This window comes from Enterobacter bugandensis, from assembly GCF_900324475.1.
Lineage (GTDB): Bacteria > Pseudomonadota > Gammaproteobacteria > Enterobacterales > Enterobacteriaceae > Enterobacter > Enterobacter bugandensis.
Window position 1 is genome coordinate 4,470,683 of the sequence record NZ_LT992502.1, and the last position, 115,343, is coordinate 4,586,025.

The following is a 115,343-nucleotide window of genomic DNA, read 5'->3' on the forward strand; positions in this document are numbered from 1 at the left end:
GGCTTAAGGAGTCACAATGGAAAAGGTTGTCATTGTTGATGCGATTCGCACCCCGATGGGCCGTTCAAAAGGCGGTGCGTTCCGTAACGTGCGCGCGGAAGACCTCTCCGCGCACCTGATGCGTAGCCTGCTGGCGCGTAACCCCGCGCTGGACCCAGCAGCGCTCGACGATATCTACTGGGGCTGCGTGCAGCAAACGCTGGAGCAGGGCTTCAACATCGCCCGCAACGCGTCGCTGCTGGCGGAGATCCCGCATTCGGTTCCGGCCGTTACCGTCAACCGCCTGTGCGGTTCGTCGATGCAGGCCCTGCACGACGCAGCGCGCATGATCATGACCGGCGATGCGCAGGCCTGTCTGGTCGGCGGCGTTGAACACATGGGCCATGTGCCGATGAGCCACGGGGTCGATTTCCATCCGGGCATGAGCCGCAACGTGGCGAAAGCCGCAGGCATGATGGGCCTTACCGCCGAGATGCTCTCCCGCCTGCACGGCATCAGTCGTGAAATGCAGGATGCTTTTGCCGCGCGCTCTCACGCCCGCGCCTGGGCCGCCACGCAGTCCGGTGCCTTCAAGAATGAGATCATCCCGACCGGGGGCCACGATGCAGACGGCGTACTGAAGCAGTTCAGCTACGACGAAGTCATTCGTCCGGAAACGACGGTCGAAGCGCTTTCTACCCTGCGTCCGGCATTTGATCCGGTCACCGGTACGGTAACGGCAGGGACGTCGTCGGCGCTGTCCGACGGTGCCGCCGCGATGCTGGTGATGAGCGAAAGCCGCGCCCGCGAATTGGGCCTGACGCCACGCGCTCGCGTGCGTTCGATGGCGGTGGTGGGCTGCGATCCTTCAATCATGGGTTACGGCCCGGTTCCGGCCTCGAAGCTGGCGCTGAAAAAAGCGGGCTTAACTGCCAGCGATATCGATCTGTTCGAGATGAACGAAGCGTTTGCCGCGCAGATCCTGCCGTGCATTAAAGATCTGGGGCTGATGGAGCAGATCGACGAGAAGATTAACCTCAACGGCGGCGCGATCGCCCTCGGTCACCCGCTGGGCTGTTCCGGGGCGCGTATCAGCACGACGCTGATTAACCTGATGGAACGCAAAGATGCCCAGTTTGGTCTGGCAACGATGTGTATCGGCCTGGGTCAGGGTATCGCGACGGTGTTTGAGAGAGTGTAAGTAAGGAAAAGTATCTCAAAGCCAATGACGTCAGAACAAGGCGGCAAGCGAGCGAATCCCGATGAGCTTACATTAGTAAGTGATTCGGGTGAACGAGCGCAGCCAACGCAGTTATGGCGTCATTGGCGAAGAGAGACAGTTTAGTTGCCGTTCTTCCCGCCTGTCAGGGGCGGGTTTTTTATTTAAATGAAGGCAAACGCATCGCCAAACAGGCGATCTTCACGCGCATCGCGTTCGTTACAGAACAGGTCGCGGGCAATTTTCGCCATCTCGAAACGGCCTGCAATGTAGATATCATGTCCCGCCAGCGTGCCGTGATCCTGCAGTACCGCCGTCAGCACCGTCCCGCTACGTCCACGCCAGCCCTCTTCCGGCTGCTCGACCACTGGCTCAATGCGCAGGTTAGGATGGTTAACGCTCAGCGCTTCCAGTTCAGACAGGTCGTACAGGTGCTTCTCTTCACGGCCGCCCCAGTAGATGGTGATGTCACGGTCTGGATTACGCGCCAGCGCGGTCAACAGAATAGAGCGCACATAGGAGAAGCCCGTACCGCCCGCGATCAGAATCAGCGGACGGTCTTCGTCATCACGCAACCACGCATCGCCGTGAGGAATGTCGACCACAATCTCACGCTCTTTCAGGATGCGGTCCATCACGGCCATCGCGTACAGGTTAAGCTCAGACGCACCAATATGCAGCTCAATAAATTCCTGCTCTGCTGGCGTAGAGGCCATAGAGAAAGGACGCTTATCACGCTCATCCATCACCACCATCAGGTACTGGCCGGCACGGAATGAGAATGCCGCTTCAGGAACCAAACGGACGCGATATACGGTGTCGGTAATAGCATCAACCGACGTCACTTTACAGCTTAAGGTTGTCATTCGCTCTCTCTGTCGGGAAGTCTATAGGGCTTAACGGTCAGCTCAGGGTTTACCGTTATTCATTATGGCCAGTTCGTCCCAGATCGCGTCAATTCGCGCGGTCACAGCAGGATCTTTTTTGATCGGGCGACCCCATTCACGGTCGGTTTCGCCAGGCCATTTATTTGTGGCATCCAGTCCCATCTTTGAGCCAAGACCGGAAACCGGCGAGGCAAAATCCAGATAATCTATCGGCGTATTTTCGACTAACACCGTATCACGCGCAGGATCCATTCGCGTGGTTATCGCCCAGATAACGTCGTTCCAGTCACGGGCGTTAACGTCATCATCGCAGACAATAACAAATTTGGTATACATAAACTGGCGCAGGAAAGACCATACGCCCATCATCACGCGTTTAGCATGTCCGGGATACTGCTTCTTCATCGTGACCACCGCCATGCGATACGAGCATCCTTCAGGCGGCAGATAAAAATCAACGATTTCCGGGAACTGCTTTTGCAGGATCGGCACAAATACTTCGTTCAGCGCCACGCCGAGCACCGCCGGTTCATCCGGTGGGCGGCCAGTATAGGTGGAGTGATAAATCGCATCTTCACGCTGAGTAACATGCGTGACGGTAAACACCGGGAAGTTATCCACTTCGTTGTAATAGCCGGTGTGGTCGCCGTATGGACCTTCTGGCGCCATTTCACCCTGCTCAATGTAACCTTCCAGCACAATTTCGGCGCTGGCCGGCACTTCGAGATCGTTGGAGATACACTTCACGACCTCGGTTTTAGTCCCGCGCAGCAGGCCAGCAAACGCATATTCAGAGAGCGTATCCGGTACGGGCGTGACCGCCCCCAGAATGGTGGCCGGATCGGCACCTAACGCGACAGACACCGGGAACCGTTCACCCGGATGTGCAGCACACCACTCCTGGAAATCCAGCGCGCCGCCGCGGTGCGACAGCCAGCGCATGATGAGCTTATTCTTGCCAATCAGCTGCTGGCGATAAATACCTAGGTTTTGCCGCTCTTTATGCGGTCCGCGCGTCACGGTGAGGCCCCAGGTGATCAGCGGCGCAGCATCTTCAGGCCAGCACTGCATGATAGGGATTTTGGTGAGATCCACCGCATCGCCTTCCAGCACTTTCTGCTGACACGGCGCGCCGCGCAGGCGTTTGGTGGGCATGTTCAACACCTGCTTAAACTGCGGCAGCTTATCGAACAGATCGCGGAAACCTTTCGGTGGCTCAGGCTCTTTCAGAAATGCCAGCAGTTTCCCCACTTCACGCAGCGCGGTAACGTCTTCTTGTCCCATTCCCAGCGCGACACGACGCGGGGTGCCAAACAGGTTGCACAGCACCGGCATTGAGTAACCTTTTGGATTTTCAAACAGTAATGCAGGGCCACCGGCACGTAGGGTGCGGTCAGCAATTTCTGTCATTTCCAGATAAGGATCAACAGGAAGTGTAATGCGTTTCAGTTCACCCTGCTTTTCCAGCAGCGTCAGGAAGTCGCGGAGATCGTGGTATTTCATGCAGTTAGTCATGGCCTCTCTGTAAGCGCTTCATTATACGGCGTAAGCCTGCTTGATGCTGTAATTTTGTTAAATTAGCGTGAACTTATCCGCTGTGTTCGAATTTCCCCCATTATAATCAACTTAGCGATCCCTCCAGGGTTTTGATATGCTTGCGCCCCGAACTAAGGGAAAGAGTGATTATGCAGGCCTGGTATTTACTGTATTGCAAACGCGGGCAACTTCAGCGCGCGCAGGAACATCTTGAACGTCAGTCTGTAAATTGTCTGACACCCGTGATCACGCTTGAAAAAATGCAGCGCGGGAAGCGCACAACCGTCAGTGAGCCTTTATTCCCGAACTATCTGTTCGTGGAGTTCGACCCTGAGGTGATCCACACCACTACCATCAGCGCAACGCGCGGCGTCAGCCACTTCGTTCGTTTTGGTGCCCACCCGGCAACCGTTCCGTCGACCGTCATTCATCAGCTGTCTGTTTATCAACAGCCTGAAGGGATCACCGACCCGGAAACCCCTTACGCGGGCGATAGCGTCGTCATTACCGAAGGCGCATTCGAAGGCCTGCAGGCGATTTTCGCCGAGCCGGACGGTGAAGCGCGCTCCATGCTGTTGCTCAATCTGCTGAACAAGCAGGTGCTGCAGAGCGTGAAAAACACCGACTTCCGCAAAGTTTAAACGTTTATCCCGAACAGGCGACGCACGTTGTCATCCGTCTGCGCGGAAAGCCAGTGCGGATCCTCTCCGCGCCAGTGCGCTACGCGCTCAACAATGTGCCCCAGCAAGGCGGGCTCGTTTCGCCGCGATGCCGGTTTGGGCTTCATATCTCGCGGCAGCAGGTATGGCGCATCGGTTTCAAGAAGCAAACGGTCTGCCGGGATTATCGGCAGCAGCTCGCGAAGCTCAAGCCCGCGGCGCTCATCACACACCCAACCGGTGATCCCCAGATACAAACCGCGGTTCAGGCAATCCAGCGCTTCCTGGCGAGACCCGGTGAAGCAGTGGAGCACTGCGCCGGTCAGTTTATCCAGCCACGGGTCCAGCAGTGCGAGAAAACGTTCATGCGCATCGCGACAGTGCATAAAGACGGGCATTTCAAGCTCTGCCGCCAGCGCAAGCTGGGCAGTGAACGCCTTTTCCTGTTCTTCAGGCGTGGAGAAGTTGCGGTTAAAATCGAGCCCGCACTCGCCAATAGCCACCACCTCTGCCGTTTTTGCCAGCGTGCGCAGGGTTTCTGCGCTCTCCGCCGTCCACTGGCTGCTGTCATGAGGGTGGACGCCGGCGGTTGACCAGCAGTGTTGATAGCGTTGCGCCAGCAGTAGCGCCTGCTCGCTCTCATGCAGGTTGGTCCCGGTCAGGAGCAGCCCTTTTACGCCAGCCTCAAAAGCACGCGCAACCACCTCGTCACGATCTTTCGCAAACTGCGAGCTGGTCAGGTTGAGTCCGATATCAAACATGCGATTCCCCATAGAACAACCGCCCTGACGGGCGGCTGGTTTTACTCTTCAGTGGTCTTTTCGGACGCATCGTCTTCATCGTCCGACCGGCGTCCTTTTCCCACGTAGAAACGCGAGAAGAATACGCCAACCTCAAACAGGCAGTACATCGGTATTGCCAGCAACGTTTGTGAGAAGACGTCCGGCGGCGTCAACAGCATGCCGACTACGAAGGCGCCCACCAGAATATAGGGACGCTTCTTACGCAGGTCATCAGGGGTGGTTACCCCAACCCAGCAGAGCAGCACAATGGCCACCGGCACTTCAAACGCCACACCGAACGCCATAAACAGCGCCATCACAAAGCTGAGGTAGCTGGCGATATCCGTCGATACCTGAACCCCTTCCGGCGCGGTATGCGTCAGGAAGCCAAAGGCCAGCGGGAAGACAACGAAGTAGGCAAACGCCATGCCGATATAGAACAGCAGCGAACTGGAGACCAGCAGCGGGATCACCAGTTTACGTTCGTGCCTGTACAGTGCTGGCGCCACAAATGCCCATACCTGATAAAGGATGACGGGTGCAGACGCAATCAACGACACCCAGAAGGTGAGCTTAATCGGAGTGAAAAACGGTGATGCAACGTCTGTTGCAATCATCGTTGCCCCCAGCGGCATCTGCTTGATCAGCGGCGCAGAAACCACCTGATAAATATCGTTGGCGAAATAGACCAGGCACAGGAATATGAGGAATACCGCAATAATGCAGTTTAACAGGCGCTTACGCAGCTCAATCAGGTGCGTAATAAGCGGTTGAGTATCATCTACTGCCATAGTTACGCTTTATCACTCGACGAGGGGGATGATTCGGAAACGGGCGCGGCGGGTTTCGCTTCAGCCGCTTTTACCACCGGCTCTTCCGGCTGCGCCTGTTTTTTCAGTTCAGTTTCCTGCGGCGTTTGTTCAGGCGCTGCGGCCTGGTGCTCCGCACTCGCTGGCGTCACGCCCTCACGCTGCGCTTCGCTGTCCTTCACCACCGGGTTATGAATAGTGTTCGCTTCATCGCTCGCTTTTTCAGGATCGTTAACGCTGTAAGAGCGCTTCATGGATTCCGCCGCTTCGCGCAGCTCATCCATTGAGGCTTTCAGTTCAGGCGTCAGGTTATCCATGCTCGCCTTCTCAACCTTTTTCAGGCTTTCCTGAAACTCCTGCAGCTTAAGTTCCTGCGCCAGCTCGTTCTGAACGGTCGAAGCCAGCGATCTTAGCGCTCGAACCCAGCCCACGACGGTTTTCACCGCTACCGGCAGACGCTGCGGCCCCAGCACGATCAGACCAATCACAAAGACCAGCAGCAGCTCACTAAAACCAATGTCGAACACGACTTACACCTGCTCTTTATCGTGGCGTTTAGCGTCTTCCTTTTTGGCATCTTCCTGCTTATCGGAGATGGATTTAGCAGTAAAGTCAGCGTCCTGGCTGGTTTTATCCTGCTTGCTCTCATCATCGCTCATTGCTTTCTTGAAGCCTTTGATAGACGCGCCCAGATCGGAACCAATAGAACCGAGCTTTTTGGTGCCAAACAGCAGCACAACGATGACGGCAATAATGACTAATTGCCAGATACTGATACCACCCATACATATTCCTCAGGGATAGATGATTAATTGGTCAGGTCGCATTATACGTATGCGACCTGTCGATGGCGATGCAAACTCAGCGCGTTTTTCTCCATCCTGCAAGCCAGACAACAACCCCGCCAGCCATCAGCCAGGCGGGCATCATCTGCCAGTCAGGACGGTTGATCAGCAGCAACGTACCGCTCAGCAGCAGCGTTGCGCCAATGCCAAAGAGGTAGCGTGACTGTCCCTGGCGCACACGGCTGGACTGAAGCTCGCGGGCGATTTTATCCATGCTGTGCTGAAGATTCTTGCTCTGACGCAAACTGTCGTAAACCAGTTCAGGAATTTCAGGCATTTTTTCGATCCAGAACGGTCCTTTCTCTTTCAGCGAACGCACCAGCGCTGGAAGGCCAACCTGATCCTTAATCCAGGATTCCAGGAAAGGTTTAGCCGTCTTCCACAAGTCTAACTGAGGATAGAGTTGTCGACCTACACCCTCAACGTAAAGTAATGTTTTCTGAAGTAAAACTAACTGTGGCTGAACTTCCATATTAAAGCGGCGGGCCGTATTGAACAGGTTTAACAGCACGTGTCCAAAAGAGATCTCTGCCAGCGGTTTTTCAAAAATCGGTTCGCAAACGGTACGGATAGCAAACTCGAACTCTTCGACGTTGGTGTCTGGCGGAACCCAGCCGGAATCCACATGCAGCTCGGCCACCTTACGGTAGTCGCGGTTGAAGAAAGCGATGAAGTTCTCAGCCAGATAACGTTTATCTTCTTTATTCAGCGAGCCCACAATTCCGCAGTCGATACCGATGTATTTCGGATCCTCAGGATGCTCATAGCTCACGAAGATATTGCCCGGATGCATGTCCGCATGGAAAAAACTGTCGCGGAATACCTGGGTAAAGAAGACCTGCACGCCACGTTCGGCCAGCAGCTTCATGTTCGTTCCCTGCTTCTCCAGGGCCACCACATCCGAAACCGGAATACCGTAGATGCGCTCCATGACCATCATGTTCTGGCTGCAATAGTCTGAATAGACTTCAGGCACGTAGAGCATCGGGCTGTTTTCAAAATTGCGGCGCAGCTGAATGGCGTTTGCCGATTCACGCAGCAGATTAAGCTCATCAATCAGCGTTTTTTCATATTCCCGCACCACTTCCATCGGGCGCAGTCGACGGCCGTCCGGCAGCAGACGCGGAACCCAGCGCGCCAGACGATAAATTAGCTTCATGTCGGCTTTGATAATCGGCAGGATATCCGGGCGGATCACCTTGATCACCACCTCTTTGCCGTTCTCTTTCAGACGCGCAGTGTGCACCTGAGCGATAGAAGCCGACGCCAGCGGTTCTATTTCGAAATCGTCAAACCAGGTTTCAACGGGAAGGTTACCCATCGCCTCCTCGATCTGTTTCTTCGCTCTCACCCCGTCAAACGGGGCGACACGGTCCTGCAGCATCGCCAGTTCATCGGCAATGTGCGGCGGGAAGAGATCGCGGCGAGTTGAGAGCATCTGTCCGAACTTAATCCATACCGGGCCGAGCTCCTGCAGTGCCAGACGCAGGCGTTCACCCAGCGGCTGACCTTTATGGCGATTTGGCATCCAGAACAGCGTCCGCCGCCAGATCCTGAGCGGCAGCGTGATACGCATTTTGGGGATGAGCTCGTCGAGCCCGTAACTCAAAAAGGTGTGGATGATAAAATAGAGGCGCCGAATTTCACCAGGCGTCATTTGCCCTCCAGTTTTTCCAGCCGTTTGCTTAGGGCATCAACCGCACGTTCAACCGCGGCCGTCTCTTCTGCGAACCACGCAACTTCCAGCGGCCCGGGCGCCATGCGCCACTCTTCGGTCAGCACTTCTGCGGCATAACGCTGTTGGCGTTGCAGATTTTTGCGCAGGAACGCCGTGCCGCCATGAATAACTTTCCCGATCCCTTCAGCGGCGATGTCGCCAATAAAAGGCGCCAGCAGCTCTGCCGGGTCAAACTCAGCCAGATCGCTGAGCGCAACGAAGTTCTGCACGACCTGGATGTCGCCTTCCACTTCCAGCTCACCGCTGCGGATAAGCGCCGTTAATTGCTGGCGATCGCGCAGTTTTGGCAGCACGCTCATATGGGTAATGACCGAGCAATCAGCTTCACCTTCCCACTCACCCAGAACGTCAAGCTGACGTTCGCTGAAAACCAGCACGAGCGGCGTCGAGAACTCTTTTAACACAATGCGCAGTACCTTCCCGTTTAGCCTCTGACGTGCGGCTTTCAGCGCCGGAGCGCGATACAGGAAGGCATTCAGCACATTCTCGATGCCTGCGGTGACTAAGGGTTTAAAGGGCACGGGACACCTCCACTCAGAATTTGTAACCGCGATGCAGCGCGACGACACCCGCCGTCATGTTGAAGTACTCAACGTTCTCAAATTCCGCATCCTGCATCATGGCTTTTAAGGTGTCCTGATCCGGATGCATGCGAATTGATTCCGCCAGATAGCGATAGCTTTCCGCGTCGTTTGCCACCAGTTCGCCAATACGCGGCAGCACGTGGAAGGAATATGCGTCGTAGGCTTTGCTCAGCGGGTCGATAATCGGTTTAGAGAACTCGAGCACCAGCAGGCGTCCACCCGGCTTCAGCACGCGGTACATGGAGCGCAGCGCTTTTTCTTTATCAGTGACGTTACGCAGACCGAAGGAAATCGTGATGCAGTCAAAAGTATTGTCCGGGAACGGCAGCGCTTCGGCGTTGGCCTGCACGTATTCCACGTTACCCACCACGCCGATGTTACGCAGCTTTTCGCGTCCCATTTTAAGCATGGAGTCATTAATATCAGCCAGTACAACGCGACCGGTTTCGCCCACCAGACGGGAGAATTTCGCCGTCAGATCGCCCGTACCGCCAGCCAGATCGAGAACCGTTTGTCCACGACGCACACCGCTGCAGTCGATGGTGAAGCGCTTCCACAAGCGATGAATGCCGAACGACATCAAGTCATTCATCACATCGTACTTCGCCGCCACGGAATGAAATACGTGGGCCACCATGTCAGCTTTCTGCGCTTTGGCTACAGTCTGAAAGCCAAAGTGCGTCGTGTCTTGTGAATCGTCAACCATTTCAGAGCCTGCTAATCAGTCAAATGTTCGTGAAGTGTAACAGATTGGGCGCAATTGCCCTACGATTCAACCACCGCGAAAGAAACGCGCTGGCTGCTCGTCTGGCGATAAATCCGGCGCTAAATCGTTGTCCTGGCTGGGTGAATTTTGTTCATCCCCGCCCTCACGCAGTCGGAACTCTTCGTCCTGGGCTGTCGCCTGTTCGACCAATTCCGGATTAATCTCGCGTTTAACCTCCACTCCCAGGCTGCGGAATGCTTCAGCCTGCGCAAGCAGGTTGCCACGCCCGGAGGAGAGCTTTTTCATCGCCTGGCGGTAGTTATCCTGCGCACGATCCAGGCTTTGCCCGACGGAGGACATGTCGTCCACGAAGAGGCGCATTTTGTCGTACAGCTTGCTGGCGCGGTCGGCAATCTGCTGCGCGTTACGGCTCTGGTGCTCATAGCGCCACAGGTTAGCAATGGTGCGTAAGGCCACCAGCAGCGTGGTGGGGCTGACCAGCATAATGTTATTTTTCAGCGCTTCGGTGATCAGTTCGGGCTGTCTGTCGAGCGCCAGCAAAAACGCGGGTTCGACCGGGATAAACATCAGCACGTAGTCCAGCGAGCGCAGCCCCGGCAGCTGCTGATAATCTTTTCTGCCCAGCAGGCGAATATGGTTACGCACGGAGGCAATGTGCTCCTGCAGCGCCGATTCGCGCGTATAGTCATCTTCAGCGTTGAAGTAGCGCTCATAGGCCACCAGCGTCATTTTGGCGTCAATGACCACATCTTTGCCCTGCGGCAGACGCATAATCACATCCGGCTGCATTCGCGAGCGGGCATCGTTTTCGATACTCACCTGCGTTTCGTATTCATACCCTTCCCGCAGGCCAGAGGCCTCCAGCACGCGGGTGAGCACCACTTCCCCCCAGTTACCCTGGGTTTTGTTATCGCCTTTCAGCGCCCGCGTCAGGTTGACCGCCTCCTGCGCCATCTGGGCATTCAGCTGTTGAAGATTGCGGATCTCATGCGCCAGCGTGTGGCGTTCGCGGGCTTCCTGACCAAAGCTGTCCTGTACCTGACGGCGAAAGCCGTCCAGCTGTTCGCGCAGCGGCGTCAGCAGGCTGTTCAGGCTCTGGCGATTTTGCTCATCAACGCGGCGGTTGCTGTGCTCGAAAATACGGTTGGCGAGGTTCTCGAACTGCTCGCTGAGGCGCTGCTCGCTGTTGATCATCTGGCGGATTTTGTCTTCGGCATGCAGCTGGGTGGATTCAAGGCGGGTAGTCACTTCACGGAGATCGGCCTCCAGCGAGGTGTTGATGTCGCGCAGGTTACGCAGTTCGTTATTGAGCAGTTCACACTCGTCGCGCCAGTGGTCGCTTAGGGCAAGCTGCTGTTTTGCGGCGCTTAAATCGGCGACGATCTCTTCGCGTTCAGCCAACTGCTCGGCCTTCTGCTGTGCATGCTGATAGCTGGATATCAGCCAGCCTATCGCCACGCCAGCCAGCGCAATTACCGCATAAATCAGGATTGAGATATCCACAACGCCCCCTGCATCAACGTATTACCCGCACAAAATAAGATTGTGCTGTATAAACGTCCAGTTTGAAAGGGTTTTCCTGCGAGGCGCTACGCAAAAAATAAAGGCCGAACGCGTCGGCCTTTTATCTCAGAGAGGAGGACTAGATCAGGCGGCGAGCCGCTTCAACCACGATTTTCACCGCGTGACTTTCTGTCTGCTTCATGGTTTCGGCGTTCGGGATCTCCTGCTGGGTGCGGTTGACGATAACGCCCGCCACCATACCGGCACGCAGACCCTGGCTTGCGCACATGGTCAGCAGCGTTGCGGATTCCATCTCGTAGTTCATCACGCCCATAGACTGCCACTCTTCCATTGAGCCTTTGAAGCGGCTCACTACGCGGCCTGAGAAGGTGTCGTAACGCTCCTGGCCCGGATAGAAGGTATCAGAAGAGGCAGTTACGCCCACGTGAGTGGTTGCACCCACGGATTTCGCCGCTTCAACCAGCGCGGTGGTGCACTCGAAGTCAGCCACTGCCGGGAATTCCATCGGTGCAAAGTGCAGGCTTGCGCCGTCCAGACGCACGGAAGCGGTCGTCACCAGCACGTCGCCGACGTTAATGTGCGGCTGAATCGCGCCGGTGGTGCCGATACGCAGGAAAGTACGAATGCCCAGCTGCGCCAGCTCTTCCACGGCAATAGAGGTAGACGGGCCACCGATACCGGTAGAGCACACAATCACCGCTTTGCCATCCAGCTCTGCGCGCCAGGTGGTGAATTCACGATGGGCAGCCAGCTTGACCGGCTTATCCATCAGCGCGGCGATCTTTTCCACACGCTCTGGGTCGCCAGGGACGATAGCGAGCGTAGCCCCTTGTAAATCGTTTTTAGTGAGGCCGAGATGAAAAACATCAGACTTAGACATAGGTGACTCCTCTGTGGGTCGGTTAGTCAGAAGAAGTAAAACGGTACTTTACAGAAGCGGTAAGCATAATTTCGTGACACATCTCACCATGAATGAAAATGATTGCATTGAATTTCCATCAAAAAGTGATTCACATCACATTAACAAGTTATATCGTCGGGTGCTGCACAAAAGATAGACCGTTTAAGGCACTGTGAGTTGTTAACCTGGTGTCTATATTTACCTTTGCGCTAACTCATTGGTACGGAGAATGCCATGACTGAAAAAACCGGATTTGCACCTGCTGCGGCTCCGCATGCTTCAACTATCGTCTCAACCTCAGAAGAGGCCATTACGGCAGGCGAGACCTCCATCCCCTCTCAGGGGGAAAATATGCCTGCATATCACGCGCGGCCAAAGTCAGCAGACGGCCCGCTGCCCATCGTGATTGTGGTTCAGGAGATTTTCGGCGTTCACGAACATATTCGCGACCTCTGCCGCCGCCTGGCGCTGGAGGGTTATCTGGCCGTTGCGCCAGAGCTCTACTTCCGTCAGGGCGATCCGAATGACTACAGTGATATCCCGACGCTGTTCAGCAACCTGGTCAGCAAAGTGCCGGACGCGCAGGTGCTGGCAGACCTCGACCACGTCGCCAGCTGGGCGGCGCGCAACGGCGGCGACCCGCACCGCTTAATGGTCACCGGTTTCTGCTGGGGTGGACGCATTAGCTGGCTGTATGCCGCGCATAACCCGCAGCTGAAAGCCGCCGTTGCCTGGTACGGCAAACTGGTGGGCGAAAAGACGCTGAACTCACCGAAGCATCCGGTTGATATCGCTACCGATCTCAATGCCCCGGTGTTAGGGCTATATGGTGGCCAGGATACCGGCATTCCGCTTGATACCGTCGAGACGATGCGCCACGCGCTGCGGGCGGCGAACGCGAAGGCCGAAATCGTGGTGTATCCCGATGCCGGACACGCGTTTAATGCCGATTATCGTCCGAGCTATCACGCGGAATCCGCGAAAGATGGCTGGCAGAGAATGCTGGCATGGTTTAGCCAGTACGGTGGGAAGAAAGCATAAAAAAAGCCCGGGGGCTACTGCGCCTTACCGGGCCTGCGCGTCATCAAGCCTGACGTAAGTTCTGCGCCGCCTTCACCATGTTGGCGAGCGCCGCACGCGTCTCCGGCCAGCCGCGGGTTTTCAGGCCGCAGTCCGGGTTTACCCACAGGCGTTCTTGCGGGATGCGCTGAGCGGCTTTTTTAAGCAGCGCCTCAATCCACTCCACGCTCGGCACGTTCGGGGAGTGAATGTCGTACACGCCCGGCCCAATTTCGTTCGGGTAGTCGAACTCTTCAAACGACTCCAGCAGCTCCATGTCTGAACGCGAGGTCTCGATGGTGATCACGTCTGCATCCAGCGCGGCAATCGAATCCATGATGTCATTAAATTCGCAGTAACACATATGGGTGTGGATCTGGGTGTCGTCCTTCGCCACTGCGGCGTTGATGCGGAATGCTTCCACGCCCCACTGCAGGTAAGCATCCCAGTCGCTGCGGCGCAGCGGCAAACCTTCGCGCAGCGCCGGTTCGTCAATCTGGATGATGCCAATCCCCGCCGCCTCCAGATCCGCCACTTCATCACGCAGCGCCAGGGCGATCTGTTTGGCGATGGTTTCACGGGTCACGTCTTCGCGCGGGAACGACCAGCAGAGAATGGTCACCGGGCCGGTCAGCATGCCTTTTACCGGCTTGTCGGTCAGGGACTGGGCGTACTTCGCCCACTCCACCGTGATCGGTTCCGGACGGCTGACGTCGCCAATGACCACCGGCGGCTTCACGCAGCGGGAGCCGTAGCTCTGCACCCAGCCGTTCTGGGTAAAGACGAAGCCGTCCAGGTGTTCACCGAAGTATTCCACCATGTCGTTACGCTCGGCTTCGCCGTGTACCAGCACGTCCAGCCCGAGGCGTTCCTGCTCGATAATCGCCTGCTTGATGTGTTCCGCAATGCCGGTGCGGTAATGATTCGCGTCCAGATTGCCCTTTTTGAAGTCCAGACGCAGGCCGCGGATCTCGGTAGTTTGCGGGAATGAACCGATGGTCGTGGTCGGCCACGCGGGAAGATTGAAGCGGGCGCGCTGGGCTTCGGCACGTACCTCGTACGGGCTCTGACGCTGGCTGTCCCGGGCGGTGATGGCCGCCAGACGTTTTTCTACCGCCGGGTTGTGCACGCGAGCCGAGTGACGACGCGCCTGAATCGGTGCGCTCCAGTCGGTAATCGCCGCCGTATCGCCGCTGTTAAGCGCATCGCGCAGCAGTGCCAGCTCTTCACATTTTTGCAGGGCGAAGGCAAACCAGCTTTTCACTTCAGGGTCGAGACGGGTCTCCACGCTCAGATCGATCGGGCTATGCAGCAGCGAGCAGGATGATGCCACCCATAGCTCGCGTTTGCCGACGATGTCTTTAATTTGGGCGTATTTCTCGGTCAGATCGGCGCGCCAGACGTTACGGCCGTTGACCAGACCGGCGGAGAGCAACCACTCCTCAGGCAGGCGCTTGTGCAGCTCTGCGACATCGTCCTTACCGTGAACCAGGTCAACGTGCAGGCCCTGAACCGGCAGCGCGGTGATAGCGTCGAGGTTCGGCGTCACGCCCTCGAAATAGGTGGTCAGCAGCAGCTTCACCTGGCCGGTGAGCGCGTCATACGCCGGTTTGAAGGCATCGAGCCACTCCTGCGGCAGCTCCAGCACCAGCGCGGGTTCGTCGATTTGCACCCACTGAATGCCGCGCTTGCCCAGCTCAATCAGCACCTGCTTATAGACCGGCAGAATATCGTTCAGCAGGCTGAGGCGGTCAAATTGTTCGCCCTTCACTTTACCCAGCCACAGGTAGGTTACCGGCCCCAGCAATACGGGCTTCACCTGGTGGCCCAGCGCCAGTGCTTCATCCACTTCGTCCAGAAGCTGCGTCCAGGTCAGCGTAAACTGCTGACCTTTGACGAACTCCGGCACCATATAGTGATAGTTGGTGTTAAACCACTTGGTCATTTCCGCCGCTGCCGCTGGCTCACCCGTTGGCGCGCGGCCACGGCCGATGCGGAACAGGGTGTCGATATCCACCGATCCATCTTTGTTCTGATGACGAGCCGGCACGTTGCCCAGCAGCAGGCTGGTCGTCAGAACATGGTCGTACCAGGCGAAATCGCCCACCGGCAGCAGGTCAATACCCGCCTGTTTTTGCTGATCCCAGTGACGGGCGCGCAGCTCCCGCCCCACCGCCAGGAGTTCTTCACGGGTGGCGTTGCCCGCCCAGTAGCTTTCTTGCGCTTTTTTCAGCTCGCGACGCAGGCCAACGCGAGGAAAACCGAGAGTGTGAGTGCGGATTGTCATGGTATGCCCCTTGTGAAATTTGTTATTTAGACGTCCAGATGTTTACACATCTATAATTGGCAGGTACTGTATATTCCTCAAGCGCAAAATGTTCATGGCGGAGTGAAGGACTTTCATGATCGAGATTAAACACCTGAAAACGCTACAAGCGTTGCGGAACTGCGGTTCGCTCGCGGCGGCGGCGGCCACGCTGCACCAGACCCAGTCCGCCCTTTCTCACCAGTTCAGCGATCTGGAACAACGCCTCGGATTTCGTCTTTTTGTGCGTAAGAGCCAGCCTTTGCGCTTTACGCCGCAGGGTGAAATTCTTCTTCAACTGGCGAATCAGGTACTGCCGCAGATCGCCAGCGCGCTGCAGGCGTGTAACGAGCCGCAGCAGACCAAACTGCGGATCGCCATTGAGTGCCACAGCTGTATTCAGTGGCTGACCCCCGCGCTTGAGAACTTTCGCCAGAAGTGGCCGCAGGTGGAGATGGACTTTAAATCCGGCGTGACGTTCGACCCGCAGCCCTCGCTCCAGCAGGGCGAGCTGGATCTGGTGATGACGTCCGACATCCTGCCGCGCAGCGGCCTGCACTATTCGCCGATGTTCGATTTTGAGGTGCGTCTGGTGCTGGCGCCGGACCATCCGCTGGCGGCCAAAACGCGCATTACGCCGGAAGATCTGGCGACAGAAACGCTGCTGATTTACCCGGTTCAGCGCAGCCGCCTGGATATCTGGCGTCATTTCCTGCAGCCGGCAGGCATCAGCCCGCAGCTGAAAAGCGTGGATAACACCCTGCTGCTGATCCAGATGGTGGCGGCCAGCATGGGTATCGCGGCGCTGCCGCACTGGGTGGTGGAGAGCTTTGAACGCCAGGGTCTGGTGGTCACCAAAACCCTGGGGGAAGGACTGTGGAGCCGGCTGTACGCCGCCGTGCGCGACGGCGAGCAGCGTCAGCCGGTTACGGAGGCGTTTATTCGCTCAGCGCGGAACCACGCGTGCGACCATCTTCCGTTTGTGCGGAGCGCGGAGCGACCCAGCGGCGATGGACCCACAGTGAAGCCAGGATCACCGCCCCCCCAATAAGGAAGCTCGGCCAGTGCGGCTGTTCCTGCCAGATGGCAAGGTTCACCAGCAGCCCCGCCGGGACGTGCACGTTGTTCATGATCCCCAGCGTACCGGCGTCTACCTGCGTAGCGCCGTAGTTCCACATAAAGTACCCCAGCCCCGACGCCACCACGCCCAGCCAGACCAGAACGCTCCACTGGACGGTGGTGGTCGGCAGCTTTTGCGGGTTGCCGAGCATAAACCACGCCGCCACCGCGACGATCGCCGCGCCCATATAGAACCACGCAAACGCGTTGTGCTGCGGCATCGGGCGGGTTTCCATCAGGCGCTTATAGCCCACCATACCAATGGCAAAGCTGATGTTGGCAAGCTGGACGAACATCAGCCCTGTCCAGAAGTGATCGCTCACTTTGTCGTAGCGAATGATCGCCGCGCCAATAACCGCCAGCGCGGCGCTTAGCAGATATCCCCAGCGCAGGCGGCGCCTGCTGAGCAGATCGTAAATCAGCGTGATATAGAGCGGCGTCAGCACGGTAAAAAGCAGAAATTCGGAGACGGACAGGTAGACGTAAGCCCGGAAGCTGAACAGATACATGATGCCAAGCTGCATCGCCCCCACCAGCATGTACAGCAGAATGGTTTTCAGCGATTGCCCGCGCGTGCGCAGGAACGGCAGGAACACCAGCGCCGCCAGCCCGACGCGCATCAGCACCGAGAAGTAGCTGTCGACCGAACCGGCAAGGTATTCGCCAATCAGGCTAAAGGAGAAGGCCCACAGGATAGTGGTGATAATGAGTAGCGCCACAATGCTTGTCTCTCAGAAAGAAGGACAGGCATTGTAGCGAACTCTTTAGTTGACAACTGAACAATAAACAACCAAATGAAGATTATTCAAGGAACAGTTTGCGCAGGTATTTCGGTACCGCGTTGTCTGCGTTGGTGCCGATGACTTCCAGTTCCGGATGCAGATCCTTCAGGCGCTGGTGCGCGTTTTCCATGATGCAGCCTTTGCCCGCCATAGAGAGCATCTCGGCGTCGTTCATGCCGTCGCCAAATGCGATACAGTCTTTAAGCGCGAAGCCCAGACGTTTCGCAACCGCTTCGAGCGCGTGACCTTTAGAAACGCCGCCCGCCATCACTTCCAGACAGGTCAGGGTGGAGAAGCTCACGTTGACGCGATCGCCCCAGCGGGCGTTGATCGCCTGCTCAAGCGGCAGCAGCTCTTCGTGGCTGTCGCAGGTGAAGAACACCTTGCTGATCCCCTCTGGATCCAGCAGGCCCGGCTCATACAGGGAGTAGTTGAATACCGCTTCCTTGAAGAAACGCATTTCATCCGGGCGGTGGCGGTTCATGAACCATTCGTCGTCACGGTATACGTTGGTGACGATAGCCGGATTGTTATGCACCACGCCGAAGAGATCGGCAGCAATATCGCGATCCAGGTTATGGGTGAAGATCAGGTTGCCGTCGGTATCATGCACGCGCGCACCGTTGGAGGTGATCATGTACGACTTGATCTCCAGATTATCGCGGATCTGCCCCACGTCCACGTGGTGGCGGCCGGTAGCGAACACAAAGTTCACGCCACGGGCGGTCAGAAGCTTTAAGGTCTCTTTCGCATAAGGCGACAGGGTGTGGTCGGGGGAAAGCAGCGTGCCATCTAAATCAGATGCAACAACCTGGTACATAGGAAAATTTAACCTCAATAGAAAATCAGTTATGCCGGTCGAAAAACTCGACGATGGCGTTAAGCGCGACTGAGCGCATAGCGTCCTTTTCAAAAAGGATCTCATGGTACGCGCCGTTGATGACCAGCGGTTTACCCCCTTCACAAGGGTGACCGGCGGCAGCGCGCAGTTCACAATAGCGGTCATGCATGCGGTTATCCACCACACGCTCTTCTTCCGCCTGAATCAGAAGCGTCGGCGTGTCATCATCGCCTACGCCTGCCAGCACCTGCTCACCGGCCAGAATACCCTCACGCACCCAGTGCCAGGTCGGGCCGCCGACGCGCAAGCGCGGTTCATCGGCATAAAAGCGCAGGTTGCGGCGATAGCGCTGCCGACTGTGGGTTAAGACGTTGATGGCGAACGGCAATGCGCGCCAGCGTCCGGTTCCGATGGCATAGCCTTCACGAATGCGCTGATGGCCCTCAGCCCAGTCGAGAAGATGGCGCACCATCCAGTCGGGAAAACGAATGACAATACCGTACATCGGCGCGGTGAGCGCAATGGCGTCGCACTGGTGCTCATACCGCTGCAAAAACAGCGTCGAAATGGCGCCGCCCATGGAGTGCGCAAGGATGTACCGCTTGCGCCAGGGGCCGGGCTGAACTTCCTGCTGCCAGAACGCGGCAAAATCGTCGACGTAATCGCTGAAGTGATCCACATGCCCACGGTGCGTATCCGGCAGCATGCGTCCGGACAGCCCCTGCCCACGGTGGTCGATGATCAGCACGTCAAACCCCATGTTGACCAGGTCGTAGGCCAGTTCGGCATATTTAACGTAGCTTTCGATACGCCCGGGGCAGACCACGATCACCCGGTCATTTTTTTCATTGCGGAAGCGAACGAAGCGCACCGGGATACCCCCTACGCCCGTAAACTCGTCTTCCTCACGCTGCCGCCAGAAATCGGTCAGCGGCCCCATTGAGAAAGCAGCAAACGCGTTTTCTCGTGTTTCCCAGTCCTTTTTCTGCTGAAACATTGGGTTTCCACTCACGTAATCCAGGGAATATCGTTTTTTTTCGTCACTGGTCACAAAATGACTCAACAATAGCGTATTGTGGCATAAAAATAGACGGTTCGGGAGTTTCAAATGACCTTCGAGTGGTGGTTCGCCTACCTGCTGACATCAATCATCCTTAGCCTTTCGCCCGGCTCTGGTGCCATTAACACTATGACCACTTCCATCAACCACGGCTATCGCGGTGCGGCGGCGTCCATTGCCGGTTTACAGACCGGGCTCGGCATTCATATTGTGCTGGTGGGGATTGGTCTGGGGACGCTGTTCTCTCGTTCGGTGCTGGCGTTTGAAGTGCTGAAGTGGGCCGGTGCGGCGTATCTGATTTGGCTCGGTATCCAGCAGTGGCGCGCGGCAGGCTCGATTGACCTGAATACGCTCTCCAGGACGCAAACGCGCGGCCACCTGTTTAAGCGCGCGGTGTTCGTGAACCTGACGAACCCGAAAAGCATTGTGTTCCTCGCCGCCCTGTTCCCACAGTTTATCGTGCCACATCAGCCCCAGGTGATGCAGTACGTGGTGCTGGGAGCGACCACCATCATCGTCGATATCATCGTGATGATTGGTTACGCGACGCTGGCGCAGCGGATAGCGGCGTGGATTAAAGGGCCTAAGCAGATGAAGGCCCTGAATAAAGTCTTTGGTTCGCTGTTTATGCTGGTTGGCGCGCTGCTTGCGTCAGCGCGTCATGCTTAGCGAGAAATAATGAGATGAATCCCGAAGCCGGCGAACAGCGCGCCGGCAAAGCCGTCGATCCACTTCGCGATGCGCTGATAGCCGCGGCGCATCGCCGGTAAGGCGAACAGGCTGGCAACAATAGTGAACCAGGCGAACGTCTCAACAACGATCAGCAGGAAGATCCCCCAGCGCGCGCCTGCGCCGACGCTGTCACCCACAAACAGCGAGAACACGGAGCCGAAATAGATAATCGCTTTCGGGTTTGCCAGGTTAGTCAGGAGCCCTTTTACAAAGCTGCGGCCGCCCGTTGCCAGCTCTACCTTTGGCTCTTCTGGCTTTTTCTCTTCTTTCTTCAGCGCCCCGCGCAGCATCTGGTAGCCCATCCAGCACAGGTACAGCCCGCCGCCAACCATAATGATGTTATGCAGCCACGCCATCTTCGCCAGGATCAGGTTCAGACCGAGCAGCGCGACCGCCGCCCAGACCATAACGCCCATGGTAATACCGAGCACGCCCATCATCGCTTCTTTGCGGGAGCGGCTGACGGCAGTTTGCGACACGAAGAAAAAGTCTGGTCCAGGGCTCATCAGCGCAACGATGTGCACTAACGCCACGGTGAGAAATAGCATTAACATAATTAGCTCGCGGGGAAATAATTCAGTGAGTCATCATCCTGGCACTTTTTCGCCCGTCTGACTACTCCTCATCATCACCATCGGCGTGAGAGCGGATAAGCGCCATAAACTCTTTACCAAAGCGCTCCAGCTTGCGCGTGCCGACGCCGTTGACGCTGAGCATCTCGCTGGCGCTGAGCGGCATCTGTTCCGCCATCTCAATCAGCGTCGCGTCGTTGAACACCACGTATGGCGGGATGTTCTCTTCGTCAGCGATAGCTTTACGCAGCTTGCGAAGCTTGGCAAACAGCTTGCGGTCATAGTTACCGCCGTAGGATTTCTGCATCACGCGCGGCTTGAGGGCAACCACGCGCGGCACGGCGAGCTTGAGCTCAACATCACCGCGCAGCACCGGACGCGCTGCTTCGGTCAGCTGTAGCGCGGAGTGTTGAGCAATGTTCTGCGTGGCAAAGCCGAGGTGAATCAGCTGGCGAATAATGCTGACCCAGTGCTCGTGGCTCTGGTCTTTACCGATGCCGTAAACCGGCAGCTTGTCGTGCCCCATGTCGCGGATACGCTGGTTATTGGCACCGCGCAGCACTTCCACCACGTAGCCCATCCCGAAGCGTTGATTCACGCGGTAAATGGTCGAGAGCGCTTTGCGCGCGTCCATCAGCCCATCGTACTGCTTTGGCGGATCGAGGCAGATATCGCAGTTGCCGCACGGCTCCTGTCGCCCTTCACCAAAGTAGTTGAGCAGCACCAGACGGCGGCAGGTTTGCGCTTCAGCGAAGGCACCCATCGCGTTGAGCTTGTGGCGCTCGATGTCCTGGAGTTGTCCCTGCGGCTTCTCTTCCAGACAACGGCGCAGCCACGCCATATCGGCCGGATCGTAAAACAGCATCGCTTCCGCAGGCAGGCCGTCACGGCCGGCGCGGCCGGTCTCCTGATAGTAGGATTCGATATTGCGCGGAATGTCGAAGTGCACTACAAAGCGCACGTTCGGCTTGTTGATGCCCATCCCGAACGCCACCGTCGCGACCACGATTTGCAGGTCGTCGCGCTGGAATTTCTCCTGCACGTCGGCGCGGATATGGTTTTCCAGCCCGGCGTGATAGGCCGCGGCGCTAAAGCCGCGATTTTGCAGACGCGCGGCGGTGTCTTCCACCTTCGCACGGCTGTTGCAGTAGATGATACCGGACTTGCCGCGCTGCTCCTGAACGTAGCGCAGGAGCTGGTCCAGCGGCTTGAATTTTTCCATCAGCATGTAGCGGATGTTCGGGCGGTCGAAGCTGCTGACCTGAATATACGGGTCGTTCAGCCCCAGCAGGCGAACGATATCCAGGCGCGTGGTGTCATCCGCCGTGGCGGTAAGCGCCATAAACGGCAGCTCGGGGAAGCGCTGACGCAGCTGGCCGAGGGCAGCGTATTCCGGACGGAAATCGTGTCCCCACTGGGAGATACAGTGCGCTTCATCCACCGCCAGCAGAACCAGGTTCCAGTGCGCCAGGTGATCGAGGAAGTTGTCCAGCATCAGGCGTTCCGGCGCGATATACAGCAGGCGGATCTGCCCGGTGCGGCACCCGGCCATCACCTCTTGCTGCTGCTCGCGGGTTTGCGTCGAGTTCAGGCAGGCCGCCGCCACGCCGTTGGCGAGCAGCTGGTCGACCTGGTCTTTCATCAGGGAAATGAGAGGCGATACCACGACCGTCAGGCCGTTAAGCACCAGCGCGGGCACCTGATAACAGAGGGATTTACCGCCGCCGGTCGGCATCACCACCAGGCAGTCTCGGCCTTCCAGCACCGTTTCAATGATGGTTTCCTGGCCAGGGCGGAACTGCTGGTAGCCAAAGGTTTCATGCAAAACCTGTTTAGCCAGCGACTCCTGATTCAATACTTCCGCCTGCGCCACGTTAACCCCATATGCGAAAAATAAAACAGGCGCTATTTTCAGCGCCTGAGAGAGAAACTTCAACGTTTAACGCAAAAACATTCGAGCAGCTTAGAGAATATCGTTCAGCATTACGCCCACGCCAACGCGAGTCTGATTGAAGTTGTAGTCGATCAGCGACTCGCCGTAGCCGCTGTACACCTGGGTATAGAGACGCACGTGCTTCGTCACCGGGTAGCTCAGACCGAGCTCCGCACCGCCGTAGCCGGTGTTCCAGTTGTACTGCCCCTTCGCGCTCAGCACGGCTTCACCTAACTGGTAGCCAACTTTGAGCTGGTAGTAGCCCATATATTTGGTGATATCCGGGTTGTCATCGGTGCTGCCGAGCACATACCACGGCTTCACTTCCACCATCCAGTTACCGTTCTGCGCCATCAGGCGCGTATAGGCGCGGTTCCAGCTACGCGAGGTTGGATCGGAACGTCCGTTAGAATCATGGTTAAAGCCCACTTCGACGTCGCGCAGCGTCCAGCCAGCAAATTCATAATCCGTTGCGAAGCCGAGGAAAAGCTGCGGCTCATAGTTGGTTTCACGGAACGGTGAAGATTCCCCGCTGTTGGAGAGCTGCCACCAGGATTTCTGCGTATAAGACGCGCCGAGCACTGAGTTTGGCCCCAGAATACCGCGCCAGAACGGGAACGCGAGGCTAAGCTGGAACTTCACCTCATCCTTACGCGCATTATCAGACCAGTTATAGGAGCTTATCGCTTCTTTGTTGAGATCGCTGGTTTGGGTATAAATCACGTAGTTCGTGTCATACGGGTAGAGCGTGAACGGATTGTCATGCTCCTGCAGCATATTGGCGATAATGCTGCCCTTAACGGCAGGTTTATCATGGACTTCTTTAATCGTCGCTTCCTGCGCATATGCTGTGAGGGGCAGCGCAACCGCCGCCAGTAACCAGGCCAGATACGTCCGCATCGGTGGTGTTCTCCTGCAAAGAGTAAAATTACCTGAATAGTTATGAGGCGAACATTCTACAGACTTCTGCGATAACTGCTGCATCCTCGTTTCTGAAAGTGGAATTCCTTATTGCTGAAGCATAAAATCAACATTTCATTAACAATAAGGATGTAATGTCTCATGTCAGCCATGCTTACCGCCGAAGAAGTGTTAAAACTCGTGGGCGAGATTTTTGTTTACCATATGCCGTTTAACCGTGCGCTGGGTCTTGAGCTGGAGCGTTATGAGAAAGAGTTTGCCCAGCTGAGTTTCAACAACCAGCCGATGATGGTGGGTAACTGGGCACAAAGTATTCTGCACGGCGGGGTGATTGCCTCCGCGCTGGACGTGGCGGCAGGCCTGGTCTGCGTGGGCAGTACGCTGACGCGCCATGACACCATCAACGAAGATGAACTCCGCCAGCGTCTGGCGCGCATGGGCACCATTGATTTACGCGTCGACTATCTTCGCCCGGGGCGCGGAAACCGCTTTACCTGCACCAGCAGCCTGCTGCGTGCCGGGAATAAAGTTGCCGTTGCCCGCGTTGAGCTGCATAACGAGGAGCAGGTTTATATCGCCAGCGCAACCGCCACTTATATGGTGGGTTGAGGCGGCAAATTCGGGTAAAATTGATTCACTTTTTTGTAACGGATTTTCCCGATGGATGCTAAACAGACGCGGCAGGGCGTTTTACTCGCCCTTGCCGCTTATTTTATTTGGGGTATCGCCCCGGCGTATTTCAAATTTATCGCCTATGTTCCGGCCGACGAGATCCTCACTCACCGCGTCATCTGGTCGTTTTTCTTCATGATCGCGCTGATGAGCATCAGCCGTCAGTGGTCCGGCGTTAAAACGCTGCTGCAAACCCCTAAAAAGGTCTTCCTGCTGGCGCTTTCTGCGGTGCTGATCGGCGGCAACTGGCTGCTGTTTATCTGGGCGGTGAATAACCACCACATGCTCGAAGCGAGCCTGGGGTACTTCATTAACCCGCTGGTGAATATCGTGCTGGGGATGATTTTCCTCGGCGAACGCTTCCGCCGGATGCAGTGGGTGGCGGTGATTCTCGCCTTCTGCGGCGTGCTGGTGCAGCTGTGGACGTTTGGCTCGCTGCCGGTTATCGCCCTCGGTCTGGCGTTCAGCTTTGCTTTTTACGGCCTGGTACGTAAGAAAATTGCGGTGGAAGCGCAAACCGGGATGCTGTTTGAAACCCTGTGGCTGCTGCCGGTGGCGGCGATCTATCTGTTCGGTATCGCCGACAGCGCCACCAGCCATATGGGCAGCAACCCGTGGTCGCTGAACCTGATGCTGATGGCGGCGGGCGTAGTGACCACCATTCCGCTGCTGTGCTTCACCGGTGCGGCAACGCGCCTGCGCCTCTCCACGCTGGGCTTCTTCCAGTACATTGGCCCGACGCTGATGTTCCTGCTGGCGGTGGTGTTTTACGGCGAAGTGCCGGGTGCGGATAAGATGGTGACCTTTGCCTTTATCTGGGTGGCGCTGGCGATTTTCGTCGCCGATGCGATTTATACCCAGCGCAGAACCCGCAGAGGAATGTAGGTGTTTTGTAGGGCGGGTAAGCGCAGCGCCACCCGCCAGATTTTACAGCCAGTTCCGACGCTTAAAGTACAGATACGGTGCCAGCCCGGCGAGGATCATAAAGATAATCGCCCCCGGGTAGCCAAAGCTCCACTTCAGCTCCGGCATAAACTCGAAGTTCATCCCGTAGCTGGACGCCACCAGCGTCGGCGGCAGGAACACCACGGACACTACCGAGAAGATCTTGATGATGCGGTTCTGCTCGATGTTGATAAAGCCCATCGCCGCCTGCATCAGGAAGTTCACCTTCTGGAACAGAGATTCGTTGTGCGGCAGCAGGGATTCGATATCGCGTAAGATCTCACGCGCCTGCTCCAGCTGACCGCCCGGCAGACGCGCCTTGCGCACCAGGAAGTTCAGCGCGCGCTGGGTATCCATCAGACACAAACGCACCTTCCAGCCGATATCTTCCAGCTCTGCCAGCGTCGAAAGCGCTTCGTCGTACTCATCCCCCTGATGGCCTTCCATGATCACGCGGCTCAGCTTTTCCAGATCGCTGTAGATGTTTTCAATTTCGTCCGCCAGCTGTTCAATTTTAGTTTCGAACAGATCGAGCAGCAGCTCGTAAGCGTTGCCGTCCACCATCGCCTGGCTGCGGGCGCGCATGCGGTAGAGACGGAATGCCGGCAGTTCGCGTTCACGCAGAGTAAACAGACGACCGTCGCGAATGGTAAACGCCACGGTGGAGTTGCCCGCGTGATCTTCCGCATCTTCAAAGAAGAAGAAGGAGTGAATGTGCAGGCCGTCTTCATCTTCAAAGAAACGCGCGGAGGCTTCGATGTCTTCCAGTTCCGGGCGGGTTGCCAGGCTTTGCCCCAGCTCAGATTGTACGCGAAGGCGTTCATCGTCGTCCGGCTCGACCAGATCCACCCATACGGCATCAATGAGGGGCTGTGACTCTTCGGCTTCAAGCCGAGTCAGTCGGTTATTTTCGAGTTGAAATGCGCTCAACATGACCGGGACTCCCAATGCAAAAAATATCGGACAGTTCGGTGGGCACACAGAAACAAATTGGGTTTCAGACCATTAAACAGCCTGACTCAGCGCGACGGGAATAATGCAGTCGCTGACAACCACTAAGGCCATCAGCATGAGGAGATAGCCTTAGGAGTTGTTCCTGGATGACAGGGAATTGAGCCAGTATCTACTGGGTGTGTCCAAGGCGAATGTCCTCTTAGCGTAATCGTGCGCGCATGTTACGCCAGCAGTAACTGTGGCGTCAACACGCAACGGAACGCTGAAGGGCATTAATTGACCTTCAACTTATAAGGCTAGCAGATTATTACAAAATAATGATATTTTTCTGAATGTTAGACTGTTTCCAGCTTCGCGTAGGCCGCCACCAGCCATTTGATCCCCTGCCCCTGGAACGCGACCTGCAGGCGGCTGTGCTCGCCGCTGCCTTCCAGATTCACAATGGTACCTTCGCCAAACTTCGAATGGCGCACGCGCTGGCCCAGCTTGTAGCCGGTGTCGGTTTCAGAGATCGGCGAGCCCATGCGCGGATGGCTAACCGGACGGCTGATGCTGGCGCGCAGACGCACCTCTTCCACGCACTCTTCCGGCAGTTCACCGATAAAGCGCGACGGACGGTGATAGACCTCTTTACCGTACAGGCGGCGGGTTTCAGCGTAGGTTAGCGTCAGCTTCTGCATCGCTCGCGTCACACCCACGTAAGCCAGACGACGTTCTTCTTCCAGACGCCCGCCTTCATCGAGCGACATCTGGCTTGGGAACATGCCCTCTTCCATGCCGACGATAAACACCTGCGGGAACTCCAGACCTTTGGCGGAGTGCAGGGTCATCAGCTGAACCGCGTCCTGCCAGGTGTCCGCCTGCCCTTCACCCGCTTCCAGCGCGGCGTGAGAGAGGAACGCCTGCAGCGGCATCAGGTCTTCGTCTTCTTCGTTGTAGCTGAACTGGCGCGTTGCCGTGACCAGTTCCTCTAAGTTCTCTATACGGGTCTGCCCCTTTTCGCCTTTTTCCTGCTCGTACATGGTACGCAGCCCGGAGTCTTTAATCACCCGGTCGGTCTGCACGTGCAGCGGCATGTCGGCGGTTTCCTGCGCCAGGGCATCAATTAATTCCAGGAAGCGCTGGAGCGCGCTGGCGGCGCGTCCGGCGAGGGCTTTTTCCTGCAGCAGCTCGCGGCACGCCTGCCACAGCGTCAACTGGCGATCGCGCGAGGCCTGACGCACCACGTCCAGCGTACGGTCGCCAATCCCGCGGGTCGGCGTGTTCACCACGCGCTCAAACGCCGCGTCGTCGTTGCGGTTGGCGATCAGGCGCAGATACGAAAGCGCATCTTTGATCTCCTGACGTTCGAAGAATCGCATGCCGCCGTAAATGCGGTACGGCATGCTCACCTGCAGAAGCGCCTCTTCCAGCACGCGCGACTGGGCGTTGCTGCGGTAGAGAATGGCGCACTGCTCCAGCGCGCCGCCGTTGTCCTGCCAGGTTTTGATGCGGTTCACCACGAAGCGGGCTTCGTCGAGCTCGTTGAAGGCGCAGTAAATCGAGATCGGTTCGCCGTCGACGCCGTCGGTCCACAGCTTTTTGCCCAGACGCCCGTTGTTGTTCTCAATCAGGGCGTTGGCCGCGCTCAGGATGTTGCTGGTTGAGCGGTAGTTCTGCTCCAGACGGATGGTTTCCGCGCCGGGAAAATCGTTGAGGAAGCGCTGGATGTTCTCCACCTGCGCGCCGCGCCAGCCGTAGATCGACTGGTCGTCATCGCCCACGATCATCACCTTGCCGGTATCTCCGGCCAGCAGGCGGATCCACGCGTACTGGATGTTGTTGGTATCCTGGAATTCGTCAACCAGGATGTTGGTGAAGCGTTCGCGGTAGTGCTGCAGGATATGCGGTTTGTTGAGCCACAGCTCGTGGGCGCGCAGCAGCAGCTCGGCGAAATCCACCAGGCCGGCGCGGTCGCACGCTTCCTGATAGGCCTTATAGACGTTCTGCCAGGTCTGCTCGACCGGGTTACCGAAGCTCTGGATGTGGTGCGGACGCAGCCCTTCATCTTTCTGACCGTTGATGTACCACATCGCCTGACGCGGTGGCCACTGCTTCTCGTCGAGGTTCATCGCCTTGATCAGGCGCTTCAGCAGGCGGAGCTGATCTTCGCTGTCGAGGATCTGGAAATCCTGCGGCAGGTTAGCGTCCATATGGTGCGCGCGCAGCAGACGGTGCGCCAGGCCGTGGAAGGTGCCAACCCACATGCCGCCCTGGCTGGTGCCCATCAGCTGGGCGATACGGTGACGCATCTCCGCCGCCGCCTTGTTGGTAAACGTCACGGCCATAATCGAGTATGGTGAGCAGTTTTCCACGCTCTGCAGCCAGGCGATACGGTGAACCAGCACGCGTGTCTTACCACTCCCCGCCCCAGCCAGAACCAGCAGGTTGGTGCGCGAGGCGGCAACCGCGTCACGCTGTTTGTCATTAAGGCTGTCGAGCAGGTAAGAAACGTCCATTGGCACCGTCACGTCATGTCGGGCAGGCAAATGTTTCCACTCGCCAAAACCCTGTTAATTTATACAGAACAATTGATGATTATATCAGCGTCGTGAGGGATGCCAACCGCGAAATTTCCACGTGCGGCAGAAGACGGCTGTCTGTTGCGGTCATCAGCTCCGCATTTTCTGGCTTGATCCAGCAGGCCTGCATGCCGCAGCGGATGGCACCCGCCACGTCGGTGGTCAGGTCATCGCCCACGTGCAGGATCTCACCCAGCGGCAGGTTAAGCTTCTCCGCTGCCAGATGGTACATGTCGCTGAACGGCTTCGCGCGCCCGTGCGGACCCGCGCGCAGCACGAATTCAAAATAATCGCTGAGGCCAAACAGCTCCGGCTGGGCATTGCCGTTGGTGATGGCCACCAGCGGCCACTTTTCGGCAAGCTTCGCCAGCGTGTCGTGGGTTTCCTGCGGCACGTCGATGCGGCTACGCCATTTGGCGAAGTTTTCCATTGCCGCTTCGGCACCGACGGCGGCATCCTGTGCGCTCAGACCCGCGTTCAGCATCGCCTGCTCAACCGCGCGACGACGCCATTCGGTCACGTCGTGGTAAATGTCCGGCTCGGTCTCTCGCAGGGACTGGCGCAGCTTCTGGAAGTCCTTATTCTGCATCGCCTTCAGCGCGGGATGGTAGTTCTGCACAAACGCCAGCGACTCCTGCTCGGTACGCAGGATCACCTCGCGGTTGTCATAAAGGGTGTCATCAAGGTCAAACGTCAGGGCTGAGATCTGACCGAGTGGGCGGTAAAAACGCATTATTTCCCCCGTTTGGCGCGTGGATGCGCCGCGTCATACACCGAGGCAAGGTGTTGGAAGTCTAAGTGGGTGTAGATTTGAGTGGTCGACAGATTCGCGTGGCCAAGCAGTTCCTGTACGCCGCGCAGATCGCCGCTCGATTCCAGCATGTGTGTCGCAAAGGAGTGGCGCAGCTTGTGGGGATGCACGTGGCTGTTCAGCCCCTGCTTGATGCCCCACTCCGCAAAGCGCTTCTGCACGTTACGCGCGGAGATCCGCTTGCCGAGCTTTGATAAAAACAGCGCATCCTCTTCCGCGCCAAACAGGCCGCGCAGATCCAGCCAGTGCTCAATCCAGGACACGGCGTTGCGGCCAATCGGCAGGCGGCGCTCTTTGCTGCCCTTGCCCATCACCCACACTTCGCCGGATTCCAGATCGAGATGCTTTAAGTCGAGGTTCACCAGTTCGGAGAGACGCAGGCCCGCGCCGTACATCACCTCCAGCATCGCGCGGTCGCGCACGGCCAGCGGATCGTTCAGATCGATATCCAGCAGGCGGTTTACGTCGTCGACGTCAATATTTTTCGGCAGATGGCGCGGGGCTTTTGGCGTGGCGATCCCTTTTGCCGGGTTAGCTTTCAGCTTGCCCTGGCTGACCAGCCAGTCGAAAAAGCTGCGCAGGGCAGAGAGCCGGAGCGCAAGGCTCGCCGGGCTAAGATTTTTTTTACGGCTACGCACGACGAACCCGCGTACCGTGGCGGCGTCACATTGTTGCCAGCTTTTCAGGCCGATTTCTTCGGCAATCTGCATGATGGCATCAAGCTGACGCTGATAGTTAAGCAGCGTAATGGGGCTGAGCTGACGTTCCACGCCGAGAAAGCGCAGAAACCGCGAGACGTCAGTGGCGAGCAGTCCGTCCGTCATACGCGTTCAATCCAGCGCTCCAGCAGCTCAGGCAGCATCAGGGCGATCTCCTGCAGCAGGTGCGTGGCTTGCCCCTGCTCATAGTGGTGCGCGTCGCGGCTGGTAAATAATATGACCCCCAGGTCGCCATCGCGTCCCATCAGCGACATCGCCACCGAGCCAATCGCTTTGGCTTCCGGCAGCACTACCAGCAGCTCAGGTCCGTTCAGCGGCCCCAGATAGTGATGCTCATGGCCCAGGCGCTGAATGCGCAGCGGCTCAAACGCCTGACGGCTGAGCGCCAGATGGGTGAACCCCGACGGTGCGCCAATGCGCCAGCGATCAGGGAACAGACGAATCGTTGCGCCCGCCAGCCCCAGCTCGCGCGCCCAGCGGTGGAAGCGGCTGAGAAACTCTTCAAGGCTGTGCGCCGAGGCCAGACGCGCCTGCAGGTGCAGAAGGCGATAGAACAGGCTTTCGTTGGTGCTGGCCTGCTCCATCAACAGCGTCATGTTCTCTTCGAGTTGGTTGATGTGGTTACGCGCGCGCGCCATGTGCCATTCGACCAGCGACACGGTCCCGCGAACCGGATGCGGCACGCGCATTCGTTCGACGACGCGTGCATTGCGAATAAAAAACTCAGGATTGTTCAGCAGATAATCAACAACAGCGCTGTCGTCCAGTTCCGTCACTGTTTCCTGCAGTTCTTCCCCTGGTTGTTTCATAGATGGATAAACCCGTCATAAACATGTGTCGCCGGGCCAGTCATGTACAGTGAATGACCCGCTCCTTTCCAGGCGATATCAAGACGACCGCCCGGTAATTCCACGCGAACCTCTTCTGCCAGTAACCCCTGGGAGATACCGACGGCCACCGCCGCACAGGCGCCGCTTCCGCAGGCCTGGGTTTCGCCCGCGCCGCGCTCGTAAACCCGCAGACGGATGTGTTCACGCTTCACCACCTGCATAAAGCCGATGTTCGCCCGCTCCGGGAACCGCTCGTGGCTCTCCAGCACCGGACCGAGCGTTTCAACCGCCGCAGTTTCCACGTCATCCACCTGAATCACGCAGTGCGGGTTACCCATCGAGACAACGCCGCACAATACTGTCTGCTCGGCCGCCCGCATAATATAGGTCTTTTCCGCTTTGTTTGCGCGAAACGGCACGGCGGAAGGCTCGAAGTTAGGCTCGCCCATATTGACGCGCACCAGCTCATCGTCGGTAACGCTTAGCACCATACGACCGTTGGCGGTACTGACGCGGATATCGCGCTTATTGGTGAGCCCTTTCAGGCGGACAAAGCGGGCGAAACAGCGCGCGCCATTGCCGCACTGGTTAACCTCACTGCCGTCAGCGTTGAAAATACGGTAGTGGAAATCGAGGTCAGGATCGTAGGGCGGCTCAACCACCAGCAGCTGATCGAACCCCACGCCCACGTGCCGATCCGCCAGGCGGCGGATCAGTTCCGGGGAGAAAAACACATTCTGCGTTACCGCGTCGACGACCATAAAATCGTTGCCAAGGCCATGCATTTTAGAGAACTGCATCATTTGCTCCATTGCGCGGGTACAGAACGTTGTCGTCAGAGGTTAACCTGAGTCGGACCGCCGTTATCGCCACGATCGTTAGTCTTTGGCGTGGAAGACTCGATGCCGCTGTTAACCGGTTTTGTCGGCGGCGGCGCGGTTTTATCCGCAGGCGGGAAGTAGAGTGGTCCCTTCAGTCCGCAGCCGGTCAGGCTAAACAGCGTGATGAGAACGGCAAGCGTTCGGAAAGCGTTTTTCATTATAAAGTTGCCCGTAAGTTCAAATCTGTTTCTATCATCGCAGGAGAAGACACAAAAGCAAGAGTTTGCCGCTTTCCTGCAACGGGAATTATTTAGCGTTATACTGCCGCCATCACGAAAAACAGGAACAAAACCATGAACGACAGTGAATTCCATCGCCTTGCCGACACCCTGTGGATGACCATCGAAGAACGTATCGACGACTGGGACGGCGACAGCGATATCGATTGTGAAATCAACGGCGGCATTCTGACCCTGAGCTTCGAAAACGGCAGCAAAATTATTATTAACCGTCAGGAGCCGCTTCACCAGGTGTGGCTGGCGGCCAAACAGGGCGGCTATCACTTTGATTTGAAGGGTGACGAGTGGGTTTGCGATCGCAGCGGCGAAACGTTCTGGGATCTGCTGGAACAGGCGGCGACCGCTCAGGCGGGCGAGGACGTGCGTTTCAGGTAGTTTTGTTGCCCGGTGGCGGCTACGCCTTACCGGGCGAAAAGCCTCAGGAAAAATACTGCTGCAACAGCGGTGCGGTATCCTGATTCGCAGGCGCCGCAGGGGTAATCGCCTGCGTACGGAACGGGATCACCTGCGCTCGGCCATCCACGTTCACAATCTGGTAGAACTGCGGCAGATTGAAGTTGATAAAGCTGGAACCGTAGGTGAAACGGTCATGCGAGGAAGAGTAGAAGCGGCTGACGTCGCGCACCAGCTCCTCTTTGCTGCCTTCACAGTGGTGATACACCTCGGCGCGGTTGGTCTCATCCAGAATGTAGATGTTGAACCCGGCATCGTCGCCCGACTCTTCAAAGAAGAACTGAATAATCCCTTCACTGGCAAAGCCATCCACCACCTGCGGCAGCTTGACGTGGTTGGTTTCCACTTGAACCGACAGGCCGTGCAGCTTGTTGTGTGAAATCGCGCCGTAGAACTCGATAGCGTTTTCCAGCTTCTGCACCGACACGTTCAGACGCTCGAAGAACAGGCCCCACGTCTGCCCGGAGACGCGCAGCGCTTTAAAGCGCCCGGTTTCCTGACGGGTGCTGGAGAGGCGCAGTTCGATGCATTCAGAGACCAGCTGCTGCACGCGGGTACGAATCAACCCACGCAGATGCTGGCTGTAGCAGAACACTTCGACGCTGTCCGGCGGCGCGGCGTCCTGGTGCATCTTGCCGAGAATGGTTTTCAGCGCTTCAATCATCGCCTGCTCGCCGTTGAAGTGCAGGGTACGCACTTCGTTCCACGAGTTGCGGTAAAGCAGGTCTACGCTGCCCACCAGGCAGTTTTGCTGCTCGCCAAAGCTGAAGACGTCCAGCTTGCGGAAGTCAAAATGGACCACCTGATTGCGGAAGGCCGCCGTCGGGTCGTATTCCAGGTTAACGATGATCGCCAGGTGGCGGATCTCGCACGGGCTGTAGAGCGCTTTTGGCGTTGGGGCAGGCAGACGCAGCGGGAAGTGGTGCGAGACATCCGCCACCATTTCCTGCAGCTTAGCGAGATCGACCACCTCGTTGCCTTTGATAAACAGGCGCGTGCGCGAGGTCAGCAGGCCGTTAAACCAGGCCCACGCCACCAGCTTGTTCAGATAGCGGTTATATTCCAGCGGCTGATGGCTGATAATCGAATCCATGCTTGGCGCACGGTTGTACAGATACCACCCGGTGCGGTTTGCGCGGCCCGGCGGCACATAGATAAAGGTCAGGTTTGGTTCAGACAGGTCAGGCGAAATCTGCGGGTTAACCAGGGTCACTTTGCCCGGCAGCGCTTCAAACGCGGCGTACAGCTTACGGGTTAACACCCCGATATCCTGCGGGCTGGCGGAGACGCTAAGGTTATTGCGGCGCGCAAAGCGGATCAGGTTACGGTAGCTTTGCATCATCGCGTCGAGCAGTTCGTTGTGCGCTTCACGCACCTGATCGATCTTCCAGTTGGCGCGGTTATCAAGCATGGACAGACGCGCTTCGTCCCATCCCCACTCTTTCACAAGCTGACTGACCACTTCACGACGCCAGCCCACGCAGGCGCGCTCACGGCTCAGCTTTTCACAGACCTTGAGATAGAAACATCGACGCACCAGGTCAAGACGCGTGGCGTCATCAATGGCTTTCAGGTATTCGGTAACGCGCTCCAGCATCATGCAGTAGGCGTCGAGCCCGTAGGAGACAATCTCGCCATCGTGCAGGCGCTGCTTGATATCTTTCGCCAGCAGGCGCGGCGTAGGGTATTCCCACGAGTAGGCTTCCAGCAGCAGGGTTTTCAGCACCGCTTTGTACGGTGAATCAATGCTCTTGTAGAGCTGCCAGAGGCTTGCGCCAAAGTACTCTTCGGCGGACAGGGAGCTGAGGCCGCCCAGATCCAGCCATTCGTTTGGCGTCAGTACGCCCTGCGCGTAAAGCGACATGACGTAGTCGTCGTAATGCTCTTCTTCTTCGCACGGGACCATATTCCACAGAATACGCTTCCCGGCCAGACGAACGGCAGTACGGTAAAATTCATCCAGCAACAGGATGTGCTGAGTCGAGCCGCAGTCTTCACCACCCAGACTGCCGCTTTCATTATGGCGGAAACGGTTTTCATCAATCAGGAAGAAGCTCACTTCCACGCCAAGCGAGGCCGCCCAGCTTTCCAGCAGGCTGCATTTACGCTGCAGCAGCTGGCGCTCTTCGTTATCGAGCCAGGATTGATGGCAGACCCAGATATCCAGGTCCGAAGAACAGCTCTGCCCTACCGATGAGGTGCTCCCCATCGAGTAAACGCCGGTAATCGGCAGTTCACCTTTCGGAGAAACCTGAGGCGGCATGCCGCGGTAGAGTTCCAGCTCGTTCAGATAATGCTGTTGGGTTTCATCAGGCGTGAAGAGGCAAATGCCCTGGGGAACGTTACCATCAAGGTAGCCAGGCATTAGCGGGTGGTGATAGTGCAATAATGTCGGCAGCAGACTGTATACCTGCTGGAAAGCAGGGCCCATGGCAGCAAGCGCGCGATCCACACGCAGTTGATTTATGGCATCCAGTCTCTGTTTCAGAGTCTCAATATAGAGGTACAAGACGTATCGCCTGATGTTTCCGGGTGTCGTAAGCTATTCAAAACACGAATAACAGCGAGCCCGCAGTATTTCAAAAAGATAACCGTTACCCTTTTTTCGCCCTTGTCATTATGGTGGTACCGACGAAAAAATGGTCTAAAACGTGATCAATTTAACACCTTGCCGGTTGACCGTAAAGAAAGATGCGCTACATACAAGTGTAGCACCGTTCTGTACGTGTAAATTCCTGAATACGGCTATGGCTGACGAATACGCCGCCTTGTCCCTCTCACGCTTCATCAACCGTAAAACTGCCATCCCAGAGTCAACAATGTTAGGATGGTTAGCGATTGATAATGACGGTAACAAGCATGTTAGACAATGTTTTGAGAATTGCCACACGCCAAAGCCCTCTCGCGCTCTGGCAGGCACATTATGTTAAGCAGCGCCTTGAAGCCTGCCACAGTGGATTGCGCGTCGAGCTGGTGCCGATGGTCACGCGCGGTGATGTGATTCTGGATACGCCGCTGGCGAAAGTGGGCGGCAAGGGCCTGTTTGTCAAAGAGCTGGAACTGGCATTGCTTGAGAACCGCGCCGATATCGCCGTACATTCGATGAAAGACGTGCCCGTCGAGTTCCCGGAAGGGCTGGGGCTGGTGACCATCTGCGAGCGCGAAGATCCTCGTGACGCGTTTGTCTCGAACCACTATGACTCGCTCGACGCGCTGCCGGCGGGTAGCGTGGTTGGCACGTCCAGTTTACGCCGTCAGTGTCAGCTGGCGGAGCGTCGTCCTGACCTTATCATCCGCTCGCTGCGCGGTAACGTTGGCACGCGTCTGGGCAAGCTGGATAACGGCGATTACGATGCCATTATTCTTGCGGTTGCAGGCCTGAAGCGCCTGGGGCTGGAGGAACGTATTCGCGTGGCGTTGCCGCCAGAGCTGTCGCTGCCGGCCGTCGGCCAGGGCGCCGTCGGCATTGAGTGCCGTCTGGACGATGCGCGCACCCGCGAGCTGCTCGCTCCGCTGAACCATGACGAGACCGCAACCCGCGTAAAAGCCGAGCGGGCGATGAATACTCGCCTCGAAGGCGGGTGTCAGGTGCCGATTGGCAGCTATGCTGAATTAACAGACGGTGAACTGTGGCTGCGCGCGCTGGTGGGCGCACCGGACGGTTCACAGATGGTGCGCGGCGAACGTCGCGGCAAGCCGCAGGATGCCGAAGCGCTTGGCGTGTCGCTGGCGGAAGAGCTGCTGAATAACGGCGCACGTGAAATTCTGGCCGAGGTCTATAACGGAGAACCCCCTGCATGAGTATTCTTGTCACCCGCCCTTCTCCCGCAGGAGAGCAGTTAGTGAGCCGTCTGCGCGCACTGGGGCAGGTGGCCTGGAGTTTTCCGCTCATTGAATTCTCCCCCGGTCGGGAGCTCTCTGCGCTCGCCGACCAGATGAATACCCTGCAGGAAGGCGACCTGCTGTTTGCGCTATCGCAGCATGCCGTGGAATTTGCCCATGCGCAGCTGCAACAGGCGGGGACACGCTGGCCGACCGCTCCGCGCTATTTCGCTATCGGCAGAACCACCGCGCTGGCCTTACATACCGTGAGTGGAACAGACGTTCGCTACCCGTTGGATCGGGAAATCAGCGAAGTCTTGCTACAATTACCTGAATTACAAACTATTGCCGGAAAGCGCGCGCTCATTTTGCGCGGCAACGGTGGCCGCGAACTGCTGGGTGAAACGCTGCGGAAACGCGGGGCTGACGTCACGTTTGTTGAGTGCTACCAGCGCTGTGCGAAACACTACGACGGTGCTGAAGAGGCGATGCGCTGGCACGCGCGCGGTATTAATACGCTGGTGGTCACCAGCGGTGAAATGTTACAACAGCTTTGGTCGCTAATACCGAGTTGGTATCGCGAAAACTGGTTACTCCGCTGTCGGCTTCTGGTCGTCAGTGAGCGTCTGGCGAACCTCGCCCGGGAACTGGGCTGGCAGGATATTCGGATCGCTGATAACGCCGACAACGATGCGCTGCTGCGCGCATTACAATAACTCTCAAATGGGAAGCCATAATGACGGAACACGAAAAATCCTCCGCCGTGGTTGAAGAGACCAGGGAGACTGTGGAGACAACGCCACAGCCAGAGACGACTGAGAAAACCGCTGAGAAGAAAAACGGCAGCAATAAAACCAGCCTCGCGCTGAGCGCGATTGCCATCGCCATTGCGCTGGCAGCAGGCGTCGGCCTGTATGGTCTGGTAAAGCAACAGAGTGCTAACCAGACGGCCACCAGCGATACGCTGGTCAATCAGCTTACCTCCCTGCAAAAAGCGCAGGAAACGCAGAAAACCGAGCTGGAAGCGGTGATTAAGCAGCAGGCCGCCGCGCTTGCCGAGGCGAACAGCAAACAGGAAGAGCTGACCAAACAGCTGGGCGAAGTACAGCAGAAAGTCGCCACGATCTCCGGCACCGATGCCAAAACCTGGCTACTCTCGCAGGCCGATTTCCTCGTCAAACTCGCCGGGCGTAAGCTGTGGAGCGATCAGGACGTGACCACCGCCGCCGCGCTGCTGAAAAGCGCCGATGCGAGCCTGGCCGACATGAACGATCCGAGCCTCATTACCGCGCGCCGTGCGATTACCGAAGATATCGCCAGCCTCTCCGCCGTTTCACAGGTGGATTACGACGGCATTATCCTCAAGGTGAACCAGCTTTCGAATCAAATAGATAACCTGCAGCTGGCGGATAACAATGACGACGACTCCCCGATGGACTCTGACGGTACCGAGCTGTCCAGCTCCCTGAGCGAATGGCGCATAAACCTGCAGAAAAGCTGGCAGAACTTTATGGACAGCTTCATCACCATCCGCCGTCGCGATGAAACCGCCGTACCGCTGTTAGCGCCGAATCAGGATATCTATCTGCGCGAAAACATCCGTTCCCGCCTGCTGGTCGCGGCGCAGGCCGTGCCGCGCCATCAGGAAGAAACGTACAAACAGGCGCTGGATAACGTCTCGACGTGGGTACGCGCCTACTACAACACCGATGATGCAACGACCACCGCCTTCCTCGAAGATATCGACAAGCTGAGCCAGCAGAACATCACCATGAACGTGCCGGATAAACTGGCCAGCCAGCCGATTCTGGAGAAGCTGATGCAGACGCGCGTGCGTAACCTGCTGGCGCAGCCGGGCGTTCCGGCCGGGCAGACCGGCACAGCGGCGGCACCAGCGCCTGAAAGCGCGCCACAGGGAGAGTAATGATGCTAAAAGTCCTTTTACTCTTCATCCTGCTGATCGCCGGGATCGTCCTGGGCCCGATGCTTGCAGGTCATCAGGGATACGTCCTGATCCAGACCGATAACTACAACATTGAAACCAGCGTAACGGGTCTGGCGATCGTTCTGATCCTCGGCGTCGTGGTCCTGCTTGCCGTTGAATGGATCCTGCGCCGTATTTTCCGCACCGGTGCCCATACCCGCGGCTGGTTCGTTGGCCGTAAGCGTCGCCGCGCCCGTAAGCAAACGGAACAGGCACTGCTAAAGCTGGCCGAAGGCGATTACCAGCAGGTTGAAAAGCTGATGTCGAAAAACGCCGATCACGCGGAACAGCCGGTGGTGAACTATCTTCTGGCCGCCGAAGCGGCGCAGCAGCGCGGTGATGAAGCCCGCGCTAACCAGCATCTGGAACGCGCGTCAGAACTGGCGTCTGGCGACCCGATCCCAGTGGAAATTACCCGCGTCCGCCTGCAGCTCGCGCGCAATGAGAACCACGCGGCGCGCCACGGCATTGACCGTCTGCTGGAAATCGCACCGCGTCATCCGGAAGTCCTGCGCCTTGCGGAGCAGGCCTATATTCGTACCGGAGCGTGGGGCTCGTTGCTGGACATCATTCCGTCGATGGCGAAGGCCGAGGTGGGTGATGATGAACATCGTGATGAACTTCAGCGTCTGGCATGGATTGGCCTGATGGATCAGGCGCGCGCCGACCTGGGCAGCGAAGGCCTGAAAACCTGGTGGAAGAATCAGAGCCGGAAAACGCGCCAGCAGGTCCCCCTGCAGGTGGCCATGGCGGAACATCTTATTGAATGTGACGATCATGACACCGCCCAGGAGATCCTTCTCGACGGCCTGAAGCGCCAGTACGACGATCGCCTGGTCATGGTGATCCCGCGCCTGAAAACCAATAACCCTGAGCAGGTCGAAAAAGTGCTGCGCCAGCAGATCAAAACCGTCGGTGACCGTCCGCTGCTGTGGAGTACCCTGGGCCAGTCGCTGATGAAGCACGGCGAATGGCAAGAGGCGAGCCTGGCCTTCCGTGCGGCACTGAAACAGCGTCCGGACGCGTTTGACTACGCGTGGCTTGCCGATACGCTGGACAAACAGCATAAGCCAGAAGAGGCGGCCGCCATGCGGCGCGATGGGCTATTGCTGACGCTGCAAAATAACGGTAACCCGCAATAAATAAAAAAGGAGGCCAGACGGCCTCCTTTTTTTATCGCCTTTCTCCTGCTACATTCTTTACACCCACATCTGCAAACGAACCCGCCAATGTAACGATGTCTTTTCATTAACTTTTTTTCACACACGCGCACTTTCTGCAGCGTGGATTAAATCGTTTTTGAAAGGAAATCTTCATGAACTCGCTTTTGTATGCGCTTATTGAAGCGCTGCGCTGCCACCGCTGGCTGCGCCTGCTTGCCTGTGCTTTTATCTTTTCTTCGCTGGGAAATGGTTTAACCCAGGTCGTGGTCTTTGGTTTACTGTTAGCGTGGTCGGCTCCGCCCGCCCTGCTCACCCTCGCTTTTCTTTTCGCAACGGTTCCGGGATTCATCGGCAGCGCGATCGGCGAAAAGCTGTGCTCGCGCTATTCTCCAGTATTCCTGCTGATACTGACCGAGGGGCTGGGATTGCTCGCCCTGCTCTTCCCCCTGCTCGGTGCGGGTTATCACAGCATTGCCTCGCTACTCGCCGTGCAATCCACCGAAGCGCTGCTCAGCGGGATGAGCTGGCCCGCGCTGACATTGCTCTTTAAACGCGGACTTAGCGAAACAGAGCTGCCTGCTGCGACCTGTCTGGAAAATGTGATTTTTGCTTCTCAGGTGTTATTAGGTACTGGACTCGGCGTGGTGCTATTCAAGCAGACCTCCGTGTTTACCTTGCTGGCTATTGATGCCGCCAGTTTTCTCGGGTCGCTGATGCTACTGTGGCTGGCTGGGCGGCGGTTTTCTGCGCCATTGCTACCTCTCCCCGGTGAAGAGGCAGCCCCCGCGCCACTGCGCTGGCGGACGTTGACCGTTCGGCAAAAGCGCAGCCTGCTCATTTTGCCAGCGCTGGCGGCCGTCGGCTCACCGGCTATGGCGCTACTTCCGGCCCTGGCGCAGCAGCTCCATCCTCAGGATGCGGCGGGCCTTGCTCTGCCTCTGCTTTTCGCAAGGAGCATGGGGCAACTTTGCGGCCCCATGCTGCTAAAAAAAGAGAGCCTGACGCGCTTTGCCGTCCACACGCCGCGAATCATCGTTTGTCTCGGTATTTTTCTTGCCGCTTATGGAATGCTGCCGTTGTTTTCCGGGTGGATGGCATGTGCGCTGGGGATGATCTTTATCGCGCATCTGGCCTCAAACGTTCTCTTCGCAGCCGGCACGTTTGGCGTACTCAGCAGTTTTCATATCACGCAAACCGCGTCAGCCAGCGGTAAAGCCTGGCGCTGGCAAACGCTCAGCGCCTCGCTTTTCACCGGCATTACAGCGATAGTGGCTGTTGGTCTTGGCTCAGTGCTGGCGCTCTATACGGTCTCGTCAGCCGCCCTGCTGTTGGTCGCCCTGATCATGCGTGGGTATCGGGAATAAGACATAAAAAAACGCCTGCTATAAAAGCAGGCGTTAAAACAGGTCTGTAAGACAACATATTTGGTGCTTCACTCAACGTTATGTCCATGGTGTCTGATGAGGCCGAAGCGACATCTGTCAGTGGACGATAAGCACCGTAAATGGCTCTGCGTCATTCCTGAGTTTATGAGGCACTAAGGCGAACATAAGAGATGGAATGAGCATCTACGCGTATATTATTGCACGTAACGTGCCAGATTTACACGCAGAACTTTTACATGGCGCAACATTTTAAGATAAAAGGAAATTATGCTGTTAAGTAGCCTCTGAAGCTTCATAGCGTATCGGCAAAAGCAGAAATATGTCGCCAGGAAGAGACAGTAAATCCCATAAATAATTATTTATCTTATTTTCAATGATTTGCATGTCACTGAATCGCGACAATGATAAAGGGTACTTTCTGGAGATAACGACAGGGGAGAAAACTTACAGAAAACAAAAAACCCCGCCGAAGCGGGGTTCAAAATTGGTCGGCGAGAGAGGATTCGAACCTCCGACCCACTGGTCCCAAACCAGTTGCGCTACCAAGCTGCGCTACTCGCCGATGTACTGCTTTTTTGAATTTTTAGTTCAATTCATTTAAAAAGTCGTGGTGCGAGGGGGGGGACTCGAACCCCCACATCCTAAGGACACTAACACCTGAAGCTAGCGCGTCTACCAATTCCGCCACCTTCGCAATTCACAACTCTTTCAATAATGGGGTGGCTAATGGGATTCGAACCCACGACAACTGGAATCACAATCCAGGGCTCTACCAACTGAGCTATAGCCACCACTGTATTCTTTCACGCGGTACTGACTACTTCTCAGACCACCGCAGCTCTAGCGCCGGGAACTAAAATGGCGCGCCCGACAGGATTCGAACCTGAGACCTCTGCCTCCGGAGGGCAGCGCTCTATCCAGCTGAGCTACGGGCGCTTAGCGCCGTTGCGGGGCTGGATATTACGTACCTCCGTCCCCGCTGTCTAGTGCTTTTTTGAAAAAAATGCGCGTTTGGTTATGGTTTGCACATTTTGCCGCTTATTCCTCCACTTTCTGCGTGGTGGCACGGCGACCCAGGCCAAAAAGCTTATACGCGGCCGTCACTGCCGCCAGGAAGATCAGCCCGACAAACAGCGACATGCGGGTATCTTCATTAAAGTACATTCCAATTAATACGCAAATCAGGAACGCCATAGTCAAATAGTTCGCATACGGGAAAAGGATCGAGCGGAACGGATGGCTGGCGATCGCTTTTTTATGCGCATGGCGAAAACGCAGCTGGCTAATGAGGATAACAAACCACGGCACCATGCCCGGCAGCACGCTGGCGCTGTAGACATAAACAAACACGCGCTGCGGATTAGGGATGATGTAATTCAGGCAGGAGCCAATCAGCAGGATGACGATCGAGACCGCCACGCCCGCTACCGGCACGCCAGCACGTGAGACTTTACTCATTGCCGCAGGCAGCTGGTTATTTTTCGAGAGCGCGTAGAGCATACGGCCACAGCTGTACATCCCGCTGTTACAGCCTGAAAGCGCTGCCGTCAGGACCACAAAGTTGATGATACCTGCCGCCGCCGTGATACCAATTTTGGCGAAGGTTAAAACAAACGGGCTGCCGGTGGTGCCAATTTCGTTCCACGGGAAGATGGTCACAATAACGAAGATTGCACCCACATAGAAAATCAGGATACGCCACAGCACTTTGCCTACCGCGCTACGCAGCGTGACCTGCGGGTTTTTCGCTTCACCGGCAGTAATACCGATCAGCTCCACGCCCTGATACGAGGCCACAACGATACATAGCGCCGTCAGGAAGCCCTTCCAGCCGCCAGCGAAAAAGCCGCCGTTTTCGGTCAGGTTGCCAAAGCCGATAGCGAGTCCACCGTTGCCAAAGCCGAAGAAAATCACGCCCAGGCCGACGACAATCATCACGATAATCGTGGTGACTTTGATCATTGCGAACCAGAACTCAATTTCACCGTAAAGGCGCACGGCGGCCAGGTTTGCCAGCGCCACCAGCCCCACGGCAATGAGTGCCGGTATCCACTGGACCATGTCCGGGAACCAGAACTGGACGTAGACCCCTATCGCGGTGATTTCAGAGATGCCCACCGCCATCCACATAAACCAGTATGACCAGGCCGTCAGGTAGCCAAAGAACGGGCTCATATAACGATGCGCGTAAACGGCGAAGGAACCGGTTACCGGCTCCAGGAAGAGCATTTCGCCCATTGAGCGCATGATGAAGAAAACAAACAGCCCGGCGATAATATACGCCAGTAATACGGAAGGGCCTGCCCATTTGAGCGTACTTGCGGAGCCCATAAACAGGCCCACGCCGATAGTGCCGCCCAGCGCTATCAGTTCAATATGACGAGCTTCCAGCCCACGCTGTAGCTCCGGTTTTTTCTCTGCCATAGATCCTCGATTGTGTTTGCTGTTTCCCGGCTTAATACCGGTTATTGTTTTTTAGGGGTACTAAAATACGGTGCGAATGGTTTCTTAAAATCGGCCAAATGGCAAACGATGCATTAAAAAAATGAATGCATTGCACAAATTATCGGCAGTTTTGCAGGTGAGTTGCAGCGCGAACAGCATATCGCGCTACATTTTGATTACATTTTACCGGTATAGTGCCAGGTGAGGTAGCGAAGCAGTCGAATCTGTCGTTTAATGCGGGTGGGTTGGGAGAGCAGGCGGTAGAGCCACTCCAGCCCCATATTTTGCCAAATCTTCGGAGCGCGCTTCACGTGGCCGGTAAAGACATCGTAGGTGCCGCCGACGCCCATATAAAGCGCATCCGGGCTGACCATGCGGCAGTCGCGCATCAGGATCTCCTGGCGCGGGGACCCCATCGCCACGGTGACGATTTTTGCCCCACTGTCGCGCACGCGGGCAAACAAAGCCTGCTGGTCTTCAGGCTTGAAGTAACCATTTTGGCTACCAACAATATTAACATTCCATTGACGACGCAGTTTCTCTTCGGTCTCGGCCAGCACCTCAGGCTTACCGCCAATCAGGAACACCGGCGTCCCCTCCGCACCAGCGCGGGCCATAAGCTGCTCCCAGAGATCGGCACCCGCCACGCGAGATACATTAGCGTCAGGATATTTTTTACGGATAGAGCGGACCACGCTGATACCGTCCGCGTATTTAAATTCAGCCGCTTCTATCAGGCTTTTGACTTCGGCGTTATCTTCCACCGCCAGCATCTTTTCCGCATTGATAGCGACGAGCGTACCGGATTTCATCTGCCCGTCGGCGAACAGAAAATCCAGCGCGTGCTGCATGTCGCGCCAGCCAATCAGCTGCAAACCACGAAGCGCATAGCGCGGTGCAGAAGTTTTATCAGTCATTACTTTCCCTACTCAGACTTGCGACAGCGTTGTGCTGCCCTGTGGCTCGCGCTTGTGCACAAGCCCTGCGCTGTCGAACAGCCAGTACAACAGTTTGGCCAGTAACAGGCAGATGCCAAAAACGACCATGAAGAACACCACGCGCGAAACGAACGAGTCCAGCCCCTCGCGCGCCAGAACGATCATATTGAAAATGGCTCCAAAGCAGAAACTGTGCAAAATGGCCGCTTTATAGCGGTTGGTCTCTTCGTTACCGCGCACGTAAAGCCAGTCAAACCACTTAATAATCAACCCTACGACAAACGCGCCCGGCAGGATAAACCAGCCTCCCCCCATCACCACCAGGGAACCAATCAAGGTTGGCGAGATCGCCAGGCCCGAATGGTTGTTCAGCACTTCCCAGGTAAAATAGTTCGCGGTATTGAGTACTACGCCAGGGCGGTCCGGCCAGAGCCAGCTCGGGATAAAGACGTAGAAATCGCGCACAATCGGCGCCAGCCCCTGGAAATCAATCTTGTCGTAGTTTTGCAGCAACAATGCCAGGTTTTCCCACGGCGAGAAGGTGTCGCGCGTCAGGTAGAGGAACGTGTAAAACGCCTCGTCGCCCGCCACGTTCATCCCGTAGCGCTTCAGCGCCAGCCAGAACATCCCCACAATGCCAAATACCCCTGCCGCAACCAGCATCCACAGCGAGATCCAGCCGCGGATGATGCCGATGAACAGGAAGATAGCGAAAGCGATGATAATGTTGGCACGCGTACCGCCCACAATCATGTAGGTCAAGATACCGAACACAACCGTACTGACCAGGAAGAACAGCCATGCCTTGCTGTCCTGGCGAAGGAAGAAGATCACCAGCATCGCCGGGATGAAGAAATAGAAGAATCGCTTAAGCGCCACGCCTGAGACTTCAGCCGAAAAAATCTGGCTGTAGGAGTGGAGCTTAAACAGCAGGAAGCCGTTATGCATGAAGAAGATGCCGACGCTGACCAGGGCGATGGTCATGAGCATCACCCACGTCAGATGGGTCTCCACCCGGTTCATAGTAAAGAGCGCCCGACGCGGGGCAGCGGCCTGCGCTGGTCGCAGACGCGTTTTATAGGTGACGTAGTAAACACCATAGAAGCAGGTCGCCGCCAGCAGGGCCTGGAGAAGAATTTCCGGCGGCGCGACGCTCACGTCAAAACGGAAGACCAGAATGCTGGTCAGCGGGAAGCCGAAAAAGAAGGTCAGCAGAAACAGCAACGAGAAGAACACGTTAAAGTTGAAGCGCACCCGGCGGAACTCAAACCAGGTGAGCGTGGCGATAAATAGCGTGCTCAGAAGCCAGACAACCAGTAAGCCGCTAAACTGCAACTGACTCATGCGTTGTCTCCTGAAGCGATACGCAGCGCGCGGTGCCACGGCGTGAGGTAATTCGGGCTGAAAAAGTCGATGCTATTTTTATCCACCAGCGTGAGCTGGCGTTGTGCTTCACGTACCACTTCGACATTCAGCGCGTCTGAGGTGAACAACACCGGAATATGCTGCTCGGCCATGTCCTGCCAGAACGGGTTTTCACGATTAAGCACGCACGGTACACCCGCCTGAATCAGCAGGCACAGCGTACCAATCCCCTGCTGGCGAGCAAAGATGAAATAGCCCAGATCGCATTTTCGCAGCAGCGCAAGATAGTCATCAAACTCCAGCTTTTCGCTGAGAATGTGCAGATTTTCTTCGCTGAATAACGCAAGCCCCTGCTGGCGAACCTCATCAATGTAGGCGTCGTTGTCGGCGGGATAGCCCATCGGCACCACCACGTTCACCGTGTCGCCAAACTGCTGGTGTACCGCCCGGAGCGCGGCGACATGTTCGTTACTGCGGTCGCCGGAATTCCCCACCAGCACCGTCAGCTTGCCTTCGCGAACCGCGTCATTCGCCATGGTGTTCAGCGCCGGATCCATACGGGTTGGGAAATAGAGTAGCTCACCGCGCACGTTAGGGTGCTGCTTCGCAAAATAATTCAGATCGCCACGGGTGGCAAAAACGCAGCCCACCCTTCCCTGCGCCATGCGACGCAGCGGATAGAAAAGACGGAATTTCCAGCCGCGCGAGACTTCGTAGAGATCGGCTCCCCAGATATGCCAGCTGCACTGGGAGGGTTTAATTCCCCCGCTGAGCAGAGCCAGCCACAGGCCGGTATTGAACTGCCCGTGGAAAAAGAAACGTTGCTCACGATCCGCTTTGGCCTTGGCAATAACCGCCTTCGCCAGGGTAGCTTTATCCGGCCAGAAGGTGATTGTCAGCGCCGGAAACGCCGCGCTCAGGCCATTATCCTGACCTGCAACCATAAACTCGCGCGCATCAGGATTGCCCGATGCCAGCTCGTCGTTGAAGAACCGCAAAACGGTCTGGTTATGGTGTGGGATATCCGATCCCAGAATGTGAATCAGTGCAGTCATGCGCGTTTACGCCACAATAAAAATACGCCGCAGCAGGCAGCGAAATAAACGATATAGGTTGCCATGTAGGCCTGAGCCGCCCCCAGCGCGCCGTGCGCGGGTATCAGCCAGTGCGAGAACGACGTCAGTAATACAAACTGGCTAACCTCCGCCAGGATATACAGCCGCAGGGACGCTTTTGCTATCACCAGATAGCCGAAAACGTAAGCTCCCACTTTCAGCACATCCCCTACCAGCTGCCAGGCAAAGAGATCGCGCATGGCGGTGAACTTTGCCGAGAACAGCAGCCAGATGGCAACATCGCGCAATAACCAGACGGTAAAGCTGGCAGCTGCAACCGCCGGCAACACGAAGCGCAGCGATCGGAAAATCTCGCGGGTAATATCCTGCCTGGACGTCAGACGCGATAATGTTGGCAGCAAATAAACGCTAAAGGAAGCCGTTATAAACTGGAGGTAGGCGTCGGAAATGCTGCTTACGCCCTGCCAGATCCCCACCTCATCCCAGCTGTAATGCGCCGCCAGCAGGTTTCGCATCATCACGTAGGCCACCGGCAGCGTGACGGAAGTAATGAGCGCCATCAGGGTAAACTTACCCAACTGGCTGGCAAGCACTTTATCCCATTGCGGTTTCAGGTAGCTCAGCGGAATGACGCCCCGCCGCATCAGCATAAGCGCCGCAGGCACAACAACCAGTGCCGGAACCAGCGCCAGCCCAAGCAGTGCGCCTTCATAGCCACCCAGGCGGTAGCAGAAATAATAGGCAATCACGCCGATGACGCTACCCAGGATGAGCGCAAGCGCGTTCCCTGCAGCATCGCGAAAACCTTTCATCAGCGCCAGTAGCAGGTTAGCCCAGGCAATGCCCATCTGGACCAGCGCGACCAGACGCACCAGTCCCTGATAATGGGTGTGCCCGAACAATCCCTGGCTAATGGGCGCCGCGGCCAGCAGAAACACAATCGCCAGCAGGGTCGAAAAACCCGTGACCATTGCCGACGCGGTGCCCACTACCCTGCGAAGCTGGGCCGCATCATCATGATACTGAGCAACGTATTTGGTCACGCCGTTGAAGATTCCGGCACCGGCCAGCACCCCAAGGACGGTAACAAGCTGGCGGAAGTTGCCCGCCAGCCCGACGCCTGAGGGGCCGAATGAGACGGCCAGCAGCTTGACGACCAGCAGTCCGGCACCAATTTTTACAAGCGTGGACGCGGCGGTCCACACCGATGCTTTTGCCAGAGACATATCAGCCGAAATAGCTCAGAAGGGTATTGATCACCGTACGCTGGTTAACTGGCGCGAGGTTGAAGAACAGTGGCAGGCGAAGCAAACGCTCACTTTCTTTCGTGGTGTAACGGTCTTCCCCTGCGAAAATCCCAAACGCTTCGCCCGCCGGGCTGGAGTGCAGCGGAATATAGTGGAAGACCGCCATAATTTCGGCCTCTTTCAGCCAGGCGATGAGCTGGCTGCGATCGTCGTTATCGCGCAGCTTGATGTAAAACATGTGCGCGTTGTGGACGCAATCGGCCGGAATGGTTGGCAGCTCAATACGTCCGGCTTTTGCCAGCGGCTCAAGCGCATCGTAATAGGTTTGCCACAGGGACAGGCGCTGGAGATTAATTCGCTCTGCCGCTTCCAGCTGTGCCCACAGGTACGCTGCCTGCAGGTCGGCCATCAGATAGCTTGAGCCGATATCGCGCCAGGTGTACTTATCAACCTGACCGCGGAAGAATTGGCTGCGGTTGGTGCCTTTTTCACGGATCACTTCCGCACGCTCAACCAGGGCACGATCGTTAATCAGCGTCGCACCGCCCTCACCGCCGGCAGTGTAGTTTTTCGTTTCGTGGAAGCTGAAGCAGCCGATGTGGCCGATAGTGCCCAGCGCGCGCCCCTTGTAGGTGGACATCACGCCCTGCGCGGCATCTTCTACCACAAACAGGTTGTGCTTTTTGGCGATTGCCATGATGGTGTCCATTTCACAGGCCACGCCCGCGTAGTGAACTGGCACAATCGCACGTGTTTTGTCGGTGATCGCCGCTTCAATCAGCGTCTCATCAATGTTCATGGTGTCCGGGCGGATATCCACAAAGACGATTTTCGCTCCGCGCAGGACAAATGCATTCGCGGTAGAGACGAAGGTATAGCTCGGCATGATCACTTCATCACCGGGCTGGATATCCAGCAGCAGGGCCGCCATTTCCAGCGATGCCGTGCAGGACGGGGTCAGCAGCACTTTAGCACTGCGAAAACGCTGCTCCATCCACTGCTGACAGCGACGGGTAAAACCGCCGTCACCGCAGAGTTTGCCGCTGCCCATGGCAGACTGCATATAGTCGAGCTCGGTTCCCACGACGGGTGGTGCGTTAAATGGAATCATCTTGTCACCTGTATAACCAGTAGGCGGTGGCGTCGATGTTGGCACCACTCGCAATATAACGTTTAAGCGCGGCGGTGTTGCCCACCTGGGTCGCCACCCGCAGCGTCTCAACCTGCTGCAGCTGCGCCCAGTGCAGCGCCGCCTGCATGAGTTTCTCTCCCATGCCGCGCCCGGCTAATAAGCCAATACGCGCCTCGCGCTCGTTAAGCTTGCGCAGCGAGACAAATCCCTGAATCTGGCCGTTCGCTGCACGGAAAATCAGGCAGACGTGGTCAAAGGTACCTTTGACCGCATTCTCTACCCACTGGGCATAGAAACGTCCGCTATCGTCAGGCGCATACCAGGGCGTGCGAAAGCGGCTTTGCGCAAACGCCCGGGCCGCCATCTGGCGCAGCACAGGAATGTCCTGTTCCGTTGCAATTTCCGCGCCGGACGCATCGTGCCGGGTGAGGGTGATGGAAAGGTCTACCTCGCCTTCAACCAGTTGAAAACCGTGTTGCTGGAGCGCGTCAAGCAGGTCGGCACGGTCCGCCGGGATCTTAGCCTGCACGCGCTGCCAGGCGCTGAAGTCCACTTCCTGCAGGGCGGGCGCATTCTCGCGCCAGCGGACTATCGCCGAGGGGCGGGCAAAAAATGCGCTTTCCCACTCAAGGGATTCCAGCACGCCGTGGAGTGCACTCAACGCCAGACGCCTTTGGTATCAACCACATACTGTTGACGCACCGCGTCACCAGGCGTGGCTTTAAACTCTTTATGGTCCACCAGCAGCACCAGCACGTCCGCCGTCGCCAGCGCGTCATTGAGTGCCGTCAGCGTGCAGTGCCCCGCCAGTTTTGCCGGCAGTTCATGAATATTTGGCTCGACCACCAGCGTTTCGCCCTTATGCCATTCGGCAATCATCTCAGCAATTTCCATCGCCGGGCTTTCGCGCAGATCGTCAATATTGGGTTTAAATGCCAGACCAAAGCAGGCAATTTTCAGCTCGCTGGCGCGCTTGCCGCTCTCTGCCAGACAATCCGCTACCGTCGCTTTAACCTGGTTGAGCACCCAGTGAGGTTTGCTATCGTTCACTTCACGCGCGGTGCGAATCAGGCGCGCCTGCGCCGGGTTCTGCGCCACGATAAACCACGGATCGACGGCGATACAGTGACCGCCCACCCCTGGGCCAGGCTGGAGAATGTTGACGCGCGGATGTCGATTCGCCAGGCGGATTAACTCCCAGACGTTAATCCCCTGATCGGCACAGATCAGCGACAGTTCGTTTGCGAAGGCGATGTTAACGTCACGGAAGCTGTTTTCCGTCAGCTTGCACATCTCAGCGGTGCGGGAGTTGGTTACCACGCATTCGCCTTCCAGGAAAATCTTGTACAGCGCGCTGGCGCGTTCAGAACAGACCGGAGTCATGCCGCCTATCACCCGGTCGTTTTTAATCAGTTCGACCATCACCTGCCCCGGCAGCACGCGCTCCGGGCAGTAGGCGATGTTGATCTCCGCCTGCTCACCGGCCTGCTGCGGGAAGCGTAAATCAGGACGCGCATCGGCCAGCCACTGCGCCATCTGCTCGGTAGCGCCGACGGGAGAAGTCGACTCCAGAATTACCAGCGCCCCTTTCTTGAGCACGGGGGCAATAGATTTTGCCGCCGCCTCGACGTAGACCATATCGGGCTCGTGATCGCCTTTAAAGGGCGTTGGAACGGCAATCAGGTAGGCATCCGCTTCCACTGGCGTCGTGCTGGCGCGCAGGAAGCCGCCATCAACCGCCTCTTTCACCACGCGGTCAAGATCGGGCTCCACAATATGAATTTCGCCACGATTAATGGTTTCTACCGCACGTGCGTTGATATCCACACCAACAACCTGCTTTTGACGGGAGGCGAATGCCGCCGCAGTAGGCAGGCCAATGTAGCCAAGACCAATGACAGAGATGGTAGTAAAACTCATAGCGATACCCGATTGTGTTTAAGTGCTTGCAAAATACGGCCACAAGCCTGCCCGTCTCCGTAGGGATTGTGGGCCCGGCTCATCGCCTGATACGCTTCATCGTCGTGCAGAAGGCGCGTGACCTCTTCGACGATGAGCTGTGCGTTGGTGCCGACAAGACGCACTGTCCCGGCTTTAACCGCTTCCGGACGTTCAGTGGTTTCACGCATCACCAGCACCGGCTTGCCAAGAGAGGGCGCTTCTTCCTGAATCCCACCGGAATCGGTGAGAATCAGCCAGGCGTGGTTCATCAGCCAGACAAACGGCATGTAGTCCTGCGGTTCAATCAGCAGGACGTTTTCGACGTGTCCCAGGATGCGGTTGACCGGCTCGCTGACGTTAGGGTTAAGGTGTACCGGATAGACAATTTGCACATCGTCGTTCTGCGCGGCGATTTCAGCCAGCGCGTGACAGATTTGCTCAAAGCCCCGACCAAAGCTTTCGCGACGGTGGCCAGTGACCAGAATGGTTTTTTTGCCGTTATTCAGGAAAGGATAGCGGGCAGCGAGTTCTTTCTGCAGATCGCTGTTTGCCAGCACGCGATCGCGTACCCAAATCAACGCGTCAATGACCGTATTGCCGGTCACAAAGATGTTGTTATCGGCGACATTTTCACGCAGCAGGTTCTGGCGAGAGTTCTCGGTTGGCGCAAAATGGTACATCGCCAGATGCCCGGTAAGCGTACGGTTGGCCTCTTCCGGCCACGGAGAATAAAGATTGCCGGTGCGCAGACCCGCTTCAACATGGCCGACGGGAATACGCTGGTAAAACGCGGCCAGGCTTGTTGCCATCGTCGTCGTGGTATCCCCGTGCACCAGCACGACGTCGGGCTTGAATGACTCCAGGATCGGCTTGAGATCCTGCAGAATGCGGCAGGTTATTTCCGTCAATCCCTGTCCCGGCTTCATAATATTAAGGTCGTAATCCGGGACGATGGAAAAGAGGGTTAGGACCTGATCGAGCATCTCACGGTGCTGGGCCGTGACGCAGACCTTCGCTTCAATATCAGGATCGCTGGCCAGCGCATGAACCAGAGGCGCCATCTTAATGGCCTCCGGCCTGGTGCCAAATACGGTAAGTACTTTCACATCGATTCTCTTCGATTAGGCGATGAAGGCCGCAGCCTTCATCGTAAACGGCGTTCTTAGTTTGTACGACGACGCGTTAACGCCACGCCAGCACCAACGAGTGCACCCACAATACCCCACATGATCATCAGGAATGCGCGGCGCGGACTGTCGCGTTTTACAGGTTCTTCAGGCGTTCTCAAATAACGATAGGTCTGAAAACGCGGGTCCAGGGAGGGACCGACATTAAGCGTGTTAAGCATCGCGCGGTTTTGATCGTAGTCGAGATCAAAATCAGGCCCAACGGCCTGCAGGTTTTCCAGACGCGCCTGCAGCATTGGGCGACCAAGAAGGAACATTTCAGAATCAGGCAATTCATCAGCCGGAACATCCGTCTCAGTGCGGGAAATGTTGTGCTGTTCCGCAATTTTCAGCGCCTGCTGAATGTTATGCACGCGGCGCGCAAAAATGGCGTTTGCCACCTCTTCCTGACGTTTGACCTGCGCCTTCATCTGGATAGTGCGGGCTGCCCAGGCGCCTTTAAGCTCTTCATTCAGATGGCTTGCGGCACGCTGGCTGGCAAACGCGACGTACTGGCGCAACAGGTTGTTTGCATCCGGTGCGGTTTCGGCAATCAGCTTGACGCTGTCGTTGACGTTACGCAGCACGTCGCCCGGCATGAACTGAATATTGTTAATCAGGTCGTCCAGCAGCGCGGCATCGGCTTTGGTGTTATCAACCCGACGCTGCTTGAAGTAATCCGTCTGGGACCAGAAATCGCGGCGCGTATCCCACGAGGCCAGCTGCATCACAAACTCTTTGTAGGCCTCATCCATAACGGAAGCCTGGTCCGGGGTGGCAAGGCTGGCTTTAATATCCAGGTTTCGCAGGAACTGCTGCTGGGAGTAGTATCCTCCGAGCATGTTAACCGTGGGTCTGTCCGTGATTGCCGTGGCGCTCCACTCCTGTTTTGCAAAGAACGTGTAGGCTAGCGCTAACAGTGCAAACCCCAGCGCGATCCCCACAATCCAAAGTTTGCCTGCCCATAACACGCGAAACAAACCCCGAATGTCCAGTTCATTCTCTGTTACCACTGATTTCGCTCCCGCCAACGGTTGAGTCATCATAGTCCCGGTTTTACTTAGTTAATGTTGTGTTTTTGCTACTGTTACGTCGCATCCTGCGCTTAATACGTTTAATGAATCGCGCCACCTTCCATGCGCGCTTAATGCAGTAGCCGTAGAGAGAAAATGCTAGCAAGAACAATACCAACATGGCCCACTCAGGCACAAAGTGCGTATATTCCGCCGTCACGCCAATCCCCGCTAGAATAGCAGCCGCCAGCGTAATAAGCACAAATGCCTGCCGGGAAGTGAATCCGGCTCGCATGATCAAATGATGAATGTGCTGACGGTCAGCAGAGAATGGACTCATTCCTTTACGCAAGCGGCGATACATAATCGCAACCATATCCATTAAGGGGATGGCAATAATCCATAGCGCCGTTACCGGGCTGATGGGATGCACATCGCCCTGAGTGGTTTCCAGCAAGATCCAAATGACAGTAAAGCCGATAAGCGTGCTACCCGCATCGCCCATGAAGACTTTATAGCGTCGGCCCAATGCGCCGAGATTTAACAGGATATAAGGCAGGATGGCAGCAATCATGGCGAAACACCACATAGCAAGGCTGTATTGCCCATCGAACCATAAAATGAAACCAATGGCGGCAAATGAGACGCAGGACAGGCCACCAAGCAAACCATCAATACCGTCAACCATGTTGAACGCGTTAATCGCCACCCACACGGCAAAAAGTGTCAGGAAATAGCCGAATGGGCCGAGTTCCATCTCCCAGGCCCCGAAAATATAGCCCAGGCTACTCAGGTGCAACTTAGCAAACACCATCATTGCAATAGCGACAGCTGCCTGAACGAAAGCGCGGATTTTGACGCTGATGTCGTATCTATCGTCCAGCGCACCAATCACAACAAGAACTGTTGAGCATATGAGATAAAGCCTGGCATGCGGAATATAGTAATCTGCAATAGCAAAAGTGAAGCAGATCCCCGCAAAAACAGAGATGCCACCGACCAGAGGGATCATGCCTTGATGACGTTTACGGAAGTTGGGTTTATCCACTAAGCCCAGATATTTTGCAACCTTACGTGCCAGAAACAAAAAGCAGGTGGTAAACAAGAAAATACTGGTTAGTTCAGTAAACGTATCAAGTAGGTTCACAATGGATGTTCTCAACAAATGTTAGTCAAGGAAGTATAACCATCAAGGGGCCGCGCCTGAAGTTATAAAGCAAACCTCTTACAATTCCATTTGTTTATTATTCAAGCTATTAATGTTTTTACTGTGCGAATTATCTTATTGTCGCACTGACCGGTCAAAATTGGGAGTAGGCGATACTAGCGTATAGTCCATAAAAGAAAAACGCCACGTAAAAACGTGGCGTTCGCTGGCTTTATTTGCGTTACGAGCGTTTCATCATGTCGAAGAAATCGTCGTTGGTTTTGGTCATCGCCAGTTTGTTAATGAGGAACTCCATCGCGTCAATTTCACCCATTGGATGGATGATTTTGCGCAGGATCCACATTTTCTGCAGCTCTTCCTGGGTGGTGAGCAGCTCTTCCTTACGGGTACCGGAACGGTTGTAATCGATAGCCGGGAAGACGCGTTTTTCAGCGATCTTACGAGAGAGGTGCAGTTCCATGTTACCTGTACCTTTAAACTCTTCGTAGATAACCTCGTCCATTTTGGAGCCGGTATCGATCAGCGCCGTTGCGATGATGGTCAGGCTGCCGCCCTCTTCCACGTTACGTGCCGCACCGAAGAAGCGTTTTGGACGGTGCAGGGCGTTAGCGTCCACACCACCGGTCAACACTTTACCGGAAGCTGGCACCACGGTGTTGTAGGCACGCGCCAGACGGGTAATGGAGTCAAGCAGGATGATCACGTCTTTCTTGTGCTCAACCAGGCGTTTCGCCTTCTCGATAACCATTTCCGCAACCTGAACGTGGCGAGATGCTGGCTCGTCGAAGGTAGAAGCAACCACTTCACCTTTAACCAGACGCTGCATCTCGGTCACTTCTTCCGGACGTTCGTCAATCAGCAGCACCATCAGCACGCAGTCTGGGTGGTTGTAGGCAATGCTCTGCGCGATGTTCTGCAGCAGCATGGTTTTACCCGCTTTCGGCGGGGCCACAATCAGACCACGCTGGCCGCGACCGATTGGCGATGCCAGATCCAGGACGCGCGCGGTTAAGTCTTCGGTAGAACCGTTACCACGCTCCATGCGCAGGCGAGAGTTCGCGTGCAGAGGCGTTAAGTTCTCAAAGAGGATCTTGTTACGCGAGTTTTCTGGTTTATCGAAGTTAACTTCATTGACTTTCAACAGCGCAAAGTAGCGTTCACCCTCTTTAGGAGGACGAATCTTACCTGAAATGGTGTCACCAGTGCGGAGGTTGAAACGGCGGATTTGGCTGGGGGATACGTAGATGTCGTCAGGGCCGGCGAGGTAGGAGCTGTCTGCAGAGCGGAGGAAACCAAATCCGTCTTGCAATATCTCCAGCACACCGTCGCCAAAGATATCTTCGCCACTCTTAGCGTGCTGCTTCAGGATGGCGAAAATGATGTCCTGCTTGCGCATACGAGCCTGGTTTTCCAGTCCCATATTTTCGCCGAGAGTGATCAGCTCAGAAACCGGCGTATTCTTTAATTCGGTAAGATTCATAATGGTGTGGGTTCTTAAACTCGGAGTGATTCTCGAACTTAATGTTGTGAATGGTATGGCAGGGTCATCCATGCCTGTTTAGCGGCCATCACCTCATGTCTGTTCGCTGTCTGGTCACAGGGAAAGAACGCAGAACTGAAACGACAAGACGGATTGAGTGACAAGCCCGGAATTTAGCCACTTCACGCATTGTTCATGTCAACAAAGGGAAGTATCGGGTAAAACAAGATTCAAACAATAGATATGTTTAAAACGAAGTCATAGCTAACTTAGCACGACTTCAGCCGGGCGTCCAGAGTTCCACATCATTTAGCCGGGGGCTCTGGACGCACAGCGGAGAACCTTACGCCAGGTTAGCGTCCAGGAACTCTTTCAGCTGACCTTTGGACAGCGCGCCCACTTTGGTCGCCGCCACTTCGCCGTTTTTGAACAGCAGAAGGGTCGGGATGCCACGGATACCGTATTTCGGTGCGGTGCCCGGGTTCTGGTCGATGTTCAGCTTGGCAACCGTCAGTTTGCCCTGATATTCGTCAGCGATCTCATCCAGAATCGGGGCGATCATTTTGCAAGGACCACACCATTCAGCCCAGAAATCGACGAGGATCAGCCCGTCAGCCTTAAGTACGTCCGTGTCAAAACTGTCGTCAGTCAGGTGAATAATTTTATCGCTCATATATAACTCCACAGGAATAAGCCTGGTACGTTGGTTTTGTCTCCACCAACGACGTGTTGATGTCGCATTAACCAACTAAAGGTTGACTTTATTTCACCGGATACGCTTTCGTAAAGCAATAGTAAGCTGATATTCTACCACACTATGAGCAAAACACATTTAACAGAACAGAAGTTTTCCGACTTCGCCCTGCACCCAAAAGTGATCGAAGCCCTTGAAACAAAAGGGTTTCATAACTGCACGCCCATTCAGGCTCTCGCCCTGCCGCTGACGCTGGCCGGTCGCGATGTTGCAGGGCAGGCGCAAACCGGTACCGGCAAAACGATGGCGTTTTTAACGTCAACGTTCCATTATTTACTTTCTCACCCAGCGATTGCAGACCGCAAAGTTAACCAGCCGCGCGCGCTAATTATGGCCCCGACGCGAGAACTGGCGGTACAGATCCATGCAGACGCTGAACCCCTGGCACAGGCTACTGGTCTGAAGCTTGGCCTGGCCTATGGCGGCGACGGCTACGATAAGCAGCTGAAAGTGCTGGAAAGCGGCGTGGATATCCTGATTGGGACCACCGGCCGTCTTATCGACTACGCCAAACAGAACCATATCAACCTCGGCGCCATCCAGGTTGTGGTGCTTGATGAAGCTGACCGCATGTACGATCTGGGCTTCATTAAAGATATCCGCTGGCTGTTCCGCCGCATGCCGCCGGCAAATCAGCGCCTGAACATGCTGTTCTCTGCCACCCTTTCTTATCGCGTACGCGAGCTGGCGTTCGAGCAGATGAACAACGCCGAGTATGTGGAAGTGGAGCCGGAGCAGAAAACGGGCCACCGCATTAAAGAAGAGCTCTTCTATCCTTCCAATGAAGAGAAAATGCGTCTGCTGCAAACGTTGATTGAAGAAGAGTGGCCCGATCGCGCCATTATCTTCGCGAACACTAAACACCGCTGTGAAGACATCTGGGGCCATCTGGCTGCCGACGGCCACCGTGTTGGCCTGTTGACCGGCGACGTGGCGCAGAAAAAACGCCTTCGTATCCTCGACGAGTTCACCCGTGGCGATCTTGATATTCTGGTCGCAACCGATGTGGCGGCACGTGGTTTACACATTCCGGCCGTGACGCACGTCTTTAACTACGATCTGCCAGACGACTGCGAAGACTACGTACACCGTATCGGTCGTACCGGTCGTGCGGGCGCAAGCGGTCACTCAATTAGCCTTGCGTGTGAAGAGTATGCGCTGAATCTTCCAGCCATTGAGACCTACATCGGTCACTCTATTCCGCAGAGTAAATACAATCCGGAAGCGCTGTTAAGCGAACTGCCGCCGCCTAAGCGTCTTTCCCGCCCGCGCTCCGGCAATGGTCCGCGTCGTTCAGGCGGCGCACCGCGTAATCGTCGTCGTTCAGGTTAATACATTATGCTCAGCTCCACCTCGCTCTATGCGGCAATTGATCTCGGTTCGAATAGTTTTCATATGCTGGTTGTGCGTGAGGTGGCGGGAAGCATACAAACGCTGACGCGCATTAAGCGCAAGGTCCGCCTCGCGGCGGGCCTGAGCAGTGATAATTACCTCTCGCCTGAAGCCATGGAACGTGGCTGGCAATGCCTGCGGCTCTTTGCTGAGCGTCTGCAGGATATCCCGCATGCTCAAATCACCGTTGTCGCCACAGCGACGCTCAGACTGGCGGTTAACGCCGTAGATTTTATTGCCAAAGCGCAGGAAATTCTGGGGTGTCCGGTTCAGGTTATCAGCGGTGAAGAAGAAGCACGCCTGATCTACCAGGGCGTTGCCCACACCACCGGGGGTGACGATCACCGTCTGGTGGTGGATATCGGCGGTGCCAGTACCGAACTGGTAACCGGCACCGGCGCGCAGGCGACGTCGCTGTTCAGCCTGTCGATGGGCTGCGTGACCTGGCTTGAACGTTACTTTACTGACCGGAATCTGGGTAAAGAGAACTTCGACGAGGCGGAAAACGCCGCGCGCGCAGTGCTACGCCCGGTAATGGACGAACTGCGCTATCACGGTTGGAAAGTCTGCGTCGGGGCTTCGGGTACCGTGCAGGCCCTGCAGGAAATCATGATGGCGCAGGGCATGGACGAGCGGATCACGCTTGCCAAACTTCAGCAGCTTAAACAGCGTGCCATTCAGTGCGGACGTCTGGAAGAGCTGGAAATTGAAGGCCTGACGCTGGAACGAGCCCTGGTTTTCCCAAGCGGGCTGGCCATTCTGATCGCCATATTCACCGAATTAAATATCCAGTGTATGACCCTGGCCGGCGGCGCGCTGCGCGAAGGTCTGGTCTACGGGATGCTGCATCTGTCGGTGGATCAGGACATCCGCAACCGTACGCTGCGCAACGTCCAGCGTCGTTTTCTGGTTGACATCGATCAGGCTGGCCGCGTATCACAGCTGGCATCACGCTTTGCCGACCAGGTCGCTAACGCCTGGGATCTTGATCATCTGAGCCGCGATTTATTGCTGAGCGCCTGTGCGCTGCACGAGGTGGGGCTCAGCATAGATTTTAAGCAGGCACCTGCTCACGCAGCGTATCTGGTGCGCAACCTGGATTTACCGGGCTACACGCCCGCACAGAAAAAGCTGCTGGCAACGCTGCTGCTGAACCAGACCAACGCCATCGATCTCTCCTCTTTGCATCAGCAAAATGCCGTACCGCCGCGCGTGGCCGAGCATCTGTGTCGCCTGCTGCGTCTGGCAATTCTGTTTGCCAGCCGCCGCCGCGATGATTTGTTACCCGCCATTAATCTGCTAGCCGATGATGAGAAGCTGACGCTGACGCTGCCGGAAAACTGGATTGAGAATCACCCGCTTGGGGCAGAGATGATCGAGCAGGAGTGCCAGTGGCAGAGCTATGTGCACTGGGTGCTTGAGGTGAAGTAATACGCTGAACACTGCCGGGTGGCGGCTTAGCCTTACCCGGCCTACTCATCATTATCCCTTCTCTTTGGCTTTTGCCAACATGGCGCGAATGTTCGCCACGTTAGCCTGTCCTTTGTGCATCCGCTCTTCCGCGGTAATCACTTTGCGCTCCTGTTCCCAGATCAGATCGTCCTGCGGCAGTTCCAGCAGGAAACGGCTGGGTTCCGGGCGCACGAGTTCACCGTACTGACGGCGCTCTTTACAGAGCGTGAACGTCAGCTCCTTTTGCGCGCGGGTGATCCCCACGTAGGCCAGACGGCGTTCCTCGTCGACATTATCTTCATCAATGCTGCTCTGGTGCGGCAATAAACCTTCTTCCATACCGACCAGATACACATACGGGAACTCCAGCCCTTTTGACGCATGCAGCGTCATCAGCTGAACCTGGTCGGCCTCTTCTTCGCTCTCGCCGCGCTCCATCATGTCGCGCAGGGTAAAGCGGGTGACCACCTGCGTTAACGTCATCGGCTCATCTATCTCAGAGCCTTCCAGCATTTCGGTCATCCAGCTAAAAAGCTGGTTAACGTTTTTCATACGCATTTCTGCCGCTTTCGGACTGGCAGAGGTTTCGTACAGCCAGGATTCGTAGTCAATGCCGTGGATCAGATCGCGTACCGCCGCCACGGGCTCGCGCTCAGCCAGGCGCTGCACTTCACCCAGCCAGTGGGTGAAGCGGGTTAAATTATCATACCCGCGCCCCGTCAGCGTCTGGCTCAGCCCCATATCAAAGCTGGCGGTAAACAGGCTCTTATTGCGGGTCATCGCCCATTCGCCTAGCTTTTGCAGCGTCGCCGGACCAATCTCGCGCTTTGGTGTATTCACGATGCGCAGAAACGCGCTGTCGTCATCCGGGTTCGTGAGCACGCGCAGATAGGCCAGCAGATCTTTAATTTCTGGCCGCGAGAAGAACGAAGTGCCGCCGGAAATTTTGTACGGAATGCGGTTCTGCATCAGCATCTTTTCAAAGACGCGCGACTGGTGATTGCCGCGATAGAGGATCGCGTAATCCTTGTATTCGGTTTTATTGACGAAGTGGTGGGCGATCAGTTCGCCCGTCACGCGCTCCGCCTCATGCTCTTCATTATTGGCGCTGAGCACCTTCAGCTCCGTACCGTAGCCAAGTTCGGAGAAGAGACGCTTTTCAAAAACGTGCGGGTTATTGGCAATCAGGATGTTTGCCGCCTTCAGGATGCGCCCGGAGGAACGGTAGTTCTGCTCCAGCTTAATCACCTGCAGCGCGGGGAAATCTTTGCTCAGAAGCACCAGGTTTTGCGGGCGTGCGCCGCGCCAGGAGTAAATTGACTGGTCATCATCGCCAACCACGGTGAAGCGCGCGCGCTGCCCCACCAGCAGCTTCACCAGCTCGTACTGGCTGGTGTTGGTGTCCTGATATTCATCCACCAGCAGGTAGCGGATTTTATTCTGCCAGCGCTCGCGCACCTCTTCATTTCGCTGTAAAAGCAGCGTCGGTAAGAGGATCAGATCGTCGAAGTCCAGCACGTTGCACGCTTTCATGTGCGCGTCGTACAGACCATAGCAGTGGGCAAAGATCCGATCCCGTTCGCCTTTGGCGATCGCCGCAGCCTGGGCCGGGGTCATCAGATCGTTTTTCCAGTTTGAGATCGTTGAGATCAGCTGCTGCAACAGCACCTTATCATCCTCGATCAGCCCCTCGGTGAGCTCTTTGAGCAACGCCACCTGGTCGGTGTCATCGAACAGCGAAAAGTTGGATTTCATCCCCAGCGCGGCGTATTCACGTTTAATGATATCCAGCCCCAGCGTGTGGAAGGTAGAGATCATCAGCCCGCGCGCCTCTTTGCGCCCCAGCGTCTGGCCAACACGCTCTTTCATCTCGCGCGCCGCTTTGTTGGTAAAGGTAACCGCCGCAATGTGGCGGGCCTGATAGCCGCAGCCGCGGATCAGGTGCGCAATCTTATTGGTGATGACGCGCGTTTTACCGGATCCTGCGCCCGCCAGCACCAGACACGGTCCGGTTACAAATTCGACGGCTTGTTGTTGTCCGGGATTTAGACGCATAAATGATCGCTCAATGAAAGTCAGGAGGGGAGAATAACAGCGTGGTAGTATAGCGAGCCTAATCCATACCACTCAAGGCACGATCATGGCAAAAACAGCAGCAGCACTGCATATTCTTGTTAAAGAAGAGAAACTGGCTCTGGATCTTCTGGAGCAGATCAAAAACGGCGCCGATTTCGGCAAACTGGCGAAGAAGCACTCTATTTGCCCGTCAGGCAAGCGTGGCGGCGATTTAGGCGAATTCCGTCAGGGTCAAATGGTTCCGGCGTTCGATAAAGTGGTCTTCTCCTGCCCGGTGCTGGAGCCAACAGGTCCGCTGCATACTCAGTTCGGTTATCACATTATTAAAGTGCTGTATCGCAAATAAAAAAGCCGGGTGGCGGCTGCGCCTTACCCGGCCTACATCTTACGTTTTTGTAGGTCGGGTAAGCGAAGCGCCACCCGACAAGGTTGTTAACCTGCTACAGCAATACGTTTCATATCGGTCATGTAGCCACGCAGTTTGTGGCCCACTTTCTCGATCTGGTGGCTGCGAATCGCTTCGTTTACGTCGCGCAGCTGCGCGTTGTCTACCGCACCTTCCGCAATCGCTTTACCCAGATCGCCTGCTTGCAGGGTGGTCATGAACTCTTTCAGCAGCGGTACGCAGGCGTAAGAGAACAGATAGTTACCGTATTCTGCGGTATCAGAGATAACCACGTTCATTTCGTACAGACGCTTACGGGCGATGGTGTTCGCGATCAGCGGCAGCTCGTGCAGAGATTCGTAGTACGCAGACTCTTCGATGATGCCGGAATCCACCATGGTTTCGAACGCCAGCTCAACGCCTGCTTTCACCATCGCAATCATCAGTACGCCTTTATCGAAGTACTCCTGCTCGCCGATTTTACCTTCATACTGCGGCGCGGTTTCGAACGCGGTTTTACCGGTCTCTTCACGCCAGGTCAGCAGTTTCTTGTCGTCGTTGGCCCAGTCCGCCATCATGCCGGAAGAGAATTCGCCGGAGATGATGTCGTCCATATGTTTCTGGAACAGCGGTGCCATAATGGTTTTCAGCTGTTCAGACAACGCGTAAGCACGCAGTTTTGCCGGGTTGGACAGACGGTCCATCATCAGCGTAATGCCGCCCTGCTTCAGCGCTTCGGTGATGGTTTCCCAGCCGAACTGAATCAGTTTTTCTGCGTATGCCGGGTCGGTACCTTCTTCCACCAGCTTGTCGAAGCAAAGCAGAGAACCCGCCTGCAGCATGCCACACAGAATGGTCTGCTCGCCCATCAGGTCAGATTTCACTTCCGCAACGAAGGAAGATTCCAGCACGCCAGCGCGGTGACCGCCGGTCGCCGCAGCCCAGGCTTTGGCAATCGCCATGCCTTCGCCTTTCGGATCGTTTTCCGGGTGAACTGCGATAAGCGTCGGCACGCCGAAGCCACGCTTGTACTCTTCACGCACTTCGGTACCCGGGCACTTCGGCGCCACCATCACTACGGTGATGTCTTTACGGATCTGCTCGCCCACTTCAACGATATTGAAGCCGTGGGAGTAACCCAGCGCGGCGCCGTCTTTCATCAGCGGCTGTACGGAACGCACCACGTCAGAGTGCTGCTTGTCCGGCGTCAGGTTAACGACCAGGTCCGCCTGCGGGATCAGCTCTTCATAGGTACCCACTTTGAAGCCGTTTTCAGTCGCTTTACGCCATGAAGCGCGCTTCTCGGCAATCGCTTCTTTACGCAGGGCGTAAGAGATATCCAGACCGGAGTCACGCATGTTCAGGCCCTGGTTCAGACCCTGTGCGCCACAGCCGACGATGACCACTTTTTTACCCTGAAGGTAGCTTGCGCCATCGGCAAATTCATCGCGCGCCATGAAGCGGCATTTGCCCAGCTGCGCCAGCTGCTGGCGCAAGTTCAGTGTATTAAAGTAGTTAGCCATGGGTGATACCTCGTGATGTTGTGTGTCTTATTGTTCGGTTCGCGTTTCAGCGAGAATGTACCCACATTACAACAGGAAATTTATTGCGGAAATTGATATATTCACAACGTCACATTGCAATTTTTGCAATGTAAAAAGAGGGAGTGGAATCGGTGGATTTACGCGATCTAAAAATGTTCCTGCACCTGGCGGAAAGCCGTCACTTTGGCCGCAGCGCCCGGGCGATGCACGTCAGCCCGTCCACGCTTTCGCGCCAGATCCAGCGCCTCGAGGAAGACCTCGGCCAGCCGCTTTTCGTGCGCGATAACCGTACCGTTACCCTTACGGAAGCAGGCGACGAGCTGCGCATCTTTGCCCAGCAGACGCTGTTACAGTACCAGCAGCTGCGGCACTCTATTGATCAGCAGGGGCCATCACTCTCCGGTGAGCTGCATATTTTTTGCTCCGTGACCGCCGCCTACAGCCATCTGCCCCCCATTCTCGACCGCTTCCGCGCAGCGCATCCGTCGGTTGAAATTAAGCTCACCACCGGCGACGCCGCCGACGCAATGGAAAAAGTGGTGACCGGCGAAGCGGATCTCGCCATCGCCGGAAAACCCGAAACCCTGCCGGGCGCGGTGGCGTTCTCGATGCTGGAGAATCTGGCGGTGGTGCTGATTGCCCCGGCCCTGCCCTGCCCGGTGCGTAATCAGGTATCGGTAGAAAAACCGGACTGGTCGACGGTGCCGTTTATCATGGCCGATCAGGGGCCGGTGCGCCGCCGCATCGAGCTGTGGTTCCGCCGTCAGAAAATCAGCAATCCGTCGATTTACGCCACCGTTAGCGGTCATGAGGCGATGGTGTCGATGGTGGCGCTTGGCTGCGGCGTGGCGCTGCTGCCGGAAGTGGTGCTGGAAAACAGCCCGGAACCGGTGCGCAATCGCGTGATGATTCTGGAGCGCAGCGACGAGAAGACGCCGTTTGAGCTAGGCGTTTGCGCACAAAAAAAGCGGCTGCATGAGCCGCTTATTGATGCGTTCTGGACGATATTGCCGAACCACTAACCAGCCAGAAAGAACCTGAACGCCGGGTTATGGGTTTCGTCGTGGCACTCATAGCCCAGCTCGTTCAGCCGCGTTTCGAAATCCGGCTCGTGCTCGCCCAGTTCGAACGCCGCCAGCACGCGCCCGTAGTCGGTGCCGTGGCTGCGGTAGTGGAACAGGGAGATGTTCCAGTGCGTGCCCAGCGTGTGCAGGAACTTGAGCAGCGCGCCCGGTGATTCCGGGAACTCGAAGCTGAACAGGCGTTCCTGGAGCGGCTTTGAGGGACGACCGCCAACCATGTAACGCACATGCAGCTTAGCCATTTCATCGTCGGACAGATCGACCACGCTGTAGCCGCCTTCATGCAGCAGACTGAGGATCTCTTTACGCTCCTCCACGCCACGGCTCAGACGCACGCCGACAAAAATGCAGGCATCTTTCGCATCGGCAAAGCGGTAGTTGAACTCCGTTACCGAACGTCCCCCCAGAAGCTGGCAGAACTTGAGGAAGCTGCCCTTTTCTTCCGGAATCGTCACCGCCAGCAGCGCTTCACGCTGTTCGCCCAGCTCGCAGCGCTCGGAAACGTAGCGCAGGCCGTGGAAGTTCACGTTCGCACCAGAGAGCACGTGCGCCAGCCGCTCGCCGCGAATGTTGTGCTGGGCGATGTATTTTTTCATCCCCGCCAGCGCCAGCGCGCCGGACGGCTCCGCCACCGCACGTACATCTTCGAACAGATCTTTCATTGCCGCGCAGATGGCGTCGCTGTCGACGGTGACGATATCGTCCAGATACTCCTGACACAGACGGAAGGTTTCATCGCCAATGCGCTTCACCGCCACGCCCTCGGCAAACAGCCCAACGCGCGGCAGGTCTACCGGATGACCGGCATCCAGCGCCGCCTTCAGGCAGGCAGAGTCTTCCGCCTCAACGGCGATGACTTTGATCTGCGGCATCAGCTGTTTAATCAGCACCGCCACGCCTGCGGCCAGCCCGCCGCCGCCCACCGGGACGAAGACGCGGTCGAGATGGGCATCCTGCTGCAGCAGTTCAAGCGCCAGCGTGCCCTGCCCGGCAATCACCATCGGGTGGTCGAACGGCGGCACCCAGGTGAAGCCCTGCTGCTGCGCCAGCTCAATCGCTTTGGCTTTGGCTTCGTCAAAATTCGCGCCGTGGAGCAGCACTTCCCCGCCAAAACCGCGCACCGCGTCGACTTTGATGTCCGCGGTAGCAACCGGCATCACGATCAGCGCTTTCAGACCCAGACGGGCCGAGGAGAAGGCAACGCCCTGGGCGTGGTTGCCCGCCGACGCGGTAATGACGCCGCGCGCTTTCTGCTCATCCGTCAGCCCGGCCATCATCGCGTAGGCACCGCGCAGCTTGAAGCTGTGCACCGGCTGCCTGTCTTCACGCTTCACCAGAATGACGTTGTCGAGGCGCGAGGAGAGTTTTTCCATTTTTTGCAGGGGCGTGACCTGCACAGCTTCATAGACCGGCGCGCGTAGCACCGCTCTCAGGTATTCCGCCCCCTCAGGGGCGGCGGATAAGGGTTGTGACTCGGCCATCATTAGCCCCCAAGTTTAGATTTATCGCGCACCGCGCCTTTATCTGCACTGGTTGCAAGGCTCGCGTAGGCGCGCAGGGCGAAGGAGACTTCGCGCTGGCGATCTTTCGGCGTCCAGGCTTTGTCGCCGCGCGCTTCCTGCGCTTCACGACGGGCCGCAATCTCCTGGTCGCTCAGCTTCAGCTGAATGCCGCGATTCGGAATGTCGATTTCGATCAGGTCGCCATCTTCGATGATCGCGATGTTGCCGCCGCTTGCCGCTTCCGGGGAGACGTGGCCGATGGAGAGACCAGACGTGCCGCCGGAGAAACGCCCGTCGGTGATCAGCGCGCAGGCTTTACCGAGGCCCATCGATTTCAGGAAGGTGGTCGGGTAGAGCATCTCCTGCATGCCCGGGCCGCCTTTCGGCCCTTCGTAGCGAATGACAACCACGTCGCCTTCCACCACTTTGCCGCCGAGGATGGCGTCTACCGCCTCGTCCTGGCTTTCGTACACTTTCGCCGGACCGGTGAATTTCAGGATACTGTCATCCACGCCTGCGGTTTTCACGATGCAGCCGTTTTCCGCAAAGTTACCGTACAGCACCGCCAGACCGCCGTCTTTGCTGTAGGCGTGCTCCAGCGAGCGAATGCAGCCTTCAGCACGATCGTCATCCAGCGTGTCCCAGCGGCAATCCTGCGAGAACGCCTGGGTGGTGCGAATACCGGCCGGACCGGCGCGGAACATCTTTTTCACCGCGTCGTCTTTGGTCAGCATCACGTCGTACTGGTCCAGCGATTCCGGCAGCGTCAGGCCGAGGACGTTTTTCACGTCGCGGTTCAGCAGCCCGGCGCGATCCAGCTCGCCCAGGATACCGATGACGCCACCCGCGCGGTGCACGTCTTCCATGTGGTACTTCTGGGTACTCGGCGCGACTTTACACAGCTGCGGCACTTTGCGGGAGAGCTTGTCGATGTCGCTCATGGTGAAGTCGATTTCGGCTTCCTGCGCGGCGGCCAGCAGGTGCAGAACGGTGTTAGTGGAGCCGCCCATGGCGATATCCAGCGTCATGGCGTTTTCGAACGCCGCTTTACTGGCGATATTGCGCGGCAGCGCGCTGGCATCGTCCTGCTCGTAGTAGCGTTTGGTCAGCTCAACGATACGTTTACCGGCGTTGAGGAACAGCTGCTTACGGTCGGCGTGGGTCGCCAGCAGCGAGCCGTTGCCCGGCTGGGAAAGGCCCAGCGCTTCGGTCAGGCAGTTCATGGAGTTAGCCGTGAACATGCCGGAACAGGAGCCGCAGGTCGGGCACGCAGAGCGTTCCACCTGATCGCTCTGCTCGTCAGAGACTTTCGGGTCTGCGCCCTGGATCATCGCATCGACCAGGTCGAGCTTGATGATTTTGTCGGAGAGCTTGGTTTTACCCGCCTCCATCGGACCGCCGGAGACGAAGATCACCGGAATGTTCAGGCGCAGGGAGGCCATCAGCATCCCCGGGGTGATTTTGTCGCAGTTGGAGATACAGACCATCGCATCGGCGCAGTGGGCGTTGACCATATACTCCACCGAGTCGGCGATCAGCTCGCGCGACGGCAGTGAATAGAGCATTCCCCCGTGGCCCATTGCGATACCATCATCCACCGCAATGGTGTTGAACTCTTTCGCCACGCCGCCGGAGGCTTCGATTTGCTCGGCAACCAGCTTACCGAGATCGCGCAGATGCACATGGCCCGGTACAAACTGGGTGAAAGAGTTCACCACGGCGATAATTGGCTTGCCGAAATCGGCGTCGGTCATTCCGGTGGCGCGCCACAGTGCGCGGGCACCCGCCATGTTACGGCCGTGGGTGGTGGTGGCTGAACGATACTTAGGCATGCTTTATTGACTCCCGTCTGACTATTTAATGGGACGGTGCGTGCCGTCCCACATTTATATTTAGTGATTAACCTGATCCAACCAGCCGTATTTGTCTTCTGTTTCGCCGGTGAAGAGGCCGAAGAAGGCTTGCTGGATGCGTTTGGTCACCGGACCACAGCGGCCTTCGCCCACCTGGATACCATCTACGCTGCGAACCGGCGTGATTTCAGCCGCGGTACCGGACATGAACACTTCGTCTGCCAGGTAGAGGGATTCGCGGGACAGCACCTGCTCGCGCACTTCGATACCGAGGTCTTTCGCCAGCTTGATGATCGCATCACGGGTGATGCCCGGCAGCGCGGAAGAGGTGAACGGCGGGGTAAACAGAATGCCGTCTTTTACTTCAAACAGGTTTTCGCCCGCGCCTTCTGAGATGTAGCCGTTCACGTCGAGGGCGATGCCTTCTTGATAGCCGTGGCGGCGCGCTTCGCTGCCGACCAGCAGTGAGGAGAGGTAGTTACCGCCCGCTTTTGCGGCGGTCGGGATGGTGTTTGGCGCCACGCGGTTCCAGGAAGAAACCATTGCGTCGATCCCCTGATCCAGTGCTTCTGCGCCCAGGTAGGCGCCCCACGGGAACGCAGCAATGATCACATCAGTGTTGTAACCGGCCGGCGGGTTCACGCCCATGCCCACATCACCCACGAAGACCAGCGGGCGAATATAGGCGCTGGTCAGTTTGTTCTGGCGAATCACTTCGCGGCAGGCTTCCATCAGCTCATCAACGCTTTGAGAGACCGGGAAACGATAAATTTTGGCTGAGTCATGCAGACGCTGCATGTGTTCGCGATGGCGGAACACCACTGGCCCTTTGTGAGAATCGTAGCAACGGATGCCTTCAAACACGGAGGTACCGTAGTGCAGCGCGTGGGACATCACGTGAACTTTCGCGTCTTCCCAGCGAACCATCTCACCATTGAACCAAATGTAATCAGCTTTTTTTGTCGTCATTTTTTCGTCCTGTCACGCTCAAGCGCGGATTTGTTGTGATGTGGTTGTGCTCTGGCAGATGGCAACATGGGCAACGTCTACCAGCTTTGATAACTGACTAAACAGTAAGTCGACCGGCCGCGGGCTGGCAACGGTTAATTCGATACTGATGTTCTGGGCGTCGGTGGCCGTTTCCATATTCATAGAGCAAATCTGAAAGCCACGGTGGCGAACCACGCGCAATACGCGTTCTAACGTTTCCGGGTTGAAGCGAGCCTGCACGGCGACCTGATGTTGCATCATGATAATTTCTCCAGCATTTGTGAGTTACTGGCACCTGGCGGTACCAACGGCCAGACGTTCTCAAGCTCGTCGATTGAGACATGAAGCAGGTATGGCCCTTCGCTTGACAGCATGGTGTCGAGTGCCGCTTCAACCTGGTCTTTACGGGTGATGTGCTGGCCAGGAATGCCGAAGGCGCTGGCCAGGGTGAGGAAATCGGGGTTATCGGTCAGGGTTGTTTCGCTGTAACGCTCCTGGAAGAACAGCTGCTGCCACTGGCGAACCATCCCTAAACGCTGGTTATCGAGCAACACGATCTTCAGCGGTAACTGCTTGCGCTTCACGGTGCCGAGCTCCTGAACGTTCATCATGAAGGAGCCGTCACCGGAGATACAGATCACGGTATCGTTCGGGCGGGCCACCTGTGCGCCTACGGCTGCCGGCAGGCCAAAGCCCATCGTGCCTAAGCCGCTGGAGGTGATGAAGTTCTCCGGGCGGGTGTAGGTCATATGCTGGGCTGACCACATCTGATGCTGGCCCACATCGGTCGTCACCACGCTGTCGGCGGGTTTACGGTCGGACAACTGCTTCAACAGCAGCGGTGCATAGATGGCATCGCCGGGGTGGTCGTAACGCCAGGCATGCTCAGCGCGCATGTCTGCGGTGTGCTGACGCCATGCGTTGATATCCAGCGGCTGCTCCAGCGCCGGTAACAGCGCGTTAAGATCGCCCTGCAACGCCACGTGCGCCTGACGCAGTTTGTTCATCTCCGCCGGGTCGATATCCATATGGATCACTTTGGCATTCGGCGCGAAGGTATTCAGCTTGCCGGTGACGCGGTCGTCAAAACGGGCGCCTGCGACGATAAGCAAGTCGCACTCCTGCACCGCCAGGTTTGCCGCTTTAGTGCCGTGCATTCCCAGCATGCCGAGGTAGTACGGGTAGTCCGCGTCTACCGCACCCAGACCTTTCAGGGTGCAGGTGGCGGGCATTTGCGTGGTTGCAAGGAACGCGCGAAGCGCCGGAACAGCCTGCGCCATACCCACCCCGCCGCCGACGTACAGCATCGGCTGCTTCGCCTCCGCCATCATCTGACGCGCCTCTTCAACCTCTGCATGCGGAAACGCATCGTCGCTTTTCACGGTGGAGAAATGCGGCTCCAGATCGCCAGGTGCAACCTGGATATCTTTCGGGATATCTACCAGAACCGGGCCAGGACGGCCTGAACTGGCAATCTCGAACGCTTCGGCCATCACGCGCGGCAGCTCTTCGAGGGACTGAACGAGGAAGCTGTGCTTGGTGCAAGCCAGCGATAAGCCGAGGACGTCTACTTCCTGGAAGGCATCGGTGCCGATGAACGGAGAGGCCACCTGACCGGTAATCGCCACGACAGGGACTGAATCGAGCAGCGCGTCAGCCAGGCCGGTGATCAGGTTCGTTGCGCCCGGACCTGAGGTCGCCATGCATACACCGGTTTTACCTGTCGCGCGGGCATAACCAATGGCTGCCATCGCTGCGCCCTGCTCGTGTCGGCACAAGAGGTGTTCCACGCCGCCGTCATACAGTGCATCGTAAATCGGCATAATTGCGCCACCCGGATAACCGAATACGGTTTCGACTCCCTGCGCGCGCAACGCATGTACTACCCATTGTGCCCCATTCATAGTTAGTTCCCCGTCATGAATCTGGAGAAACAGAATTTTGTGCTAGTCGTCATTCTCTGCTCCTCATTTAAGTTTTTTAGTCATAAAAAAACCCCCGGACCTTTCGGTGCGGGGGTCTTAGTTCGTTAAGGCTTGATTTCTAAGCCTTTCCTCGTCCAAGTGCAGCCCCGCACGGTGGGATAATAATCACCACCACGCTAATCACGACCAGGCTAATCACTCGTAGAAGGGCTGTCATTTTCAGTTCTTTTTGCATCTTGTTCGAAGGAATACCTAAAGAGTTATCACAGTTTTTAAATCAAACACAAGATTTATTTATGAAGGATTTGGTTAGCAAGCGAACCAAATTTAGTGAACGCATTGTTTTATATGAGGAAATTTGGAAGTGAATATTTTTCATTTTTTTATTGCAGATCTAACCCTTAAAGCGCGCCTTTTTACATTTTGCGAGTGTGCTTCCACGGTGATGCAATGGTTTCAATGCTCCCTGAAAATCTCTGAACAGGCGGCGTAAATACGTAAAAAGACGCTAAACAGAGAAAACAGGCACTGGCATAGTCAGACCAGGAGGTAGTACAAATGTCACTGTCAGTTGTTTATACGCGAGCGGCTCTCGGGGTAAAGGCTCCGCTTATTTCCGTAGAGGTTCATTTGAGTAATGGGCTGCCTGGACTCACGCTTGTCGGGTTACCTGAAACCACGGTTAAAGAGGCCAGGGACCGCGTTCGTAGCGCAATAATAAACAGCGGTTATACCTTCCCCGCAAAGAAGATCACCATCAACCTTGCTCCCGCCGACCTGCCCAAAGAGGGTGGGCGATACGATTTACCTATCGCAATTGCGCTTCTCGCGGCTTCTGAGCAGCTTAATACGACCAGGCTAGGCTCGTATGAGTTCGTGGGTGAACTCGCGCTCACAGGCGCACTGAGAGGCGTTCCCGGTGCGATATCGGGAGCGCTGGAAGCCATACGTGCAGGGCGGCAAATCGTTGTGGCCAATGAAAACGCATCAGAAGTGAGTCTTATTGCAGAAAAGGGATGTCTCATCGCCGGGCATCTTCAGGAAGTGTGCGCCTGGCTGGAAGGCCGCCATGAACTGTCCGAGCCGGAAGAGTGCGACGAGGCTATAGCGGATGCGCCAGAAGACCTCAGCGAGATCATGGGACAGGAGCAAGGGAAACGGGCGCTGGAGATTACGGCAGCGGGTGGGCACAATCTCCTGCTAATTGGCCCGCCGGGTACGGGCAAAACCATGCTGGCGAGCAGGCTAAGCGGGTTGCTCCCGCCGCTTAATAACCATGAAGCGCTGGAAAGCGCCGCCATCTATAGCCTGATCGGTTCGACGTCGTTGCACAAACAGTGGCGTCGACGTCCCTTTCGTTCCCCGCATCATAGCGCGTCACTGACGGCAATGGTCGGCGGTGGGTCTATTCCGGGGCCGGGTGAGATCTCGCTGGCACACAATGGCATTCTGTTTCTCGATGAGTTGCCTGAGTTTGAGCGCCGCGTGCTGGATGCGCTGAGGGAGCCCATTGAATCCGGTGAGATACATATTTCACGCACGCGAGCCAAAATAAGCTATCCCGCCCGTTTTCAGCTCGTGGCGGCGATGAACCCCAGTCCGACGGGGCATTATCAGGGCAACCATAACCGCTGTACGCCAGAGCAGACGCTGCGCTATCTGGGAAAGCTGTCTGGCCCGTTTCTCGACCGTTTCGATTTATCACTGGAAATCCCCCTTCCGCCGCCGGGCCTACTCAGGCAGACGGATAGACTGGGTGAAAGCTCCGCGCATGTTCGCGAACGGGTTATCGCGGCACAGGCGAGACAGTATGCCCGTCAAAACAGGCTGAATGCACGACTGGATAATGCAGGGATCCGACAGTTTTGTTCTCTTAACGTTGAAGATGCGGCTTGGCTGGAGGAGACGTTGACGCGCTTTGGGCTTTCCATACGTGCGTGGCAGCGCTTGTTAAAAGTAGCCAGAACCATTGCGGACGTGGAGGGCTGTACTGATATTGCGAGGAAACACTTGCAGGAAGCGCTGAGCTATCGGGCGATTGATCGTTTGCTTTTGCATCTGCAAAAGTTACTGGCATAAAAAAAGGGGCCGTAGCCCCTTTTTTTATTAGTCGTCAGACTCGGTGTAGTCTTCTGCACCTTCCATCTGCGGTTTACCGCCAGACAGCGTATGGAAACGTTTTGGACGCTTAATGCGAGCCATGTACTTGATCCATACACGTTCTGCTTCAGACTGCGGCTCACGCTCACCACGGCACACTGAGACAAACTGTTTTTCATCTTCAGTTGCAGGCTCACGTTTACCCAGATCCAGCTCGTTAAAGGCATAACCATGACGCTCAAGCAGCTGCGCCTCTTTGATGGTGAAATCGCCGTGACGAGAGAACCCGCGCGGATAATGTTTATTGTCGAAAAAACGATTAGTCGTCGTAAAGCTTTCCGCCATCCTACACGCTCCTAATTCTTTGGCCGAGCTATTTATGGCGCGGAGTATTAGTTACGCTTGACAGAGTGTAAAACAAAACATTTAAATCATAACGACAAATTATTTTGCGGAGAAAGATGTGGATACGGAATTGCTAAAAACTTTCCTTGAAGTGAGCAGAACGCGTCACTTCGGGCGAGCCGCTGAAGCCCTTTACCTGACGCAGTCAGCAGTCAGTTTTCGTATTCGACAGCTGGAAAATCAACTGGGTGTGAATCTTTTTACCCGCCATCGCAACAATATCCGCCTCACGCCTGCCGGTGAAAAACTGCTTCCGTATGCGGAGACATTGATGAATACCTGGCAGGCAGCGCGCAAAGAGGTTGCGCATACGTCGAGGCACAACGAGTTCTCGATAGGGGCCAGCGCATCTCTGTGGGAATGCATGCTCAGTCAGTGGCTTACCCGGCTATATCACTCCCATGGGCATTTACAATTTGAAGCCAGAATTGCGCAACGTCAGTCGCTGGTTAAGCAACTTCATGAGCGTCAGTTGGATCTGCTGATCACTACAGAAGCCCCCAAGATGGACGAATTTAGCAGCCAGATTGTTGGACAGTTCAGTCTGGCTCTTTATGCTTCTGAACCTTCAAAGATGAAAGCAGACCTGACCTATTTGCGGCTGGAGTGGGGACCTGATTTTCAGCAACATGAGATGGGATTGATCTCACCTGATGATGTTCCACAGTTAACAACCAGTTCTGCCGAGATTGCCTGTCAGCAACTTCCCTTGCTGAAGGGTTGCACCTGGTTACCAGTCCGTTGGGCAGACACCAAGCCTGGACTGCATACCGTGGTGGATTCCACTACCCTTTCGCGGCCGCTGTATGCGATTTGGCTGCAAAATAGCGACAAGCAATCGCAAATAAAAGATCTATTAAAAATCAATGTAATGGATTGATGCTGAGGCCAGCAGGGACGCTGGCTGCATTTAAGAATGGTGAAATTTCACCGGGTTTCAGGCAAAAAAAAATCCTTTGCCGAAGCAAAGGATTCTATATGGCAGGGGCGGAGAGACTCGAACTCGCGACACCCGGTTTTGGAGACCGGTGCTCTACCAACTGAGCTACGCCCCTAAAGTTTTTTGCCATTAAGCCTGCCATTACTGGCAGGCTTAACGTCTTAATAAGTGGCGGAACGGACGGGACTCGAACCCGCGACCCCCTGCGTGACAGGCAGGTATTCTAACCGACTGAACTACCGCTCCACCGAAGACTGCTTGTAACCACCGGATTAATGCACCGGCTTACTACTTAATTTGATGCCTGGCAGTTCCCTACTCTCACATGGGGAGACCCCACACTACCATCGGCGCTACGGCGTTTCACTTCTGAGTTCGGCATGGGGTCAGGTGGGACCACCGCGCTAAAGCCGCCAGGCAAATTCTGTTAATCTGTATCAGGCTGAAAATCTGTCTCTCACCGCCAAAACATCTTCGGCGTTGTAAGGTTAAGCCTCACGGTTCATTAGTACCGGTTAGCTCAACGCATCGCTGCGCTTACACACCCGGCCTATCAACGTCGTCGTCTTCAACGTTCCTTCAGGAGACTTATAGTCTCAGGGAGAACTCATCTCGGGGCAAGTTTCGTGCTTAGATGCTTTCAGCACTTATCTCTTCCGCATTTAGCTACCGGGCAGTGCCATTGGCATGACAACCCGAACACCAGTGATGCGTCCACTCCGGTCCTCTCGTACTAGGAGCAGCCCCCCTCAATTCTCCAGCGCCCACGGCAGATAGGGACCGAACTGTCTCACGACGTTCTAAACCCAGCTCGCGTACCACTTTAAATGGCGAACAGCCATACCCTTGGGACCTACTTCAGCCCCAGGATGTGATGAGCCGACATCGAGGTGCCAAACACCGCCGTCGATATGAACTCTTGGGCGGTATCAGCCTGTTATCCCCGGAGTACCTTTTATCCGTTGAGCGATGGCCCTTCCATTCAGAACCACCGGATCACTATGACCTGCTTTCGCACCTGCTCGAGCCGTCACTCTCGCAGTCAAGCTAGCTTATGCCATTGCACTAACCTCCTGATGTCCGACCAGGATTAGCTAACCTTCGTGCTCCTCCGTTACTCTTTGGGGAGGAGACCGCCCCAGTCAAACTACCCACCAGACACTGTCCGCAACCCGGATCACGGGTCCACGTTAGAACACCAGCCATTAAAGGGTGGTATTTCAAGGACGGCTCCACGCAGACTGGCGTCCACGCTTCAAAGCCTCCCACCTATCCTACACATCAAGGACCAGTGTTCAGTGTCAAGCTATAGTAAAGGTTCACGGGGTCTTTCCGTCTTGCCGCGGGTACACTGCATCTTCACAGCGAGTTCAATTTCACTGAGTCTCGGGTGGAGACAGCCTGGCCATCATTACGCCATTCGTGCAGGTCGGAACTTACCCGACAAGGAATTTCGCTACCTTAGGACCGTTATAGTTACGGCCGCCGTTTACCGGGGCTTCGATCAAGAGCTTCGCGTTGCCGCTAACCCCATCAATTAACCTTCCGGCACCGGGCAGGCGTCACACCGTATACGTCCACTTTCGTGTTTGCACAGTGCTGTGTTTTTAATAAACAGTTGCAGCCAGCTGGTATCTTCGACTGATTTCAGCTCCGCCCGCAGGGACTTCACCTACATATCAGCGTGCCTTCTCCCGAAGTTACGGCACCATTTTGCCTAGTTCCTTCACCCGAGTTCTCTCAAGCGCCTTGGTATTCTCTACCTGACCACCTGTGTCGGTTTGGGGTACGATTTCGTGTTACCTGATGCTTAGAGGCTTTTCCTGGAAGCAGGGCATTTATCACTTCAGCACCGTAGTGCCTCGTCATCACGCCTCAGTGTTAAAGTGAACCGGATTTGCCTGGAACACACACCTACACGCTTAAACCGGGACAACCGTCGCCCGGCTGACATAGCCTTCTCCGTCCCCCCTTCGCAGTAACACCAAGTACAGGAATATTAACCTGTTTCCCATCGACTACGCCTTTCGGCCTCGCCTTAGGGGTCGACTCACCCTGCCCCGATTAACGTTGGACAGGAACCCTTGGTCTTCCGGCGAGCGGGCTTTTCACCCGCTTTATCGTTACTTATGTCAGCATTCGCACTTCTGATACCTCCAGCATGCCTCACAGCACACCTTCGACGGCTTACAGAACGCTCCCCTACCCAACAACGCATAAGCGTCGCTGCCGCAGCTTCGGTGCATGGTTTAGCCCCGTTACATCTTCCGCGCAGGCCGACTCGACCAGTGAGCTATTACGCTTTCTTTAAATGATGGCTGCTTCTAAGCCAACATCCTGGCTGTCTGTGCCTTCCCACATCGTTTCCCACTTAACCATGACTTTGGGACCTTAGCTGGCGGTCTGGGTTGTTTCCCTCTTCACGACGGACGTTAGCACCCGCCGTGTGTCTCCCGTGATAACATTCTTCGGTATTCGTAGTTTGCATCGGGTTGGTAAGCCGGGATGGCCCCCTAGCCGAAACAGTGCTCTACCCCCGAAGATGAGTTCACGAGGCGCTACCTAAATAGCTTTCGGGGAGAACCAGCTATCTCCCGGTTTGATTGGCCTTTCACCCCCAGCCACAGGTCATCCGCTAATTTTTCAACATTAGTCGGTTCGGTCCTCCAGTTAGTGTTACCCAACCTTCAACCTGCCCATGGCTAGATCACCGGGTTTCGGGTCTATACCCTGCAACTTAACGCCCAGTTAAGACTCGGTTTCCCTGCGGCTCCCCTATACGGTTAACCTTGCTACAGAATATAAGTCGCTGACCCATTATACAAAAGGTACGCAGTCACACCACGAAGGTGCTCCCACTGCTTGTACGTACACGGTTTCAGGTTCTTTTTCACTCCCCTCGCCGGGGTTCTTTTCGCCTTTCCCTCACGGTACTGGTTCACTATCGGTCAGTCAGGAGTATTTAGCCTTGGAGGATGGTCCCCCCATATTCAGACAGGATACCACGTGTCCCGCCCTACTCTTCGAGTTCACAACCTGTGCATTTTCGTGTACGGGACTGTCACCCTGTACCGTGCGACTTTCCAGACGCTTCCACTAACACACAAGCTGATTCAGACTCCGGGCTGCTCCCCGTTCGCTCGCCGCTACTGGGGGAATCTCGGTTGATTTCTTTTCCTCGGGGTACTTAGATGTTTCAGTTCCCCCGGTTCGCCTCGTTAACCTATGTATTCAGTTAACGATAGTGTGACGAATCACACTGGGTTTCCCCATTCGGACATCGACGGGTCAAAGGTTCATATCACCTCGCCGTCGCTTTTCGCAGATTAGCACGTCCTTCATCGCCTCTGACTGCCAGGGCATCCACCGTGTACGCTTAGTCGCTTAACCTCACAACCCGAAGATGTTTCACTTCTGATTGCGAAAATTTGAGAGACTCGAACACACCATTAAAGATGTGTCGTTTCAATTTTCAGCTTGATCCAGATTTTTAAAGAGCAAAACTTCGCAGTGCACCTTTTCAGGTTCACTCTGAAGTTTTCTTGTGTTCGCAGTAAAAGATGGTGGAGCTATGCGGGATCGAACCGCAGACCTCCTGCGTGCAAAGCAGGCGCTCTCCCAGCTGAGCTATAGCCCCATCGTTTTGCCAACCTCTTCAAATTTGCTTCGCAAATTTGGTAGGCCTGAGTGGACTTGAACCACCGACCTCACCCTTATCAGGGGTGCGCTCTAACCACCTGAGCTACAAGCCTGTAGAGGTTTTTTACTGCTGTTTTTCATCAGACAATCTGTGTGAGCACTGCAAAGGCAGGTTCTTTAAGGTAAGGAGGTGATCCAACCGCAGGTTCCCCTACGGTTACCTTGTTACGACTTCACCCCAGTCATGAATCACAAAGTGGTAAGCGCCCTCCCGAAGGTTAAGCTACCTACTTCTTTTGCAACCCACTCCCATGGTGTGACGGGCGGTGTGTACAAGGCCCGGGAACGTATTCACCGTGGCATTCTGATCCACGATTACTAGCGATTCCGACTTCATGGAGTCGAGTTGCAGACTCCAATCCGGACTACGACGCACTTTATGAGGTCCGCTTGCTCTCGCGAGGTCGCTTCTCTTTGTATGCGCCATTGTAGCACGTGTGTAGCCCTACTCGTAAGGGCCATGATGACTTGACGTCATCCCCACCTTCCTCCAGTTTATCACTGGCAGTCTCCTTTGAGTTCCCGGCCGAACCGCTGGCAACAAAGGATAAGGGTTGCGCTCGTTGCGGGACTTAACCCAACATTTCACAACACGAGCTGACGACAGCCATGCAGCACCTGTCTCAGAGTTCCCGAAGGCACCAATCCATCTCTGGAAAGTTCTCTGGATGTCAAGAGTAGGTAAGGTTCTTCGCGTTGCATCGAATTAAACCACATGCTCCACCGCTTGTGCGGGCCCCCGTCAATTCATTTGAGTTTTAACCTTGCGGCCGTACTCCCCAGGCGGTCGACTTAACGCGTTAGCTCCGGAAGCCACGCCTCAAGGGCACAACCTCCAAGTCGACATCGTTTACGGCGTGGACTACCAGGGTATCTAATCCTGTTTGCTCCCCACGCTTTCGCACCTGAGCGTCAGTCTTTGTCCAGGGGGCCGCCTTCGCCACCGGTATTCCTCCAGATCTCTACGCATTTCACCGCTACACCTGGAATTCTACCCCCCTCTACAAGACTCTAGCCTGCCAGTTTCGAATGCAGTTCCCAGGTTGAGCCCGGGGATTTCACATCCGACTTGACAGACCGCCTGCGTGCGCTTTACGCCCAGTAATTCCGATTAACGCTTGCACCCTCCGTATTACCGCGGCTGCTGGCACGGAGTTAGCCGGTGCTTCTTCTGCGGGTAACGTCAATTGCTGAGGTTATTAACCTCAACACCTTCCTCCCCGCTGAAAGTACTTTACAACCCGAAGGCCTTCTTCATACACGCGGCATGGCTGCATCAGGCTTGCGCCCATTGTGCAATATTCCCCACTGCTGCCTCCCGTAGGAGTCTGGACCGTGTCTCAGTTCCAGTGTGGCTGGTCATCCTCTCAGACCAGCTAGGGATCGTCGCCTAGGTGAGCCGTTACCCACCTACTAGCTAATCCCATCTGGGCACATCTGATGGCAAGAGGCCCGAAGGTCCCCCTCTTTGGTCTTGCGACGTTATGCGGTATTAGCTACCGTTTCCAGTAGTTATCCCCCTCCATCAGGCAGTTTCCCAGACATTACTCACCCGTCCGCCACTCGTCACCCGAGAGCAAGCTCTCTGTGCTACCGTTCGACTTGCATGTGTTAGGCCTGCCGCCAGCGTTCAATCTGAGCCATGATCAAACTCTTCAATTTAAGTTTGATGCTCGTGAATTAAACTTCGTAATGAATTACGTATGTTCACTCAGAGACTTGGTATTCATTTATTGTCCGAAGACATTAAGAATCCATGTCACTTTGAGTGCCCACACAGATTGTCTGATAAATTGTTAAAGAGCAGTTGCAACGCGGCTTTCAGCTCACCGTTGCGAGGTCCCGTATATTACGTTTTCCTCATTCAGAGTCAAGCGATTATTTTCACTTTTCTCTGTTGGCGTTCATCTCTGAACCCCGCTAACCCGGCGGCCTGTAAGCCGTTGTTCCGTGTCAGTGGAGGCGCATTATAGGGAGTTCTCAGACGTTGACAACCCCTCTTTTAAAAAAAACTTTCAACCGTCTCTTTTTTGCTCAAAACCGTGCTACAGCGCCAGTTTTTCGAGCGTTTCAAAGCCATAACGGCGTAAAACGGGTAAAAGTTGCTCAGTCTCTTTCGTGATAGCCATGCAAAATGCGATATTTGCATCGGTAGATTTCGCATCCGGCGCTTCATGCTCCAGCAGCCAGGCCGTACGACGGGCGATCGCCGCACCAGAATCCACCAGCCGCGTCCCCTCCGGAAGCACTTCTAATAGCTCTTCCTGCAAGAGAGGAAAGTGGGTGCAGCCCAGCACAACCGTATCCGGTGGTTCGGGCATCCGCAGCCACGGACGAAGAATACGACGCAGCTCTTCGAGCGATACCGTCTCGCCGTGCAGTTTCGCTTCCGCCATCTCCACCAGCTCTGCGGAGCCAAGCATTGCAATCTGGCATTCGTTAGCAAAACGGTCGATCAGCTCGCGGGTATAAGGACGCTTCACCGTGCCACGCGTGGCCAGCAAGCCCACGATACCGTTCGCCGTCAGGCGCGCGGCAGGCTTTATGGCAGGAACAACGCCCACAACCGGGAACTGGAATTTTTCACGCAGGGCGGGAAGAGAAACGGTGCTCGCCGTATTACAGGCAATGACCGCCAGCGCAAGGGGATAGCGCTTTTGTACCGCGGTGACGATTTCAACCACACGCTCAACGATAAAGTCCTCACTCTTTTCCCCATACGGAAAAGCGACGTTATCGAAGGCGTAGATGTAATGGAGATCCGGCAGGAGATGCCGAATCTCATCGTAGACCGAAAGCCCACCGACGCCGGAATCAAACACCAGCACGGTAGGGCGCGGATTAGAAGGTGTAGCTGCCAGACAAGGTGTATTCCCGTCCTGCAGTTTGGTAGCCATAAACTGTCTCGTAATCTTTATCGAACAGGTTGGCTATTTTACCACGAACTGTGAGGTGTGAGGTGGCCGGATATGAAACTGCGACATCCCACAGACTCACACCGCCCATTTTCACTTTTTCTGACGGATAAGAACCAAAATCAGTGTCGTAACGCGTGCCGAGATAGTGATACGTCAGGCTCCAGTCGAAATCATAGATCTGCGTATCGAGCTGATATTTCACCTGCTGCTTAGCACGACGGTCCAGAAGTTCGTTGGTCGCCGCATTGCGGGCATCCACATAGTCGTAGCCAACGGTATGCGTCAACGGACCTGTATCAAACGACGCCGTCGCTTCCACACCCTTAATGCGTGCTTTGCCGACGTTGTAATATTCCTGAAGGTTATTATTGAAGTCGATGAGATTATCAACGTCATTACGATAGCCGGACACGCGCCAGCTCACGCCTGCCGTCAGGCCTTCAAACGCCCCTTCCCACTGCTTGCTCTCTTCTGGATCAAGATGGTCATTGCCATAGAAGCCATAGAGTTGACCCAGATTCGGGGCCTTATAGGCCGTACCATAAGAAGCAATGAAGCGGTAACCGTCCACGAACTCCCACGCTGCACTGCTTTGCCAGGTGCCATGGCGACCAAACTGAGAGTTGTCATCGCTGCGAACCGCCCCTTCCAGAGTGAAATCGCCCAGCTGCTGCAGCCCGGTCAGGTAGACGCCGGTGTTACGCAGGTCGTAGCCGTTGGTCACGTAGTTTGTACCCGGCTCGGTGCTCTGCTTCTGCCAGTCAACGCCCGCACCAATGTTCCCGTGCCCCACATCAACGGAGTTGAGCCACTGAACGTTGTACTGTTTGATTTCATCCAGCGTGGCCGTCGAATCGTAACGGCCCAAATTAGGGTCGTAGTTATAGTCTTTGCTGTGGCTATAGCTGGTGAGCAGCTGTGAATGGAAGATGTCCTCGTTAAAGCGTAATCCTGCGTCCCAGGTCTGGCTATAGAGCTGTCGGGTATCGACCAGCACGTCAGGGGTAAATGAGCTGTAGTAACCGTCATAGGCCGTACGGTTGCTGTAGCCAAAGCCGCGAACAAATCCGCTCCACTGGTCTGAGAATGCGTGATCCACCGCACCGTAGAGCGTTTTATTCATAAAGCCGTCGCGATCGGTCTGGGCAAGGCCACCATTGTTGCCGTCCGCAACCACATCGAAACCTTTGGTATAGGTGTAATCCCCCGCCAGCGTGACGCGCGTGCTGTCGCCCAGCGTTTGCTGGGTACTGCCGCCATAATTCTGGTAACCGTGCGACCCTACGCCGGCATTCAGCGTCGTGCCGTCCTTCGCGCGGGTGGTAATAATGTTGACTACACCGCCAATCGCATCCGAGCCGTATACCGCCGAACGCGGTCCACGCACATATTCGATACGCTGCACCAGGGAGATCGGGAACTGGCTGAGATCGGACGACCCCGTGACGCCCGCCTGGTTAAGGCGAATGCCGTCAACGAGAATCAGGACGTGGCTGGAGTTGGTGCCACGGATAAAGAGAGAAGAGAGTTGCCCCATCCCGCCATTTTGCGCCGTGTCCACGCCGGGCAGGCGACGCATAACGTCCAGCACCGAGGTTGACTGCCAGCGGTCAATATCAGCACGCGTAACCACCGACGTTGCTGCCAGAATAGTTTTTTCAGGTTGTTCAAAACGATTTGCCGTCACCACCAACGAGTCAGCGCTATCCTGCGCCCAGCCCGAAAATGCCGTGACGGACAGCGCCGTCAACAGCGATACTTTTTTAATCATTGTTAAAGCATCCACAATATAAGAAGGATGCCGCAGGCCTCATCTATAGCACGCGATGATGAAACCAAATGCGACGTGATCCCGGCAGGTCTTCGGGCTAGGTGGCGTTATACGGATGAAGACTTCCCATTTTCACAGTGTCTACAGCTCTCATCCCGCCAGTCTTTACCGCTGCGCGTCAGCTCCAGATTTTCACTGGATTCCCTTTTCACTCTCAGGAGACCGGAAACAGAATGCTACAATTAGACACGTATAGATGTCCAGACAGCTATTGGCCATTAAATCTGGACATCCCCTGAACAATCCCTACAATCCCCGCGTAATTCTTTATCACTCAGGACGCATCATGACCCCAGAACACCTCCCGACAGAACAGTACGACGCGCAGCTGGCCGAGAAAGTTGTCCGCCTGCAAAGTATGATGACGCCTTTCAACGCGCCCGTTCCCGAGGTGTTCCGCTCCCCTGTCAGCCACTACCGCATGCGCGCCGAGTTCCGCATCTGGCATGACGGCGACGACCTGTACCACATCATTTTCGATCAGCAGACCAAATCACGCATTCGCGTGGACAGCTTCCCGGCAGCGAGCGAGCTTATCAACCAGCTGATGACGCTGATCATTGAAGGCGTGCGCAACAATCCGGTGCTGCGCAACAAGCTGTTCCAGATTGACTATCTGACCACGCAAAGCAATCAGGCGATTGTCTCTCTGCTGTACCACAAAGCGCTGACCGACGAATGGCGCGAGCAGGCCGAAGCCCTGCGCGATACGCTGCGTGCGCAGAACATCAACGTGCACCTGATTGGCCGCGCGACCAAAACCAAAATCATGCTGGATCAGGATTACGTCGACGAGCGTCTGCCGGTGGCAGGTAAAGAGATGGTTTACCGTCAGGTGGAAAACAGCTTCACCCAGCCGAATGCCGAGATGAACGTGCAGATGCTGGAGTGGGCGCTGAAGGCGACGGAAGGGTCTAAGGGCGATCTGCTTGAGCTTTACTGCGGTAACGGCAACTTCTCGCTGGCGCTGGCGCGTAACTTCGAACGCGTGCTGGCAACGGAAATCGCCAAGCCGTCGGTAGCGGCCGCGCAGTACAACATCGCCGCTAACCATATCGATAACGTGCAGATCATTCGCATGGCGGCAGAAGAGTTCACCCAGGCCATGAACGGTGTACGCCAGTTTAACCGCCTGGAAGGGATCGATTTGAAGAGCTACCAGTGCGAGACGATTTTTGTCGACCCGCCGCGCAGTGGCCTGGACAGCGAAACCGAGAAGATGGTGCAGGCGTACCCGCGTATTTTGTACATCTCCTGTAACCCGGAGACGCTGTGCAAGAATCTGGAAACATTAAGCCAGACGCACAAGGTTGAACGTCTGGCACTGTTCGATCAGTTCCCGTATACGCACCATATGGAGTGCGGTGTACTGCTCACGTCGAAGTAACTAGCCGGCGTTTTTGGCAGGTGGCGCTTCGCTTACCTGCCCTACTCAGACCCCATTACTCTGGCAGTTGGCTCTTGCGGCTACGCATGCGCGAGCCAATCCAGAACACCAGCGCCACGGACAGTACCGCAGGGAAGAAGTTAGAGCCGATATCCGGATACTCCGCGCGCACCACGGTGCTGTACAGCAATACGCCCAGAATAAAACAGGCAGCGGCCAGCCCCGGTAACCCAACCGGCATCGTACGGTTCAGGTAACGCTGATGCAGGCAGTAGACCGTCAGCACCAGCGCAATAAGCGGGAAAATCGAAAATGGCACGATGGAGCTAAAAATAGCGGCAAACGTGCCATTAATGGATAAGCCAGCGATCAATGCCAGCAACAGCGTCCCTTTATCCTGACCTGACTGTTTCATTACTCACCTTCACTCTTCGGTTTGATGTGCCAGTTTCTCTTGTTCACGGCGATACCAGTAGTACGCGCCTTTGGAGATCATCCTCAGCTGCAATACCAGTCGCTCTTCAAGCTGCTTGCGTTGTTCAATGCTGACGTCCAGCGCTTCGGCACCCGCGCTGAACACAATCGTCACCATCGCCTCGGCCTGTGCTTCAGTAAAGGCACGCGGCATATGGTTTTCGAGTTCAAGATAGTCGGCAAGTTCCGCGATGAAGTGCTGAATTTCCCGCGCGACGGCGGCACGAAACGCTGCCGATGTGCCCGAACGCTCGCGCAGAAGCAGACGAAACGCGTTGGGGTTATTGCCGATAAATTCCATAAACGTCGACACGGAGGTGCGGATCACGCTGCCGCCTTTGGCGATACGCTGACGCGCCTGGCGCATCAGCTGGCGCAGCATCAAACCGCTCTCGTCGACCATGGTCAGGCCCAGTTCATCCACATCACGGAAGTGACGATAGAAGGACGTTGGCGCAATCCCGGCCTCGCGTGCGACTTCGCGCAGGCTCAAACTGGCAAAACTCCGCTCAGCACTCAGTTGACTGAATGCGGCTTCCACCAGCGAACGCCGGGTTTTCTCTTTTTGTTGTGCTCTTACGCCCATCACGATAGTTGAATCCTTCCAAAGGCCTGATGGCACTATACCAGAGAATAAAATTAATCTGTTTGCTCAGCTTTGTGAATGATTGTTTACGTGCGGTTTGTGCTCCACTGCCGGAAAAAAGCACAACGATAATTGGGTTACCCTGGCAATGATGTTATGATTCTGTTGCTTTTATGTATAAGAACAGGTAAGCCTTGCCATGCCACATTCCTACGATTACGACGCAATAGTTATTGGTTCCGGCCCCGGCGGCGAAGGTGCTGCTATGGGTCTGGTGAAACAGGGAGCCAGAGTAGCGGTCATCGAGCGCTACCATAATGTCGGCGGTGGTTGCACCCACTGGGGCACCATCCCTTCGAAAGCCCTCCGCCACGCCGTTAGCCGCATTATCGAATTTAACCAGAACCCTCTTTACAGCGACCACTCCCGACTTCTTCGTTCCTCCTTTGCCGACATCCTGAATCACGCGGATACCGTCATTAACCAGCAGACGCGCATGCGTCAGGGCTTTTATGAGCGTAACCATTGTGAAATCCTGCAGGGCAACGCGCATTTTGTGGATGAACACACCCTGGCACTCGAATGCCACGACGGTTCGATTGAGACGATCACCGCTGAAAAATTTGTTATTGCCTGCGGTTCACGCCCTTACCATCCGGCCGACGTCGACTTCTCACACCCGCGCGTCTACGACAGCGACTCCATTCTGAGCCTGCACCATGAACCCCGCCACGTCATTATCTATGGCGCAGGGGTCATCGGCTGCGAATACGCGTCGATCTTCCGCGGAATGGACGTCAAAGTTGACCTGATTAACACCCGCGATCGCCTGCTAGCGTTCCTCGATCAGGAAATGTCAGACTCCCTCTCCTACCACTTCTGGAACAGCGGCGTAGTGATTCGTCACAACGAAGAGTACGAGAAGATCGAAGGCTGCGATGACGGTGTGATCATGCACCTGAAGTCCGGTAAGAAGCTGAAAGCCGACTGCCTGCTGTACGCCAACGGCCGTACCGGCAATACCGATTCACTGCGGCTGGAAAATATCGGGCTTGAAACAGACAGCCGCGGTCAGCTGAAGGTCAACAGCATGTATCAGACCGCGCTGCCGCACGTATACGCGGTGGGCGACGTAATTGGCTACCCGAGCCTGGCCTCCGCCGCTTACGATCAGGGCCGCATTGCCGCTCAGGCGCTGGTGAAGGGTGAAGCAACGGCGCATCTGATCGAAGATATCCCGACGGGGATCTACACCATTCCGGAAATCAGTTCCGTGGGGAAAACCGAACAGCAGCTGACGTCAATGAAGGTGCCTTACGAGGTGGGTCGTGCGCAGTTTAAACATCTGGCGCGGGCGCAGATCGTGGGGATGAGCGTAGGTACGCTGAAGATCCTGTTCCATCGCGAGACGAAAGAGATCCTCGGGATTCACTGCTTTGGTGAACGCGCGGCGGAAATCATTCATATCGGTCAGGCAATAATGGAGCAGAAAGGCGGTGGTAACACCATTGAGTACTTCGTTAACACCACCTTTAACTACCCGACCATGGCAGAAGCCTATCGGGTAGCCGCGCTGAACGGCTTAAACCGCCTGTTTTAACGCGCTGTCGAAATGGCCATCCATTGCACCACGGATGGCCTCTGCCAGCTGCTCATAGCGGCTGCGCAGCGGTGACCCTGGGCGATACACCAGGCCGATCGTGCGACGCGGCTCCGGCTTAATGCACGGCAGGTACACCACACCATCACGCTTACGCTCGCGCGGCACGGCCAGCGCAGGCAGCAACGTAATACCGCTTCCCGCCGCCACCATATTACGCAGCGTTTCCAGACTGGTTGCGCGGAAGTGAGTATCTTCATCGGCACCCGCTTCGAAGCAGAAGCCCATCGCCTGATCGCGCAGGCAGTGGCCATCTTCCAGCATCAGCAGCTTTTCACCGGCCAGATCGGCCATCGGCACGCGATCGCGGTTCGCCCACGGGTGATCTTCATAGATCGCCAGCATCATCGGCTCATCGAACAGCGGTACTTCAATAAACGCTTCGCTCTCTTTTACCAGCGCCAGAATGGCGCAGTCGAGCTTGCCGCTGTCCAGCTGCGCCAGCAACTGATGGGTTTGCGCTTCGTGCAGGTACATTTCGAGTTTCGGGAACGTCTGGTGCAGCATCGGAATGATGTGCGGTAACAGGTACGGGCCAACGGTTGGGATCAGGCCAATATGCAGCGGGCCGGACATGGCCTCTCCCTGCTGGCTTGCCATTTCCTTGAGCACTTTGACCTCGCGCAGCACGGTGCGCGCCTGATCCACCAGCAGAAGACCGGCCTGGGTGAACAGCACCTTACGGCTGGTGCGCTCCAGCAGCATCACGCCCAGCTCGTCTTCCAGCTTGCGGATCTGCCCGCTCAGCGTCGGCTGGCTGACGTGGCAGGAATCTGCCGCGCGGCGAAAGTGACGATGCTCGGCTAACGCTACCAGGTATTCAAGATCACGAATATTCATTATTCATCCTCCGTCGCCACGATAGTTCATGGCGATAGATAGCATAGCAATGAACGATTATCCCTATCAAGCATTCTGTTGAATAATACGCCACATAGACGAGGCGGCCGTGTTTGACCCTTGACGTCCCCGCACCGTCAGCGAGTTTCTCTCAAAACTCGAACAACTAAAGCCAACGTGAACTTTTGCGGACCCCGTGGTCCGCTTTTTTTTTGCATAAAAAAGCCTGGCGCTAAGCCAGGCTCCGTTTTTCTCCCTCTCCCGGCAGGAGAGGGCCGGGGTGAGGGCACCAGCCCGCACGGTTCAAATCAGGCGGTTTTTCACATCCGCAATCGCCTGCGCCACCTGCTTCGGCGACACGCCGCCTTTCGCCGCACGTTTATCCAGGCAGGACTGCAGCGCCAGAATCGGGTACACATCCTCCCCGATCGCCGCGCTGAATTTTTGCAGGTCGGCAAGCGCCAGATCTTCCAGCGGTTTACCCTGACGAATCGCTTCCACCACCGCTTCGCCCACAATATGGTGCGCCTCGCGGAACGGTACGCCCTTCGCGACAAGGTAGTCCGCCAGTTCGGTAGAGTTGGCATAGCCCTGCTGCGCCGCTTCCTGGCAGCGCGGACGTTTCACCTGAATGCCGTCCAGCACCAGCGCGCCCATGTGCAGACAGTCCAGCCAGGTGTCGAGCGCGTCGAACAGCCCTTCCTTGTCTTCCTGCATATCTTTGTTATACGCCAGCGGCAGCCCTTTCAGGGTCATCATCATGCCGGTCAGCGCGCCCTGCACGCGACCGCACTTGCCGCGGATCAGCTCCAGCGCGTCCGGGTTTTTCTTCTGCGGCATCAGCGATGAGCCTGAGGTCACGCGGTCAGACAGCTCAACGAAGCCCGCTTCACCGGAGTTAAAGAAGATCAGGTCTTCGGCAAAGCGCGAAAGATGCACCATCCCGATAGAGGCATTGGAGAGCAGCTCCAGCACGTGGTCACGGTCAGAGACGCTGTCCAGGCTGTTGCGGGTGGCGGAAGCAAAGCCCAGCCATCCTGCCAGCTGCTCGCGGTCGATTTCATACGCCGTACCGGCCAGCGCACCGCTGCCCAGCGGGCTGACGTCCAGACGCTTCAGGGTATCCTGCAGACGGCTTTCGTCACGCGCCAGCATCTCAACGTAGGCCAGACACCAGTGCGCAAAGGTCACCGGCTGCGCGCGCTGCAGGTGGGTATAACCCGGCATCACCGCGTCCTGATTGTTCTGCGCGGTCTCTACCAGCGCACTTTGAAGCTGACGGTTGGCCGCCAGCAGTTCGCCAACGGTCTCTTTACACCACAGCTTCAGGTCGGTGGCGACCTGGTCGTTACGGCTACGGCCGGTGTGCAGCTTTTTACCCAGCTGACCGACTTTGTCGATCAGCTTGCCTTCCACCCAGCTGTGAATATCTTCGGCATCGCTCTGCAGGATTTGCTGCGGATCCAGACGCACCTCTTCCAGCAGGTTGTTCAGCGCCTCTTCCAGCTGCTGCTGTTCGTCTGCGGTCAGTACGCCAACGGTCACCAGCGCTTTGGACCAGGCCACAGAGCCGACAATATCCTGTTCGGCCAGGCGGTAGTCGAAGCGCAAAGAGTCGTTGAACTGTTTGAACCGCTGATCCGCTGCCTGTGTAAAACGCCCACCCCAAAGTGCCATAACATCGTTCCTTTATTCGTTAGTTCCGCCGGGTGCGCTTCGCTTACCCCGGCCTACGGTCATTCAATAAAAAACTTACGCCAGAATACGCGTGCCAATCGGCGTGCCGTTAAACAGCGCCGGGAGCTGCTCCGCGTGACGCCAGGAGGCGATATCCACCGGGCGGCCCAGCGTGCGCGCCGCATCCAGCGCGGCGTTCACTTTGACGATCATGCCGTCGGTAATAATGCCCTGAGCGATCAGCTGCTCGGCTTTGGCGGCGGTCATTTCCGCTATGCGCTGGCCTTTACCGTCGAGAATGCCGCTCACGTCGGAGAGCAGGATCAGGTCTGCGCCCAGCGTGGCCGCCAGCGCGGTTGCCGCCTGGTCCGCGTTAACGTTCATCAGCTCGCCCTCTTCGGTCACGCCGATAGAGCTCACCACCGGCAGGAAACCGCCTTCCAGCAGGGTGTTAATCAGCTTAGGCGAACCTGGCTGCGCCAGTCCAACATGGCCGAGCTCTTCGTCGAGCTGGGTCACTTTTACGCTGTCACCGTCGCCCAGGTAGAGGCCAACGGACGCAATATGGTGTTTCTTCGCCCATGCCAGCAGCGTTTTGTTCGCCGTGCCCGCCAGCGCGCCGGTAATGATGTCAATCTGGTCAGCAGGCGTGACGCGCAGGCCATTTTTCTTTTTCACCGGCAGATTCAGCCCTTTCATCAGCTCATCCACCACGCAGCCGCCGCCGTGCACAATCACCAGCGGACGCTGGTGCGATTCGCGATAGTTCACCAGCGCGGTAAACAGGCGCTCCAGCGCTTCTTCGCTGTCCAGCAGTACACCACCGAGTTTGATAATTAATGGGTTCATCATCACACCTTAAATAAGAGCCTGCGTTTCAGGGAAGCCGAAACGAATATTTGCACACTGCATTGCCTGTGCGGCAGCGCCTTTGAGTAAGTTATCTTCTGCGGCGACCACAATCAGATGCTCGCCCTGTACGGCAAAGCCGATATCGCAGAACGGCAGGCCAACCACGTTTTTGAGCGCCGGCACGCCTTTGTCGTACAGACGCACCAGCGGTTTATCCGCATACGCTTGCGTGAAGGCCTCGCTCACCTGCTCTTTGGTCACGCCCGACTTCAGGCGGCAGGTGATGGTTTCGAGGATCCCGCGCGGGAAGCTGCCCAGGTGTGGGGTAAAAATCACCTCCGCGCCCAGATGGGTGGTGATTTCAGGGTGATGGCGGTGATTAAACACGCCATACGGCTGAAGGCTCACTTCGCAGAAGCTGTTGGAGATAGCGGCCTTGCGCCCCGCACCGCTCACGCCGCTGGTGGCGTTGATCACCGGCCACTGGCTCAGATCCAGCAGACCGGCGTCGATCAGCGGCTTCAGGGAGAGCTGCGCCGCCGTCGGGTAGCAGCCCGGAACGGCAATCAGGTCCGCTTCTTTCAGTTTATCCGCACTCCACTCCGCCAGGCCGTACACCGCTTTTTCAAGCAGATCCGGATGCTGATGAGTGAAGCCGTAATATTTTTCGTAGAACGCGCCGTCGTTAACGCGGAACGCGCCGGAGAGGTCAAACACCACGCAGCCGGCCGCCAGGAACTGCGGCGCAAGGTCGTGGCTGACCTCGTGCGCGGTGGCTAAAAACACCACGTCGACGCCGTCGGTAAACTCGCTGATGTCAGACATCGGCTGCAGCGGCAGATCGACAATGCCCTTAAGCTGTGGATGCAAATCGGAAATTAACTTTCCTGCATCATTGCTTTGCGCTGACACGGTCAAAGCGGTTATGGTCATATGAGGGTGGCGATTTACGTAGCTTACAAGCTCTGCGCCCGCATAACCGCTAGCGCCTACAATCAGCGTATTCAACATCGGGTTCCTTTATGCTCAACGTTAATGTATTTTTATTCACATTTATTGCATGAATATTGATACTATCACGACCTAAGGTGTGTCAACAATGAAAATGAACTTACCGCCATTTATCGAGATCTACCGCGCCCTGATTGCCACACCGTCCATCAGTGCGACCGAAGAAGCGCTGGATCAGAGCAATGAGTCTTTAATCAATCTGCTGGCGGGTTGGTTTAGCGATCTTGGGTTTAACGTTGAGGTTCAGCCCGTCCCCGGAACACGCCACAAATTTAACCTGCTCGCCAGCACCGGAACCGGCGCGGGCGGCCTGCTGCTGGCCGGCCATACCGACACCGTACCGTTTGACGATGGCCGCTGGACGCGCGATCCGTTCACCCTGACCGAGCATGACAACAAGCTCTACGGTCTGGGCACCGCCGACATGAAAGGCTTCTTCGCCTTTATCCTCGACGCGCTGCGTGACGTGGACGTGACGAAGCTGAAAAAACCGCTCTACATTCTGGCAACCGCCGATGAAGAGACCAGCATGGCGGGCGCACGTTATTTCTCTGAAAACACGTCGATTCGTCCGGACTGCGCGATCATCGGTGAACCGACCTCTCTGCAGCCGATTCGTGCGCACAAAGGCCATATTTCTACCGCGGTGCGCGTGCTGGGCCAGTCCGGCCACTCCAGCGATCCGGCGCGCGGCGTGAACGCCATTGAGCTGATGCACGACGCCATTGGCCGCATTATGACTCTGCGCGACGACCTGAAAGAGCGGTATCACTACGAGGCATTCACCGTGCCGTATCCGACGCTGAACCTCGGTAGCCTGCACGGCGGCGATGCGTCCAACCGCATCTGCGCCTGCTGCGAACTGCATATGGATATCCGTCCGCTGCCGGGCATGACGCTGAGCGATCTGGATGGCCTGCTGAATGAAGCGCTGGCCCCGGTGAGCGAGCGCTGGCCGGGACGCCTGACGGTCTCCGAACTGCATCCGCCAATCCCGGGCTACGAATGCCCGCCAGACCATCAGCTGGTTCAGGTGGTGGAAAAACTGCTCGGCGAGAAAACCGACGTGGTGAACTACTGCACCGAAGCGCCGTTTATTCAAACGCTTTGCCCGACGCTGGTCCTCGGCCCTGGCTCCATTAACCAGGCCCACCAGCCGGATGAATATCTGGAAACCCGCTTCATCAAGCCCACCCGCGAGCTGATTACCCAGGTTGTGCATCACTTCTGCTGGCATTAAAACCGCACCGAAAAGTCCCCTCTCCCCGTGGGAGAGGGTTCGGGTGAGGGCAACAAATCGCATGATCACCGTCACATTTCCATAAGCATCGCTTATCTGACGCAATGCGAATTAAATTTCGTAAATTGCCCGCATTTATTCGTTTGCTGAACCGTTTTCGCAGCAATTGACGACGGGGGTTTTACGTGGCTTTATAAAGGGAGATGACAAAATAATGTCCAGAAGATTTTCGCCTGGGCATAAACAAAAATGATGGGGTGACTGGGTTTTTATGAACGAACAATATTCCGCGTTGCGTAGTAATGTCAGCATGCTCGGCAAAGTGCTTGGAGATACCATCAAAGACGCATTAGGGGAGAACATCCTCGACCGCGTTGAAACCATCCGCAAGCTGTCTAAATCTTCCCGTGCCGGTAACGAGGCCAGTCGTCAGGAGCTGCTCACCACCTTGCAGAACCTCTCTAACGATGAGCTGCTGCCCGTTGCCCGCGCCTTCAGCCAGTTCCTGAACCTGGCAAACACCGCTGAGCAATACCACAGCATTTCGCCAAACGGCGAAGCGGCCAGCAACCCGGAAGTCATTGCCCGCACCCTTCGTAAACTTAAAGACCAGCCAGACCTCAACGAAGCCACCATCAAAAAAGCGGTGGAGTCCCTTTCGCTGGAGCTGGTGCTGACCGCACACCCAACCGAAATCACCCGTCGTACGCTGATCCACAAGATGGTGGAAGTAAACAGCTGCCTGAAGCAGCTGGATAACAAAGACATTGCCGACTACGAGCGCAACCAGCTGATGCGCCGTCTGCGCCAGCTGATTGCCCAGTCCTGGCATACCGATGAAATTCGTAAGCATCGCCCAAGCCCGGTCGACGAAGCCAAATGGGGCTTTGCGGTGGTGGAAAACAGCCTGTGGGAAGGGGTACCAAACTACCTGCGCGAGCTGAACGAACAGCTGGAAGAGAACCTCGGCTACCGCCTGCCGGTAGACTTTGTGCCGGTGCGCTTCACCTCCTGGATGGGCGGTGACCGCGACGGCAACCCGAACGTGACCGCGGAAATCACCCGTCACGTCCTGCTGCTGAGCCGCTGGAAAGCGACCGACCTGTTCCTGAAAGATATTCAGGTGCTGATCTCCGAGCTGTCGATGGTTGAAGCGACGCCGGAACTGCGCGCGCTGGCCGGCGAAGAAGGCGCCAGCGAGCCGTACCGTTTCCTGATGAAAAAGCTGCGCGGTCAGCTGATGGCCACCCAGGCGTGGCTGGAAGCGCGCCTTAAAGGCCAGCGCCTGCCGAAGCCGGAAGGTCTGCTGAGCCAGGACGAACAGCTCTGGGAGCCGCTGTACGCCTGCTACAAATCACTCCAGGCCTGCGGCATGGGCATCATCGCCAACGGCGAACTGCTTGATACCCTGCGCCGCGTGAAGTGTTTCGGCGTACCGCTGGTGCGTATCGACGTGCGTCAGGAAAGTACCCGTCATACCGAAGCGCTGGGCGAGCTGACCCGCTATCTCGGCATCGGCGACTATGAAAGCTGGTCCGAAGCCGACAAGCAGGCGTTCCTGATCCGCGAGCTGAACTCCAAGCGCCCTCTGCTGCCGCGCAACTGGGAGCCAAGCAACGACACCCGCGAGGTGCTCAACACCTGTAAAGCGATCGTCGATGCGCCGAAAGGATCGGTGGCCGCCTACGTGATCTCCATGGCGAAAACCCCGTCCGACGTGCTGGGCGTTCATCTTCTGCTGAAAGAAGCGGGCATCGACTACGCCCTGCCAGTCGCCCCGCTGTTTGAGACCCTCGACGACCTGAACAACGCCAACGACGTCATGACCCAGCTGCTGAACATCGACTGGTATCGCGGCTTTATTCAGGGCAAGCAGATGGTGATGATTGGCTATTCCGACTCCGCGAAAGATGCGGGCGTGATGGCGGCGTCCTGGGCGCAGTATCAGGCTCAGGATGCGCTGATCAAAACCTGCGAGAAAGCCGGTATTGAGCTGACCCTGTTCCACGGTCGCGGAGGCTCCATTGGCCGCGGTGGCGCACCTGCTCACGCAGCACTGCTGTCACAGCCCCCGGGAAGCCTGAAAGGCGGCCTGCGCGTGACCGAGCAGGGCGAGATGATCCGCTTCAAGTACGGCCTGCCGGAAGTGACCATCAGCAGCCTGTCGCTCTATACCAGCGCGATCCTGGAAGCGAACCTGCTGCCACCGCCGGAGCCAAAAGAATCCTGGTGCCGCATCATGGACGAGCTGTCAGACATCTCCTGCGATCTATACCGCGGCTACGTGCGTGAAAACAAAGATTTTGTCCCTTACTTCCGCTCGGCCACGCCTGAACAGGAGCTGGGTAAACTGCCGCTGGGCTCGCGTCCTGCAAAGCGTCGCCCGACCGGTGGCGTTGAATCCCTGCGCGCCATTCCATGGATCTTCGCCTGGACGCAGAACCGCCTGATGCTGCCCGCCTGGCTGGGTGCCGGTGCCGCGCTGCAAAAAGTGGTGGAAGACGGCAAACAGAACGAACTGGAAACCATGTGCCGCGATTGGCCCTTCTTCTCTACCCGTCTGGGCATGCTGGAGATGGTCTTCTCGAAGGCCGACCTGTGGCTGGCGGAATACTACGACCAGCGGCTGGTGAAACCAGAGCTGTGGGCGTTGGGTAAAGAACTGCGCGAGCTGCTGGAAGGCGACATCAAAGTGGTGCTGGACATTGCCAACGACTCGCACCTGATGGCGGACCTGCCGTGGATCGCCGAATCAATCCAGCTGCGTAACATCTACACCGACCCGCTGAACGTTTTACAGGCTGAACTGCTGCACCGTTCCCGCCTGGCGGAAGAGGAAGGTAAAGAGCCGGATCCTCGCGTTGAACAGGCGCTGATGGTGACGATTGCGGGCGTTGCGGCGGGTATGCGTAACACTGGGTAATGCTTTATGCCGGGCAGGCGTTTTTAGCGCCGCCCGGCACGTTTCGGTAGTCTTCTCATGTATTCCGATATCACCCGAATTTTGGCTGACCTGGTGAACCGTACGCTACCGCTGGGCCAGATTCATTTCTCAGCGCTGGCTGAACAGCATCCCCGAACATCTCCCTGCCTCGTCATTACCCTTGTTCCCCCCTGTGAGGCGATATTTTCATCCTTTGGACACATCACGCTTCCACCGCCTAACGTCCTGAGCATACATTTCGGTAAGCAGCAGCTGACTCTCGATTTACAGTGTGACAACGCGCTTTTGCAGCAGTTACAGGTTCCCCGGCGTGGCCCGCGAACGAGTGCTTTTCTTCTGCAAGCGCTCACCGAATTACAGATGCAGCCAGACGAGCAAGACACAGCCATGCTGGTGGTATTAAGCTTGCTCAGCCACTGCCGGGATCTGCTTGGCAGTGACATCCACACCGCTAACCGTAGCCGGGCGCTATTCGAAGCCGTTCGTAGCTATATCGAAGAAAATTACGCCTCTTCGTTAACGCGCGAATCCGTGGCACAGGCGTTCTACATCTCGCCGAACTACCTTTCCCATCTCTTTCAGAAGATCGGCCACGTGGGGTTCAACGAGTATCTGACACAAACGCGGCTGGAACATGCACGCCAGCTGCTGAAAGGCTACGATCTCAAAATTAAAGATATTGCCGCACGCTGCGGATTTCCTGACAGCAACTACTTTTGTCGCCTCTTTCGCAAGCACACCGAGCGTTCCCCTTCCGAATATCGTCGCCAGTATCACAGCCAGCTTATCGCCAAAAAATAGCATTGTGATCGCTATCGCACTTCGCTAAGGACATTACATTTGTCCAGTATTTGGCAAAATTGACCTGTATCCGCCGCACTCAGCCGGGCCTTATCCTTTATTCAACCTTTCTGACTTAAGGAAAAATAATGGAACTGTATCTGGATACCGCGAACGTGGCGGAAGTGGAACGCCTTGCCCGCATCTTCCCCATCGCGGGCGTCACCACCAACCCAAGCATCATTGCCGCCAGCCGTGAATCCATCTGGGACGTGCTGCCGCGGCTGCAACAAGCCATCGGGCCGGAGGGCACGCTGTTTGCTCAAACCATGAGCCGCGACGCCGAAGGCATGGTGGCGGAGGCCAAACGCCTGAGTAACGCCATCACGGGTATTGTGGTGAAAATTCCGGTCACCGCGCAGGGGCTTATCGCCATTAAAGAGCTGAAAAGAGAGGGTATTACCACGCTGGGCACCGCCGTTTACAGCGCCGCTCAGGGTTTACTGGCCGCGCTGGCAGGCGCGAAATACGTTGCGCCGTACGTCAACCGCGTCGACGCCCAGGGCGGCGACGGTATTGGCATGGTACAGGAGCTGCAGTCCCTGCTTGAACTGCATGCGCCGGAAAGCATGGTGCTGGCTGCCAGCTTTAAAACACCGCGTCAGGCGCTGGACTGCCTGCTGGCCGGATGCGAGGCAATCACGATCCCCTTAGACGTAGCGCAACAAATGCTCGGTACACCAGCGGTAGAGTCGGCCATAGAAAAGTTCGAGCAGGACTGGAAAAACGCGTTTGGTAACCTCAATCTCTAAGGGAGAACTGTTATGGACCGTATCATTCAATCGCCGGGGAAATATATCCAGGGCGCGGATGTGCTGACCCGTCTCGGCGACTATCTGAAACCCCTGGCAAACCGCTGGCTGATCGTCGGCGATAAGTTTGTGCTGGGTTTTGCCGAAGACACCCTGCGCCAGAGTTTTAAAAAAGCCGAACTGCATGCCGAAATCGCGCCGTTTGGCGGCGAATGTTCGCAAAATGAAATCGATCGCTTGAAAAAGTTGGCCGACAGCGCCGACTGCCTGGCAGTACTGGGAATTGGTGGCGGTAAAACGCTTGATACCGCGAAAGCGCTGGCTCACTTTATGGACGTACCGGTCGCCATTGCGCCGACTATCGCTTCCACCGACGCGCCGTGCAGCGCCCTTTCCGTTATTTACACCGACAGCGGCGAGTTCGATCGCTACCTGATGCTGCCGCACAACCCGAACATGGTCATTGTGGATACGAAAGTGGTAGCAGGTGCGCCTGCACGTCTGCTGGCCGCCGGGATTGGCGACGCGCTGGCGACCTGGTTTGAAGCACGCGCCTGCTCGCGCAGCGGCGCGACCACCATGGCCGGGGGTAAATGCACACAGGCGGCATTAGCGCTCGCCGAGCTGTGCTACAACACGCTGGTTGAAGAGGGTGAAAAAGCGATGCTGGCGGCGGAACAGCATGTGGTAACGCCTGCGCTGGAACGCATTATCGAAGCCAACACCTATCTCAGCGGCGTCGGCTTTGAAAGTGGCGGGCTGGCGGCTGCACACGCTATTCATAACGGCATGACGGCGGTGCCGGACGCGCATCACTTCTATCATGGGGAAAAAGTGGCGTTTGGTACGCTGACGCAGCTGGTGCTGGAAAACGCGCCGGTAGAAGAAATTGAGACCGTCGCGGCGCTTTGCCACAGCGTAGGGCTGCCGATCACCCTGGCACAGCTGAACATCAAAGAGGATATTCCGGCCAAAATGCGTCTGATTGCCGAAGCCTCTTGTGCGGAAGGAGAAACGATCCACAACATGCCGGGGGGCGTCACGCCGGATCAGGTGTATGCGGCGCTGCTGGTGGCAGACCAGTATGGACAGCGATTCCTGCAGGAGTGGGAGTAATAAAAAAGCCGGGTGGCGCTGCGCTTACCCGGCCTACATGGCACTTTAATTTGTAGGCCGGGTAAGGCGTAGCCGCCACCCGGCACAATGGCTACTTCACGTCAAACCGATCCAAATCCATCACCTTCGCCCATGCGGCAACGAAGTCACGGACAAACTTCTCGTGCGCATCGCTGCTGGCGTAAACCTCGGCCAGCGCGCGCAGGACGGCGTTCGAACCGAAGACCAGGTCGGCGCGGGTCGCGGTGTATTTCACTTCACCGCTGGCGCGATCGCTACCGGCAAACAGCTCGTTTGAATCGTCGGTCGCTTTCCACTGGGTATTCATATCCAGCAGGTTCACGAAGAAGTCGTTGCTCAGCACGCCCTCGCGGCTGGTGAATACGCCATTCTTGCTGCCATCAAAGTTCGTGCCCAGCACGCGCAGGCCGCCGATCAGCACCGTCAGCTCAGGTGCGGTCAGGGTCAGTTGCTGGGCTTTGTCGATCAGCAGCGACTCGGTGGTAGACACATCCACCTGCGCACGGTAGTTGCGGAAGCCGTCGGCAATCGGTTCGAGCAGGTTAAACATCTCAATATCCGTCTGATCCTGACGTGCATCCACACGGCCCGGCGTGAACGGCACGTTGACGTAAACGCCCGCGGCTTTCGCCGCCTGCTCAACGCCCACAACGCCCGCCAGCACGATGATATCCGCAAGTGACGCTTTGTTGGTGGTGCGCTGAATTGCTTCCAGAGCCGGTAACGCACGTACCGCCGCGGCGTTTACATCCCAGTCGCGCTGAGGCGCCAGCGCCAGACGCGCGCCGTTGGCGCCGCCGCGCTTGTCGCCGCCGCGGAAGGTCGATGCAGACGCCCAAGCCACGGAAACCAGCTCGCTCACGGAGAGGCCAGAGGCCGCGATTTCCGCTTTCAGGCTTTCAATGTCTTCCTGCGTCGGATGGAACACCGGCTGAGGCAGCGGATCCTGCCAAATCAGATCTTCTTTCGGCACTTCCGGGCCGATGTACCGCGCTTTTGGCCCCATATCACGGTGGGTCAGTTTGAACCACGCGCGCGCGAAGGCTTCGTTAAAGGCCTGCGGATCGTTCAGGAAGCGACGGGAAATTTTCTCGAATTCCGGGTCGAAACGCAGCGTCAGGTCGGTGACCAGCATGGTTGGCTTACGTTTTTTCGACGGGTCAAACGGGTCTGGCATGATTTCTGGCGCATCCACGGCTTCAAACTGAATCGCGCCTGCCGGGCTGCGGGTCTGCACCCATTCGTATTTGAACAGGTTCTCGAAGAAGTAGTTGCTCCACTGTGTCGGAGTTTGCGACCAGATGACTTCCAGCCCTGAGGTGATGGCGTCAGCGCCAATACCGGTGCCGTGCGTGCTGGCCCAGCCTAAGCCCTGCGCTTCAATCGGCGAGGCTTCCGGATCGGTACCTACGTGCGTGGCTTCACCCGCGCCGTGGGTTTTACCGAGCGTATGGCCGCCGGCAATCAGCGCGACGGTCTCTTCGTCGTTCATACCCATGTTGCCAAAGGTGGCGCGGATCGCCGCCGCAGCAGACAGCGGTTCACCGCTGGCGTTTGGCCCTTCCGGGTTCACGTAAATCAGCCCCATTTCGGTGGCCGCCAGCGGGCGTTTCGCCAGTGCTTCCGGGTCACGGTGGGTCAGCCAGGCTTTTTCATCACCCCAGTTCACGTCCAGATCCGGTTCCCAGACGTCTTCACGACCGGCGCCAAAACCAAAGGTGCGGAAGCCGGAGTTCTCCAGCGCCACGTTACCCGCGAGAATAAACAGGTCGGCCCAGGAGATTTTTTGTCCGTATTTTTGCTTGATTGGCCACAGCAGGCGGCGCGCTTTATCCAGGCTGACGTTATCAGGCCAGGAGTTCAGCGGCGCAAAGCGCTGTTGGCCGCGTCCGGCACCGCCGCGTCCGTCAACGGAGCGGTAAGTACCGGCACCGTGCCAGGCCATGCGAATAAACAGACCCGCGTAGCTGCCCCAGTCGGCAGGCCACCAGGGTTGAGAATCGGTTAACAGGGCTTTGAGATCGCCCTTGAGGGCGGAATAGTCGAGCTTGCTGAATTCTTTGCGGTAGTCGAAGTCTTCACCCAGAGGGTTCGAACGGTTGGAATGTTGGTTTAGAAGATCGATGCGGAGTTGTTTAGGCCACCACTCTTTGCTGCCGGTACCTGCACCCGCGCTGTGATCGACGCCGCCCTGATGGAACGGACATTTGCCGGCGGATGCCGCGTTATTGGTCTCGTCTGACGTGCTCATCGCTATGCTCCCTTTACAGTGATACCGTTACGATATACACCACTAGCAATAAGATATAGTTGAATTAATCCACAGATTCGATAGTTAATACCTTTTAACTTTTTATCTGATTAAAAAGCCCTCACTTTATGAGGGCTTTTTGCTGATTACGCCGGACGAACGCCCAGCGTATGACAAATGGCGTAGCTCATCTCCGCGCGGTTAAGCGTGTAGAAGTGGAAGTCCTTCACCCCTTCGCGGCTTAAGATCTTCACCATGTCCATCGCGATATTGGCCCCCACCAGCTTGCGGGTTTCCGCGTCATCGTCCAGCCCTTCGTACATTTTGGACATCCACAGCGGAATGCGAACGTTGGTCATATCGGCGAACTTCTTCGCCTGTTTGAAGTTAGAGACTGGCAGAATGCCCGGGATAATTTCGACGTCGATACCTGCCGAGACGCAGCGGTCGCGGAAGCGCAGATAGCTTTCCACGTCAAAGAAGAACTGGGTGATGGCGCGGTTGGCACCGGCCTCCACCTTACGCTTCAGGTTAAGCAAATCCGCCTGGGCGCTTTTCGCTTCCGGGTGGACTTCAGGGTAGGCGGCCACGGAGATATCAAAATCAGCAACGTCTTTCAGCAGCGCGACCAGATCGGTAGCGTACATGTCCGGCTTGCCGCTTCCCGGCGGCAGATCGCCACGCAGGGCAACGATATGGCGAATCCCATTGTTCCAGTAGTCCTGGGCAATGGCGCGCAGCTCATCGCGGGTGGCGTCAATACAGGTCAGATGCGGCGCTGCTTCCAGACCGGTACGATCTTTGATGCCTTTAATAATGCTGTGCGTACGGTCGCGCTCGCCGGAGTTGGCACCGTAGGTCACGGAGACAAACTTCGGCTTCAGGCTGCTCAGGCGATCGATAGAGCTCCACAGGGTTTGCTCCATTTCACTGGTGCGCGGCGGGAAAAATTCAAAAGAGACGTTAATCTGGCCGTTTACTTCGGCCAGGCTCTGATTCAGTGCTTCCCGCTGGTTGGCGTGAAAAAAGCTCATACCTTACCTCTATCTTTCGCGTGTCATTGTCTGTTGTGTTGTGAACTTCTATACGTTTAGACGTCCAGATGTAAAAATGACGGAAAAGCGGCGTGACGTCAACAGAAATAATCACAATAACGGTGAGGTTTGCTCAGGGAAGATGAAGGGAGTTCATGATGAGGGTGAGCTCGGTCTGATGCCCTCACCCTAACCCTCTCCCACAGGGAGAGGGAAATTCACTTTTTACAGCAGCTTAGCCAGACGGTTAATATCGGACTGGATAGCCCCAGCGGTGACGTCGCGCCCCGCGCCCGGGCCGCGGATCACCAGCGGGTTATCGCGGTACCAGCGGCTTTCAATGGCGAAGACGTTATCGCACGGCAGCAGGGCCGCCAGCGGATGCTCAGGACGCACCGCCTCGACACCCACACGCGCCTTACCGTTCGCCTCGAAACGCGCCACGTAGCGCAGCACCAGCCCCATCTCGTTTGCCGCTTCCAGACGCTGCACCATCTGGTCATTCAGCTCGTCGCCGTTTTCGAAGAAGTGATCAACAGAACCTTCTTCGCAGCCCGCAGGCACCAGCGACTCGACGCGTACGGAATCCGGTTCGATGTCATAACCGGCTTCACGCGCCAGGATTACCAGCTTGCGCATCACGTCTTTACCGGAGAGGTCAACGCGCGGATCGGGCTCGGTTAAGCCCTGCTGCCACGCCTGATCCACCAGGTCGGTGAACGGTACGGTGCCGTCAAACTGCAGGAACAGCCAGGAGAGCGTGCCGGAGAAGATCCCGCTCAGCGCCAGAATGCTGTCGCCGCTTTCAATCAGGTCACGCACGGTATGGTTAACCGGCAGGCCCGCGCCAACGGTGGCATTATAGAGCCAGTGGCGGCCCGTTTTTTCAAACGCGTCGTGGATCTGACGATATTTATCGGTACTGCTCGCCCCCGCCAGCTTGTTGGCGCTGATGACGTGGAAACCGTGGCTGGCGAAATCCAGATACTGATCGGCAAGCTGTTCGCTGGCGGTGACGTCCAGCACCACCAGATCGTCATACGGGTGCGCGCGCATCCACAGGAACAGCGACTCTTCATCCTGCTCAATCGCTTCATCGTTAAAGAAGGCAAGCGCCCGGCTGGCATCCAGCCCTTCGTAGTTCAGCAGGCTGCGGCGGCTATCCACCACGCCCGCAAGAATAAATTCAAACCCGGTACGCGCCGAAAGCGTGACCTGTTCGCGGGCGAACAGCTCCAGCCAGCGGGAACCGATGTTACCCTTACCAAACAGCACCAGGCCGATGCGTTTTTCCGCGCGGAACAGCGAGGTGTGCAGACCCTGAATCAGGCTTTCGGTTGGGCCTTTACGCAGCACGGCGACCAGGCTGATGCCCTCTTCCGACTGCCAGGTGAACTCCACCGGCTGGCCCTTCAGTTGCTGCCAGAAACGGTGGCAGTGCAGCGGGTTACGGGTGACGCCCGCGCCGACCATCGCCACCAGCGCCAGCCCCTGACGCAGGCGAAGCTCGCCCGGCAGGCCCGCTTCGTCGAGAATTTTCAGCGCGCTGTCCGCCACTTCGGCGGTATAGCAGAACTGCAGCAGCTGACGATCGTTATGCACGCCAACGGCCAGCGGACGCACCTGGGCGCGTTTCAGGATCGTGTCGATATCTTTATGCGCCAGCCTGAAGTCCTGGCCCGCAGGGACCTGGAACTCGATCAGGCAGATGTCGTCGTGGCTGGTGACAATGCGCGCGCCCGTGCCGGACGCCAGCACGCGCTCAATGCGGGTAGACCCCTGATCCGGCGTATAGCTACAGCGCAGCTGCAGGTCAATATCGCTGCCGGAAACCGGCTGCAGCGTACGGGCGTGCAGCACCGGGGCCGCCAGACGCGCCAGCTCGCTGGCTTCGTCGAGACGCAGCAGCGGAAGCAGGCAGGCATCTTTCACTTTACGCGGGTCCGCGCTGTAGACACCGGCCACGTCGCTCCAGATGGTAACGCGGGACACGCCCGCCAGGGCACCAATTTGCGTTGCCGAGTAGTCCGAGCCGTTACGGCCCAGCAGCACGGTTTCACCGGCGTTGCTGCGGCTGATAAAGCCGGTGACGACAATACGTTTGCCCGGATGCTGCACCAGCAGCTGTTGCAGCAACGGATAGGACAACCCTTCGTCCACCTGCGGCTGCGCGGCGCGTTCCGCACGCAGGAAATCACGCGCGTCGAGCCAGGCCGCGTCTACGCCCAGGTGTTGCAGTACGGCGGCCATCAGGCGCGCGGACCACACTTCACCGTGGCCCACCACTTCGGCATACACCGCGTCGGTAATCCCGCTGTCCAGCAGAGCAGCCAGACGCTCAAGGTCATGCGTGAAGGCGCTGATCAGCCCGTCCGCCATGTCCGCAGGCAGCAGGCCGGCAATCAACTCGCTCTGGTAACGACGTAAGGACTGTTGCACCTGATGCGCAGAAAGGCGATCGGTCTGGCTCAGTTTCAGCCAGCTAATCAACTGGTTGGTGGTGCTGCCCGCCGCCGAGACAACCATCATGTCACCCGGCTGTGAATATTCGGTCATGATCCCTGCGACGCGCAGATAACATTTCACATCAGCAAGACTACTACCACCAAACTTGTGCAGCTGACGACCCTTCGCCCCTGCCTGCGCTATCACACTCATGATTACCCCTTGGCTGCGACCCGGAAGCCATTTTCCAGATCGGCAATTAAATCTTCAGAATCTTCAATACCGGTCGAGATACGCAGCAGCGTCTCGGAAATCCCGGCGGCGGCACGTGCTTCCGGTGCCATACCTGCGTGCGTCATGGTCGCGGCGTGGGAGATCAAGCTTTCAACCCCACCTAAGGATTCCGCCAGCGTAAACAATGACAGCCCGCTCAGGAAGCGACGCAGCGTTTGCTCGTCACCGTCCAGTTCAAAACTTAACATCGCGCCAAATCCCTTCTGCTGGCGCGCGGCAATCTCATGCCCCTGGTTTTCCGGCAGCGACGGGTGATAAAGCTTCTTCACCAGCGGCTGGGTTTTCAGGAAATCGACAATCGCCTGGGCATTACGCTGCGCCACGTCCATGCGCGGCGACAGCGTGCGGATGCCGCGCAACAGCAGGTAGCTGTCGAACGCGCCCGCGGTGACGCCGATGTTATTAGCCCACCATGCCAGTTCCGTGACAACGTCGGGATCTTTTGCAATCACCACGCCCGCTACCACGTCAGAATGGCCGTTCAGATATTTAGTACATGAATGCAATACCAGATCCGCACCCAGTGCTAACGGGTTCTGAAGGGCCGGACTGAGGAAGGTATTATCCACTACACTTATCGCTCCCGCATCCCTTGCGAGCTGACAAATTTTCGCAATGTCGACAACGCGCAACAATGGGTTGCTTGGACTTTCCACCAGAACCAGCTTCGGCTTCTCTGCCAGCGCCTGTTTCAGCGCCTGTTCGTCGTTTTGATCGACAAACAGCACGCGGTAGCAGCCGCGCTTTGCCAGGCTATCAAACAGACGATAGCTGCCGCCGTAACAGTCGTGCGGCGCAACCAGCAGATCGCCAGGCTTCAGGAACACCGTGGTCACCAGGTGAATGGCAGACATACCGGTATTGGTTAATACCGCACCCGCGCCGCCTTCCAGTTCCGCCAGCGCGCGCTGGGTTACATCACGCGTAGGGTTGCCGCGACGCGAGTAGTCATGCGCGCGCGGTTCATTAAATCCGGTGAAATTGTAGGTGCTGGAAAGATGAATGGGCGGGACAACGCAGCCGTACTGCTCGTCATCATTTAATCCGCTACGCACTGCGATCGTGGCCTGTTTACGCGTCATGGTGAGGGCTTCCTGGCGAATGAGGTGAAAAGTCAGCCACCAGAGTAAACATTGAAAGTATGGACGTCAATACATCTGGACATCTAAACTTCTTTGCGTATAGATTGAGCAATGCGCAAATAGCCGTTAAAATTATATGCTTTAGTGCACGCTGCAGCGGCAATATCCGTGCCACGGTATCGTCTCTACGGTAAACTACGCAAGATTACGGTTCAAAACGGGCAGTGACCGGTTTGCACCTTTAGATTAATGACTGAGAGGATTAAAGGTATCTCATGGCTGAATGGAGCGGCGAATATATCAGCCCATACGCTGAGCACGGTAAGAAGAGTGAGCAAGTAAAGAAAATTACGGTTTCCATTCCTCTGAAGGTGTTGAAGATCCTCACCGATGAACGTACGCGTCGTCAGGTGAACAACCTGCGTCACGCGACCAACAGCGAACTGCTGTGCGAAGCGTTCCTGCATGCGTTTACCGGCCAACCGTTGCCGAACGATGACGATCTGCGCAAAGAGCGTAGCGACGAAATCCCGGAAGAGGCGAAGGTGATCATGCGTGAACTGGGTATTGACCCGGAGACGTGGGAATACTGAGAAGCGGATACAAAAAAGGCACCTTGCGGTGCCTTTTTTTCGGGAAACTTATTTAGCGCCCGGGATGCTGAAACGCTTGTTGAAGCGGTCAACACGGCCACCGGTTGCAACATCACGCTGCTTACCAGTGTAGAACGGGTGGCATTTGCCGCACACGTCCAGGTTCAGATCGTGACCCACGGTAGAGCGGATCTGGATAGAGTTACCGCAAGAGCAGTTTGCAGTAATCATTTCGTATTTCGGGTGAATATCTTTTTTCATGGGAGAACCTCAGTTAAGGCCGCGTCGCTCTTCCAGCCCTAACGCCAGACACCACGCGATGTTGAATGTAAGTTCTTTGGCGTAAAGTACACCAAAGGCGGCGAATCATACAGAATTTAACCAACGTATGCAAACTGATCCGCACGCCGCTTTTACTAATGTGTATACTAACGCGTCACTTTTCAAGTCAGGAAGATTCGATGCCCGTCGCTCACGTTGCCCTGCCCGTTCCGCTTCCCCGCACCTTTGACTACCTGCTGCCCGACAGCATGAGCGCCAAAGCGGGCTGTCGCGTGACCGTGCCGTTTGGCAAACAGCAGCGCGTGGGGATCGTCGTCTCCGTCAGCGATAAAAGCGAATTGCCCCTCAATGAACTGAAATCGGTGGTTGAGGTGCTGGACAGCGAGCCGGTTTACTCCACCAGCACCTGGCGACTGCTGCTGTGGGCGGCAGATTATTATCATCACCCGATTGGCGACGTCCTGTTCCACGCCCTGCCGATCCTGCTGCGCCAGGGCAAGAGCGCCAGCCACGCCCCGATGTGGTACTGGTTTGCCACCGAACAGGGGCAGGCCGTGGACATCAACAGCCTGAAGCGTTCGCAGAAACAGCAGCAGGCGCTGGCGGCGCTGCGTCAGGGAAAAATCTGGCGGCACCAGGTCGACGAGCTTGAGGTCAGCGAAACGGCGCTACAGGCATTAAGAAAGAAAGGGTTGAGCGAGCTGGCCAGCGAAGCGCCCGCCCTTCACGACTGGCGCGACGGCTTCTCTGTCTCGGGCGATCGCCTGCGCCTGAATACCGAGCAGGCTACCGCGGTAGGCGCCATTCATAGCGCCTCGGACCACTTTTCCGCTTGGCTGCTGGCGGGCGTGACGGGCTCCGGCAAGACCGAAGTCTATCTGAGCGTGCTGGAAAACGTGCTCGCGCAGGGCAAACAGGCGCTGGTGATGGTGCCGGAAATCGGCCTGACGCCGCAAACCATCGCCCGCTTCCGCGAGCGCTTTAACGCGCCCGTTGAGGTGCTGCACTCCGGGCTGAACGACAGCGAGCGCCTCAGCGCCTGGCTGAAAGCGAAAAACGGCGAAGCGGCGATTGTGATCGGCACCCGCTCGTCGCTGTTTACGCCGTTTAAAAACCTCGGCGTTATCGTCATCGACGAAGAGCACGACAGCTCCTATAAACAGCAGGAAGGCTGGCGCTATCACGCCCGCGATCTGGCGGTCTACCGTGCGCACAGCGAGCAAATCCCTATTATTCTCGGATCCGCCACGCCTGCGCTCGAAACGCTGCACAACGTGCGCCAGCGTAAATACCACATGCTGCGCCTGACGCGCCGCGCGGGGAATGCCCGCCCGGCCATTCAGCACGTGCTGGATCTCAAAGGCCAGCAGGTGCAGGCCGGCTTAGCGCCCGCCTTGATTTCCCGCATGCGCCAGCATTTGCAGGCGGGGAACCAGGTCATCCTGTTCCTCAACCGTCGCGGATTTGCCCCCGCCCTGCTGTGCCACGACTGCGGCTGGATTGCCGAGTGCCCGCGCTGCGACCACTACTACACCTTCCATCAGGCCCAGCGACATTTGCGCTGCCACCACTGCGACAGCCAGCGTCCCGTGCCTCGCCAGTGCCCGTCATGTGGTTCCACGCATATCGTGCCGGTGGGACTGGGAACGGAACAGCTGGAACAGGCGCTTGGCCCTTTCTTCCCGGACGTGCCTATTTCCCGAATCGACCGGGACACCACCAGCCGCAAGGGGGCGCTGGAGCAGCAGCTGGCGGAAGTGCATCGCGGCGGCGCGCGCATCCTGATTGGCACCCAGATGCTGGCCAAAGGGCACCACTTCCCGGACGTGACGCTGGTCGCCCTGCTGGACGTCGACGGCGCGCTGTTCTCGGCAGATTTCCGCTCCGCCGAGCGCTTCGCCCAGCTTTATACCCAGGTTGCCGGGCGTGCCGGACGCGCGGGGAAACAGGGCGAGGTGGTACTGCAAACGCACCACCCTGAGCACCCGCTGCTACAGACTCTGCTGCACAAAGGCTATGACGCCTTTGCCGAGCAGGCGCTGGCCGAACGCCAGACCATGCAGCTGCCGCCGTGGACCAGCCACGTCATCATCCGCGCGGAGGATCATAACAACCAGCAGGCGCCGCTTTTCCTGCAACAGCTGAGGAATCTCCTGCAGGCCAGCCCGCTGGTGGATAACCAGCTGTGGATCCTGGGCCCGGTGCCGGCGCTGGCGCCAAAACGCGGTGGACGTTTCCGCTGGCAGATTTTACTTCAGCACCCCTCGCGTATTCGCCTGCAGCACATCGTCAGCGGCACGCTGGCGCTCATCAATACCCTGCCGGAAGCGCGTAAAGTGAAGTGGGTACTGGACGTCGATCCCATCGAAGGCTGAAGACGGATCGAAAAATTTAACGCGCCTCACACTTTTTATGAAAATTCTGTAACCGATTCCATTAACTATCTGTAAAAATGGTGATGTCCGCAGTTCGGTGTTCAGGCGAGGAGAAGACGTTGAAGTCCAGGAAAGAGGTTGCCACGGCGACCATGAAAGACGTTGCCGAGAAAGCACAAGTCTCAACGGCAACCGTGTCCCGCGCATTAATGAACCCGGATAAAGTCTCCCAGGCGACCCGTAACAAGGTTGAACAGGCGGCGCTGGAAGTGGGGTATTTCCCGCAGGCGATGGGGCGGAACGTCAAGCGCAATGAATCGCGGACCATCCTGGTAATAGTGCCGGATATCTGCGATCCCTTCTTCAGCGAGATCATTCGCGGTATCGAAGTGACGGCGGCGGAGCAGGGCTATCTGGTGCTGATTGGCGACTGCGCTCACCAGAACCAGCAGGAAAAAACCTTTATCGACCTCATTATCACCAAGCAGATTGACGGCATGCTGCTGCTTGGCTCGCGCCTGCCGTTTGATGCCAGCATCGAAGAACAGCGCAATTTACCGCCGATGGTAATGGCCAACGAATTTGCGCCTGAGCTTGAGCTACCGACGGTCCACATTGATAACCTCACCGCCGCGTTCAACGCCGTAAACTATCTCCAGGAGCTGGGGCATAAGCGGATTGGCTGCATTGCCGGGCCGGAAGAGATGCCGCTGTGCCACTACCGCCTGCAGGGCTATGTTCAGGCGCTGCGCCGTACCGGTGCGATTGTCGATCCGCACTATATTGCGCGCGGTGATTTTACCTTTGAAGCGGGTGGACAGGCGCTGGAGAAACTGCTGGCGCTGCCGGAACCGCCAACGGCGGTGTTCTGCCACAGCGACGTGATGGCGCTGGGTGCGCTTTCACACGCCAAGCGCCGTGGCTTACGCGTGCCGAAAGATTTGTCGATTATCGGATTCGATAACATTTCACTTTCAGAGTTTTGCGATCCACCGCTCTCCACCGTTTCACAACCGCGCTATCAGATTGGCCGCGAAGCGATGCTGCTTCTGCTGGATCAGCTGCAGGGTCAAACGGTTAGCAGCGGCTCGCGTTTGCTGGACTGCGAGCTGATTATTCGCGGCTCTACCCAGGCATTGACTTAAAGTAAACGCCTTTCGGACACCCTTATCTGGTCAAAGCCCCGCCGCTTAAGTAACATGGCGGGCTGACGAACGAATAAATACAGCGAAACGATAGTGGCACAACGAGATTATGTACGTCGCGGCCAGCCGGCACCTTCGCGACGCAAAAAGAGCAGTTCAAAAAGCAAGCAGCGTAATCTGCCTGCGGTCTCGCCAGCAATGGTCGCTATTGCTGCGGCCGTGCTGGTGGCCTTTATTGGCGGCCTGTACTTCATCACGCACCATAAAAAAGAAGAGTCCGAGGCCCTTCAGGGCAACAAAGTGGTGGGAAATGGTCTGCCGCCGAAACCTGAAGAGCGCTGGCGCTATATTAAAGAGCTGGAAAGTCGTCAGCCCGGCGTGCGTGCGCCTACTGAGCCCTCAGCCGGTGGCGAAGTGAAGAATGCCGATCAGCTGACGGACGAGCAGCGCCAGCTGCTGGCACAGATGCAGGCCGATATGCGCCAGCAGCCGACGCAGCTGAATGAAGTGCCGTGGAATGAACAAACGCCAGCGCAGCGTCAGCAAACGTTGCAGCTGCAGCGTCAGCGCCAGGCACAAATTCAACAGCAGCAACAGCAGCAGTGGACGCAAACTCAGCCGGTACAGCAGCCGAAGGCCCAGCCATACCAGCAACCGCAGCAGCAGACGCGTACGGTGCAGTCGCAGCCTGTTCAACAGCCAAAAGCGCAGCCGCCAAAGCAAGCGGCGCAGCCGTATCAGGATCTGCTCCAGACGCCAGCGCATACCACCGCGCAGCAGCCGAAAACGCAGCAGGCCGCGCCGGTGACCAAAGAGACCGAAGCGCCGAAGCAGACGGCAGAGAAAAAAGACGAGCGCCGCTGGATGGTGCAGTGCGGTTCGTTTAAAGGTGCCGAGCAGGCGGAAACGGTACGTGCTCAACTGGCATTTGAAGGATTTGACTCACGCATTACCACCAATAACGGCTGGAACCGCGTGGTGATCGGCCCGGTTAAAGGCAAAGAAAACGCAGACGGCACCATTTCCCGTTTGAAAGTGGCTGGCCACACAAACTGCATTCGACTCGCCTCCGGGGGTTGAAACCCCCAAAATCCCCCCCATCTATCATTTAATTCAGCCCTGAGCACAGGCTCAGGGCTTCTGTTTCCCGAATCTGTAACCAGGGGGTCTGCTCGTGACAACAATAGTAAGTGTACGCCGTAACGGCCAGGTGGTAATTGCCGGTGATGGCCAGGCCACGCTGGGTAATACCGTCATGAAAGGCAACGTGAAGAAAGTCCGTCGTCTCTACAACGACAAAGTGATCGCCGGTTTTGCAGGCGGCACGGCGGATGCCTTCACGCTGTTTGAACTGTTTGAACGCAAGCTGGAAATGCACCAGGGTCATCTGGTGAAGGCTGCCGTTGAGCTGGCAAAGGACTGGCGTACCGACCGTATGCTGCGCAAGCTCGAAGCGCTGCTGGCGGTCGCGGATGAAACCGCTTCGCTTATCATCACCGGTAACGGTGACGTGATTCAGCCGGAAAACGACCTGATTGCCATCGGCTCTGGCGGCCCTTATGCCCAGGCTGCAGCCCGCGCGCTGTTGGAAAATACCGACATGAACGCGCGTGATATCGCGGTGAAGGCGTTGGATATTGCAGGTGATATCTGCATCTATACCAACCACAACCACACCATCGAAGAATTGACCTCCAAAGCGTAAGGATCTCCCATGTCTGAAATGACCCCACGCGAAATTGTCAGCGAACTGAACAAACACATTATCGGCCAGGATAACGCTAAGCGCTCCGTGGCTATCGCGCTGCGTAACCGCTGGCGTCGTATGCAGCTTGATGAAGAGCTGCGTCACGAAGTCACCCCGAAAAACATTCTGATGATCGGCCCGACCGGCGTCGGTAAAACCGAAATCGCCCGTCGTCTGGCGAAGCTGGCGAACGCGCCGTTCATCAAAGTTGAAGCCACCAAGTTCACCGAAGTGGGCTATGTGGGTAAAGAAGTGGACTCCATCATCCGCGACCTGACCGATTCTGCAATTAAGATGGTGCGCGTCCAGGCGATTGAGAAAAACCGCTACCGCGCGGAAGAGATGGCCGAAGAGCGTATTCTCGACGTGCTGATCCCACCGGCGAAAAACAACTGGGGCCAGGCTGAACAGCAGGCTGAGCCTTCAGCCGCGCGTCAGGCATTCCGCAAAAAACTGCGTGAAGGCCAGCTGGACGACAAAGAGATTGAGATCGACCTCGCGGCCGCGCCGATGGGCGTGGAAATCATGGCGCCTCCGGGCATGGAAGAGATGACCAGCCAGCTGCAGTCCATGTTCCAGAACCTGGGCGGCCAAAAGCAGAAAGCGCGTAAGCTGAAAATCAAAGACGCGATGAAGCTGCTGATTGAAGAAGAAGCGGCGAAGCTGGTGAATCCGGAAGAGCTGAAGCAGGACGCTATCGACGCGGTTGAGCAGCACGGTATCGTGTTTATCGACGAAATCGACAAAATTTGTAAGCGCGGCGGCAATAGCTCCGGTCCGGACGTGTCCCGCGAAGGCGTACAGCGCGATCTGCTGCCGCTGGTTGAAGGCTGCACCGTCTCTACCAAGCACGGCATGGTGAAAACGGACCACATTCTGTTTATCGCTTCCGGTGCATTCCAGGTAGCCAGCCCGTCGGATCTGATCCCCGAACTGCAGGGTCGTCTGCCGATCCGCGTTGAGCTGCAGGCGCTGACCACCGAAGATTTCGAGCGCATCCTGACGGAGCCAAACGCCTCTGCTACCGTACAGTACAAGGCGCTGATGGCGACCGAAGGCGTGAACCTCGAGTTCACCGAAGACGGTATCAAGCGTATCGCCCAGGCTGCATGGCAGGTCAACGAAACCACCGAGAACATCGGTGCGCGTCGTCTGCACACCGTGCTGGAACGCCTGGTAGAAGACATCTCATATGACGCGAGCGACCTCAACGGTCAAACCATTACCATCGACGCAGACTATGTGAGCAAACATCTGGATGCGTTAGTGGCAGATGAAGATCTGAGCCGTTTTATCCTATAATCGCGGTTACTGCATTCTCATCACTGTTAATGGGGGCTAAGGCCCCCATTTTTATTGGCTAAATTACTATGACTGATATCAGCCGTACTCAGGCGTGGCTCGAAAGTCTGCGCCCTAAAACGCTTCCTCTGGCTTTTGCCGCCATTATTGTCGGCACCGCGCTTGCCTGGTGGCAAGGGCATTTCGATCCGCTGGTGGCAGGTCTGGCGCTCCTTACCGCCGGGCTGCTGCAAATCCTCTCTAACCTCGCGAACGATTATGGCGATGCGGTAAAAGGCAGCGACAAGCCTGACCGTATCGGACCGCTGCGCGGGATGCAAAAGGGGGGATCACCCAGGCACAGATGAAGCGTGCGCTGATTATCACCGTGGTGCTGATTTGCTTATCTGGCCTGGCGCTGGTGACGGTCGCCTCGAAAACTACCAGCGACTTCATTGGTTTCCTGGTGCTGGGCCTGCTCGCCATTATCGCGGCCATCACCTACACCGTCGGCACGCGCCCTTACGGCTATATTGGCCTTGGGGATATCTCCGTGTTGGTGTTCTTCGGCTGGCTGAGCGTAATGGGGAGCTGGTACTTACAGGCGCATACGGTGATCCCTGCCCTGTTCCTCCCGGCGACCGCCTGCGGCCTGCTGGCGACGGCGGTACTCAATATCAATAATCTGCGCGATATCGACAGCGATCGTGAGAACGGCAAGAACACGCTGGCGGTGCGTCTGGGGCCGGTGAATGCGCGCCGCTATCATGCCTGCCTGCTTATTGGCGCGCTGGTTTGCCTGGCGCTGTTTAACCTGATTTCCCTGCACAGTCTGTGGGGCTGGCTGTTTGTGCTTGCCGCGCCGCTGCTGGTTAAGCAGGCCCGCTTTGTGATGCGTGAACTCAGCCCGGCAGCCATGCCGCCAATGCTGGAGCGAACGGTAAAAGGCGCGCTGCTGACTAACCTGTTGTTCGTCATCGGGATTGTGTTAAGCCAGACGCTCAGTTAGCTGACAAATATCAATTAACAATTGATGATTTTGCCAACAACGCATTTCGCACGATATACTGAACACATTCGCAGCAACTGAGCGTTAAACCTATGAAATACGATACCTCCGAGCTTTGTGACATCTACCAGGAAGATGTCAACGTCGTTGAACCGCTGTTCTCCAACTTTGGTGGGCGGTCATCGTTTGGCGGGCAAATCGTCACGGTGAAATGTTTCGAGGACAACGGGTTGCTGTACGATCTGCTCGAACAGAACGGCCGTGGCCGCGTTCTGGTGGTCGACGGCGGCGGGTCCGTGCGTCGCGCACTGATTGATGCTGAACTGGCTGGCATTGCCGTCCAGAACGAGTGGGAAGGCCTTGTGGTGTACGGTTCCGTGCGTCAGGTAGACGATCTCGAAGACCTGGATATTGGAATTCAGGCCATCGCGGCCATTCCGGTAGGCGCTGCGGGTGACGGCATCGGCGAAAGCGACGTGCGCGTTAACTTCGGCGGCGTGACCTTCTTCTCAGGCGATCATCTCTACGCCGATAATACCGGCATTATCCTTTCTGAAGATCCGCTGGATATCGAGTAATAAAACCATAAGCGTGAACCATAAAAAAACCGCCAACAGCAATGTGGCGGTTTTTTTGTCCCTCGGGATTCGCGGTCCGTTGGGAAGTTTTGCAACCTTTAACCAGGATTTTTATCTTACCCTGGTTCAAACCTCAGGTAACCTCATCGACCCTTTATAAATTCCTAATTATCTATGAAAACCTTAACTACGCTGCTATTGCTCATTATGATGCAGCGTCCCTTTCCGCCATTTCGCACATGGGCATCGGTCCAGGGAAAGGTGTAACCACAACCGTAAAGCAGCCTTTAACCAGGCTTGTGTCCACCGACTTATCACCGGTGGTGAACGGTGGAGCGGTTAGCCGCAGGGACCGCATAATGAAACGCTATTTTGTATCGCGTTCATTGTCGCCAGCGTACTCGTTGTAAAAAGTGATGAACCGATCGGGTTTGTTGCGTTTACCACGACAGCGCAGGACAAGTAGCGTTAAGGCCGCCTTGGGCGGCCTTTTTTATGGTTGGATGTCAGTCAGCGAGAACCATAAAAAAAGCCGGGTAGCGGCGACGCTTACCCGACTATTTCTGTTCAATCCCGACAGAATTAAACCTCTTCCATACGTCCCAGCAGCGCCTGCAGGCGATCCTGCCAGCCGTTCTGCTGTTCACGCAGCTGGTTGTTTTCGCGCTCCAGTTCTTCGCGGCCGTGCTGAGCGTTCTGAACTTCCTGCGCCAGGCTGTTGTTCTTCTCTTTCAGCTCTTCAATTTCCATCTGCAGCAGCGTGATGGTGTCAATCGCCTGCTGTACTTTCGCTTCCAGTTTCTCAAACACTTCTAAAGACATGATCCTACCTCTCCTGAATTGCAAGGCGACGCTTTAACGTAAACGCGCACAACATATGTTCCGATTGTATGGAGCGCAGTCGCCCCTGTCCAGCGGCATGCCACGCAGATCGCGGTTTGCAACACTTTTCGGCCTCGTCCTGGTGCGTTCGCGGCATATACCTCTAAGTTGTTAACCCATTCGTTAAAAAAATGATTCAGCTCACCGTGCGCGACTGATGCAAAAACGCGCTTTATGGCGCGAAAACGCTCAT

At 56.6% G+C, this 115,343-nt stretch carries 98 protein-coding genes, 8 tRNA genes, 3 rRNA genes, 1 pseudogene and 1 riboswitch (1 of these 111 cut by a window edge); of the genes and pseudogenes, 35 read left to right on the forward strand and 75 right to left on the reverse strand.

From position 1 onward, the window contains the following. Both fadB and fadA read left to right on the forward strand, forming a co-directional pair. A protein-coding gene (fadB, locus tag DG357_RS21685; RefSeq protein WP_088204710.1) for a fatty acid oxidation complex subunit alpha FadB crosses the window boundary here: on the forward strand, positions 1-7 show its 3' portion. The gene continues 2,183 nt to the left of window position 1, outside the view; the window shows 7 of its 2,190 coding nt (coding positions 2,184-2,190); its start codon lies beyond the left edge, outside the window; the stop codon is at positions 5-7. Positions 8-16: 9 nt separating this feature from the next. Beyond that, positions 17-1,180, forward strand: coding sequence for an acetyl-CoA C-acyltransferase FadA (gene fadA, locus DG357_RS21690; protein WP_008501515.1), 1,164 nt, complete (start codon positions 17-19; stop codon positions 1,178-1,180). Positions 1,181-1,362: 182 nt separating this feature from the next. Here fadA and fre read toward each other — a convergent pair whose 3' ends face one another. Next, positions 1,363-2,064 (reverse strand): NAD(P)H-flavin reductase, encoded by a 702-nt coding sequence (gene fre, locus DG357_RS21695; protein ID WP_028014772.1) that lies wholly within the window; start codon positions 2,062-2,064, stop codon positions 1,363-1,365. Between the two features lie 42 nt (positions 2,065-2,106). Then, positions 2,107-3,600 (reverse strand): 4-hydroxy-3-polyprenylbenzoate decarboxylase, encoded by a 1,494-nt coding sequence (gene ubiD / locus DG357_RS21700; RefSeq protein ID WP_028014773.1) that lies wholly within the window; start codon positions 3,598-3,600, stop codon positions 2,107-2,109. 170 nt (positions 3,601-3,770) lie between these two features. Here ubiD and rfaH point away from each other — a divergent pair, with 170 nt between their 5' ends. Beyond that, positions 3,771-4,262, forward strand: a complete 492-nt coding sequence (gene rfaH, locus DG357_RS21705) for a transcription/translation regulatory transformer protein RfaH (RefSeq protein WP_020882871.1) — start codon at positions 3,771-3,773, stop codon at positions 4,260-4,262. On the opposite strand, the gene tatD is transcribed toward rfaH, so the two are convergent. From tatD to udp, 9 genes are all read right to left on the reverse strand, one after another. After that, complete coding sequence (gene tatD, locus DG357_RS21710; protein ID WP_088204709.1) at positions 4,259-5,041, reverse strand: 3'-5' ssDNA/RNA exonuclease TatD; 783 nt, start codon at positions 5,039-5,041, stop codon at positions 4,259-4,261. The two genes, rfaH and tatD, sit on opposite strands and share 4 nt — an antisense overlap. A gap of 41 nt (positions 5,042-5,082) precedes the next feature. Continuing rightward, positions 5,083-5,853: a Sec-independent protein translocase subunit TatC gene (gene tatC / locus DG357_RS21715; RefSeq protein WP_028014775.1), complete on the reverse strand. Its 771-nt coding sequence runs from the start codon at positions 5,851-5,853 to the stop codon at positions 5,083-5,085. A 2-nt stretch (positions 5,854-5,855) separates the two neighbouring features. Then, the gene (tatB, locus tag DG357_RS21720; protein ID WP_028014776.1) at positions 5,856-6,398 is read right to left on the reverse strand and encodes a Sec-independent protein translocase protein TatB; all 543 of its coding nucleotides are present in this window, start codon (positions 6,396-6,398) and stop codon (positions 5,856-5,858) included. 3 nt (positions 6,399-6,401) lie between these two features. Then, positions 6,402-6,656, reverse strand: a complete 255-nt coding sequence (gene tatA / locus DG357_RS21725; RefSeq protein ID WP_013099238.1) for a Sec-independent protein translocase subunit TatA — start codon at positions 6,654-6,656, stop codon at positions 6,402-6,404. 76 nt (positions 6,657-6,732) lie between these two features. Continuing rightward, positions 6,733-8,373 (reverse strand): ubiquinone biosynthesis regulatory protein kinase UbiB, encoded by a 1,641-nt coding sequence (gene ubiB, locus DG357_RS21730; protein ID WP_028014777.1) that lies wholly within the window; start codon positions 8,371-8,373, stop codon positions 6,733-6,735. Then, entirely contained in the window at positions 8,370-8,975 is a 606-nt protein-coding gene (ubiJ, locus tag DG357_RS21735; protein ID WP_028014778.1) for a ubiquinone biosynthesis protein UbiJ, read from the reverse strand. The genes ubiB and ubiJ overlap by 4 nt, the downstream gene beginning before the upstream one ends. A 13-nt stretch (positions 8,976-8,988) precedes the next feature. Continuing rightward, complete coding sequence (gene ubiE, locus DG357_RS21740; RefSeq protein WP_028014779.1) at positions 8,989-9,744, reverse strand: bifunctional demethylmenaquinone methyltransferase/2-methoxy-6-polyprenyl-1,4-benzoquinol methylase UbiE; 756 nt, start codon at positions 9,742-9,744, stop codon at positions 8,989-8,991. Positions 9,745-9,810: 66 nt separating this feature from the next. Beyond that, positions 9,811-11,268: a DNA recombination protein RmuC gene (gene rmuC, locus DG357_RS21745; RefSeq protein ID WP_088204708.1), complete on the reverse strand. Its 1,458-nt coding sequence runs from the start codon at positions 11,266-11,268 to the stop codon at positions 9,811-9,813. Between the two features lie 139 nt (positions 11,269-11,407). Then, positions 11,408-12,169 (reverse strand): uridine phosphorylase, encoded by a 762-nt coding sequence (gene udp / locus DG357_RS21750; RefSeq protein WP_003860792.1) that lies wholly within the window; start codon positions 12,167-12,169, stop codon positions 11,408-11,410. Between the two features lie 255 nt (positions 12,170-12,424). Between udp and DG357_RS21755 the strand changes: the two genes are divergently transcribed. Continuing rightward, positions 12,425-13,231, forward strand: a complete 807-nt coding sequence (locus DG357_RS21755) for a dienelactone hydrolase family protein (RefSeq protein ID WP_047366706.1) — start codon at positions 12,425-12,427, stop codon at positions 13,229-13,231. Between the two features lie 43 nt (positions 13,232-13,274). Here the strand turns inward: DG357_RS21755 and metE are convergent, their stop codons facing one another. Continuing rightward, positions 13,275-15,536: a 5-methyltetrahydropteroyltriglutamate--homocysteine S-methyltransferase gene (gene metE, locus DG357_RS21760; RefSeq protein ID WP_088204707.1), complete on the reverse strand. Its 2,262-nt coding sequence runs from the start codon at positions 15,534-15,536 to the stop codon at positions 13,275-13,277. A 115-nt stretch (positions 15,537-15,651) separates the two neighbouring features. Here metE and metR point away from each other — a divergent pair, with 115 nt between their 5' ends. Further along, positions 15,652-16,605 carry an HTH-type transcriptional regulator MetR gene (gene metR / locus DG357_RS21765; RefSeq protein ID WP_028014783.1) on the forward strand — a complete coding sequence of 318 codons (954 nt, stop codon included), beginning with the start codon at positions 15,652-15,654 and terminating at the stop codon, positions 16,603-16,605. On the opposite strand, the gene DG357_RS21770 is transcribed toward metR, so the two are convergent. From DG357_RS21770 to pldB, 3 genes are all read right to left on the reverse strand, one after another. Continuing rightward, entirely contained in the window at positions 16,493-17,392 is a 900-nt protein-coding gene (locus tag DG357_RS21770) for a carboxylate/amino acid/amine transporter (protein ID WP_032644934.1), read from the reverse strand. The two genes, metR and DG357_RS21770, sit on opposite strands and share 113 nt — an antisense overlap. Positions 17,393-17,474: 82 nt before the next feature. Beyond that, the gene (gene yigL, locus DG357_RS21775) at positions 17,475-18,275 is read right to left on the reverse strand and encodes a sugar/pyridoxal phosphate phosphatase YigL (RefSeq protein WP_028014784.1); all 801 of its coding nucleotides are present in this window, start codon (positions 18,273-18,275) and stop codon (positions 17,475-17,477) included. Between the two features lie 25 nt (positions 18,276-18,300). Continuing rightward, a complete protein-coding gene (gene pldB, locus DG357_RS21780) occupies positions 18,301-19,293 on the reverse strand; it encodes a lysophospholipase L2 (RefSeq protein ID WP_041911835.1) in 993 nt (330 codons plus the stop codon). A 111-nt stretch (positions 19,294-19,404) separates the two neighbouring features. Here pldB and rhtB point away from each other — a divergent pair, with 111 nt between their 5' ends. Then, entirely contained in the window at positions 19,405-20,025 is a 621-nt protein-coding gene (rhtB, locus tag DG357_RS21785) for a homoserine/homoserine lactone efflux protein (RefSeq protein WP_028014786.1), read from the forward strand. Here the strand turns inward: rhtB and rhtC are convergent. The 3 genes from rhtC to pldA form a co-directional block, all read right to left on the reverse strand. Next, the gene (rhtC, locus tag DG357_RS21790) at positions 20,022-20,642 is read right to left on the reverse strand and encodes a threonine export protein RhtC (RefSeq protein ID WP_010426287.1); all 621 of its coding nucleotides are present in this window, start codon (positions 20,640-20,642) and stop codon (positions 20,022-20,024) included. The genes rhtB and rhtC overlap by 4 nt on opposite strands. Before the next feature lie 61 nt (positions 20,643-20,703). Continuing rightward, positions 20,704-22,533 (reverse strand): ATP-dependent DNA helicase RecQ, encoded by a 1,830-nt coding sequence (recQ, locus tag DG357_RS21795; protein WP_047362647.1) that lies wholly within the window; start codon positions 22,531-22,533, stop codon positions 20,704-20,706. Between the two features lie 90 nt (positions 22,534-22,623). After that, entirely contained in the window at positions 22,624-23,493 is an 870-nt protein-coding gene (gene pldA, locus DG357_RS21800; RefSeq protein WP_047362648.1) for a phospholipase A, read from the reverse strand. Between the two features lie 162 nt (positions 23,494-23,655). On the opposite strand from pldA, the gene yigI reads away from it, so the two are divergent. Together yigI and rarD are read left to right on the forward strand one after the other, a co-directional pair. Further along, the gene (yigI, locus tag DG357_RS21805) at positions 23,656-24,123 is read left to right on the forward strand and encodes an acyl-CoA thioesterase YigI (RefSeq protein WP_028014789.1); all 468 of its coding nucleotides are present in this window, start codon (positions 23,656-23,658) and stop codon (positions 24,121-24,123) included. A gap of 51 nt (positions 24,124-24,174) precedes the next feature. Then, complete coding sequence (gene rarD, locus DG357_RS21810) at positions 24,175-25,071, forward strand: EamA family transporter RarD (RefSeq protein WP_048959726.1); 897 nt, start codon at positions 24,175-24,177, stop codon at positions 25,069-25,071. Positions 25,072-25,113: 42 nt separating this feature from the next. Here rarD and corA read toward each other — a convergent pair whose 3' ends face one another. The 8 genes from corA to lptM all read right to left on the reverse strand — a co-directional run bounded on the left by corA (position 25,114) and on the right by lptM (position 32,045). Next, positions 25,114-26,064: a magnesium/cobalt transporter CorA gene (gene corA / locus DG357_RS21815; protein WP_008501540.1), complete on the reverse strand. Its 951-nt coding sequence runs from the start codon at positions 26,062-26,064 to the stop codon at positions 25,114-25,116. A 150-nt stretch (positions 26,065-26,214) separates the two neighbouring features. After that, entirely contained in the window at positions 26,215-26,271 is a 57-nt protein-coding gene (ysgD, locus tag DG357_RS23240; protein ID WP_212743980.1) for a YsgD/CorL family protein, read from the reverse strand. 149 nt (positions 26,272-26,420) lie between these two features. Continuing rightward, the gene (gene uvrD / locus DG357_RS21820; RefSeq protein ID WP_045631335.1) at positions 26,421-28,583 is read right to left on the reverse strand and encodes a DNA helicase II; all 2,163 of its coding nucleotides are present in this window, start codon (positions 28,581-28,583) and stop codon (positions 26,421-26,423) included. A gap of 79 nt (positions 28,584-28,662) precedes the next feature. After that, a complete protein-coding gene (gene yigB, locus DG357_RS21825; protein WP_028014792.1) occupies positions 28,663-29,379 on the reverse strand; it encodes a 5-amino-6-(5-phospho-D-ribitylamino)uracil phosphatase YigB in 717 nt (238 codons plus the stop codon). After that, complete coding sequence (gene xerC / locus DG357_RS21830) at positions 29,379-30,281, reverse strand: tyrosine recombinase XerC (RefSeq protein ID WP_088204706.1); 903 nt, start codon at positions 30,279-30,281, stop codon at positions 29,379-29,381. The genes yigB and xerC overlap by 1 nt, the downstream gene beginning before the upstream one ends. Beyond that, the gene (locus tag DG357_RS21835) at positions 30,278-30,985 is read right to left on the reverse strand and encodes a DUF484 domain-containing protein (RefSeq protein ID WP_045260992.1); all 708 of its coding nucleotides are present in this window, start codon (positions 30,983-30,985) and stop codon (positions 30,278-30,280) included. The genes xerC and DG357_RS21835 overlap by 4 nt, the downstream gene beginning before the upstream one ends. Then, entirely contained in the window at positions 30,982-31,806 is an 825-nt protein-coding gene (gene dapF / locus DG357_RS21840; protein ID WP_088204705.1) for a diaminopimelate epimerase, read from the reverse strand. The genes DG357_RS21835 and dapF overlap by 4 nt, the downstream gene beginning before the upstream one ends. Before the next feature lie 35 nt (positions 31,807-31,841). Further along, the gene (gene lptM / locus DG357_RS21845) at positions 31,842-32,045 is read right to left on the reverse strand and encodes an LPS translocon maturation chaperone LptM (RefSeq protein ID WP_041911830.1); all 204 of its coding nucleotides are present in this window, start codon (positions 32,043-32,045) and stop codon (positions 31,842-31,844) included. 135 nt (positions 32,046-32,180) lie between these two features. On the opposite strand from lptM, the gene cyaY reads away from it, so the two are divergent. Further along, positions 32,181-32,501 (forward strand): iron donor protein CyaY, encoded by a 321-nt coding sequence (gene cyaY / locus DG357_RS21850; RefSeq protein WP_063155593.1) that lies wholly within the window; start codon positions 32,181-32,183, stop codon positions 32,499-32,501. Positions 32,502-32,544: 43 nt separating this feature from the next. On the opposite strand, the gene cyaA is transcribed toward cyaY, so the two are convergent. Continuing rightward, positions 32,545-35,088 carry a class I adenylate cyclase gene (cyaA, locus tag DG357_RS21855; RefSeq protein WP_048959723.1) on the reverse strand — a complete coding sequence of 848 codons (2,544 nt, stop codon included), beginning with the start codon at positions 35,086-35,088 and terminating at the stop codon, positions 32,545-32,547. Positions 35,089-35,438: 350 nt separating this feature from the next. Between cyaA and hemC the strand changes: the two genes are divergently transcribed. From hemC to DG357_RS21885, 5 genes are all read left to right on the forward strand, one after another. Continuing rightward, complete coding sequence (hemC, locus tag DG357_RS21865; protein ID WP_032644935.1) at positions 35,439-36,380, forward strand: hydroxymethylbilane synthase; 942 nt, start codon at positions 35,439-35,441, stop codon at positions 36,378-36,380. After that, entirely contained in the window at positions 36,377-37,117 is a 741-nt protein-coding gene (gene hemD / locus DG357_RS21870) for a uroporphyrinogen-III synthase (RefSeq protein WP_088204703.1), read from the forward strand. The genes hemC and hemD overlap by 4 nt, the downstream gene beginning before the upstream one ends. Before the next feature lie 20 nt (positions 37,118-37,137). Further along, the gene (hemX, locus tag DG357_RS21875) at positions 37,138-38,325 is read left to right on the forward strand and encodes a uroporphyrinogen-III C-methyltransferase (protein WP_041911826.1); all 1,188 of its coding nucleotides are present in this window, start codon (positions 37,138-37,140) and stop codon (positions 38,323-38,325) included. 2 nt (positions 38,326-38,327) lie between these two features. Further along, on the forward strand, positions 38,328-39,527 hold the full coding sequence (gene hemY, locus DG357_RS21880) for a protoheme IX biogenesis protein HemY (RefSeq protein ID WP_028014802.1): 1,200 nt from the start codon (positions 38,328-38,330) through the stop codon (positions 39,525-39,527). A gap of 173 nt (positions 39,528-39,700) precedes the next feature. Next, positions 39,701-40,912, forward strand: a complete 1,212-nt coding sequence (locus DG357_RS21885) for an MFS transporter (RefSeq protein ID WP_088204702.1) — start codon at positions 39,701-39,703, stop codon at positions 40,910-40,912. Positions 40,913-41,418: 506 nt separating this feature from the next. Here the strand turns inward: DG357_RS21885 and DG357_RS21890 are convergent. The 17 genes from DG357_RS21890 to trxA form a co-directional block, all read right to left on the reverse strand. Further along, positions 41,419-41,495: transfer RNA gene (locus DG357_RS21890), tRNA-Pro, on the reverse strand. Between the two features lie 46 nt (positions 41,496-41,541). Further along, a tRNA-Leu gene (locus DG357_RS21895) sits at positions 41,542-41,627 on the reverse strand. Positions 41,628-41,648: 21 nt separating this feature from the next. After that, positions 41,649-41,724: transfer RNA gene (locus DG357_RS21900), tRNA-His, on the reverse strand. Positions 41,725-41,792: 68 nt separating this feature from the next. Beyond that, positions 41,793-41,869: transfer RNA gene (locus tag DG357_RS21905), tRNA-Arg, on the reverse strand. A 102-nt stretch (positions 41,870-41,971) separates the two neighbouring features. Next, complete coding sequence (gene thrP, locus DG357_RS21910; RefSeq protein WP_045260997.1) at positions 41,972-43,357, reverse strand: bifunctional threonine/serine APC transporter ThrP; 1,386 nt, start codon at positions 43,355-43,357, stop codon at positions 41,972-41,974. 197 nt (positions 43,358-43,554) lie between these two features. Further along, on the reverse strand, positions 43,555-44,295 hold the full coding sequence (gene wecG, locus DG357_RS21915) for a lipopolysaccharide N-acetylmannosaminouronosyltransferase (RefSeq protein ID WP_045260998.1): 741 nt from the start codon (positions 44,293-44,295) through the stop codon (positions 43,555-43,557). 12 nt (positions 44,296-44,307) lie between these two features. After that, the gene (wzyE, locus tag DG357_RS21920) at positions 44,308-45,660 is read right to left on the reverse strand and encodes an ECA oligosaccharide polymerase (protein ID WP_088204701.1); all 1,353 of its coding nucleotides are present in this window, start codon (positions 45,658-45,660) and stop codon (positions 44,308-44,310) included. Continuing rightward, the gene (locus DG357_RS21925; RefSeq protein WP_088204700.1) at positions 45,657-46,736 is read right to left on the reverse strand and encodes a TDP-N-acetylfucosamine:lipid II N-acetylfucosaminyltransferase; all 1,080 of its coding nucleotides are present in this window, start codon (positions 46,734-46,736) and stop codon (positions 45,657-45,659) included. Before DG357_RS21925 ends, wzyE begins: the two co-directional genes overlap by 4 nt. Then, the gene (gene wzxE / locus DG357_RS21930) at positions 46,733-47,983 is read right to left on the reverse strand and encodes a lipid III flippase WzxE (protein WP_028014808.1); all 1,251 of its coding nucleotides are present in this window, start codon (positions 47,981-47,983) and stop codon (positions 46,733-46,735) included. The genes DG357_RS21925 and wzxE overlap by 4 nt, the downstream gene beginning before the upstream one ends. A 1-nt stretch (position 47,984) precedes the next feature. Further along, on the reverse strand, positions 47,985-49,115 hold the full coding sequence (gene rffA / locus DG357_RS21935) for a dTDP-4-amino-4,6-dideoxygalactose transaminase (RefSeq protein WP_028014809.1): 1,131 nt from the start codon (positions 49,113-49,115) through the stop codon (positions 47,985-47,987). Between the two features lie 4 nt (positions 49,116-49,119). Continuing rightward, positions 49,120-49,797 (reverse strand): dTDP-4-amino-4,6-dideoxy-D-galactose acyltransferase, encoded by a 678-nt coding sequence (gene rffC, locus DG357_RS21940; protein ID WP_049138385.1) that lies wholly within the window; start codon positions 49,795-49,797, stop codon positions 49,120-49,122. Beyond that, positions 49,794-51,056 carry a UDP-N-acetyl-D-mannosamine dehydrogenase gene (gene wecC / locus DG357_RS21945; protein ID WP_088204699.1) on the reverse strand — a complete coding sequence of 421 codons (1,263 nt, stop codon included), beginning with the start codon at positions 51,054-51,056 and terminating at the stop codon, positions 49,794-49,796. The genes rffC and wecC overlap by 4 nt, the downstream gene beginning before the upstream one ends. Continuing rightward, complete coding sequence (wecB, locus tag DG357_RS21950; protein WP_028014812.1) at positions 51,053-52,183, reverse strand: non-hydrolyzing UDP-N-acetylglucosamine 2-epimerase; 1,131 nt, start codon at positions 52,181-52,183, stop codon at positions 51,053-51,055. Before wecB ends, wecC begins: the two co-directional genes overlap by 4 nt. Before the next feature lie 56 nt (positions 52,184-52,239). Then, entirely contained in the window at positions 52,240-53,286 is a 1,047-nt protein-coding gene (gene wzzE, locus DG357_RS21955) for an ECA polysaccharide chain length modulation protein (protein WP_028014813.1), read from the reverse strand. 13 nt (positions 53,287-53,299) lie between these two features. Beyond that, the gene (wecA, locus tag DG357_RS21960) at positions 53,300-54,403 is read right to left on the reverse strand and encodes a UDP-N-acetylglucosamine--undecaprenyl-phosphate N-acetylglucosaminephosphotransferase (RefSeq protein ID WP_028014814.1); all 1,104 of its coding nucleotides are present in this window, start codon (positions 54,401-54,403) and stop codon (positions 53,300-53,302) included. A gap of 241 nt (positions 54,404-54,644) precedes the next feature. Continuing rightward, complete coding sequence (gene rho / locus DG357_RS21965; RefSeq protein WP_008501566.1) at positions 54,645-55,904, reverse strand: transcription termination factor Rho; 1,260 nt, start codon at positions 55,902-55,904, stop codon at positions 54,645-54,647. Between the two features lie 343 nt (positions 55,905-56,247). Then, positions 56,248-56,577: a thioredoxin TrxA gene (gene trxA, locus DG357_RS21970; RefSeq protein ID WP_006179218.1), complete on the reverse strand. Its 330-nt coding sequence runs from the start codon at positions 56,575-56,577 to the stop codon at positions 56,248-56,250. Positions 56,578-56,721: 144 nt separating this feature from the next. Here trxA and rhlB point away from each other — a divergent pair, with 144 nt between their 5' ends. Both rhlB and gppA read left to right on the forward strand, forming a co-directional pair. Beyond that, positions 56,722-57,990 carry an ATP-dependent RNA helicase RhlB gene (gene rhlB / locus DG357_RS21975; protein WP_028014815.1) on the forward strand — a complete coding sequence of 423 codons (1,269 nt, stop codon included), beginning with the start codon at positions 56,722-56,724 and terminating at the stop codon, positions 57,988-57,990. Between the two features lie 6 nt (positions 57,991-57,996). Next, positions 57,997-59,481: a guanosine-5'-triphosphate,3'-diphosphate diphosphatase gene (gppA, locus tag DG357_RS21980; RefSeq protein WP_088204698.1), complete on the forward strand. Its 1,485-nt coding sequence runs from the start codon at positions 57,997-57,999 to the stop codon at positions 59,479-59,481. 51 nt (positions 59,482-59,532) lie between these two features. Here the strand turns inward: gppA and rep are convergent, their stop codons facing one another. Beyond that, positions 59,533-61,557, reverse strand: coding sequence for a DNA helicase Rep (gene rep, locus DG357_RS21985; RefSeq protein WP_028014817.1), 2,025 nt, complete (start codon positions 61,555-61,557; stop codon positions 59,533-59,535). Between the two features lie 85 nt (positions 61,558-61,642). On the opposite strand from rep, the gene ppiC reads away from it, so the two are divergent. After that, entirely contained in the window at positions 61,643-61,924 is a 282-nt protein-coding gene (gene ppiC, locus DG357_RS21990; protein ID WP_004886861.1) for a peptidylprolyl isomerase PpiC, read from the forward strand. A gap of 86 nt (positions 61,925-62,010) precedes the next feature. Here ppiC and ilvC read toward each other — a convergent pair whose 3' ends face one another. Further along, complete coding sequence (gene ilvC / locus DG357_RS21995) at positions 62,011-63,486, reverse strand: ketol-acid reductoisomerase (protein WP_088204697.1); 1,476 nt, start codon at positions 63,484-63,486, stop codon at positions 62,011-62,013. A gap of 152 nt (positions 63,487-63,638) precedes the next feature. On the opposite strand from ilvC, the gene ilvY reads away from it, so the two are divergent. Beyond that, positions 63,639-64,529: an HTH-type transcriptional activator IlvY gene (gene ilvY, locus DG357_RS22000; protein WP_088204696.1), complete on the forward strand. Its 891-nt coding sequence runs from the start codon at positions 63,639-63,641 to the stop codon at positions 64,527-64,529. On the opposite strand, the gene ilvA is transcribed toward ilvY, so the two are convergent. The 7 genes from ilvA to ilvL all read right to left on the reverse strand — a co-directional run bounded on the left by ilvA (position 64,526) and on the right by ilvL (position 71,076). Next, positions 64,526-66,070 carry a threonine ammonia-lyase, biosynthetic gene (gene ilvA, locus DG357_RS22005; protein ID WP_088204713.1) on the reverse strand — a complete coding sequence of 515 codons (1,545 nt, stop codon included), beginning with the start codon at positions 66,068-66,070 and terminating at the stop codon, positions 64,526-64,528. The two genes, ilvY and ilvA, sit on opposite strands and share 4 nt — an antisense overlap. 2 nt (positions 66,071-66,072) lie before the next feature. Continuing rightward, on the reverse strand, positions 66,073-67,923 hold the full coding sequence (ilvD, locus tag DG357_RS22010) for a dihydroxy-acid dehydratase (RefSeq protein WP_047366694.1): 1,851 nt from the start codon (positions 67,921-67,923) through the stop codon (positions 66,073-66,075). A gap of 60 nt (positions 67,924-67,983) precedes the next feature. Beyond that, positions 67,984-68,913 (reverse strand): branched-chain-amino-acid transaminase, encoded by a 930-nt coding sequence (ilvE, locus tag DG357_RS22015; protein WP_003860182.1) that lies wholly within the window; start codon positions 68,911-68,913, stop codon positions 67,984-67,986. 18 nt (positions 68,914-68,931) lie between these two features. Continuing rightward, positions 68,932-69,195 (reverse strand): acetolactate synthase 2 small subunit, encoded by a 264-nt coding sequence (gene ilvM, locus DG357_RS22020; RefSeq protein WP_003860184.1) that lies wholly within the window; start codon positions 69,193-69,195, stop codon positions 68,932-68,934. After that, positions 69,192-70,838: an acetolactate synthase 2 catalytic subunit gene (gene ilvG / locus DG357_RS22025; protein ID WP_088204695.1), complete on the reverse strand. Its 1,647-nt coding sequence runs from the start codon at positions 70,836-70,838 to the stop codon at positions 69,192-69,194. Before ilvG ends, ilvM begins: the two co-directional genes overlap by 4 nt. Positions 70,839-70,840: 2 nt before the next feature. Continuing rightward, positions 70,841-70,891 carry a peptide IlvX gene (ilvX, locus tag DG357_RS23065; protein WP_166792073.1) on the reverse strand — a complete coding sequence of 17 codons (51 nt, stop codon included), beginning with the start codon at positions 70,889-70,891 and terminating at the stop codon, positions 70,841-70,843. 86 nt (positions 70,892-70,977) lie between these two features. Next, a complete protein-coding gene (gene ilvL, locus DG357_RS22030) occupies positions 70,978-71,076 on the reverse strand; it encodes an ilv operon leader peptide (protein WP_001311244.1) in 99 nt (32 codons plus the stop codon). 341 nt (positions 71,077-71,417) lie between these two features. Here ilvL and DG357_RS22035 point away from each other — a divergent pair, with 341 nt between their 5' ends. Further along, entirely contained in the window at positions 71,418-72,938 is a 1,521-nt protein-coding gene (locus DG357_RS22035) for a YifB family Mg chelatase-like AAA ATPase (protein ID WP_059357708.1), read from the forward strand. A 27-nt stretch (positions 72,939-72,965) separates the two neighbouring features. Here DG357_RS22035 and DG357_RS22040 read toward each other — a convergent pair whose 3' ends face one another. Beyond that, the gene (locus DG357_RS22040; protein WP_008501577.1) at positions 72,966-73,304 is read right to left on the reverse strand and encodes a DUF413 domain-containing protein; all 339 of its coding nucleotides are present in this window, start codon (positions 73,302-73,304) and stop codon (positions 72,966-72,968) included. A gap of 118 nt (positions 73,305-73,422) precedes the next feature. Here DG357_RS22040 and hdfR point away from each other — a divergent pair, with 118 nt between their 5' ends. Then, positions 73,423-74,244 (forward strand): HTH-type transcriptional regulator HdfR, encoded by an 822-nt coding sequence (gene hdfR / locus DG357_RS22045; RefSeq protein ID WP_088204694.1) that lies wholly within the window; start codon positions 73,423-73,425, stop codon positions 74,242-74,244. A 99-nt stretch (positions 74,245-74,343) separates the two neighbouring features. On the opposite strand, the gene DG357_RS22050 is transcribed toward hdfR, so the two are convergent. The 9 genes from DG357_RS22050 to btuB all read right to left on the reverse strand — a co-directional run bounded on the left by DG357_RS22050 (position 74,344) and on the right by btuB (position 82,692). Beyond that, positions 74,344-74,419 (reverse strand) — tRNA-Trp (locus tag DG357_RS22050). A gap of 54 nt (positions 74,420-74,473) precedes the next feature. Then, positions 74,474-74,550: transfer RNA gene (locus DG357_RS22055), tRNA-Asp, on the reverse strand. A gap of 56 nt (positions 74,551-74,606) precedes the next feature. Continuing rightward, positions 74,607-74,722, reverse strand: a 5S ribosomal RNA gene (gene rrf / locus DG357_RS22060). Between the two features lie 66 nt (positions 74,723-74,788). Next, positions 74,789-77,694 (reverse strand): 23S ribosomal RNA (locus tag DG357_RS22065). A gap of 171 nt (positions 77,695-77,865) precedes the next feature. Further along, positions 77,866-77,941 (reverse strand) — tRNA-Ala (locus DG357_RS22070). 38 nt (positions 77,942-77,979) lie between these two features. Then, positions 77,980-78,056 (reverse strand) — tRNA-Ile (locus tag DG357_RS22075). A gap of 70 nt (positions 78,057-78,126) precedes the next feature. Continuing rightward, positions 78,127-79,665 (reverse strand): 16S ribosomal RNA (locus DG357_RS22080). The 16S, 23S and 5S rRNA genes sit together here with 4 tRNA genes alongside, the layout of an rRNA operon. 383 nt (positions 79,666-80,048) lie before the next feature. Next, on the reverse strand, positions 80,049-80,900 hold the full coding sequence (murI, locus tag DG357_RS22090; protein ID WP_028014824.1) for a glutamate racemase: 852 nt from the start codon (positions 80,898-80,900) through the stop codon (positions 80,049-80,051). After that, entirely contained in the window at positions 80,845-82,692 is a 1,848-nt protein-coding gene (btuB, locus tag DG357_RS22095) for a TonB-dependent vitamin B12 receptor BtuB (RefSeq protein ID WP_088205141.1), read from the reverse strand. The genes murI and btuB overlap by 56 nt, the downstream gene beginning before the upstream one ends. Positions 82,693-82,758: 66 nt before the next feature. Further along, positions 82,759-82,934, reverse strand: a riboswitch (cobalamin riboswitch). A gap of 104 nt (positions 82,935-83,038) precedes the next feature. Here btuB and trmA point away from each other — a divergent pair. After that, entirely contained in the window at positions 83,039-84,139 is a 1,101-nt protein-coding gene (gene trmA, locus DG357_RS22100; protein WP_088205140.1) for a tRNA (uridine(54)-C5)-methyltransferase TrmA, read from the forward strand. A 55-nt stretch (positions 84,140-84,194) separates the two neighbouring features. On the opposite strand, the gene DG357_RS22105 is transcribed toward trmA, so the two are convergent. Both DG357_RS22105 and fabR read right to left on the reverse strand, forming a co-directional pair. Beyond that, complete coding sequence (locus DG357_RS22105; RefSeq protein WP_008501783.1) at positions 84,195-84,554, reverse strand: YijD family membrane protein; 360 nt, start codon at positions 84,552-84,554, stop codon at positions 84,195-84,197. A 9-nt stretch (positions 84,555-84,563) separates the two neighbouring features. Continuing rightward, entirely contained in the window at positions 84,564-85,202 is a 639-nt protein-coding gene (gene fabR / locus DG357_RS22110; RefSeq protein ID WP_008501784.1) for an HTH-type transcriptional repressor FabR, read from the reverse strand. A gap of 196 nt (positions 85,203-85,398) precedes the next feature. Here fabR and sthA point away from each other — a divergent pair, with 196 nt between their 5' ends. Then, on the forward strand, positions 85,399-86,799 hold the full coding sequence (gene sthA / locus DG357_RS22115; RefSeq protein ID WP_045260262.1) for a Si-specific NAD(P)(+) transhydrogenase: 1,401 nt from the start codon (positions 85,399-85,401) through the stop codon (positions 86,797-86,799). Here the strand turns inward: sthA and oxyR are convergent. The 4 genes from oxyR to argC form a co-directional block, all read right to left on the reverse strand. Continuing rightward, positions 86,782-87,699 (reverse strand): DNA-binding transcriptional regulator OxyR, encoded by a 918-nt coding sequence (gene oxyR / locus DG357_RS22120; RefSeq protein ID WP_025758848.1) that lies wholly within the window; start codon positions 87,697-87,699, stop codon positions 86,782-86,784. The genes sthA and oxyR overlap by 18 nt on opposite strands. 303 nt (positions 87,700-88,002) lie before the next feature. Continuing rightward, positions 88,003-89,376, reverse strand: coding sequence for an argininosuccinate lyase (gene argH / locus DG357_RS22125; protein ID WP_069733798.1), 1,374 nt, complete (start codon positions 89,374-89,376; stop codon positions 88,003-88,005). Positions 89,377-89,451: 75 nt separating this feature from the next. Next, positions 89,452-90,228 carry an acetylglutamate kinase gene (gene argB, locus DG357_RS22130; RefSeq protein ID WP_098946274.1) on the reverse strand — a complete coding sequence of 259 codons (777 nt, stop codon included), beginning with the start codon at positions 90,226-90,228 and terminating at the stop codon, positions 89,452-89,454. A 6-nt stretch (positions 90,229-90,234) separates the two neighbouring features. Further along, positions 90,235-91,239, reverse strand: coding sequence for an N-acetyl-gamma-glutamyl-phosphate reductase (gene argC, locus DG357_RS22135; RefSeq protein ID WP_048998224.1), 1,005 nt, complete (start codon positions 91,237-91,239; stop codon positions 90,235-90,237). Positions 91,240-91,327: 88 nt separating this feature from the next. On the opposite strand from argC, the gene argE reads away from it, so the two are divergent. From argE to gldA, 5 genes are all read left to right on the forward strand, one after another. Then, a complete protein-coding gene (gene argE / locus DG357_RS22140) occupies positions 91,328-92,479 on the forward strand; it encodes an acetylornithine deacetylase (protein ID WP_028014830.1) in 1,152 nt (383 codons plus the stop codon). 271 nt (positions 92,480-92,750) lie between these two features. After that, positions 92,751-95,402 carry a phosphoenolpyruvate carboxylase gene (gene ppc, locus DG357_RS22145; RefSeq protein WP_088205139.1) on the forward strand — a complete coding sequence of 884 codons (2,652 nt, stop codon included), beginning with the start codon at positions 92,751-92,753 and terminating at the stop codon, positions 95,400-95,402. 57 nt (positions 95,403-95,459) lie between these two features. Then, a complete protein-coding gene (locus tag DG357_RS22150; protein WP_088205138.1) occupies positions 95,460-96,224 on the forward strand; it encodes a helix-turn-helix transcriptional regulator in 765 nt (254 codons plus the stop codon). Positions 96,225-96,352: 128 nt separating this feature from the next. After that, complete coding sequence (gene fsa / locus DG357_RS22155) at positions 96,353-97,015, forward strand: fructose-6-phosphate aldolase (protein WP_088205137.1); 663 nt, start codon at positions 96,353-96,355, stop codon at positions 97,013-97,015. A 12-nt stretch (positions 97,016-97,027) separates the two neighbouring features. Further along, positions 97,028-98,131: a bifunctional L-1,2-propanediol dehydrogenase/glycerol dehydrogenase gene (gene gldA / locus DG357_RS22160; protein ID WP_048959186.1), complete on the forward strand. Its 1,104-nt coding sequence runs from the start codon at positions 97,028-97,030 to the stop codon at positions 98,129-98,131. 91 nt (positions 98,132-98,222) lie between these two features. Here the strand turns inward: gldA and katG are convergent, their stop codons facing one another. The 4 genes from katG to metB form a co-directional block, all read right to left on the reverse strand. Next, positions 98,223-100,403: a catalase/peroxidase HPI gene (gene katG / locus DG357_RS22165; protein ID WP_041911802.1), complete on the reverse strand. Its 2,181-nt coding sequence runs from the start codon at positions 100,401-100,403 to the stop codon at positions 98,223-98,225. A gap of 146 nt (positions 100,404-100,549) precedes the next feature. Next, positions 100,550-101,437 (reverse strand): methylenetetrahydrofolate reductase, encoded by an 888-nt coding sequence (gene metF, locus DG357_RS22170; RefSeq protein ID WP_041911801.1) that lies wholly within the window; start codon positions 101,435-101,437, stop codon positions 100,550-100,552. 225 nt (positions 101,438-101,662) lie between these two features. Beyond that, positions 101,663-104,095: a bifunctional aspartate kinase/homoserine dehydrogenase II gene (locus DG357_RS22175; RefSeq protein ID WP_088205136.1), complete on the reverse strand. Its 2,433-nt coding sequence runs from the start codon at positions 104,093-104,095 to the stop codon at positions 101,663-101,665. A gap of 2 nt (positions 104,096-104,097) precedes the next feature. After that, positions 104,098-105,258, reverse strand: coding sequence for a cystathionine gamma-synthase (metB, locus tag DG357_RS22180; RefSeq protein WP_021242813.1), 1,161 nt, complete (start codon positions 105,256-105,258; stop codon positions 104,098-104,100). Between the two features lie 275 nt (positions 105,259-105,533). Between metB and metJ the strand changes: the two genes are divergently transcribed. Further along, positions 105,534-105,851, forward strand: coding sequence for a met regulon transcriptional regulator MetJ (gene metJ, locus DG357_RS22185; RefSeq protein WP_003862042.1), 318 nt, complete (start codon positions 105,534-105,536; stop codon positions 105,849-105,851). Positions 105,852-105,899: 48 nt separating this feature from the next. Here the strand turns inward: metJ and rpmE are convergent, their stop codons facing one another. Further along, the gene (gene rpmE / locus DG357_RS22190) at positions 105,900-106,112 is read right to left on the reverse strand and encodes a 50S ribosomal protein L31 (RefSeq protein ID WP_003862040.1); all 213 of its coding nucleotides are present in this window, start codon (positions 106,110-106,112) and stop codon (positions 105,900-105,902) included. 200 nt (positions 106,113-106,312) lie between these two features. Here rpmE and priA point away from each other — a divergent pair, with 200 nt between their 5' ends. The 7 genes and pseudogenes from priA (at position 106,313) to rraA (ending at position 114,268) form a co-directional block, all read left to right on the forward strand. After that, positions 106,313-108,508, forward strand: a complete 2,196-nt coding sequence (gene priA, locus DG357_RS22195) for a primosomal protein N' (protein WP_045631547.1) — start codon at positions 106,313-106,315, stop codon at positions 108,506-108,508. Between the two features lie 119 nt (positions 108,509-108,627). Continuing rightward, a complete protein-coding gene (gene cytR, locus DG357_RS22200; protein WP_041911797.1) occupies positions 108,628-109,653 on the forward strand; it encodes a DNA-binding transcriptional regulator CytR in 1,026 nt (341 codons plus the stop codon). A 93-nt stretch (positions 109,654-109,746) separates the two neighbouring features. Continuing rightward, positions 109,747-110,733 (forward strand): cell division protein FtsN, encoded by a 987-nt coding sequence (gene ftsN / locus DG357_RS22205; protein WP_028014839.1) that lies wholly within the window; start codon positions 109,747-109,749, stop codon positions 110,731-110,733. Positions 110,734-110,827: 94 nt separating this feature from the next. Beyond that, positions 110,828-111,358, forward strand: a complete 531-nt coding sequence (gene hslV / locus DG357_RS22210) for an ATP-dependent protease subunit HslV (RefSeq protein ID WP_014072345.1) — start codon at positions 110,828-110,830, stop codon at positions 111,356-111,358. Positions 111,359-111,367: 9 nt separating this feature from the next. Then, a complete protein-coding gene (hslU, locus tag DG357_RS22215; protein ID WP_028014840.1) occupies positions 111,368-112,702 on the forward strand; it encodes an HslU--HslV peptidase ATPase subunit in 1,335 nt (444 codons plus the stop codon). A 62-nt stretch (positions 112,703-112,764) separates the two neighbouring features. Continuing rightward, positions 112,765-113,690 (forward strand): annotated as a pseudogene (menA, locus tag DG357_RS22220) (1,4-dihydroxy-2-naphthoate polyprenyltransferase). Positions 113,691-113,782: 92 nt separating this feature from the next. Next, positions 113,783-114,268, forward strand: a complete 486-nt coding sequence (gene rraA, locus DG357_RS22225) for a ribonuclease E activity regulator RraA (RefSeq protein ID WP_023309687.1) — start codon at positions 113,783-113,785, stop codon at positions 114,266-114,268. Positions 114,269-114,850: 582 nt separating this feature from the next. On the opposite strand, the gene zapB is transcribed toward rraA, so the two are convergent. Further along, positions 114,851-115,090, reverse strand: coding sequence for a septal ring assembly protein ZapB (zapB, locus tag DG357_RS22230; RefSeq protein ID WP_028014842.1), 240 nt, complete (start codon positions 115,088-115,090; stop codon positions 114,851-114,853). Positions 115,091-115,343 lie beyond the last annotated feature (253 nt).

Coding starts and splice junctions, on each gene's coding strand:
- btuB (WP_088205141.1), bottom strand. CDS start 82,692: ATGATTAAAAAAGTATCGCTGTTGACGGCGCTGTCCGTCACGGCATTT.
- DG357_RS22150 (WP_088205138.1), top strand. CDS start 95,460: ATGTATTCCGATATCACCCGAATTTTGGCTGACCTGGTGAACCGTACG.
- ppiC (WP_004886861.1), top strand. CDS start 61,643: ATGGCAAAAACAGCAGCAGCACTGCATATTCTTGTTAAAGAAGAGAAA.
- ubiB (WP_028014777.1), bottom strand. CDS start 8,373: ATGACGCCTGGTGAAATTCGGCGCCTCTATTTTATCATCCACACCTTT.
- rffA (WP_028014809.1), bottom strand. CDS start 49,115: ATGATTCCATTTAACGCACCACCCGTCGTGGGAACCGAGCTCGACTAT.
- hslU (WP_028014840.1), top strand. CDS start 111,368: ATGTCTGAAATGACCCCACGCGAAATTGTCAGCGAACTGAACAAACAC.
- DG357_RS21755 (WP_047366706.1), top strand. CDS start 12,425: ATGACTGAAAAAACCGGATTTGCACCTGCTGCGGCTCCGCATGCTTCA.
- argH (WP_069733798.1), bottom strand. CDS start 89,376: ATGGCACTTTGGGGTGGGCGTTTTACACAGGCAGCGGATCAGCGGTTC.
- DG357_RS22035 (WP_059357708.1), top strand. CDS start 71,418: ATGTCACTGTCAGTTGTTTATACGCGAGCGGCTCTCGGGGTAAAGGCT.
- ilvD (WP_047366694.1), bottom strand. CDS start 67,923: ATGCCTAAGTATCGTTCAGCCACCACCACCCACGGCCGTAACATGGCG.
- metR (WP_028014783.1), top strand. CDS start 15,652: ATGATCGAGATTAAACACCTGAAAACGCTACAAGCGTTGCGGAACTGC.
- udp (WP_003860792.1), bottom strand. CDS start 12,169: ATGTCTAAGTCTGATGTTTTTCATCTCGGCCTCACTAAAAACGATTTA.
- tatA (WP_013099238.1), bottom strand. CDS start 6,656: ATGGGTGGTATCAGTATCTGGCAATTAGTCATTATTGCCGTCATCGTT.
- DG357_RS22175 (WP_088205136.1), bottom strand. CDS start 104,095: ATGAGTGTGATAGCGCAGGCAGGGGCGAAGGGTCGTCAGCTGCACAAG.
- argC (WP_048998224.1), bottom strand. CDS start 91,239: ATGTTGAATACGCTGATTGTAGGCGCTAGCGGTTATGCGGGCGCAGAG.
- murI (WP_028014824.1), bottom strand. CDS start 80,900: ATGGCTACCAAACTGCAGGACGGGAATACACCTTGTCTGGCAGCTACA.
- oxyR (WP_025758848.1), bottom strand. CDS start 87,699: ATGAATATTCGTGATCTTGAATACCTGGTAGCGTTAGCCGAGCATCGT.
- metJ (WP_003862042.1), top strand. CDS start 105,534: ATGGCTGAATGGAGCGGCGAATATATCAGCCCATACGCTGAGCACGGT.
- tatC (WP_028014775.1), bottom strand. CDS start 5,853: ATGGCAGTAGATGATACTCAACCGCTTATTACGCACCTGATTGAGCTG.
- trxA (WP_006179218.1), bottom strand. CDS start 56,577: ATGAGCGATAAAATTATTCACCTGACTGACGACAGTTTTGACACGGAC.
- DG357_RS22105 (WP_008501783.1), bottom strand. CDS start 84,554: ATGAAACAGTCAGGTCAGGATAAAGGGACGCTGTTGCTGGCATTGATC.
- zapB (WP_028014842.1), bottom strand. CDS start 115,090: ATGTCTTTAGAAGTGTTTGAGAAACTGGAAGCGAAAGTACAGCAGGCG.
- thrP (WP_045260997.1), bottom strand. CDS start 43,357: ATGGCAGAGAAAAAACCGGAGCTACAGCGTGGGCTGGAAGCTCGTCAT.
- lptM (WP_041911830.1), bottom strand. CDS start 32,045: ATGAAAAACGCTTTCCGAACGCTTGCCGTTCTCATCACGCTGTTTAGC.
- gppA (WP_088204698.1), top strand. CDS start 57,997: ATGCTCAGCTCCACCTCGCTCTATGCGGCAATTGATCTCGGTTCGAAT.
- corA (WP_008501540.1), bottom strand. CDS start 26,064: ATGTTGAGCGCATTTCAACTCGAAAATAACCGACTGACTCGGCTTGAA.
- wzxE (WP_028014808.1), bottom strand. CDS start 47,983: ATGTCTCTGGCAAAAGCATCGGTGTGGACCGCCGCGTCCACGCTTGTA.
- sthA (WP_045260262.1), top strand. CDS start 85,399: ATGCCACATTCCTACGATTACGACGCAATAGTTATTGGTTCCGGCCCC.
- cyaY (WP_063155593.1), top strand. CDS start 32,181: ATGAACGACAGTGAATTCCATCGCCTTGCCGACACCCTGTGGATGACC.
- pldA (WP_047362648.1), bottom strand. CDS start 23,493: ATGCGGACGTATCTGGCCTGGTTACTGGCGGCGGTTGCGCTGCCCCTC.
- xerC (WP_088204706.1), bottom strand. CDS start 30,281: ATGACGGACGGACTGCTCGCCACTGACGTCTCGCGGTTTCTGCGCTTT.
- yigB (WP_028014792.1), bottom strand. CDS start 29,379: ATGCGTTTTTACCGCCCACTCGGTCAGATCTCAGCCCTGACGTTTGAC.
- ilvE (WP_003860182.1), bottom strand. CDS start 68,913: ATGACGACAAAAAAAGCTGATTACATTTGGTTCAATGGTGAGATGGTT.
- rraA (WP_023309687.1), top strand. CDS start 113,783: ATGAAATACGATACCTCCGAGCTTTGTGACATCTACCAGGAAGATGTC.
- gldA (WP_048959186.1), top strand. CDS start 97,028: ATGGACCGTATCATTCAATCGCCGGGGAAATATATCCAGGGCGCGGAT.
- ilvC (WP_088204697.1), bottom strand. CDS start 63,486: ATGGCTAACTACTTTAATACACTGAACTTGCGCCAGCAGCTGGCGCAG.
- hemX (WP_041911826.1), top strand. CDS start 37,138: ATGACGGAACACGAAAAATCCTCCGCCGTGGTTGAAGAGACCAGGGAG.
- ppc (WP_088205139.1), top strand. CDS start 92,751: ATGAACGAACAATATTCCGCGTTGCGTAGTAATGTCAGCATGCTCGGC.
- fre (WP_028014772.1), bottom strand. CDS start 2,064: ATGACAACCTTAAGCTGTAAAGTGACGTCGGTTGATGCTATTACCGAC.
- ilvL (WP_001311244.1), bottom strand. CDS start 71,076: ATGACAGCCCTTCTACGAGTGATTAGCCTGGTCGTGATTAGCGTGGTG.
- ilvA (WP_088204713.1), bottom strand. CDS start 66,070: ATGGCCGAGTCACAACCCTTATCCGCCGCCCCTGAGGGGGCGGAATAC.
- katG (WP_041911802.1), bottom strand. CDS start 100,403: ATGAGCACGTCAGACGAGACCAATAACGCGGCATCCGCCGGCAAATGT.
- rho (WP_008501566.1), bottom strand. CDS start 55,904: ATGAATCTTACCGAATTAAAGAATACGCCGGTTTCTGAGCTGATCACT.
- fsa (WP_088205137.1), top strand. CDS start 96,353: ATGGAACTGTATCTGGATACCGCGAACGTGGCGGAAGTGGAACGCCTT.
- priA (WP_045631547.1), top strand. CDS start 106,313: ATGCCCGTCGCTCACGTTGCCCTGCCCGTTCCGCTTCCCCGCACCTTT.
- rpmE (WP_003862040.1), bottom strand. CDS start 106,112: ATGAAAAAAGATATTCACCCGAAATACGAAATGATTACTGCAAACTGC.
- wecG (WP_045260998.1), bottom strand. CDS start 44,295: ATGACTGATAAAACTTCTGCACCGCGCTATGCGCTTCGTGGTTTGCAG.
- wzyE (WP_088204701.1), bottom strand. CDS start 45,660: ATGAGTCAGTTGCAGTTTAGCGGCTTACTGGTTGTCTGGCTTCTGAGC.
- rfaH (WP_020882871.1), top strand. CDS start 3,771: ATGCAGGCCTGGTATTTACTGTATTGCAAACGCGGGCAACTTCAGCGC.
- pldB (WP_041911835.1), bottom strand. CDS start 19,293: ATGTTTCAGCAGAAAAAGGACTGGGAAACACGAGAAAACGCGTTTGCT.
- ubiE (WP_028014779.1), bottom strand. CDS start 9,744: ATGGTTGACGATTCACAAGACACGACGCACTTTGGCTTTCAGACTGTA.
- hemC (WP_032644935.1), top strand. CDS start 35,439: ATGTTAGACAATGTTTTGAGAATTGCCACACGCCAAAGCCCTCTCGCG.
- rep (WP_028014817.1), bottom strand. CDS start 61,557: ATGCGTCTAAATCCCGGACAACAACAAGCCGTCGAATTTGTAACCGGA.
- ubiD (WP_028014773.1), bottom strand. CDS start 3,600: ATGACTAACTGCATGAAATACCACGATCTCCGCGACTTCCTGACGCTG.
- wecC (WP_088204699.1), bottom strand. CDS start 51,056: ATGAGTTTTACTACCATCTCTGTCATTGGTCTTGGCTACATTGGCCTG.
- DG357_RS21885 (WP_088204702.1), top strand. CDS start 39,701: ATGAACTCGCTTTTGTATGCGCTTATTGAAGCGCTGCGCTGCCACCGC.
- yigL (WP_028014784.1), bottom strand. CDS start 18,275: ATGTACCAGGTTGTTGCATCTGATTTAGATGGCACGCTGCTTTCCCCC.
- DG357_RS22040 (WP_008501577.1), bottom strand. CDS start 73,304: ATGGCGGAAAGCTTTACGACGACTAATCGTTTTTTCGACAATAAACAT.
- uvrD (WP_045631335.1), bottom strand. CDS start 28,583: ATGGACGTTTCTTACCTGCTCGACAGCCTTAATGACAAACAGCGTGAC.
- rhtB (WP_028014786.1), top strand. CDS start 19,405: ATGACCTTCGAGTGGTGGTTCGCCTACCTGCTGACATCAATCATCCTT.
- wzzE (WP_028014813.1), bottom strand. CDS start 53,286: ATGACTCAACCGTTGGCGGGAGCGAAATCAGTGGTAACAGAGAATGAA.
- dapF (WP_088204705.1), bottom strand. CDS start 31,806: ATGCAGTTCTCTAAAATGCATGGCCTTGGCAACGATTTTATGGTCGTC.
- yigI (WP_028014789.1), top strand. CDS start 23,656: ATGTCAGCCATGCTTACCGCCGAAGAAGTGTTAAAACTCGTGGGCGAG.
- metB (WP_021242813.1), bottom strand. CDS start 105,258: ATGACGCGTAAACAGGCCACGATCGCAGTGCGTAGCGGATTAAATGAT.
- metE (WP_088204707.1), bottom strand. CDS start 15,536: ATGACAATCCGCACTCACACTCTCGGTTTTCCTCGCGTTGGCCTGCGT.
- DG357_RS21835 (WP_045260992.1), bottom strand. CDS start 30,985: ATGAAACAACCAGGGGAAGAACTGCAGGAAACAGTGACGGAACTGGAC.
- hemY (WP_028014802.1), top strand. CDS start 38,328: ATGCTAAAAGTCCTTTTACTCTTCATCCTGCTGATCGCCGGGATCGTC.
- DG357_RS21925 (WP_088204700.1), bottom strand. CDS start 46,736: ATGACTGCACTGATTCACATTCTGGGATCGGATATCCCACACCATAAC.
- rhlB (WP_028014815.1), top strand. CDS start 56,722: ATGAGCAAAACACATTTAACAGAACAGAAGTTTTCCGACTTCGCCCTG.
- ilvG (WP_088204695.1), bottom strand. CDS start 70,838: ATGAATGGGGCACAATGGGTAGTACATGCGTTGCGCGCGCAGGGAGTC.
- metF (WP_041911801.1), bottom strand. CDS start 101,437: ATGAGCTTTTTTCACGCCAACCAGCGGGAAGCACTGAATCAGAGCCTG.
- rarD (WP_048959726.1), top strand. CDS start 24,175: ATGGATGCTAAACAGACGCGGCAGGGCGTTTTACTCGCCCTTGCCGCT.
- hemD (WP_088204703.1), top strand. CDS start 36,377: ATGAGTATTCTTGTCACCCGCCCTTCTCCCGCAGGAGAGCAGTTAGTG.
- tatD (WP_088204709.1), bottom strand. CDS start 5,041: ATGTTTGATATCGGACTCAACCTGACCAGCTCGCAGTTTGCGAAAGAT.
- rhtC (WP_010426287.1), bottom strand. CDS start 20,642: ATGTTAATGCTATTTCTCACCGTGGCGTTAGTGCACATCGTTGCGCTG.
- argB (WP_098946274.1), bottom strand. CDS start 90,228: ATGATGAACCCATTAATTATCAAACTCGGTGGTGTACTGCTGGACAGC.
- fadA (WP_008501515.1), top strand. CDS start 17: ATGGAAAAGGTTGTCATTGTTGATGCGATTCGCACCCCGATGGGCCGT.
- trmA (WP_088205140.1), top strand. CDS start 83,039: ATGACCCCAGAACACCTCCCGACAGAACAGTACGACGCGCAGCTGGCC.
- ilvM (WP_003860184.1), bottom strand. CDS start 69,195: ATGATGCAACATCAGGTCGCCGTGCAGGCTCGCTTCAACCCGGAAACG.
- argE (WP_028014830.1), top strand. CDS start 91,328: ATGAAAATGAACTTACCGCCATTTATCGAGATCTACCGCGCCCTGATT.